Consider the following 114,703-nt stretch of genomic DNA (forward strand, 5'->3'; position numbering starts at 1 on the left):
TCATCGGCCGGTCGCGCCGAAACGGCCGCCGCGATCAGCGCGATCACGAGCGCCGAGGCGTCGGTGAACATGTGCGCCGCATCGGCGAGCAGTGCAAGAGACCCCGTCAGCACGGCCCCGACGACCTGCACGATCATGATCGTCGCGGTGAGGCACAGCGAGATCGCCAGGAGGCGCTTGTGTCCGGCCGAGCGGATGCCGCCGGCGGCGGGAGCGTGATCGTGCATGCCCCCAGGCTAGACCGGAATTCCGGGGGCGAAGGGGGGTCTACCCTAGTCGGGAAGGGTAACGAGAACCAGTCTCAGGAGGCGGCCCTCTTCCCTCGCCTCAGAGCGCGGTCAGCAGGGGCACCAGCGCGTCGAACGCACGCGCGCGGTGCGACTGCGACTGCTTCTCGTCGTCGGAGAAATCGCCGACGCTGCGCTCGGCGTCGGCAGGCTGCCCGTCGGGGATGAAGATCGGGTCGTACCCGAAGCCCCCGCCCCCGGAAGGCTCGTGAGCGAGGCGTCCTGGCCACTCCCCGGCGACGACGTGCTCCTGGCTGTCTGCCGTCACGAGAGCGATCGTCGAGGTGAAGTGCGCGCTGCGGTGCGGATCGGCGACGTCGCGCAACTGATCGAGGAGGAGTTCGAGGTTGGCGACCGCATCCTTCTTCTGCCCCGCCCAGTACGCGGAGAATACGCCGGGCGACCCGCCCAGCACGTCGACGCAGATGCCGGAGTCGTCGGCGAGAGCGGAGAGGCCGGTATGGGCCGCGGCGGCGCGCGCCTTGATGAGGGCGTTCTCAGCGAACGTCACACCGTCTTCGACCGGCTCGGGACCGTCGTAGCCGACGATCTCGAGGTCAGGGCGCACCCGCGCGACGATCTGCTGGAACTCGGCGACCTTGTGCGCGTTGTGGGTGGCGAGGACGACCCGCACGCTCACTCCCCTGCCAGCGCGCCCAGCTGGCGCTCCTTGAGCGTGGCGCATCCGGCGACGCCGAGCTCGAGCAGCGCATCGAGTTCGCGCTTGTCGAAGGGGGCGCCCTCGGCCGTGCCCTGCACCTCGACGAAGAGACCGCGGCCCGTCACGACGATGTTCATGTCGGTTTCGGCGCGCACGTCTTCGACGTATGCCAGATCGAGCATGGGCTCGCCGTCGATGATCCCGACGGAGATCGCCGCGACCGAATCGAGGAGCGGGGTGGAGTTCTTGCCGATGAACTTCTTCTCCCGGCCCCACTCGATCGCGTCGGCGAGAGCAACATAGGCGCCGGTGATCGCTGCGGTGCGGGTGCCGCCGTCAGCCTGCAGCACGTCGCAGTCGATGACGATCGTGTTCTCGCCGAGCGCCTTGGTGTCGACGACCGCGCGCAGCGCGCGGCCGATGAGACGCGAGATCTCGTGCGTGCGTCCGCCGATGCGTCCCTTGACGCTCTCGCGGTCGTTGCGGCTGTTCGTGGCACGCGGGAGCATCGAGTACTCCGCCGTGACCCAGCCCTTGCCCTTGCCGGTCAGCCAGCGCGGCACCCCGTTGGTGAACGACGCGGTGCAGAGCACCTTCGTCCCCCCGAAGCTGATCAGCGCGGACCCCTCGGCGTGCGCGCTCCACCCGCGCTCGATCGTGATCTCTCGGAGCTGGTCGGTGGAACGGCCATCGGCACGGACGATGTCAGACATGGGCTTCTTTCGGTTGAGGAGGACGAGGCCGGCTCAGCGCGGCTCGGAGAGAGATTCGGGAAGGGTGATGACGCCGGTCTGCACGAGCTGCACGTCGCGCACCTCGCGCCCCATGAGACGGTTCGCGAGCGCCGTGAAGTCCGCAGCGGAATCACCGGTCGCCTCGTAGACGTAGCTGGCGGTCGCGTTCGGAGAGGCGAGGAGGTCGCCGCGAACGAGCTGGCGGTAGACGTCACCGGCCGTCTCGTCGTCGCTCGAGACGAGGGTCACACCTTCGCCCATGACGTAACCGATCGCACCGCGCAGGAACGGGTAGTGCGTGCAGCCGAGCACGAGCGTGTCGACGTCTGCCTCGCGCAACGGAGCGAGGTACTGCTCCGCCACCGCCAGCACCTCCGGAGTTCCGGTGATGCCGGCCTCGACGAACTCGACGAACCGCGGGCACGCCGCGGTGAAGACCTGCAGTCGCTCGTTGACCTCGAGCATGTCCTGATAGGCACGTGAACCGATCGTGCCCACGGTGCCGATCACGCCGATGCGTCCATTGCGCGTCGTCGACACGGCGCGGCGCACGGCGGGCCCGATGACCTCGACGACGGGAACGTCGTAGCGCTCCCGTGCATCGCGGAGCATGGCGGAGGATGCGGTGTTGCAGGCGATCACGAGCATCTTCACGCCCTGGTCCACCAGCGTGTCGAGAACCTCCAGCGAGTACCGGCGGACATCGGCGATGGGCTTCGGCCCGTACGGCGAGTGCGCGGTGTCGCCGATGTAGACGAACGACTCGCGGGGCAGCTGGGCGCGGATGGCCCGCGCCACCGTGAGCCCGCCGACACCGGAGTCGAAGATACCGATCGGCGCGTCGTTCATGACTCACCAGCCTACTCGGGCGCGCACGGCCGGCGTGTATCCGAGGCTCACTAAGCTGAGCGCATGACCACGTCGACGGCGCTGCTCACCGACCGATACGAGCTCACGATGCTCGCTGCTGCTCTGCGCGATGGAACGGCATCGCGACCGAGCGTGTTCGAACTGTTCTCGAGGCGCCTGTCGGGCGGGCGCAGGTTCGGGGTCGTCGCCGGGACAGGCCGCCTTCTCAGCCTCGTGCGGGACTTCCGCTTCGGCGATGACGAGCTGCGCTTCCTCCGCGACAACGACATCGTCGATGCCGAATCCCTGCGCTATCTCGAGAACTATCGGTTCACCGGATCCATCCGCGGCTACCGGGAGGGAGAGCTGTACTTCCCGGGCTCCCCCATCCTCACTGTCGAGGGCTCCTTCGCCGACGCGGTCGTTCTCGAGACTCTCGCGCTGAGCGTGCTCAACCACGACTCCGCCGTCGCCACGGCCGCCTCGCGGATGAGCATCGCCGCCGGAGAGCGCCCCCTCGCCGAGATGGGATCCCGGCGCGCGGGCGAGCGCTCCGCCGTGGCTGCCGCGCGAGCCGCCTACATCGCCGGCTTCGGCTCGACCAGCAACCTCGAAGCGGGGCGAACGTGGGGAATCCCCACGATGGGCACCGCCGCCCATTCGTGGACCCTGCTGCACGAGACCGAGGAAGAGGCGTTCCGCTCGCAGATCGACAGTCTCGGCACCGGAACCACACTCCTCGTCGACACGTACGACATCCGCACCGGCGTCGAGACGGCCGTGCGCATGGCGGGAACGGAACTGGGCGGTGTGCGCATCGACTCCGGCGACCTGCCGACCGTCGCGACCGCTGTGCGCGCTCAGCTCGACGAGTTGGGTGCGACGTCGACCCGGATCACCGTGACGAGCGACCTCGACGAGTACGCGATCGCCGCCCTGGCCGCGTCTCCCGTCGACGCCTACGGCGTCGGGACATCGGTGGTCACGGGGTCCGGCTACCCGACGGCGAGCATGGTTTACAAGTTGGTGGCGCGTCAGGATGCCTCGGGCGCATGGATCGGCGTCGCGAAGGCATCGGCCGACAAGGCCTCGCACGGCGGGCGCAAGGCAGCGTTCCGCACCCAAGAAGACGGGGTGGCCACCGCCGAGACGATCCTGGTCGCCGACGGTTTCGAACGGCTGGACCAGCCCACCGCGCACCCGGACGGACGGCCGCTGCAAGCGACGTTCGTCGACAACGGCGAGATCGATGAGGCATACGAAGGCGTCGCGGGAACCGCGTCGGCCCGCGCGCACCATCTGCGCGTACGCGAAGAACTGCCCGTGCGGGCGCTCGCACTGAGCAAGTCCGACCCGGCGATCCCCACGAACTACGTCAACGTGGAATGAGATCCCGCTGAGCGGTCAGCGAACCATCGATTCGTAGATCTCTTTGCAGGTGGGGCAGATCGGGAACTTCTCGGGGTCGCGCCCCGGAGTCCACTTCTTGCCGCAGAGTGCGCGAACCGGCTTGCCGGTCATCGCGGACTCGAGGATCTTGTCCTTCTTGACGTAATGCGAGAAACGCTCGTGGTCGCCGGGTTCGAGGTTCTCTTCTCGGAGAAGCTCTTCCAGTTCGCGATCAAGCGTTGCCACGCCGCCCTGATCGGGGCTGTCCAACGGAGTGCTCATCCCGAGAGTCTAGCCGCGCCTGCGGCCGCGCGGGGCGGTGTCACGCGGTCTCGACGAACTCCATCAGGCGTTCGCCGCTGCGCTCGAAGATGCGGCCGCCGATGACGGCGCCTAGTACGAACACGCCCAGTCCGGTGCCGATCCCGGCCCAGAAGGTCGTGGGTCCGAACTGCTCGCCCTCGATCACGGTCGACGCGAACAACCAGATGGTCGGCGCGCTGAGCACGAGCGCGCCGAGGAACGCCGCTGCCGGACCATACGTGCCCCGCGAACTCGAACGCTGCGGCTGCTGGAACGGGCTGTCTCCCGGGCGCGACACCGCGTACGGAGCGACGACCGAGACGACGCTCGAGATTCCGAGCGCGGAGAAGAGCAGGCTCGCGGCGACGCCGGTCAACGGCAGGAGCAGATGCCAGTCCTCGATGATGAGGAGGGTGATCGGCACCGAGATGGCGAGCACCGGCACGGCCACGAGGAGCACCGGCACGAGGCGACCGAGCCGGTCGGGCAACCCGCGCACGCCGCTGGCGACATGGGTCCACAGCGCCGTCGAGTCGTAGGCGACGTCGTTGTGCGGCAGCCAGCCGAAGAACAGTGCCATCACCGGCACGGGAACGAGCGCGGCGATCTCGAGCGGCACACCGGCCACCAGAAGCGGGAGAACGGTGAGCACACCGGCGACCGGCACCACGATGACGTTGACGATGTAGCGACGATCGCGCAGCCAGTAGACGAGGCTGCGCGCGGCGATGGCACCGAAGGCGTTGGACGGGAGCAGGCCGAACCACCCGAGTCCCGTGCGCTCACGGGCGGCGACGGGGCGCTCGGTGGTGGTGAGGAGCCTGCGCACGAGCCACGCCCAGAGCAGCGCGAGGACCGCGAGCGTCAGAACCGCCACTGCGCCGCTGACCCAGGCACCCGAGTCGCCGGCAGCGCTGAACAGGAACCCCGATGAGGCCCCCACGGGGGTGAACGCGACCACGCCGGTGAGTGAGATAAGAGCGGAGGGGACGTGGCCGTCCCAGCGGAACGATGCGAGGAACACCGCGACCGGGAACGCGACAACGAGCAGCGCGAGGACGAACAGCGCCGTGAGCTCGCGCGAGCGACGCTCGGGCAGGAGCAGAGCGTTGATCGCCATGCCGATGCGAGCGACCAGCACCGTGCTGAGAAGACCGACGATCGTCATGACGATCGCGAGTGCCGCGTTGGTGCCCAACCGGATCGCGACGACGCACACGCTGATGTAGACGGCCAGCAACGCCAGGCTCGGCACACTCACGAACGACGCGAGCGTGAGGATCCACGGCATCCGTCGCTCGTCGACGCCGAACACCGCGAAACGGCGGGGGTCGAGCTGATCCGTCGCGCCGACGAGGATGGGGCCGACCAGGAAGCCCAGCATGATCGCGGCGCCACCGAGCACCGTGACGGTGCGGGCGACGGCGAGCGGGGCATCCGCGAGGGTGAGGATCGAGAGACAGACGATGACGGTGATCGCGACCACGCCGGCGAGCCAGAGCAGCGACCGCACCCGACGTTCGCCGCGGAGCGTGCCGATCAGCAGCGCGAGCCTCAGTCGGAGAACGTGTGCAGCCACTCGAGCCCCTCCACCTCGCCGATACCACCGGACAGCTCGACGAAACGGGCCTCGAGGGTCTGCCCGGCGCGGACCTCGTCGATCGTGCCCTCGGCGAGAACCTCTCCGTCGACGATGATCGCGACGCGCGAGCAGACGCGCTCGACGAGGTCCATGCCGTGGCTGGAGAGGATCACCGTGCCGCCGTGCGAGACGTAGGCCCGCAGGATGTCGAGGATGACCGCGGACGAGACCGGGTCGACCGACTCGAAGGGCTCATCGAGCACGAGCACGCGCGGCGAGTGGATCATGGCGCCCGCCAGCATGACCTTCTTCGTCATGCCGGCAGAGTAGTCGGAGACGACACGACCGAGGGCATCGCCCAGGTCGAAGGCGCGAGCGAGGTCGGCCGCACGCTTCTCGATGACATCCGAGGCGAGGCCGCGGAGCAGACCGTAGTAGTACAGGAGTTGACGCCCGGTGAGGCGATCGAAGGTGCGCAGGCGATCGGGCAGCACCCCCATCACCCGCTTGGCGGCGAGCGGGTCGACGGCCTGGTCGATGCCGCAGATCGTGACGGATCCCGCGTCAGCGCGCAGCAGACCGGCGACGATCGACAGCGTCGTCGTCTTACCGGCGCCGTTGGGGCCGACGACGCCGTAGAACGAGCCCGCGGGCACGGTCAGATCGATCCCGTGGATGGCTCGATTGTCACCGAACTGCTTCACCAGGCCACGGATGCTGATCGCGGGGACGCTGGATGCCGCGACCTCCCGCGTCGCGTCGACGTCGGAGGCCGGTTCGTCGAGGGAAGAGGTCTCGGCCGGGGCGGACTGCTCTTCGGCGCTCGCTGCGTTCGGCACCGGCTCTTCCGCGACGACCGGCGCGGACGGCGCCTCCTCGACAGGCGCCGGCTCGGCAGGCGCCTGCTCGGTTGCGATCGGTTCCGGATCGATCGTTTCGGGGAGGCTGGTGTCGGGAGCCGCGGCGTCGGCGGTCGCCGAGATCTCCACTGACTTCGAGGTCTCCGCCGATTCCGCGGTCTGCGCGGGCACGATCGCCTCTGCGGGAACGATGACCTCTGCGGGAACGATGGTCTCAGCGGGCGCGACCGCTTCCGATGCGCCGATCTCCGCCGCGGCTGCAGCAGCGTCTGCCTTCGCCGCGGCCGCCTTCGCCGCTGCCGTCCGCGCCGCGGTCGTCTTCGCCGTGGCCGCCCGCGATGCCGCTGTGCGCGCGGTGGTCTTGGCGGCCGTCGCCTTCGTGGCGGCGGACTTCGCCGCCGTCGTGCGAGCAGCAGCGGTCTTCGCGGCGGTCGTCTTCGCGGCGGTCGTCTTCGCGGCGGTGGTCTTCGCGGCGGCCGTCTTGGCCGCCGTCGTCTTGGCCGCCGTGGCCCGCGCCGCAGCGGCTGACTTCGCTGCGGTCGTCTTGGCTGCGGTCGTCTTCGCGGCGGTCGTCTTGGCCACGGTCGTCTTCGTCGAGGTGGATGTCTTCCGCGGCGTTGTCGTGCGCGGCGCCGTGGCGCCGGTGGTCGATGCGGCTCCGGTGCCGGCCGATGACGGCGCCACCGCCTTGAGCGCCGGTTCGATGACGACATCCGGCGTCGCGGCCGCCTTCTCGGCAGCCGACTTCGTCGGAGGGCGCACCGAGGAACCGGTCACCGTCGGGGTCTTCTTCACGGGCGCCTTTCTCGCAGGCGCCTTCTTCACGGGCGCCTTCTCGTCTGCTCCGGGAGCCTTCGGTCCCTGCTTCGCAGAAGTCGTCCGCTTCGCCGGCGTCGCCTTTGGTACGGTCGTGGAGTCGTCCACATTCTCTGGGCGGTCGTCAGGGGAGGCAGTCACCGTCCTAAGGTATCAACGGTGCCTGACATCCCGAGGCCCCGACGCAACATTCGTTCGATCAATTCCAGACCGCGGCAGCGGGATCTCGACCCTGGGTGTTCGGTGTGGACTCGGTCACAAAACGGCAACGGGGCCGATCGGACCCCGTCGTTCCCAGGGTCTCTCGCTAGCATGAACCCGGCACGAAGAAGTGTCCGGCCGGTGAACCGGCCATGAACACACCTTTCTTAGGAGCACTCGTGACTCTTCAAACCGTCATTCTCGCCGCGGGCATGGGCTCGCGCCTGGGCCGTTCGCTGCCCAAGCCGCTCACCGAGCTGAGCGACGGCCGCACCATCATGGGCCAGCAGCACGACAACATCCGCGCCGCGTTCGGAACCGACGCCCGCATCACCACCGTGGTCGGCTACCGCGCCGAGACCATCATCGAAGCGTTCCCCTCGGTCAACTACGTGCACAACGAGCGCTACGACGAGACGAACACCTCCAAGAGCCTCCTGCGCGCCCTCGGCGCGACGGGCAAGGGCGGTGTCCTCTGGATGAACGGCGATGTGGTGTTCGACCCGATGATCCTCGGTCGTGCCGCCGCCTACATCGAGCGCGACCAGTCGTTCGTCACCGTCAACACTTCGAAGGTGAGCGATGAAGAGGTGAAGTACACGGTGACCGCCGAGGGCTTCATCAAGGAGCTCTCCAAGACCGTCAAGGGCGGCCTCGGCGAAGCGGTCGGCATCAACTACATCTCGTCGACGCAGAAGAAGGCGTTCATGCGTCAGCTTCAGCGCGTCGAAGACCAGGACTACTTCGAGCGCGGTCTCGAACTCACCGTCGCCGAAGACGGCCTGCTCCTCGAGCCGATGGACGTCTCCGACCTCTACGCCGTCGAGGTCGACTTCGCCGAAGACCTCGAGCGGGCGAACCTCTTCGTCTGATCGACTGCACTTCCGACCGGGAGCCGCACCCTTTCGAGGGTGCGGCTCCCGGCGTTTTCGCGGCATCCATCCCTAGGATCGGGAGATGGCGCGCAAAGTGCACAAGATCCATTCCCTCCCCGACGACGCCCCCTGGGACAGCGCGGTTCCTCCGGTCGGCTCGCCGGAGCATCCGATGATGGTGCGCGGTCTCGACCGCGTGCTGTCCATCCAACGGCCGCTGGTGCTCGCGCACATCCGCAGCATCCGCCTGCGCAACCCGCAGGCGACCCCGACCGAGATCATCCGCATCCTCGAGCGTCGCTACCTCGCCGCCGTCACGACGGGCGGCGCAGCCGTGGGCGCCACGGCTGTCGTCCCGGGCATCGGCACCGGTATCACGCTCGCCCTCTCGGGCGTCGAGACGGTCGGCTTCGTGGAATCGACGGCTCTGTTCGCCCAGTCGGTCGCCGAGGTGCACGGCATCGCCGTCGCGAACCCCGACCGCGCCAGGGCGCTCGTCATGACCCTCATGCTCGGCAAGGAGGGCGTCGACCTCGTCGGCCAGCTCGCGGGACAGGTGGCGGGCAAGGGCGGCAGCCGTTCGACGTACTGGGGCGAGCTCGTGACGAAGTCGCTCCCCCGCGCAGCCGTCGGACCCCTCGTCGATCAGCTCAAGAGCATGTTCGTGAAGCAGTTCGCCGCCCGCGGCAGTGCCTCCTTCCTGGGCAAGGCCCTGCCGTTCGGCGTGGGCGCGGCGGTCGGCGGGGCGGGCAACCACATCCTCGGGCGCCGGGTGCTGACCACCTCGCACCGCGCATTCGGCGCGGCACCGATCGATCTTCCCTTCGAACTCGAGCCTGTTCCCGGTGCCGAGAAGCTCGAGATGCGGATGCTGCGCGGTGCACGTTTCGCCGGAACGGCCGTGGCCGGGGCGGCGGGAACGGCGGCGCGAGGAGTCGGCTGGGCGGGGCGCAAGGTCGGAGAGCTGACCACGCGACGTGGTCGCGCGACCGGAACCGCAGAGATCGAAGCCGGCGACGATGCTCTCGGCGACCACGATCTGTCGGTGACGACCGGCTCCGATGCAGACTCCCGCTGACCGGGTGGGGGAAGCAGGTCACCAAAGGATCGGCCGACCCGTTGTGGCGAGCATCCAACAGACCGGGCCGCCCCGACGCTAGGGTTGAATCCGTGACGGACAAGCCCGACCTCTTTACCACCGCCGGCAAGATCGCGGATCTTCGCGCTCGCTACACCGAAGCCGTCGTCGACGCAGAAGCGAAGGCGAAGGAGAAGCAGCACGCCAAGGGCAAGATGACCGCCCGTGAGCGCATCGAGCTGCTCGTCGATCCGGGGAGCTTCGTCGAGTTCGACGAGTACGTGCGCCACCGCACGACGGCCTTCGGCATGGACCGCTCGCGCCCCTACGGGGATTCGGTGGTGACCGGTGTCGGTACGATCCACGGCCGCACCGTCGCCGTGTACTCGCAGGACTTCTCGACGTTCGGCGGCTCGCTGGGCGAGGTCGCCGGCGAGAAGATCATCAAGGTCATGGAGTTCGCCCTGGCGGGTGGAATGCCCTGCATCGGCATCCTCGACTCCGGAGGCGCCCGCATCCAGGAGGGCGTCGTCGCGCTCGGCAAGTACGGCGAGATCTTCCGCCTGAACACGCGGGCATCCGGCGTGATCCCGCAGATCTCGATCATCATGGGCCCTGCGGCCGGCGGCGCGGTGTACTCCCCCGCTCTCACCGACTTCGTCATTATGGTCGACAAGACCAGCCAGATGTTCGTCACGGGTCCCGACGTCATCAAGACCGTCACGGGCGAAGACGTCGGCATGGAGGAGCTCGGCGGTGCGTACACGCACAACACCCGCTCCGGTGTGGCGCACTACCTGGCCGAGGACGAAGACGACGCGCTCGACTACGCGCGCACACTCCTGGGCTTCCTCCCCGACAACAACATGGCCGAGCTGCCGTCCTACGAGGGCGTGTTCGAGTTCGAGACGACGGATGCCGATCGCACGCTGAACACGATCATCCCGGACTCCGCCAACCAGCCGTACGACATCAAGACGGTCATCGAGCACGTCGTCGATGAGGGCGACTTCCTGGAGGTGCAGCCGCTGTTCGCGCCGAACATCGTGATCGGCTTCGGTCGCATCGAGGGACGCTCGGTCGGCATCATCGCCAACCAGCCCTCTCAGATGGCGGGCACCCTGAACATCCAGGCCGGCGAGAAGGCCAGCCGCTTCGTGCGCTTCTGCGACGCCTTCTCGATCCCGATCGTCACGCTCGTCGATGTGCCCGGCTACCTGCCCGGCACCGACCAGGAATGGGAAGGCGTCATCCGCCGCGGCGCGAAGCTCCTCTATGCGTACGCCGAGGCGACCGTTCCGCTGGTCACCGTCATCCTGCGCAAGGCCTACGGCGGTGCGTACATCGTCATGGGATCCAAGCAGCTCGGCGCCGACGTGAACCTCGCCTGGCCGACCGCGGAGATCGCGGTGATGGGCGGGCAGGGCGCCGTCAACATCCTCTACCGCGGCGAGATCAAGAAGGCCGAAGAGGCCGGAGAAGACGTCGCCGCCGTGCGCACGCGCCTCGCCAACGAGTACACGTATGACGTGGCTTCGCCGTTCCTCGCGGCGGAGCGCGGCGAGCTCGACGGCATCATCGAGCCGGCGAACACCCGCGTCTCGATCGCGAAGTCGCTCCGCGCACTCCGCGGCAAGCGCGCCGATCTGCCTCCGAAGAAGCACGGGAACATCCCGCTGTGAGCGAGACGCACGACGAGTCCCCCGCGATCGAGATCACGCGCGGCACGGCCACCGAAGAGGAGCTGGCCGCTCTCATCGCGGTGGTCAGCGATGCCTACGCGCAGGAGTCGTCGGATGCGGTGGCCGAAGAGCCTCGCGTCTCGGCGTGGACCCGCACGCAGCGCTCGCTGCGCGCGCCCCTGCGCCGCGACATCCCCTGGGGTCGGTTCTCGGGCTGACGCCGGCTCTCCCGCCGCCACTGTCAGCGGGTGAAGCGCAGCGTGACCAACTGGAACGGTCGCAGCTCGAGGGCGACCGCCTCCGACACGTCGGTCACGGCCGCTTTCTCGATCTCGCGTTCGAGCAGATCCGTCTCCACGACGGACGTGAACGAGAACGACGGGGTCAGCGTCGCCGCGGCCCTTCCGCCGTGCGCCTCGTACAGGCGGACGATGACGTCGCCGCTGCGATCTTCGGCGAGTTTGACCGCCTCGATCACGACGGCGTCGGAGGACACCGCGAACACGGGCGCGATCGGTCCGGCGCCGGTGATCCGGCGCAGGGGCAGATTCAGTCGATAGCCCTCGCGCACGGCATCCGCAATCGTCGCACCGGGGCGGATGCTCACGCGGAACGTATGCTCGCCCTGATCGGCTTCGGGGTCGGGGAACAGCGGAGCGCGCAGCAGCGAGAGCCGCACCGTGGTCTGGGTGCCTCCGCCGGCCCGCGGAGCGCGGGTCATGTCGTGGCCGTACGTCGCGTCGTTGGCGATGGCGACGCCGAAGCCGGGCTCGTCGACGTGCACCCACCGGTGCGCGACGGTCTCGAACCGTGCCGCGTCCCACGAGGTGTTCGAGTGCGTAGCTCGATGCACGTGCCCGAACTGGATCTCGGATGCCGCGCGGTCGCTGTGCACGTCGAGCGGGAAGGCGAGCTTGAGCAGCTTCTGGCGCTCGTGCCAGTCGACCGTCGTCTCGATGTCGAGCGCTCGCGCCTCGGCGGCGAGCGTGAGGGTCTGCGTGATCCGCGACTCCCCGATCTCGCGGACCACGCGCACCGCTGCCGCGGACGGGTGCGGCACCACGTCGAGCGACACCACCCCGGTCACATCCACGCCGTGACGTCGGTAGTGCTCATCGATGTCCCAGGCGTCCCACTGGGTCGGGGTGTCTCGGTGCAGCTGCAGCAGGTTCCCGCGCTCACCGGCCGCGATCGTCTCCCGCCCCGTCGCTCGGACGACGAGCGATGAGATCGTCCCCGCGCCATCGATCGTGACGCGGAGATGCGTGTTCTCGAGAACGTACCCCTCGCCGTTGCGCGTCACGCTCGCGGCGCTTTGCTCCGGAGGAACGGCGTCGATCGCGAGTCCGGATGCGCCGCCCACGGCATACGGACTCGCATTCGCGACAAGAGCTGTGTCTCCCTCGCCGGCGACCACGGCGAGGGCGTCGGCGATCAGACGCTCGGTGTCTGCGAGCACCTCGGCGTAGCGGCGCTCGGCCTCACGGTGCACCCACCCGATCGAGCTGCCCGGCAGGATGTCGTGGAACTGCTGCAGCAGAACCGTCTCCCACGCCGTGTCGAGCTCGTCGTACGGGTAGTCGGCTCCGCGCAGCGCCGCCGCCGTGGCCCACAGCTCCGCCTCGCGCAGCGCATGCTCGCTGCGCCTGTTGCCCTGCTTGGTGCGCGCCTGCGAGGTGTAGGTGCCGCGGTGGAACTCGAGGTACATCTCCCCCGACCACACCGGCGGGTTCGGGTACTCGGCCTCCGCCGCCTCGAAGAAGCGGCGCGGGTTCGACAGCGTCACCGTCGACGAGCCTTCCAGCGAACGCAGCCGGGCGGCAGCCGCCAGCATCTCCCTGGTCGGACCGCCCCCGCCGTCGCCGAAGCCGAAGGGCACGAGCGAGGTGTTCGCGACGCCCTTCTCCGCATACTGACGCTCCGCACGGGCGAGGTCCTGTCCCGACAGCTCGGAGTTGTAGGTGTCGACCGGAGGGAAGTGGGTGAAGATGCGGGTGCCGTCGACGCCCTCCCACGCGAACGTGTGGTGCGGCATCGTGTTGGTCTCGTTCCACGACATCTTCTGCGTGAGCATCCACCGCGATCCGGCGGCGCGCGCGATCTGCGGGAGTGCGGCCGAATAGCCGAACGAGTCGGGCAGCCACACGTCGAGGGGCTCGATGCCGAACTCCTCCAGGAAGAACCGCTTGCCACGGACGAACTGGCGGGCGAGGGCCTCCCCACCGGGCATGTTCGTGTCGGACTCCACCCACATCCCGCCGGCGGGGTGGAAACGACCCGCGGCGACGGCGGCGCGCAGGCGCTCGAACAGTTCGGGCTGATACGTCTTCATCCAGGCGTACTGCTGCGCCGACGATGCCGCGAACGCGAAGTCGTCGTCGTGCGACAGGAGCGAGAGAACGTTCGAGAACGTCCGCGCGACCTTGCGCTGCGTCTCGCGCACCGGCCACAGCCACGCCGAGTCGATGTGCGCGTGCCCCACCGCGTGCGCGCGGTGGGCGGAGGCCGAGGCCGGGGCGGCGAGCACTCCGGCGAGCTCCGCACGCGCATCGGCGGCGGTTCCCGCGACGTCGTCGGGATCGGTCGCGTCGACCGCGCGCTCGAGGGCGCGGAGGATCTCGGCCCGACGAGAGGAGGATGCGGGCAGTTCGACCCGCAGGCTCTGCAGCACGGCGATGTCCTGGAGCAGCTCCCAGACCGTCAGATCGAGCACACCGATGTCGGCACGACGAAGCTCGTAGAGCGGCTCGTCTCCGGCGGTGCCCCACTCGCCGAGCGGTGTCGGGTGGAAGGTCCGGAACCCCTCGGCCACATCGGGGTTCGCCGCCGCTTCGAGGTAGAGCTCGATCGACTCGCCCGCGGCGCCGTCGAGGGGGACGTAGGCGTTGCGGGGTTCGACGGCCTTCACGATCGACCCGTCGGGCCGGTAGACGGTTCCCTCGGCCTGGAACCCCGGCTGCGCGGTGTTGAACCCGAGGTCGAACACCAGCTCGGCACGGTGGCCGTCAGCGACCTCGGGGATCGTCCCGGTCACACGGAGCCACAGCGTGCTCCAGGCCCGCCCCCATGGCATCCCCACTGAGAAGGGGGTGAACCGCTGTCGGCTGGCTTCGGCGAAGGGCACCGGCTCCCCGGGAACCGCCCACGCCTCGAGGTGGAGTGCGGTCGCGGAGCCGTAGAGCGCGGGCTGGAGGCGCTCGTGGACGAAGCGGTGGATACGCGCCTCGACGAGGGCGGAGTTGTCGTGCATGGCGCTCATCCGATCGACGATGAAGGGGGTCGAGATCAGATACTACATCGATTGGATATATTCCGCCCCTCCTCCGCCGACCGCCTCCGCGCAATCGGCTCGCGGAGGCGCCTACGTGCTCAGCAGCAGAACCGATGCCCGCGGAGTGAGCGCGGAGTCCAGAACCACGCAGGCGGCCCCAACCGCCCCGGCATCCGCTCCGACCACCGTTCCGTCGACGGGGATCGAGCGCAGCGCGCGCGTCGCGCTCAACCGATCGATGTGCGCAGGGATCTCCGCGAGATAGAAGTCGGAGACGGATGCCCAGAACGGTCCGCCCATCACGACCCGGTCGACATCGAGCATGTTCGTGAGCGTGGCGATCAGCACCGCCGTCCGGCGTGCTGCCCGCCGCAACAGCGCCTGCGCCGCCGCATCGCCCGTCCTGGCGACGTCGCACAGCTCGGCGAATCGATTCTCGGACGGGCGGGCATCCTCCTCCTGCGCGAGGACTCCCTCGCGCAACGCCTCATCGACGATCACCCGGGGCGTGCACATCACCGCGACACAGCCGCGCAGGCCGCAGACGCAGGGCGGTCCCTCCGAATCCACGACGACGTGACCGATCTCGCCCAGATTTCGCGTACGTCCGCGCACGACGTCGCCGTCGCGCGCGAGCGCGGCACCGAGCCCCGTGCCGAGATACAGGAAGACGAAGGAGTCGTCCGCCGGCCCCCGCCGCGTCCACAGCTCTCCCACCGCGCCCGCGGTCGTGTCCTTCTCGAGCACGACGGACAGGCCTGTCGCCTCCGCGAGCAGCTCGCGCAACGGCACGCGCGTCCAGCCCGGCAGCATGGGCGGATCGATGACGGTGCCGCGTTCGGCGTCGAGAGGCCCGGGCGCGGCGATGCCGACACCCGCGATGCGATCGGTCTCGATGCCCGCCGCGCCGATGACCGCGCGGATCGATTCCGCCATCGTGTCGACGATGCGGTGAGGGTCCTGGGCCGCGATGGGCGCCGTCCGTCGCGCGACGACCGTTCCCGAGAGATCGAGGAGCACGACCGTGACGACCGCCGGATCGAGGTGGACGCCGACGGAGTAGCGGCTCTGCGGGACCAGACCCAGAACCGTGCGCGGTTTGCCCGGACCGGTGATGCTGCTGCGTCCGGCCTCGGCGATGAGTCCCTCGTCGAGGAGACGCCGGGTGATGTTCGTCACCGTCTGGGGCGACAGGCCGATGGCCTCGGCGAGCTCGATGCGGCTCAAGCCGGCCGCGGACTGCCGGATCGCCTCGAGGATGACCGACTGATTGAAGTCGCCCATTCGGGGAAGATTGGTTCCACGGCGCGTTCCCATGCCTCAATACTCCCGCATCCGCCCGGCGATCGTGTCCCCCAAAATACCTACAGACAGCCGCGCACGGACGCAGGAGACTTAGGGGGACGCTTCGCGTTCGGCTGGTCTCTCTGTCCCAGGGTAGACAGACGCTGATCAGCCACCGGCGGCCAGTTTTCGGGTAACTGGGTCGCATGGCGAGGGGCAGGCGGCTTCGCCGCCCCTCGCCCATTCTCACTTCGACTCTGGCCCTCTCCCCCGGCCGGAGTCGAGGAGGGGACTGCCTCAGCCTTCGTGGGCGATGCGGGGGATCTCGTGCCAGACGTCGACGGAGTCATCGTCGCGCGATGAGCCGGAACCCACGCGTCCGACGACCGTGACGGCCGTCCGCTCATCCTTCGCCGAGCGGATGATCAGCCGCCCCGCATGCGCCTGCGCCAGCACGGCGGCGAGCTCGTCCCTGATCTCGATGCGCCGCAGCTCATCGACGCCGTCGAGTCCGCCCTCGTCGAACACGGTCACGACCGCTCCCCGGCGTCGCGCCGCCTCGATGGCGTCTCGCACCGCGTCGTTGAGCAGATCCGCGCCGCGCAGTTCATCGCGCAGGCGCCCTTCGGCGAGCCGGGCATCCAGGCGCTCGTCCTCGGTGAGCGATCCGCGCGCGGCCACCGTGCGGCTGAGCAGGGGGCCCGCCACCGCGAGGGCGAACTGCGTGCGCAGACGTCGCTCCCGCTGCCGCACGAGCTGTGTGGCGTGCCAGGCGGAGACGGCCTGCTGGATCTCGGCGAGACGCTCGGTGTCGCGCACCGCCTTGTCCCAGAACATCACCAGCAGGTGGGCGACGAAGACCCACATGATCGAACCGACGAGGCCGAAATTGAGGAGTGCCTCGAGAAAGCCGAGGAACGCCGACGACGTGACCACCAGCAGAAGAAGCATCAGCCAGGCGGTCACGAAACGACGCCGCACGATGAGAATCACGCTGAGCAGCCCGAGCCCACCGATGTACCAGGTGGCGAAGGGCTGTGTCCGCGCACTCTCGGCGAGCGAGAACGTCACGGCAACCGGGATCAGAACGCTGGCGACGAGCGCGAGCATCGACGTCCACAGCGGCAGCTTCACCGTCAACGGCGAACCGAGGATGGCGAGGTTGACGACGACCAGATAGAGCGCGATGGCGAGCACCATGAGCAGCGGCGCGGTGGGTTGCACGATCCACCAGACCGCCCGCGCGGCGAAGTACATCGAGAACCCGATGGCGAGCGACGTCGCGACACTGCGCACGGTCCGGTTCATGCGGGACTCCAACTCAGAGTCACGATGGTTCCTCGCGGATTCGAGTCGATGTGCGCGGTGCCGGCGACACCGGCCATGCGCGCGAGGATCGACGCGCGGATGCCGAGGCGATCGGCACCGATGGCCTCCAGGTCGAATCCGGTGCCCGAGTCGCTGACGGTCACCTGGATGCCGTCATCGTCGGCGCACTCGGCGACGACGTGCAGCCCTCGCCCACCGGCGTGCGTGACCGCGTTGCCGATGGCCTGGCGGGAGGCCAGCACGAGGGCACGGGCGACGCGACCGGGGATCATTCCCGGCACCCCGCGCTCTTCGACGATCGCGTCGACGCCGAGCTCGGAGAGCGCGCGGCGCAGCTCCGTGACGATCTGCGTGAGACCGACGGGCTCGTCGCTGCCCTCCTGGGCGACGGCGGCCTCGGTGTTCGCCAGACGGGTCAGCGCTTCGCGCGCCATGGCCACGGCGAGTTCCTTCGCGCGGTCGCTCTCGGCCCGCTCGGCGGCGATGAGCGCCGCGAGCACACTGTCGTGCATGAGCGCCGACATCGCCACGCGCTCCTCTTCCGCCGCGGCCGCGGCCGCGGCGGCCGCGTACGAGGCCACCGCGTGCCCGCGCGCGTCGTCGACCCCCGAGGCGACGGAACGGAACATCCATCCCAACGAGATGATGACGATACCGAGGATCAGCGTGAACGAGACGTCGAATGCGGTCCTCACCCAGAAGTCCCGCGAGAACTCCCCCTGCACGAGCCGCACGTAGCCGTAGACGAAGGGCACCGCCACCGCCCAGGCGTACTGCACCCGCACCGGGAAGGCGAGCATCGCCGCGACGACACCCACGTTCACGAAGTAGAAGATCCACGGCTGCTCGGCCGCGAGGCCATCGCCGATCGTGACGACGTTCGGCCACACGGCGAGCGCGAGCACATACACGACGGCGAAGACGCCCGACGCCGCACGCACTCCTCGGCCGATCAGGCAGCACACGAGCATCGCCGCGAAGGGGACGTACACGGCGCCCACGATGATGGCATGCCCGATGTTCGCATCCGCCATCGAGGGGATCGCGAAGAACAGCGCCTGCACCCCGAGCACCGCCGACCCGATCGCGACGACGATCGCGAGGATCCGCTCCATGCGCTTGCCCGTGAAGCGCTCGAACTCGGTCTCCGTGGAACCCGGCGAGGGAATCAGATTCCACGCCTCACGGATGCTGAGCGACTCAGCGGGCACTCGGTGCCCCGTCTTGCTCCACGATGCCGTCTTCCATCGCGCGCCGCAGCAGGTCGACCTTCGTCGGTGCCGGGCGCCCCACTTCGACGTACTTCACCCGGATACGGGTGATGTTCTCCTTGGCGGTGGAGTAGGCGACGCCGAGGCGCTCGGCCACGGCCTTCAGGGGCAGGCCCGCGGCATACAGGCGCAGCACCTCGCGTTCACGGGTCGACAGTTGCGCGTCGGCGAACGCGCGGTCGCCGTCGACGGCGCTCGCCCACTCGACGTTGTTGAGCGCCTCGCCCTGCGCAACCGTGCGGATCGCGTCGAGCACGTCATCGAGCGCCGAGGACTTGCTCACGACGCCGGCGGCTCCCGCGGCGAGCGCCTCGCGCACGGCGGCGGGACGATCGGCGACGCTGTGGATGACCACGCTCGCGCCGTCGGCGACGAGCGAGGTGACGTTCTCGGTGACGGTGGTTCCGTCGCCCAGGGTCAGGTCGAGGACGACGACGTCGGCGGGCGCTGCGCCGGAGGCCGCGCGCCACTCGATGTACGAGATGACCGTGCTGCCGGAGAACACCACGGTCTGGGCATCACGAGCACACGCCGCCTCGAGTCCCAGGCGGACGGATTCGTGATCATCGATGAGGGCGACCGTGCTCATGCCCACAGCCTAGTCAGCGCGTGAGCAGCGCCACGACCTCGAAGTGATGCGAGTGCGGGAAGAGATCGAAGCCACGGATCCGATCGACGTTCCAGCCGAGCCCGCGGAAGGTCCCGAGGTCGCGGGCGAGGGCGACGGGATCGCAGGCGACGTACGCGATCGCTTCCGGCGACAGGGCGTGCACGGCCTCGACGACCTGCCGACCGGCACCGGCGCGGGGAGGATCGAGCACCACGGCCCCTGTGCGCGACGAGCCGGTGCGGGACGCGAGGAACTTGTCGACGCGCGCCGTCACCGCGTTCACCGCGAGCGGGGCGAGGTTCGCGGCCGCGTGCCGCGTCGCGCGGGGGCTCGATTCGACGGTCACGATGTCGGTGCCGCCGAGGTCGGCGAGAGTCGCAGCGAACAGCCCGACCCCGCCGTAGAGGTCGAAGTGCGTCGCACCATCGTCGACGTGCCCGTCGAGGATGCCGTACACCGCGGCGTCGAGGACCGCCGCCGCCCGCGGGTGCACCTGCCAGAATCCGGTCGCATCGACCTGGAAGCGGCGATCGTTGACGATCTCCTCGATCACCTCCGGCGTCGGACGCTTGCGGAAGCCGCGCTGGACGTGGGCGGGGCGCTCGGTCTCGGTGCGTCGGATGACGCGCACCTTCCCATCGGCCGCCTCGACGAGTTCGATACGACCGGGGGCCTCGTCGCTCAGGGCGAGCGCCGCCGCAGCCACGGCGGGGCGCGCGAGCGGGTGCGAGGTCACGGGGACGACGCGGTGGCTGCGCGCCGCGAAGGGCCCCACCTGGCCGTCGTCGTCGACGTGGAGGGTCACGCGGGTGCGCCATCCGCTGCCGTCTCCGGAGTCGACGGCCTCGATCTCGGGAGCCTCGATGCCCTCGCCGGCGAAGCGGTCGAGCGCTTCGGACAGCACCTGACGCTTGAGCGTGCGCTGGTGCGCGAGGTCGATGTGGCCGAGGTCGGCACCACCCGGGCGATCGGCAGGGTCGCGGGAGACATCGGCCTCGGCCCAGAGGTGCGGGCGGCGGTGGGGCGAGGCGTCGAGCACCTCGACCGTCTCCGCGCGCCAGAAGCTGCGTGTCTCGGCGTCCGCCCCGCTCTGCGGTGCGATCAGACGCGCGCGGACGCGCTCGCCCGGGATCGCATCGGACACGAACACGACGCGTCCCTCGTGCCGGGCGATGAAGGTGCCGCCATGCGCGATCCCCGTGATGTCGAGTTCGAGCAGGTCTGCGGCGGAAGAAGTCATTCTTCGAGGATACGGTGGTGCACATGCGCGTCTGCCTCGCCTCCACTTCTCCCGCCCGTCTGATGCTGCTGCGGCAGGCGGGAATCGAGCCCCTGACGCTCTCGCCCGAGGTCGATGAAGACGCGGTGGCCGCCGCGGCCGCGGCGGAGCGCGGGGCCGAACTCGCCCCCGAAGAGCTGGTCCTCCTGCTCGCCCGGGCCAAAGCGGCCGATGTCGCGCACCGCCTCGCAGCGGAGGACGACGCCTTCGACGGCATCGTGATCGGCGGAGACTCGATGTTCGCGCTCGGCGGCCGCGTCTACGGCAAGCCGTACACGCCGGAGGAGGCCACTCGACGGTGGCAGGAGATGCGCGGCGCGACCGGCGTGCTGCACTCAGGGCACTCGGTGTTCCGCGTCGCGCCGGGGATTCCCCCGGTCGAGGCCACGGCCGTCGCCGCGGCATCCGTCACCTTCGCCGACGACATCGGCGACGACGAGATCGCCGCGTATGTGGCATCCGGCGAGCCGCTGCTGGTGGCCGGCGCCTTCACGGTCGACAGCCTGGGCGGAGCATTCATCACGCGCGTCGACGGCGACCCCTCGACGGTCGTGGGCATGTCGCTCTCGACGATCCGCCGCCTGGCTGGCGACCTCGGCGTCGTCTGGACCGACCTCTGGACCGCACCCGAGCTCTCGTAGACTCTCCTCCACGTTCGGCGCTCTTTCTTGTGGAGAGTCGTCAAATGGATCGGGATGCTTCTCGCTAGGCTGGCAACCATGCCTGCTATCGCCAAGGTGCTCGTCGCCAACCGCGGCGAGATCGCCGTCCGCATCATCCGCGCCGCCCGTGACTCCGGGATCGGCTCGGTCGCCGTCTACGCCGACCAGGACCGCGACTCGCTGCACACCCGTCTCGCCGATGAGGCCTATGCCCTCGGCGGAACCACAAGTGCCGAGACCTACCTCCAGATCGAGAAGATCCTCTCCGTCGCCCGTCGTGCCGGCGCCGACGCCGTGCACCCCGGATACGGCTTCCTCGCCGAGAACGCCGAGTTCGCGCGCGCCGTGGTCGGAGCGGGAATGACGTGGATCGGCCCATCTCCCGAGGCGATCGAAGCGCTCGGAGACAAGGTGACCGCGCGTCACGTGGCCGAGAAGGTGGGCGCCCCGCTCGCCCCCGGCACCCCGGGCCCGGTCGAGACCGCCGACGAGGTCGTCGCGTTCGCGAAGGAGTTCGGCCTGCCGATCGCCATCAAGGCCGCCTACGGCGGCGGCGGACGCGGCCTCAAGGTCGCGCGCGAGCTCGACGAGGTCGCCGAGATGTTCGAGTCGGCGACCCGTGAGGCCGTCGCGGCCTTCGGTCGCGGCGAGTGCTTCGTCGAGAAGTACCTCGACAAGCCGCGCCACGTCGAGACGCAGTGCCTGGCCGACGCCGAAGGCAACGTCGTCGTCATCTCGACGCGCGACTGCTCGCTGCAGCGTCGCCACCAGAAGCTCGTCGAAGAGGCACCGGCGCCGTTCCTCACCGATGAGCAGAACGATCTGCTCTACAGCGCCTCCAAGGCCATCCTCAAAGAGGTCGGCTACGTGGGCGCCGGTACCTGCGAGTTCCTGATCGGTGCCGACGGCACCGTATCGTTCCTCGAGGTCAATACCCGCCTGCAGGTCGAGCACCCGGTCTCCGAAGAGGTCACCGGCATCGACCTGGTGCGCGAGCAGTTCCGCATCGCCGCCGGCGGCACCATCGACTACACCGATCCGGTGCCGCAGGGCCACTCGATCGAGTTCCGCATCAACGGCGAGGACCCGGGTCGCGGGTTCCTCCCCCAGCCCGGTCCGATCCACGTCTTCAAGACGTTCGGCGGCCCCGGCATCCGTCTCGACTCGGGCGTCACCGCCGGTGACTCCGTCTCGGGCGCGTTCGACTCCCTGCTGGCCAAGATCATCGTCACCGGCAAGAGCCGCGAAGAGGCGCTGGAGCGCTCGCGCCGCGCACTCGACGAGTTCGAGGTGGCGGGCCTGCCCACCGTGCTCCCCTTCCACCGCAAGGTCGTGCGCGACCCCGCCTTCACCGCCGAGAACGGCGAGTTCGGCATCTTCACGCGCTGGATCGAGACCGAGTTCGAGAACGACATCCCCGCGTGGGACGGCGAACTCGAGTCCCCCGCACCGGGCACCGGTCGCCACACGGTGGTCGTCGAGGTCAGCGGCAAGCGCCTCGAGGTGAGCCTGCCCGATCGCGTCGCAGTCGCCGCGGGCACCACCGGTCGCCCGGCGGCCGTGCCGCCGTCGCGCCGCAGCCACGCCACCACGGCCAACGCCGGCGCGTCGGGTGACGCCGTGAAGTCTCCGATGCAGGCGACGGTCGTGAAGATCGCCGTCGAAGACGGTCAGCAGGTCGTCAAGGGCGATCTCGTCGTCGTGCTCGAAGCCATGAAGATGGAACAGCCCCTGCAGGCGCACAAGGACGGCGTCGTCGGCAACATCAATGCGGATGCCGGCGCCACCGTCTCGGCCGGCCACCAGCTGCTCACCATCAGCTGAGAAGCAGACGGCTCAGGGCCCTTCGACAGGCTCAGGGACCCAGGAACACGTGAAAGGCGCCCCACCTCGGTGGGGCGCCTTTCACGTGTGGTCAGGAGATGTTGAACAGGTGCATCGCCCGGCTCGCGTCGGTGATGCTGCTCGACAGCGACGGGTAGGCGGCGAACACCCGCGATACCTGGTCGACCGTGAGGCGGCGCTCGACGGCGATCGCGAGGGGGTAGATCAGCTCGGATGCCTTCGGCGCGACGATCACGCCGCCGATGACGGTGCCCGACCCCTTGCGCGCGATGAGCTTCACGAAGCCGTCCTTGATGCCCATCATCTTCGCGCGCGGGTTCGCGGCGAGCGGCAGCTTGTAGACCATGCCGTCGGCGACGCCGTCTTCGACGTCTTTCTCGGTGTACCCGACCGTGGCGATCTCGGGCGCGGTGAAGATGTTCGAGGTGATCTTGATGATGTCGAGCGGGATCACGATGTCGCCGAGCGCGTGGAACACGGCCGTGCGGCCCTGCATCGAGGCGACCGAGGCCAGCGGGAAGAAGTTCGTGCAGTCGCCGACCGCGTAGATGTTGGGCACCGAGGTGCGCGCCACGCGGTTGACGCGGATGTGCCCCTGCTCGGTGAGCTCGACGCCCGCCTCGGCCAAGCCGATGTCGGCGGTGTTCGGGATCGATCCGACCGCCATCAGGCAGTGGCTGCCGTCGATCGTTCGCCCGTCGGACAGCGTCACGGTGACGCCGTCTGCCGTGGCCTCGACCTTGTCGGCGCGCGCCTTCGAGAGCACCGTCATGCCCCCGCGCTTGAACACCTTCTCGAGCACGCGCGCCGCATCCTGGTCTTCACCGGGAAGCACCTGGTCGCGGCTGGAGACCAGCGTCACCTTCGCACCGAGATTCATGTACGCCGAGGCGAACTCGGCACCCGTGACACCGGAGCCGACCACGATGAGGTGCTCGGGCAGCGCCTTCATGTCGTACAGCTGGGTCCAGGTGAGGATGCGACGGCCGTCGGGCTTCGCCGAATCCAGTTCGCGCGGTGACGCACCGACGGCGACGACGATGGTGTCGGCCTCGACGCGGTCGAAGTCCGTGCCGTCCTGTCCCGTGGAGACGACGATCGCATCGGGGCCCTCGAGTCGGCCGTGGCCGGAGAGGATGCGCACCCCCGCCTCGAGCAGCGTCGCCCGCATGTCCTCCGACTGCTGGCCGGCGAGCGCCATCAGGCGCTTGTTCACGGCGGCGAGGTTGATCGCGATCTCGGGCTTGAGGGGCTTCTTGTTGTCGCCCTTCGCGAAGAACTGCACACCGAGGTCGGTCGCCTCGGAGATCGCGACGGCGGCATCGGCCGTGGCGATGAGGCTCTTCGAGGGGACGACGTCGGTGAGCACCGCGGAGCCGCCCACGCCGACGCGTTCCACCAGGGTCACCTCGGCTCCGAGCTGTGCGGCTGCGAGGGCCGCCTCGTAACCGCCGGGACCGCCGCCGAGAACGGCAACGCGCTGAGTGCGCTCGAAAGTGGTGGAAGACATGGAATCCATTCTTCCGCAATCTTGGCAGCCGAGCCTGCACCTTCCTAGAGTGGATCCCATGTCCGAGACTCACAGCAACCCCCTGGACGACCCGAACGCCAACCCGTTCGAGGTCGCCGCCACCGCCGCCGCCGATATCGCTCGGCTGACCGGCGTCGAGAAGCATGACATCGCCCTCACCCTGGGCAGCGGATGGGGCAAGGCCGCCGACATCATCGGCGAGACCGTCGCGACCATCCCCGCCACCGAGGTCACTGGCTTCTCGAAGCCCGCACTCGAGGGTCACGTGGGCACTCTGCGCAGCATCCGCACCCCCGATGGCAAGAACGTCCTCGTCATCGGCGCGCGCACCCACTACTACGAAGACCATGGTGTTCGTCGCGTCGTGCACAGCGTGCGCACCGCCGCAGCGACCGGCGCCAAGATCATGGTGCTCACCAACGGCGCCGGCGGCATCCGCGAGACGTGGACGCCCGGGCAGCCTGTGCTCATCAGCGACCACATCAATCTCACCGCCGACTCCCCCCTCGAGGGCGCGACCTTCATCGACCTCACCGACCTGTACGCGCAGCGCCTGCGCGACATCGCCCGCAGCGTCGACCCGTCGCTCGACGAGGGCGTGTACACGCAGTTCCGCGGCCCGCACTACGAGACGCCGGCCGAAGTGCAGATGGCCAAGCACATCGGCGGGCACATCGTCGGCATGTCGACCGCTCTCGAGGCGATCGCCGCCCGCGAGGCGGGCATGGAGGTGCTCGGCTTCTCGCTGATCACGAACCTCGCCGCCGGCATCCAGAAGACTCCGCTCAGCCACGCCGAGGTGATCGAGGCCGGGCGCGAAGCCGAACCGGTGATCTCCGCGCTGCTGGCCCGAGTGGTCGAGGCGCTGTGAACGAGGAGAGGCTCGCACAGGCCCGCGCCTGGATGCGGCAGGATCCCGACCCCGAGACCCGCGACGAGCTCGCCGGCGTCATCACCCGCGCCTCCGGTGGCGATGCGGCCGCACTCGCCGAACTCGACGACCGTTTCGGTGCGCGCCTGGCGTTCGGCACGGCCGGGCTGCGCGGCGAGCTCGGCGCGGGCAGCAACCGCATGAACCGGGTGCTGGTGGCCCAGGCGGCCGCCGGATTCGCCGCGTTCCTGCACCGTCGCGCCGACGGGAAGACGCCGACGGTGGTGGTCGGCTACGACGGACGCCGCAACTCGCGCGTGTTCGCCACCGACTCCGCCGAGATCTTCGCCGGGGCGGGGCTGCGCGCCATCCTGCTCCCCCGACTGCTGCCCACGCCCGTGCTCGCCTTCGCCGTGCGCCACTTCGGTGCCGACGCGGGCGTGATGGTGACCGCGAGCCACAATCCGCCGAACGACAACGGCTACAAGGTGTATCTCGGCGGCCCCGACGAGGGTTCGCAGATCGTCTCGCCGGCCGACGTCGAGATCGCGGCGGCGATCCAGCAGGTGGCGGATGCCGGTGACATCGCGGCTCTGCCGCGATCGACGGAGTACGAGGTCGCCGGCGAAGAGGTCGTCGACGCGTACATCGCGGCGACCGCCGCGGTCTCGCCCGCTCCGGCTGCGGCATCCGGCTTGCGGTGGGTGTACACCGCACTGCACGGCGTCGGATGGGAGACGTTCGCGCGCATCGTCACGGCGGCCGGCTACCCGCGTCCGGCCGTGGTCGGCGAGCAGCTCGCGCCGGACGCCACGTTCCGCACGGTCTCGTTCCCGAATCCGGAGGAGCCGGGCGCCATGGATCTCGCGTTCGCGCGGGCACGGCGCACGAACGCGGAGTTCATCCTGGCGAACGACCCGGACGCCGATCGCCTCGCCGTCGCGATCCCCGATCGCTCCGCTCCCGGTGGCTGGCGCCGTCTGAGCGGAAACGAGGTCGGGCTGCTGCTCGGCGCCCGCGCGGCTCGGGCCGCCGAGGGAACGCCGGGGGCATCGCTGGCCTGCTCCCTCGTCTCGTCGCCGGGACTCGCTGCGGTCGCTGCGCACCATGGCCTCGACTTCCACGAGACGCTCACCGGGTTCAAGTGGATCTCCCGCGCCCCCGGCATCGTCTTCGGCTTCGAAGAGGCGCTCGGCTACCTCGTCAACCCGGAAACGGTGCGCGACAAGGACGGGATCTCCGCGGCGATCGCGATCCTCGGACTCGCCGCCGACGCACGCGAGCGCGGCGCCTCTCTGGCCGATCTCCTCGACGAACTCGGCGAGACCTACGGGCACTTCTCCAGCGGCCAGGTCTCGGTGCGCGTCGATGACCTGTCGATCATCGGACGTGTCATGCTCGCGCTGCGCACCCTCCCGCCGACGCAGATCGGCGGGCGATCGATCGCGTCGGCCGACGACCTGCTGAACGCGGCGGCCGGCCAGCCCTCGGGCGACGTGCTGCGGTATCGCCTGTCCGACGGCTCGCGCGTCATCGTGCGGCCCAGCGGCACGGAGCCGAAGCTGAAGGTCTACATCGACGCGCGGGGCGAGTCGGCCGAGCAGGCGCGCGAATCCGTCGCCGAGCTCGAGGCCGGCGTGCGCGCGCTTCTCGAAGAGCGGTCCTGAGAGTCGACCCCGACGCGCGCGATCTTGCGAGAGCCGCGCGTCGGGGTCGCTCCCCGGATAGCATCGGAGCATGCCGACCCGACACGTCATCATCAGCGCGCACAACGGTGTGCACGCCCGGCCGGTCGCCGAACTCGTGCGCCTGGTGCAGGCGCACGACGCCCGCGTCACCCTGCGCGCGGCCGACGGCGCCACCGTCGATCTCAGCAGCGTCCTCGCCGTCATGGACCTGGCACTGGCCCCCGGCGACACGGTCGATCTGGAGACCTCCGAGGGCGCCGGTGCCGACACCCTGCTCGACACGCTCGCCGCGGTGCTCGCCCCTCCCCGCTGATCGCCCGCTGACCACCGCTCTCGACGGACATTGCCCGTGGACGGCTTGCCCGTGGACGGCCAGCACCCGAGGATGACCCTCAGCCGTCGATGACCGCCACGAGCTCGTCGAGGAACGCCTCGAAGCTCGTGCCCCGCCGCACGATCCGCTGCACGCTCTCGCGTTCGCTGAACACCTCGACGAGCTGTTCGAACACGGTCTGGAAGGCCGTGCGGTCGCTCTCGCTGAACGCGGCGAGCGCGACGACCTGCACCCGGCCGTCGGCCCAGGCGGCCGAGCCGTCGGCGACGCCGATCGCGATCGCGGTGCGCGTGGCGGTCATCTGCAGGGCATGGGGCACGGCGAGGGCGTCGGTGAACGCCGTGGACGACATCCGCTCGCGGACGATCGTGTTCTCGACGTAGTCCTCGCCGATCACCCCGGTGTTCACGAGCAGCCCGCCGAGCCGGCGGATGATCGCCTCTTCGCCCTCATCGGGAAGCGGATGCACGAAGGCCTCGGCGACGAAGTACTGCGCGAGCTCGTCGCGCAGGCGGGTGAGGCGGCGGCCGCGGCGCACGCGCGCGGCCGCCTGCTGCACGCGGTCGACGTCGGAGTCGGTGAAGAACGGATGGATGCGCACGAAGCGCTCCCCCGTCGATCCGGGGTCGATCGTGCTGAGCACCAGGTCGGTGTCGAACAACGACCAGTCGGGATCGACGCTGGTGACGACGCTCGTGACCTCGATCGCCGATCCCAGCGAACGATCCACGCTGGAGCGCAGCAGTTCGTGGAGCTCGTAGTATCCGGGGCAGACGATCGTGGCGGTGAGAATCGAGGCGGCCTTGCGGCTGCGTTCGAGCCGTCCGCCGACGTGCATGGCGATGTAGGCGATCTCGTCGTCGTGGATCGGTGTGCCGAGGCGGTCGTGGAGTCCGCTCGCGATCGAGACGGCGACCTCGAAGATCATCGGATAGGAGGTCTTCAGCGAGCGCGTGAGCGGGTTGCGGGCGAACGCCTGGCCGTGGGAGCGCCGCAGCAGGTTCTGCACGTGCAGGGCGAGCCGCAGCACGAAGGCGTCCTCGACGAGGTCGACGTCGTACTCGGCGGCCGCGCGGGTGAGTTCGGCGCGGACGGCCTCTTCGACGCGCGGTTCGACGCCGCTACGGGCGACCTCCCGTGTGGCGTCTTCTCCCGGGGCGACCACCCGGGTGAGTACGAGCGAGGCGAGGTGGTGGCTGTCGCCGTCGCCGAGTTCGACGCCGAAGTGCTCGGTGGCCAATCGCGAGATCGCCTCACCGACGCGGGGGATCTCCTCGTGCGTCTCCGCCGGGTCGGCGGGAATCGCGTAGCCGGCGGCGACCCGCTCGGCAGCGATCGCGATGTGCAGCAGAACGTCGGAGATCGCGAGCTCGTTCACGAAGTAGCCCAGCGTGCCGAGCTCGCGCACGAGGGCGGATTTGAACGGGCCGACCGCGTGCGCGGCGACGCCGTTGCCGGCGAGCGCGCGGCGGAACGTCTCGGGGTGGAACGATGCCGCGTCCATCTCGTCGTGGGCGAGTCTGCTGATGAGCCGGCGCTGCTCCTCTTCCGTCCCCCGCAGGCGCACGATCTCGCGGTCGCGATCGAGCACCAGATCACTCCCGTCGAGCAGACCCCGTACGCGGGCGAGGTCGGCCTCGAGGGTGGCCTCGCTGACGTGCAGGCGGTCGGCCGTGGCGTAGACGTCGATCCCTGCGGGTTCGTCGAGGAGCATCCGCACCAGCGCGTGAAGGCGATCCCGCGGCGCGGACTCCCCTCCGGCACGCGCCCGGAGCGCATCGCGCGCGCCCGGCCCCGCGCGGTAGCCGGCGGGTCCCGACTCGACGGCGTCGCCGCCGACGCGGGCGTTGAGGGCGGAGACGTAGGAGCGGATGCTGCGCGGCGTGACGCCGACCAGATCGGCGAGGCTGGCCGCGGTGGCCCAGGAATCCTGACGCAGCAGCGCGGTGAGGATCTGGTCCTGACGCTGGCGCGACATGATCCTCCCTCTGCTCGTCGTGCGTGCGCGACTTCTCTGTCCGCCGCCCTCCCATGATGTCAGTCCTCGAGAACCCGCGGGGCGGAAGCGACATTCCGCAGGGGCGGAAAGGAACGTGTTGGCAAGAACACCTCCCTCTTTCACAGACTGTTCTCAGGAAGGTGGAATCAATGAAGATCCTTGTGGTCTGCGGCGCGGGAGCGTCCAGCACATTCGTCGCACAGCGCTTGCGCCGTGCCGCCTCCGATGCGGGTCTCGACTGGGATGCCGCCGCAGGCATGGAGAATTCCGTCTCCCCCGGCGGTCAGGACGTCGTCCTCATCGGACCCCACCTCGCCGATCGTCTCGATGCCATCCGCGACAGCGCCCGCGTTCCGGTCGCCGTCCTGCCCGAAGACATCTTCGCCGACCGCGACGGCGAGCGCACGCTCGCGTTCGTTCGCGGGCTCGTCGCCCCGGAAACCACCCCGAAAGGAACACCATGACCGTTTCACGCACCGTTCGGATCGGCTCCTCCCACGGCCTCCACGCCCGCCCCGCGAAGCTGTTCGCACAGGCGGCGAAGGACTCCGGCATTCCCGTCACGATCGCGAAGGACTCCGGCAAGGCCGTCAACGCGGCGAGCATCCTGGGCGTCATCGCCCTCGCGATCGAGCACGGCGACTACGTCACCCTCACCGCTGACGGCGACAGCGGCGAGACGGTCCTCGACACCCTCACCGAGCTGCTCACCACCGACCACGATCAGGACGCCGCCGGATGAGCGAGCTGCGAGGAGTCGGCATCGGGCTCGGTGTCGCGCAGGGCGCGGTCGTGCGCATGACCGAGGCACTGCCGGCCCCCGATGAGACGCCGAGCACGCTCGGGGCCGACGCCGAGCGCGCACGGGTCCGCGATGCCGTGGCCGTCGTCGCGCAAGAGCTGACGGCCCGCGGCGAGCGGGCCGGCGGCTCGGCACAGGAGGTGCTCGAGGCGCAGGCCATGATCGCCGAGGACCCGACTCTGCAAGACGAGGTCGACACGCGCATCGATGCCGGATCGACCGCGGAATGGGCGGTGCACGACGCCTTCGCCGGCTTCCGCGCCACCCTGGAGGCCGTCGGCGGCTATCTCGGCGAGCGCGCGGCCGACCTCGACGACATCGCCCAGCGCGTGCTCGCGCGGCTGCGCGGCGTCGATGCCCCCGGCATCCCGAATCCGGGGCATCCGTTCGTCCTCGTCGCCCGCGATCTCGCGCCCGCCGACACGGCGCTGCTCGATCTCGACCAGGTGCTCGCGCTCATCACGAGCGACGGCGGCCCCACCTCGCACACCGCGATCCTCGCCCGTGAGAAGGGCATCGTCGCGATCGTCGGCGCCACCGACGCCGCGACCCTCGCGACCGGCTCCACGGTGATCGTCGACGCGGCCGCGGGCCTCGTGACCGTCGACCCCTCGCAGGACGAGAAGGATCGCGCCACCCAGCGCGCCGCGGCCCGCCAGTCGGCCGATGCCGCGCCTCCCACTCCCGGTGCTCTCGCCGACGGCACGGCGATCCCGCTGCTCGCCAACCTCGGAAAGCCCGCGGATGCGGCGGATGCCGTCGCGCGGGGCGCAGAGGGTGTGGGCCTGTTCCGCACCGAGTTCCTGTTCCTGTCGGCGACGCAGGCTCCGACGATCGCGCAGCAGCGCGAGTCGTACCGGGAGCTGCTCGCCGCCTTCCCCGGCAAGAAGGTGGTCGTGCGGATGCTCGACGCCGGAGCCGACAAGCCCCTCGCGTTCCTCAACGACGCGCACGAGGAGAACCCCGCCCTCGGGCTCCGCGGTCTCCGCGCGCTGCGCGCCAGCGAAGACATCCTGCGCGAGCAGCTCACGGCGCTGGCCGAGGCGGAAGCGGCGACCCAGGCCGACCTGTGGGTCATGGCGCCGATGGTCACGACCGTCGAGGAGACGGCGTACTTCACCGGTCTCGCCCGCGAGTACGGTCTGAAGACGGCCGGGGTCATGGTCGAGGTACCGGCGAGCGCGCTGCTCGCCGACCGGGTGCTCGCCCACGCCGACTTCGCGTCGATCGGCACCAACGACCTCACGCAGTACACGATGGCGGCCGATCGTCTGCTCGGTTCGGTCGCGAGCTTCCAGGACCCGTGGCATCCGGCCGTGCTGCGCCTCGTGCACGAGGTCGGTGCCGCCGGCGCACGCCTGGGCAAGCCCGTCGGCATCTGCGGCGAGGCCGCCGCAGATCCCCTGCTGGCCGTCGTGCTCGTCGGCCTCGGCGCCACGAGCCTCTCGATGGCCCCCGCAGCGCTGGCGGACGTCCGCCACGCGCTCTCCGAACGCACGCTCGACGAGGCCCGCAGCCTCGCCGAGTCGGCACTGGCGGCAGACGATGCCGCCAGTGCCCGCCTGGCCGCGGTCGAAGCCGCCGCGGCTCTCCCCTCACACCAGAAAGAGACGACATCATGACGACGACGTCACCAGCCCCCGCGAAAGCGAACGGGCTCCGAACGGGCGTGCAGCGTTTCGGCACGTTCCTCTCCGGCATGATCATGCCCAACATCGCGGCGTTCATCGCGTGGGGCTTCATCACCATGCTGTTCATCGCAGTCGGATGGTTCGGCAACTGGCATCCGGTGGCCGATCTGCTCGGGGGTTTCGGCAACGCCGACCTCATCGGATGGCAAGGCGCGATGACTGCCCTCGCTGAAACTGAGGACGGAGCGACGTTCCCGCAGTACGTCGGTCTGGTCGGCCCGATGGTCACCTACCTGCTGCCGCTCCTCATCGCCAACACTGCCGGACGCATGGTCTATGGCGAGCGCGGCGGCGTCGTGGCGACGATCGCCACAATGGGTGTCATCGTCGGCACGAACATCCCGATGTTCCTCGGCGCCATGATCATGGGCCCGCTCGCCGCGTGGATCACGAAGAAGATGGACAAGCTCTGGGACGGCAAGATCAGGGCCGGGTTCGAGATGCTGGTCAACAACTTCTCTGCCGGCATCCTCGGAATGCTGCTCGCGATCGTCGGATTCTTCGCCTTCGGGCCGATTATGCTCGCGATCAGCAGTTTCCTCGGCACGGTCGTCGATTGGCTGGTGAGCTTCAGCCTGCTGCCGTTGCTCTCGATCGTCGTCGAGCCCGCCAAGGTTTTGTTCCTCAACAACGCCATCAACCACGGAGTCTTCACACCGCTCGCACTCCAGCAGGTCGAGGAGACCGGCAAGTCGATCCTGTTCCTCGTCGAGGCGAACCCCGGTCCCGGTCTCGGTCTGCTCCTCGCGTTCACCTTCTTCGGCATCGGCGAAGCGAAGGGCTCCGCCCCGGGAGCTGCGATCATCCAGTTCTTCGGCGGTATCCACGAGATCTACTTCCCGTACGCGCTGAGCAAGCCGACCACGATCCTCGCCCTCATCGCCGGCGGTGCCACCGGCGTCACGACGAACATGCTGCTCAACGGTGGCCTGTCGTTCCCCGCCGCCCCGGGAAGCATCATCGCAGTGACTGCCGCTGCCGCGAACCCCGCTGCGGGAGGGATCGCGAACCTCCTGGTCGTATACCTCTCGGTGGTCCTCGCCGCCGTAGTGACGTTCCTCATCACCGCCGTGATCCTCCGCGCGTCGCGTAAGCGCGATCTCGAGGCCGAAGACACCTTCGGTGCCGCGATCGCGCAGACCGAGGCCAACAAGGGCAAGTCCTCCGCCGCGATGGACGCCCTGCGCACCTCGACGGCCGCCGGCACCGCGACCGCCGTCGCCACCGACCGCCGCATCGAGAACGTCGTGTTCGCGTGCGACGCCGGTATGGGGTCGTCGGCGATGGGCGCGAGCGTGCTGCGCAACAAGTTCAAGAAAGCGGGTGTCGAGGGCGTCACGGTCACCAACCAGGCGATCGCGAACCTCGACGGCACGGCCGACCTCGTGATCACGCAGCAGCAGCTGACGGATCGCGCGAAGGCGCAGTCGCCGAACTCCGTGCACGTGTCGGTCGACAACTTCATGAACTCTCCGAAGTATGAAGAGGTCGTGGAGATGGTGCGCGCACAGCGCGACTCCGACGCGTGACAGACCCGGTGGGCGGATGCGGGGGCATCCGCCCACCGAACCATTTCAGAAAGGAATCATCATGAGCGTTCTCACTCTCGGCCAGGTCCGTATCCACTCGGGAAGCACGACGCAGGAGGCGGCGCTGCAGGAGGCGACCGACATCCTCGTCTCGGCGGGCGCGGTCACCCCCGCCTACGTCGACGCGATGCGTCAGCGCGAGGAGACCGTGTCGACCTACATGGGCAACGGGCTGGCGATCCCGCACGGCACGAACGACACGAAGGACGCGATCCTCGCCTCCGCGCTCTCGGTGGTCCGCTACGACGGCGGCGTCGACTGGGCGGGCGAGCCCGCCACCTTCGTGATCGGCATCGCCGGTCGCGGTGACGAGCACCTCGAGATCCTCTCGCAGATCGCGATCCTGTTCTCCGACGAGGACGACGTCGCGAAGCTCAACGCCGCGCAGAGCACGGAAGAGCTCTACGCCCTGCTGTCGGCGGTGAACGAGGGATGAAGGCCGTCCAGTTCGGGGCCGGCAACATCGGTCGCGGCTTCGTGGGGCTGCTACTGCACGAGGGCGGTTACGAGATCGTGTTCTCTGACGTCGCGGATGCTCTCGTCGACGCCATCAATGACGTCTCCGAGTACACCGTGCACGAGGTGGGCCCCGGAGGAGTCGACCACACCGTGACCGGATTCCGTGCGGTGAACAGCCGCATCGATCCGGATGCCGCGGCCCACGAGGTCGCGACGGCCGATGTGGTCACCTGCGCTGTGGGCCCGACCGTGCTGCGGTTCGTGGCGCCCACGATCGTCGCGGGCCTCACGCGCCGCTCCCCCGACGCCGCGCCTCTCGTGATCATGGCCTGCGAGAACGCGATCGGTGCGACCGATCTGCTGCGCGTCGAGATCGAGAACGCGGCAGGGACGGATGCTCCCGAGCTGCTCGCCCGCGCCGTCTTCGCGAACACGGCGGTCGATCGCATCGTGCCCGCGCAGCCCGAGGGCGCCGGCGTCGACGTGACGGTCGAGCCCTACTTCGAGTGGACGATCGAGTCCGGTCCGTTCGGTGGCACGTTGCCGAACATCCCCGGCGCCCACTTCGTCGACGATCTCGCGCCGTACATCGAGCGCAAGCTGTTCACGGTCAACACCGGGCATGCGGCAGCGGCCTACTTCGGCGCCCGCGCCGGCATCGAGCGCATCTCCGATGCCCTGGCCGACCCGCAGATCGCCGCGCACGTGACCGCGGCCCTCGAGGAGACCTCGGCGGTCCTCGTCGCCGCGCACGGCCTCGCACCCGCCGATCTTGCGGAGTACCGGGCGACCATCCTCGACCGGTTCCGCAACCCCGCCCTGGTCGACACGGTGCAGCGCGTCGGTCGCCAGCCGATGCGCAAGATCTCGAGGCACGAGCGGTTCATCGGTCCGGCGGCGATCGCCGCCGAGCGCGGACTCTCCTCCGACGCCCTGGTCGCCGCGGTCGCGGCGGCACTCGACTTCGAGGACGCCGACGACACCCAGGCCGTCGAACTGCAGCAGCTGCTGCGCACCGAACAGGCGCAGACCCTCACGACCCGCCTCACGGGGCTCGAGCCGGAGCATCCGCTCTTCTCGGCCGTCGAGGCCGTCTTCGCCGCTCGGAAGCAGGCGCTCGGCGCCGCCTGAACCGCACGACGCGAACGCCCCCGCTCTCCCGATACGATCGGGGTGACGGGGGCGTTTTCGAGCACGGGGATGTGCGGGGGCAGCATGAACACATACGCCGTGATCGGCGCGGGACCATCGGGGCTCGCCGCGGCCAGAGCGCTGCAGAAGCGCGGCATCCGCATCGACGGATACGAGGCGTCGAGCGGCGTCGGCGGGCTGTGGGACATCGACAACCCGCGCAGCACCATGTACGAGTCGGCGCACCTGATCTCGTCGCGCACCACGACCCAGTTCCGCGAGTTCCCGATGCGGTCCACCGTCGACTACCCCGGCCATGCCGTGCTGCTCGAGTACTTCCGCGAGTATGCGGAGCACTTCTCCCTGACCGAGCTCTTCCGCTTCGACACCCGCGTGAGCCGTCTCGCGCCGCGCGACGGCGGGTGGGACCTCACGAGCGAGGGCCCCGATGGCGAGACGACGCGGTGGTACCGCGGCGTCGTGCTGGCCAACGGCACGCTCGCCGAGCCGAACGTGCCGACGTTCGCGGGCGAGTTCACCGGCGAACTCCTGCACACCAGCGCCTACACCTCGCCCGCGCAGCTCGCCGGCAAACGCGTGCTCATCATCGGTGCGGGGAACTCGGGCTGCGACATCGCGGTGGATGCCGTGCACCACGCCGTCGCCGTCGACATGAGCGTGCGCCGGGGCTACTACTTCGTGCCCCGGTACCTCTTCGGCAAGCCCAGCGACACCCTCAACCAGGGCAGACCGCTGCCCGCCCGCCTCAAGCAGGCTCTCGACTCCCGCGTGCTCCGCGCCTTCACTGGCGACCCTGTGCGCTTCGGCTTCCCGAAGCCCGACTACCGCATCTACGAGTCGCACCCGATCGTGAACACCCTCATCCTGAACCATCTCGGACAGGGCGATCTGAGCATCCGTCCCGACATCGACCGGTTCGACGGCCGTACCGTGCGGTTCCGGGATGGCTCCTCCGGCGACTACGACCTCGTGCTCCTCGCCACCGGATACCGGCTCGACTACCCGTTCGTCGATCGCAGCCACCTGCACTGGCGGGGAGCATCGCCCCGCCTGTTCCTGAACATGTTCCCCGCGTCGTTCAACGGGCTGTACGTGATGGGGATGATCGAGGCCTCGGGCATCGGTTGGCAGGGCCGATACGAACAGGCCGAGCTGCTCGCCGCCTACCTGGCCGCCGACGACGGCGATCCGGCACGGGCCGCGAGGTTCCGCGCACGGGTCACCGGGGATGCCTGGCCAGACCTCACCGGCGGCTACCACTACCTCGGGCTCGACCGCATGTCGTACTACGTCAACAAAGACGCCTACCGCGCAGCCCTGCGCCGTGAGCAGCGGGCGCTCGAAGCCGCGTAGCCGCGTAGCCTGGAGGGGTGAAGAAGAAGCGCGGCCGGCGGATCCTCGCCCGGGTCCTCTGGAGCGTCCTGATCATCGTCGTGCTCGGGGCCGGGGGCATCGTCGTGTGGAGCCAGGTCGGCGTGATGCCGGCCGAGGCCGCTCCGCTCGCCGACGTGCGGGCGAACCCGAACATCACGATCGACGACGCCCCCGAGGGAATCGTCCTCTCCCCCGCCGACGGAGAGTCCGAGGCGGGGCTCGTCTTCATCCCCGGCGCCAAGGTCGACCCCTGGGCGTATGCGGCGGTCCTGCAGGGCGTCGTCGAAGAGGGTGTCACCGTCGTGATCACCCGCCCCTGGCTCAACCTGGCGTTCTTCGATCTGCGACCGCTCGACTCCTTCACATCGGCGGCGCCCGACATCGACGAATGGGGCGTCGGGGGTCATTCGCTCGGCGGCGTGCGCGCCTGCCAGTTGGCAGCGGATGCCGACGCGCTCGTGCTCTTCGGTTCGTACTGCGCGAGCGATGTCTCCGACAGCGGGCTCGCGGTGATCAGCCTCGCCGGATCGGAAGACGGACTCTCGACCCCCGAGAAGATCGCGGATGCCCGCGACAACCTGCCCGCAGACGCCGAGATGGTCGAGATCGACGGCGCCTCGCACGCCTCGTTCGGGGACTACGGACCCCAGTCCGGCGACGGCACCCCGACGATCTCCGACGAGGAGATGCACCGAACGGTCACCGAGCTGCTCGGTTCGTTCTTCTCGACGGAGCTGCTCCCTGCGCGCTGACGCCCACCGTCACGACGGGGTCGTCAGCCGATTCGCTTGATCAGCGACTCGAGACCCATTCCGTAGTCGATGCGCACCACGGGCAGCGCGAACTTGTCGGTGCCGATCTCGACATACCCCGGCTCGATCGTGCGGGCCATCTCGTAGCCCGCCTGCGCCACGCCCTGCTTCGCGGTGTCGTTGTAGTGCCCGTACGGATAGGCGATGACCTCCCGAACGCCCAGGATGTCGCCGGAGGTGTTGAGGTCGGCGGCGATCTCGTCGGCGGTCCAGTTGACCATCCGCCCCTTGCCGTTCTCGCCCGCCTGGTGCATGTCGTGCGTGTGCGAGCGGCGGAGCACGTACGGCGACGGAGCCGGATCCTGTCGGGCGGCCGTGATCATGAACGACGTCGAGAGCAGTTTGTACTGGTCGATGACCGGCACGGCCAGGTCGAACCACGATTGGTCCGCGTCATCGTCAGTGATGATCACCGAGCGCGCGGGGAGCGAGAGCCGACCGTCGATGAAGGCGCTGAGTTCGTCCCAGGTGGGGAGGTAGAAGCCCGTGGTCGCGATGTGGTTCATGTGGGCGTCGAAGTCGCCGATGTAGGCGTAGTTGCCGCGCAACCATCCGGACTCGCCCTCGGGGTTGGCGGTGAACTGGTGGTACATCAGGATCGGCACCTGCACGTCTGCCGCCGCGTTGGCCTCGGGAGTCGTCCAGGCGCCGAACAGCTCGACCTCGCTGTCGGTGCAGACGACGAGGTCGGCGCCGTTGACGCGTGCGGCCGTGTTCTGCGCCTCGGCATCCGCCGCGGACGGATACCAGCCCGCGAACACCCGACCGTCCTGCGCCGGGATCGGCAGTCCCGCGTAGAGCGACTCCTGGTACTGCAGCTGAAGATCGAGGGCGATACCGTCGCCCGAGAACGTCACCGCACACGCATGCGGGTCGCCGTCGTCCGCCACGAGCTGCTGCGCTGGTGTGAGCGGATGGTCGATGTACGGCTCCGATGCGCGCGGCACCGGCTCGGGTGCGCGATTGAGCCAGACGAACGCAGCGGCGCCCCCCACGGCCACGACCACCGTCGCGATGACGCTGACCGAGACCCACACACGACGACGACGGCGTCTCCCCCGAGCCATCATCGTCAGACGTCGAAACCTTCGGCGATCATCTCCACGAGCTCTTCGCGCTCCTCGATCGGGAGGAACGTCGCGGCGGCGGCGTTGAACTGGAAGGTCTCGAGGTCATCGAGGTCGTACTCGAACGCCTCGACCAGGAGCGCGAGCTCCCGCGTGAGCGAGGTCGCGCTCATGGTGCGGTTGTCGACGTTGACGGTGACGGAGAAACCGAGCTGGTAGAGCAGGTCGAACGGGTGATCGACGAGATCCGAGCCCCACGCGGCGATGGCACCCGTCTGGAGGTTCGACGACGGCGAAAGCTCGAGCGGGATCTCCCGGTCGCGCACCCAGCGCGCGAGGTCGCCGAACTGCACCTGCACCTCGTCGCCCTCGCGGGTGATCACCTCGAGATCCTCGGCGATGCGCACGCCGTGTCCGATACGCAGGGCGCGGCCGTCGATGAGCGCCGACCGGATCGACGCGGCACCGGCCGCCTCGCCGGCGTGCACCGTCACGGGGAAGAAGTTGTCCGCGAGGTAGTCGAACGCCTCGCGGTAGTTCGACGACGGGAAGCCGTCTTCGGGGCCTGCGGTGTCGAAACCGACGACGCCGCGTCCGCGGAAGCCGACGGCGAGCTCCGCGATCTCACGCGCACGGTCGTGCTGGCGCATGGCGGAGAGCAGCTGACCGACCCGGATGCTGCGCCCCGAACCCTCGACGGCATCCTCGCCCTCTTCGATGCCCTGCTGCACCGCCTCGACGGCCTGCTCGAGCGAGAGGCCCGCCGAGAGATGCTGCTCGGGCGCCCAACGCACCTCGCCGTAGATCACGCCGTCGGCGGCGAGATCCTGCACGAACTCGCGGGCGACACGCGTGAGCCCCTCGGCCGTCTGCATGACGCCGATCGTGAGATCGAAGGTCTTCAGGTACTCGACCAGCGAGCCCGAGTCGCTCTGCTTCGCGATCCACCGACCGAGAGAGCGGGCATCGTTCTGCGGCAGCTCGAGCCCCGCGGCATCGGCCAGCTCGACGATCGTCGCCGGTCGCAGCGCGCCGTCGAGATGATCATGCAACGACACCTTGGGCAGGCCGCGCAGGGACGCCCCCTGGATCGTGATGTCGCCGTTCGCATCGATCGCCATGACGATCCTCTCAGTCGCAGAAAAACATGGCGGTGGAGACCGCCGTGTTCAGGGTAGCGCCCGGCACCTACGCCGTGATGCGCTCGCGCACGATCGGGCCGCGCTCCGGCGCGTCGTCGCCGATCTCCCAGGAGCCCTCGAGCGCCTCGATCGCGCGCGGGAACCGGGCCTCGTCGGCGGCGGACAGCGTGAAGAGCGGCTGCCCGGCCACGACGCGGTCGCCGGGCTTGGCGTGCAGATCGATGCCGGCCTCGAAGATCACCGGGTCCTCGGCGCGGGCGCGTCCGGCGCCGAGACGCCAGGCCGCGATACCGAACGGAAGAGCATCCATGCGGGTCATCACGCCGTCGGCCGCAGCCGTCACGACGTGCGTCTCGCGGGCGACGGGCAGCGCGGCATCCGGATCGCCGTCCTGTGCGCGGATCATCGCCTTCCAGTGGTCCATGGCGCGGCCGTCGTCGAGAGCGGCCTCCACGTCGGCGTCGGGCTGACCGGCCAGCGCGAGCATCTCACGCGCCAGGGCGATCGTGAGCTCGCGCACGTCGGCGGGGCCACCGCCGGCGAGGATCTCGACCGACTCGCGCACCTCGTTGGCATTGCCGATGGCCAGGCCCAGAGGCACGTTCATGTCGGTGAGCAGCGCGGTCGTCGCGACACCGGAATCGGTGCCCAGGGCGACCATCGTGCGCGCGAGTTCCCGAGCGCGATCGATGTCCTGCATGAAGGCACCGGACCCGAACTTCACATCGAGCACCAGCGCATCGGTGCCCTCGGCGATCTTCTTCGACATGATGCTCGAGGCGATCAGCGGGATCGCCTCCACCGTGCCGGTGACGTCGCGGAGCGCATACAGCTTCTTGTCGGCGGGAGCGAGCCCGGAGCCCGCGGCGCAGATCACGGCGCCGACATCGCCCTGCATCTGGGCGAACATCTCCTCGTTGCTGAGTGCCGCACGCCAGCCGGGGATCGACTCGAGCTTGTCGAGGGTGCCCCCGGTGTGACCGAGACCGCGTCCGCTGAGCTGCGGAACGGCGACTCCGAACGCCGCGACCAACGGAGCCAGCGGCAGCGTGATCTTGTCGCCGACGCCACCCGTGGAGTGCTTGTCGACCGTCTTCTTGCCGAGGGCGGCGAAGCTCATCCGCTCGCCCGACGCGATCATCGCATCGGTGAGCACCCGGATCTCGTCGCGTTCCATGCCGCGCTGGAAGATGGCCATCGCGAACGACGCCATCTGCGCATCGGAGACGTAGCCGCGCGTGTAGGCGTCGACCATCCACCGCAGCGCGGCCTCGGGAACGGCCCCGCCATCGCGCTTGGCGCGGATGACATCCACCGCATCGAACGGCTCAACACTCATCGTGCATCCTCCAGGTCGCGCGGCCCGAACGCATCGGGCAGCACCTCATCGATCGTGCGGATGCCGGAGACGGTCTCGAGCAGCATCCCGGGCATCGCGTGCTCGAACAGCAACTGACGGCAGCGGCCGCACGGCATGATCGTCTGCCCATCGTTGTTGACGCACACGAAGGCGACGAGCTGGCCGCCGCCCGACATGTGCAGGTCTCCGACCAGCGCGCACTCCGCGCACAGGGTCACGCCGTACGAGGCGTTCTCGACGTTGCAGCCCGCCACGATGCGGCCGTCGCCGACGAGCGCGGCAGCGCCCACCCGGTAACGCGAGTACGGCGCGTACGCCTTCTCCATCGCGGCGGTCGCGACCTGACGGAGTTCGTCCCAGTCGATGTCAGTCATGTCTCTCCTAGGACTTGATGTACGGTTTGCCGTCGGCGGCAGGTGCGCGGATCTGCCCGGCGAAGCCGGCGACCGCGAGCAGGGTGACGACGTACGGCAGCATGAGCATGAACTCGCCCGGGATCGGCGTCTTCAGGATCGACAGCAGGTTCTGCATGTTCGTCGCGAAGCCGAAGAGCAGGGCGGCGAGCGTCGCCCGGATCGGGTCCCAGCGGCCGAAGATCACGGCGGCGAGGGCGATGAAGCCGAGACCGGCCGTCATGTCCTTGCCGAACTGGGGCACCGAGACGAGGGTGAAGTACGCGCCTCCGGCTCCGGCGACCGCGCCGGCGAGCAGCACGTTCCAGAAGCGCGTGGCGTTGACCTTGATGCCCATGGTGTCGGCGGCCTGCGGGTGCTCGCCGACCGCACGCAGGCGCAGACCCCAGCGGGTGCGGTACAGACCCCACGCGACGACGCCAACGGTGACGAACATCAGGTACCCGATGAAGGTCTGGTTGAACAGCACCGGTCCGATGATCGGGATGTCGCTGAGCACGGGGATCGCGATGGGATCGAACCGCACGGGCCTGTTCAGCTGGGCCTCGTTGGGCGCGAGGAGCGCACCGTAGAGGAAGCCGGTGAGTCCCGTGACGAGCACGTTGAGCACGACACCGACGATGACCTGCTCGACGAGGTACTTGATCGCGAACGCCGCGAGCACGCTCGCCACGAGCACGCCGCCGAGCATGGCCCCGAGCAGACCCACGAAGGGGTTGCCGGTGATGCTCGACAGCAGTGCCGCCGAGAAGGCTCCGAGCAGCAGCTGCCCCTCGATGGCGACGTTGACGACGCCCGCCCGCTCGCCGATGACGCCACCGAGGGCGCCGAACACGAGAGGCACCGAGAGCGACACGGCGCCGAAGAGCAGGCTCGTCACGGGAACCAGACCACCGGCGGCTGCCCAGACGAGGAAGGCGAACACGGCGATCACGCCGAACACCACGATCAGCCACATCGGGGGCTTCTGGTACGAGTACACGCGCAGGAAGGCACCCGCGGTGAGCACCACGAGCACCGCCACCATGAGCCAGCTGGTCAGAGCGGTGGGGAGGGCGACGTTCGGCAGCGCGAAGGTCGCGGACTCCGCCGTGAGTCGGAACGTGCTCGTGCCGTCGCGGGGGACGGTGACGAAGAGCAGGGCGAGCAGGGCCGTGGCCACCGCCAGGACGATCGGGGTCTTCCAGTGGCGCTCGCGGACGGTCGTGAGCTGCACCGTGCCGTCGGCCGCCTGCTTCTGAGCGAGAGACATCATGCCATCACCGCTTTCTTCGCAGCCTTGGCTCTCGCCTTGGCTGCCTTCTCCGCGTCGGACTTGGGAAGGAAGAACACCGCGCGCAGCAGCGGCGGCGCCGCGATGAACAGCACCACGAGAGATTGCACGACGAGCACGATGTCGACGGGGATGTCCTGGGCCTGCATCGAGAACGATCCGGCCTTCAGCGCACCGAAGAGGATGCCGGCCGCGAACGTGCCCCAGGCGCGACTGCGTCCGAGGAGCGCCACGGTGATGGCGTCGAAGCCGATACCGGCGTCGATCGTCTCGGTGATGCCCGTCGTGACGGCGCCCTGGATCTGGTTCATCCCGGCGAGGCCCGCGAGGGCGCCGGCGAAGAGCATGGCGTAGACGTACACGCGCTGCACGCTGATGCCCGCCGCGCGGGCGGCGTGGGGGTTCTCCCCCACCGCACGCATGCGCATGCCGAGCGACGAGCGCTCGATCAGCCACCACACGAACAGCGTCGCCACCACCACGAACACGAAGCCGAGGTCGAGCAGCGGGAACTTCGGGCCGAGCAGTTCGGGGAACTGCGCGCTCTCGGGGGTCGCATAGCCGAGGGCCTGGTTGGTGCCGGGCTTCTGGAGCAGACCCGGGGTGCGGATCATCCAGAGCAGCAGGTAGTAGGCGACGTAGTTGAGCATGATCGTGAGGATCACCTCGTGCGCCCCGGTGCGTGCCTTGATCAGACCCGCGATACCGCCCCAGAGCGCTCCTCCGGCGATGCCAGCGATCAGCGTGACGGGGATGTGCAGCCAGATCGGCAGGTCGAGGTTGAACGTGAGCAGCCCGGCGACACCGACGGCGATGAGCATCTGCCCGCGCGCACCGATGTTGAACAGGCCGACGCGGAACGCCAGAGCGACGCCAAGGCCCGCGGCGATCAGCGGCGCCGCGAAGCCGAGGGTGTTGGTCAGCGGGCGGATCTGCGCCGCGAAGTCGGCGCCTCGCGCGTTGAAGATCGCACCGCGGAACAGCGCTTCGTAGCCGTTGTACACCGCGTTCCATGCGGCCGTCAGCGTGTCGCCGGGGCGCGAGAAGAAGTACCCGGATGCCGCCTGCACGTCGGCATTGGTGAACGCGATGAGCACACCGCCGACGACCAGGGCGAGGAAGATCGCGAGGATCGTCGTCACCGCGCTGCCGCGGAGCATCTCCTTGAGGATGAGGTTGGCGCGAGGCGGCGGAGCCACCTCGCTGCTCCCGTCGGACGAGCGGGGCAGCTGCTCGGTGGGCAGGCCCTTCTTCTCGTCACCCGTTCCTGGTGTCGCTCCGCTCATGCGGCAGCCTCCGCATCGGCCGCTCCGGCCATCATGAGTCCGAGTGTCTCTCTGGGGGTGTCGCCCGGGACGATGCCGACGATCGTGCCGCGATACATCACGGCGATGCGGTCGGCGAGGGCTGCCACCTCGTCGAGTTCCGTGGAGACGACGACGACCGGGATGCCGGCGTCGCGCGTTTCGATGATCCGCTTGTGGATGAACTCGATCGAGCCGACATCCACTCCGCGGGTCGGCTGCGCCGCCACGAGCAGTCGCAGCTCGCGGCTCATCTCGCGCGCGATCACGACCTTCTGCTGGTTGCCGCCGGAGAGGGTTCCGGCGGGAGTCTGGGGGCTCTGCGTGCGGATGTCGTACTCGGCGATACGGGCGCGGGCGAACTCTTCGAGCGCGCCGCGGTTGATGGTGCCGACGCGGCTGAAGGCCGCGTCGTCGGTGCGGTCGAGGATGAGGTTCTCCGCCACCGAGAAGCCGGCGACGAGGCCGTCTTCCGTGCGGTCCTCGGGAACGTACCCGACGCCTGCGTCGAGGATCGCCCGCACGCTCTTGCCGACGAGTTCGGTGCCGCCGAGGGTGATGGAGCCCTCCACGCGGGGGGCGAGGCCGACGATGGCCTCGACCAGCTCCGTCTGACCGTTGCCCTGCACGCCGGCGATGGCCAGGACCTCTCCCGGTCGCACGGTGAAGTCGATGCCGTCGACGACGAGGCCGCCGGTCGCCGTGAGCACGCGAAGACCGGTGACCTCCAAGCCGCCTTCGCCGAGGCGGGGGGCGTCCTTGTGGACGGTGAGTTCGACGGCGCGGCCGACCATGAGCGACGCCAGTTCGGCGTTGGATGCGGTGGGCGATGCCTCTCCGACGATCTTGCCCAGACGGACGATGGTGATCGTGTCGGCGACTTCTCGCACCTCGCGCAGCTTGTGCGTGATGAACACGATCGCCGTGCCCTCTGCGCGCAGCTGGCGCATGATGCCCATCAGCTCGTCGGTCTCCTGCGGGGTGAGCACGGCCGTGGGCTCATCGAACACGAGCACCTTGGCGTCGCGCGAGAGCGCCTTGATGATCTCGACCCGCTGCTGGACGCCGACGGGCAGATCGCCCACGAGGGCGTCGGGGTCGATGTCGAAACCGAAGCGAGCGGCGACGGAGCGCACGTGCTCGCGGGCCTTGGCGATGTCGAGGGTGCCGAGCGCCTTGGTCTGCTCGTGTCCGAGCATCACGTTCTCCGCGACCGTGAACACCGGCACCAGCATGAAGTGCTGGTGCACCATCCCGATGCCGGCAGCCATCGCATCTCCGGGACCGCGGAAGTGCTGCACCACGTCGTCGAGGAGGATCTCGCCCTCATCGGCCTGGTACAGCCCGTAGAGGACGTTCATGAGCGTCGACTTGCCCGCGCCGTTCTCACCGAGCAGCGCATGGATCTGCCCCGGTTCGACGACCAGATCGATGTGGTCGTTGGCGACGAGGCTGCCGAAGCGCTTGGTGATGCCGCGCAGTTCGAGCTTCATATCTGCACCCTATTTCAGAAGTGTCCGGAGATGAGCGCGCGCATCGCACTTCGATCATGCGCTGCGTCGCGAACAGGAATTCTTCCGCCCATGGTGCGGGGCGAGTGGCCGTCGTGCTGCCACTCGCCCCGCGTTTGGAACGGTCGTGCTTACGGTGCGTTCGGGGAGTTCGGCGACTCCACCGTGATGTCACCGGCGATGATCTGCTCCTGGAGAGCTGCGAGCTCGTCCGTCAGCCCCTCGGGCAGGTCGCCCTCGAAGTCACCGAAGCCGGAGAGCTTGACGCCCTCGTTCTCGAGCGTGCCGACGTACGGCGCGAAGTCGAAGTCACCCTCGGATGCCGAGATGGTCGCGTCGTGCACGGCCACGTCGATCGCCTTCATGATCGAGAAGAGCGTCACGCCTGCGACGCTCGGGTCGGCGACGGCGAGGTCGCTGTCGACACCGACGAGGAGCGTGTCCTTGCCGCTGTCGGCGATGGCCGCTGCCGCGCTCTGGTAGACCGGGCCACCGACCGGGAGAAGCACGTCGACGCCCTGGTCGAGCACGCCCTGAGCGGTCTGCTTGGCGGTGTCGTTCGCGTCGAAGCCACCGGTGAAGGAGCCCTTCTGCGTGGCGACGTCCCAACCGAAGACCTCGACCCCAGCGGACTTGTCCTCGTTGTACTTCTCGACACCCAGCTGGAAGCCGTCCATGAACACGGCGACGGACGGGATCTGCATGCCGCCGAAGGTGCCGACCTTGTTCACACCGCTCTGCGCCGACCATGCGGCCGAGGCGTAACCACCGAGGTAGGCGGCCTGGGCCGTGTCGAAGACGAGGGGCTTGATGTTCGGGGCGTCGACCTCACCGTCGAAGTCGTTGTCGGCCCAGTCGTCGATGATCGCGTAGTCGATCTCGGGGTTCGCGAGTGCGGACTCGACCGTGGCAGCGGACAGCTTGAATCCGACGGAGACGATGAGCGAGCAGCCTTCGGAGACCGCGGTCTCGAGGTTCGGCGCGTAGTCGTTGTCGTTGGCCGACTCGAATTCGAGGGGCTTCACACCGAGCTCGTCGGCGGCGCTGTCCATGCCTTCCTTGGCCGACTGGTTGAACGACTTGTCGTTCCAGCCGCCGGCGTCGGAGATGAGGCAGGGGAGGAAGTCGGATGCTGCGTCGCCGCCGGCGTCGCCGCCCGATTCGGCGGGAGCCTGGCCGCAACCGGCCAGAGAGAAGATGACTCCAGCGGCGACGGTGATGCCGAGAAGCTTCTTGGTGGTGGAGATGGTCAACTCATGCCTCCTGAACGGTGCCGCGGCCCTCGCGGATCGCTCAAAGTTACCTACTGTTTCAGCGTTTGCGTATACCGGCGGCCCGTGGAGTCGGGAATGGTTACAAAGCTGAAACACAGTCAGCCGATGAGCACGGATGCGTGCTCATCAGAGCACGTCGCCCCGTCCGGTGAGTTTGAGCGACTCCACGACGCCCTTCACTCGCTGGGCGTGCTCCACGGTCGTGACCAGCAGAGCGTCGGGGGTGTCGACCACGACGATGTCGTGCACGCCGACCAGGCTGATCACCCGAGACGTCTGGCTGACCAGAATGCCGCTCGCGGCATCCGACAGCACACGGGCGTTCGGGCCCAGCACCGCGAGGTCGTTCTTCCGTCCGTTGAGGATGAGCTTGGCCAACGAGGCGAAGTCGCCCACGTCGTCCCAGTCGAAGTGTCCGGGCACGACGGCGAGCCGCCCCCGTCGGGCCGCCGGTTCGGCGACCGCGTAGTCGATCGCGATCTTCTTCAACCGGGGCCAGATGCGGTCGACGGCGGGGCCGCGCTTCTCGCGATCGTCCCAGGACTCGGCCAGCTCGACCAGTCCCGCGTGCAGCTCGGGCTCGTTCTTGGCGAGCTCGTCCAGGAGCACGCTCGCCTTCGCGATGAACATCCCCGCGTTCCAGAGGTAGCCGCGGTCGGCGACGTACGCCTTGGCCGTCTCGAGGTCGGGCTTCTCGACGAACGTCTCCACGAGCGCGGCCTCACGCGCGCCCTCGACGATGAGTTCCGGACCCATCTTGATGTAGCCGAACCCCACGGCCGGCTCCGTCGGAGAGATCCCGATCGTGCAGATGTACCCCTCGCGGGCGACCTCGACCGCGTCGCGCACCGCGAACTCGAACACGCGCGTGCTCCGGATCACGTGGTCTGCGCTGAAGGAACCGATGATCACGTCGGGGTTGCGCCGGTGCAGGATCGCCGCAGCCAGTCCGATGGCTGCCGCGGACTCGCGCGGTTCGGACTCGAGGAACACGTTCGCGTCCGCGATGCCCGGCAGCTCCGCCTCCACCGCGCCCCGATGGGCGCGTCCGGTCACGACGGCGATGCGATCGGGGCCCGCCAGCGGCTCCAACCGATCCCAGGTGTCGCGCAGCAGCGAGTGGCCGGAGCCGGTCAGGTCGTGCAGGAATTTCGGAGCATCCGCTCGCGACAGCGGCCACAGCCTGCTGCCGATACCTCCGGCGGGAATCACGGCGTAGAAGTCCTTGATCGGTTCCGTCATGCCGCCAGCCTAGACCGCCGGTGCGCACCGACCCGGCACCTCAAGATCCGCGCAGTTAGGCTCCCCTTCGTCGCTCCCTGTCTTCGGACAGGAATAGGATGGAAACCGATCGGGCATGCCTGGCGGTTCGACGGGATCACTCTCCTGCACCAGCCCTCTGCTCGCGGCCGAGTCACATCGATCCAGGGAGGACGACCGTGTCCACAAGCGCTCGCTTGACACCGTCGATTTCGGAAACCACGTCCAAGACCCCCCGCGGCACTCTCTATCGAGGTCGCGAAGGCATGTGGTCGTGGGTGCTTCATCGCATCACCGGAGTCGCCATCTTCTTCTTCCTCTTGGTGCACGTGCTCGACACGGCGCTGATCAGGGTCTCGCCCGAGGCGTACAACGCCGTCATCGGTACGTACAAGAACCCGATCATGGCGCTCGGCGAGGTCGTGCTCGTCGCCGGCATCGCCTTCCACGCGATGAACGGTCTGCGCATCATCGCCGTCGACTTCTGGTCGAAGGGCGCCAAGTACCAGCGCCAGCTGTTCTGGGGCGTGCTCGCCGTGTGGGTCGTGATCATGGCCGGATTCGTTCCGCGTCACCTCATGCTCGCGTTCGCCGGCTTCGGAGGAGGACACTGATGACCGCTCAGACCATCTCTGCCCCGGTCCGCCGCCAGCGCCGCTTCAACCTCGAGAAGTGGGGGTGGATCTTCATGCGCGCCTCGGGCGTCGTGCTCGTCGTGCTGATCTTCGGCCACCTCTTCATCAACCTCATGGTCGGCGAGGGCATCCACGCCCTCGACTTCGCGTTCATCGCCGGCAAGTTCGCCACGCCGTTCTGGCAGTGGTGGGACGTCATCATGCTGTGGCTCGCACTGATCCACGGCGCCAACGGCATGCGCACGATCGTGAACGACTACGTCACGACCGAGAAGGCACGCAAGGCGCTCGTCTGGGCGCTCGGACTGGCCGCCGGCCTCCTGATCCTGCTCGGCACGCTCGTCGTGTTCACGTTCGACCCCTGCTTGGGTGTCACCGAGTCGAGCACGCTGTGGCAACAGTGCCAGACGCTGGGCAAGTAGAAGAGAAGGCATACAAGAAGTGACTACTGAGACTCAGGATTCCGTCGTTCGCAATGGCGTGCACTATCACCAGTTCGACATCGTCATCGTCGGAGCCGGTGGGGCGGGCATGCGCGCGGCCATCGAGGCGGGGCCCGGTGCGAAGACCGCGGTGATCTCCAAGCTCTACCCCACGCGGTCCCACACGGGGGCGGCGCAGGGCGGAATGGCGGCAGCGCTCGCCAACGTCGAAGAGGACTCCTGGGAGTGGCACACCTTCGACACCGTCAAGGGCGGCGACTACCTCGTCGACCAAGACGCGGCCGAGATCCTCGCGAAGGAGGCCATCGACGCGGTCATCGACCTCGAGAACATGGGTCTCCCCTTCAACCGCACCCCGGAGGGCAAGATCGACCAGCGCCGCTTCGGCGGCCACACGGCCGAGCACGGCAAGACGCCGGTGCGCCGGGCCTGCTACGCCGCAGACCGCACGGGCCACATGATCCTGCAGACGCTGTTCCAGAACTGCGTGCGCCTCGGCATCAACTTCTTCAACGAGTTCTACGTGCTCGACCTGCTGACGGTGAAGGATGCCGACGGCAAGACGCAGGTCTCCGGCGTCGTCGCGTACGACCTTTCCACCGGTGAACTGCACGTCTTCCAGGCCAAGGCCGTCATCTTCGCGACGGGCGGCTTCGGCAAGATCTTCAAGACGACCTCCAACGCGCACACCCTCACGGGCGACGGCGTCGGCATCGTCTGGCGCAAGGGCCTCCCCCTCGAAGACCTCGAGTTCTTCCAGTTCCACCCGACCGGACTCGCCGGTCTCGGCATCCTGCTCACGGAGGGCGCCCGCGGTGAGGGCGCGATCCTGCGCAACGCCTCCGGTGAGCGCTTCATGGAGCGCTACGCGCCGACCATCAAGGACCTCGCGCCCCGCGACATCGTCGCCCGGTGCATGGTGCAAGAGGTCGCCGAGGGTCGCGGTGCGGGTCCGCACAAGGACTACGTGCTCCTCGACTGCACGCACCTCGGTGCCGAAGTGCTCGAGACCAAGCTCCCCGACATCACGGAGTTCGCGCGCACGTACCTCGGCGTCGACCCGGTCGTCGAGCCGGTTCCCGTGATGCCGACCGCGCACTACGCCATGGGCGGCATCCCCACCAACAACAACGGTGAGGTGCTGGCCGACAACGACACGATCGTCCCCGGGCTCTACGCCGCGGGCGAGTGCGCCTGCGTGTCGGTGCACGGCGCGAACCGTCTCGGCACCAACTCGCTGCTCGACATCAACGTGTTCGGCAAGCGCGCCGGTCGCAACGCAGTCGAGTACGTCAAGACCGCCGACTTCGTGCCTCTCCCCGAGAACGCCGCCGATTTCGTCTCGGGCATGCTCGAAGACCTGCGCAACAACCAGGGAACCGAGCGCATCGCGGTTCTCCGCAAGGAGCTCCAGGACGAGATGGACAAGGGCGCTCAGGTGTTCCGCACCCACGACTCGCTGCAGCACGTGCTGGGCGTCATCGCCGGTCTGCGCGATCGCTACAAGAACGTGCACGTCGACGACAAGGGTCAGCGCTTCAACACCGACCTGCTCGAAGCCGTCGAGCTGGGCTTCCTCCTCGACATCGCCGAGGTCGTCGTCTACGCCGCGCAGAACCGCGAGGAGAGCCGTGGCGGTCACATGCGCGACGACTTCCCGAAGCGCGACGACGAGAACTACATGAAGCACACCATGGCGTACCTCACGGGCGACCCGCACTCCTCCACCCCGAGCGACCACATCAAGCTCGACTGGAAGCCGGTGGTGTTCACGAAGAACGAGAAGGGCGAGTTCAACTACCCGCCGATGGAGAGGAAGTACTGAGCATGTCGAACGCCATCGCCGAAGCTCCCGCAGACACGACCGAAGAGACCGGCATCCAGTCCTTCATCGTCACCTTCAACATCCGCCGGTTCGACCCCGAGGTCGACTCCGAGCCGCACTGGGTCGACTACGACGTGGAGCTCTACTCGACCGACCGCGTGCTCGACGCCCTGCACAAGATCAAGTGGGAGGTCGACGGTTCGCTGACCTTCCGCCGCTCGTGCGCGCACGGCATCTGCGGTTCGGATGCCATGCGCATCAACGGCCGCAACCGCCTCGCCTGCAAGACGCTGATCAAGGACCTCGACATCTCGAAGCCGATCTACGTCGAGGCGATCAAGGGCCTGCCGCTCGAGAAGGATCTCGTCGTCGACATGGAGCCGTTCTTCGCCTCGTACCGCGAAGTGCAGCCGTTCCTCGTCGCCAGCTCCGTGCCGGAGAAGGGCAAGGAGCGCGTCCAGACGATCGCCGATCGCGAGATCTTCGACGACACGACCAAGTGCATCCTGTGCGCGGCGTGCACGTCGTCGTGCCCGGTCTTCTGGACCGACGGCCAGTACTTCGGACCGGCGGCGATCGTCAACGCGCACCGCTTCATCTTCGACTCGCGCGACGACAACGCCGAGGTGCGCCTCGACATCCTCAACGACAAGGAAGGCGTGTGGCGCTGCCGCACGACCTTCAACTGCTCCGAGGCCTGCCCGCGTGGCATCGAGGTCACGAAGGCGATCGCCGAGGTCAAGCAGGCCGTCCTTCGCGGGCGCCGCTGATCACTTCAGCAGATCCACGCAGCAGATTCACGACAGGGGCGGCTTCTTCGGAGGCCGCCCCTGTCGCGTCCGGGCTGTAGGGCGTACGCCCGCCGCGAGCGCTGTCGATAGGGTGGATCACGTGTCAGACCGCAGACCGCTCCGAGGGCGCTTCGAGGCCCCTTTGGAGCGGGTCGTCGAGCTGAGAGACCGCACGCTCGCCATCTTCCCGGTGCGCGTCTGGCGCAACTTCTCGTACAGCAACGGTTTTCTGCTCTCTGCGGGCATGAGCTACTACGTGCTCTTCGCGCTGTTCGCGCTGCTGTACGTGGCCTTCGCCGGGGTCGGCCTGTGGCTGGGCGGGAGCTCGGCGGCGATCGATGCCCTCGTGGCGCTGATGAACACGTACATCCCGGGGTTGATCTCCCCCGATGGCGTCTTCACCGTCGATGACGTCACCGAGATCGCCAAGAACGCGACGGGCGTGCTCGGCATCACAGGCGCGATCGCGGTGGGCGTGGCGCTGTGGACGGCGGTCGGTGCGGTGACCTTCACGCGGCGCGCGGTGCGCGACCTGTTCGGTCTGCCCTTCGACACCCGCAGCTACTGGCTCCTCAAGGCCCGCGACTTCTTCGCCGCGATCGTCTTCGGCGGGGCGATGCTCGTGGGCGCGGTGCTCAGCTGGGTGGGCGTCTGGGCTCTCGAACAGGCCTTCCACCTCTTCGGCTGGAGCACGGCATCGTGGGGCTTCGTCGTCGGTGTGCGGATCGTGTCGGTGGTCGTCGCCTTCGCACTCGATGCGACGGCACTCGCGATGCTCGTGCGCTTCCTCACCGGTACCCAACTGCACTGGCGCTACATCTGGCCGGGCGCCCTCCTCGGCGGCGGCGCGATGGTCGTGCTCCAGCTCGGCGCGGGGTTGCTCCTCACCCGCGTGCCGAGCAACCCTCTCCTGGCCTCGTTCACCGTCATCGTCGGGCTGCTGCTCTGGTGCCGCTGGTTGGCGATCGTGGTGCTGATGGCCGGTTCGTGGATCGCCGTGGCCGCCGAAGACCACGATCAGCCACTCGAACGCGAAGACGAGGCGGCGGCCCGTCGCGCGGAGGAGCAGGCGCTGCTGCTCGCCGCGCGCGTGCGGCTGCGTCACGCCGAGGAGGCGGCGGCCGCCGCTCCCTGGTATCGCCGCCCCGCTGCACGCCGCGCGGTCTCGCTGGCGCAGCGCGCACTGGCGGATGCCGAGGCGGCGGCAGCATCGGACGGCGCGTCGGAGGGCACGTCGGAGGGTGACGCCGAGACGCGGAATGTCCGGGGCCGCCCGTAGGCTGGAGCAATGCCTCATCTGCGTATCGCCTCGGTCAATGTCAACGGGATCCGGGCGGCCGCCCGCAACGGTATGAGCACCTGGCTCGACACCGCAGAGGTCGACATCCTCACGCTGCAGGAGGTCCGTGGGCAGGACGAACATCTCGAAGCCGCCCTCCCCGGGTGGTCGATCGTGCACGACGAGGCCACGGCCAAGGGGCGTGCCGGCGTCGCGATCGCGAGCCGCGTGCCCGCTCTCGCCTCCCGAACCGCCTTCGGCCCGGATGACTTCGACTCCAAGGGCCGCTGGATCGAGGCCGACTTCGTGCTCGGCGACCGCCCGCTCACCGTCGTGAGCGCCTATGTGCACTCCGGCGAGGCCGACACCCCCAAGCAAGACGAGAAGTGGAAGTTCCTCGACGCCTTCGGGCCGCGCCTCGCCGCCCTCGGCGCCGATGATGCCCTCGCCCTCGTCACGGGCGACCTGAACGTCGGCCATCGCGAGCTCGACATCAAGAACTGGCGCGGCAACCGCAAGAAGGCGGGCTTCCTGCCCCGGGAACGCGCCTACTTCGACCGCTTCCTCGGCGACGCGGGCACCGAGGTCACGGGTGTCGACGGATCGGTCGGACCGGGGCTCGGCTGGGTCGACATCGGCCGCCGGTTCCACGGCGAGGTCGAGGGCCCGTACACCTGGTGGTCCATGCGGGGTCAGGCCTTCGACAACGATTCCGGATGGCGCATCGACTACCACCTGGCCACCCCCGCGCTCGCCGCGCGCGCCGACGGCTACCACGTGGCCCGCGCGGCCGCGTACGACCAGCGTTGGAGCGATCACGCTCCCGTGGTGGTCGACTACTCGATCTGAGCGCTGAGGTGACGCCTGCCCGCAGCGCAGGCGTCACCGCGAAGCGACCGCCCTCGGCATCCGCATAGGATTGACGACGTGACCAAACCTCGCCTCTACTCCGGAATGCAGCCCTCGGCCGATTCGCTTCAGATCGGCAACTACATCGGGGCGCTCCTCCAGTGGCGAGACCTGCAGAACTCCTACGACGCCTACTTCTCCGTCGTCGATCTGCACGCGCTGACCGTCGCGCAAGACCCTGCGGAGCTGCGCGAGAAGACGCGGCGCACCGCTGCGCAGTACATCGCCGCCGGTATCGAGCCGTCGAAGTCGACGCTGTACGTGCAGTCCCATGTGCGTGCGCATTCCGAGCTCGCCTGGATCCTCAGCACCATCACCGGCTTCGGCGAAGCCAACCGCATGACCCAGTTCAAAGACAAGTCGGCGCGCTACGGGCAAGACGCGACGAGCGTCGGCCTCTTCACCTATCCGGTGCTCATGGCCGCCGACATCCTGCTGTACCAGACCGATGTCGTGCCGGTGGGCGATGACCAGAAGCAGCACGTCGAGCTCACGCGCGACCTCGCGGAGCGCTTCAACTCCCGGTTCGGCGAGACGTTCACCGTGCCCATGCCGGTCATCCAGAAGGACACGGCGCGCATCTACGATCTGCAGAATCCGACGTCGAAGATGTCGAAGTCTGCCGAGAGCGACGCCGGCGTGCTGTGGATGCTCGATGACCCGGCGAAGTCGGCGAAGAAGATCATGCGTGCGGTGACCGACAACGAGGGTTCGGTGCGGTTCGATCGCGAGAACAAGCCCGGCGTCTCGAACCTGCTCACGATCTACGCGGCTCTGAGCGGGCGACAGGTCGCATCGATCGAAGACGAGTACGCCGGGCGCGGCTACGGCGACTTCAAGAAGGGTCTCGCCGAGGTCGTGGTCTCCGAGTTCGAGCCGGTGCGCTCGCGCGCCCTCGAGCTGCTCGACGACCCCGCCGAGCTCGACCGCATCCTGTCCGAGAACGCCGGTCGGGCGGATGCCGTCGCCGACGCGACTCTCGCCCAGGTGTACGACCGCGTGGGACTGCTCCGCCGCGTCTGACGGCGTGGCCGTTCACACCGCCGCAACCTTCACGACGCACCGCGATCGGTCACGAGCCCACTCCGCCTAGGATGGGGTCGTGACCGATCCGCAGCTGCCCCCTCCGTACGGCTCCGTGCCGCCCGTCCCGCCCGCACCGGCCTACCAGGCCCCGCAGGCGGCCCCGCCTGCGGCGCCCGCACCGCCCGCGCCTCCCGCGTACGGCCAGACTCCCCCGGCCCCCGCCGGCCCGGCAGGTCCGGCAACTCCCCCGGCCCCTGCAGCTCCCGGCTACCAGGCGCCTCCCGGGGCCTACCAGGTTCCGGTGGGCGGCTACGCGGCCCCCACGGGTGCCTACGCCGTCCCCGACACGACGTCTGCGCCCTCGAAGATGCTGGGCACGATCTCGCTGATCGTTGCGCTGGTGGCCACCGTGGTCACTCCGATCGTGGCAGCGATCGCCGCCTACCAGATCGGCCGCCGCGTCCCCGAGTTCGCCGTCAACAGCAACGACCTCGATTCGCTCGCGATCCTGTCGCCGGTTCGCGATCAGGTTCTCATGGCCGAGATCTCGTTCTGGGCGGGCACCGTTCTGGGCATCGCCGCGATCGTGATCGCCATCATGGCCATCGTGCGCCGCCGAGGACGCGGCCAGGGAATCGCGGGCCTGATCATCGCGGCCGTCGGGCCAGGGGTCTTCTTCGTGGTGCTCGTGATCGCCATGGCCGTCGGCAGCGCCGCCGGATCGCTCTGATCCTCGAGCCTGCTCGTCTCACGCCCCGCGCTCAGCGCGGGGCGTGATGCTTCTGCTGCGCGGCGACGAGGCCCTCGCCGATCAGTAGCTCGACGGCGTCCGCCGCATCCGAGACGAGAATCGGGAGATTCGGCTTCTCGTCCTTGCCGAAGGGCGCAAGCACCCAGTCGGCAGGATCCTGCCGGCCGACCGGCCGTCCGATGCCCACCCGCACCCGCGGGAAATCGGGGGTGGCGATGGCGCGCGCCACATCGCGCACGCCGTTGTGACCGCCGTGCCCGCCGCCGGTCTTGAGCTTGAGCGTGTCGAAGGGGATGTCGAGCTCGTCGTGGACGACGACGATCTGCTCCGGGGGCACGGAGTAGAAGCGGGCGAGCGCCGCCACCGGTGTGCCCGATACGTTCATGAACGTGTTCGGCTTGGCGAGCACGATCTTGTCACCGCCGGGGCGCAACCACGTCTCGACGACGCGCGCGCCGCCCTTGTGCTCGCGGAAGCTCTCTCCACGACGAGCGGCGATCTCATCGACGACCATCTGGCCGATGTTGTGGCGAGTCGCCTCGTAGCGCGGGCCGGGGTTACCGAGCCCCACCACCAACCAGGTGGATGTCATGTCCTCGTCCTCTCCCCCGGGCGCGCGTCGACGCCCGGTCAGGATACGACAGAGGGGACGCGATCGGATCGCGTCCCCTCTGCGGTGAATCATGCGGAGATCACTCCGCGGCGGCCTCCTCGGCTGCCTCTTCGCCGGCCGGAGCCGCTTCGAGCTCTTCCTCGGCGGGCAGCGAGATCGCGACGACGAGAACCTCGGCGTCGGTCAGCAGCGACGAGCCCTTGGGCAGGACCACGTCGGCGGCGGTGATGTGCGCGCCCTCTTCGAGGCCTTCGACCGAGACCTCGATGTTCTGCGGGATGTGCGTCGCCTCTGCCTCGATCGACAGGGTGTTCGCCTCCTGGTTGACCATCAGGCCGGGAGCCGGCTCGCCGGTGACGATGAGCGGAACGTCGATCGCGACCTTCTCGCCCTTCTTCACAACGAGGAGGTCGATGTGCTCGATGATCTGGTGCACCGGGTCACGCTGCACGTCCTTGACGAGCGCGAGCTGCGGGGTGCCCTCGATGTCGAGCTCGAGCAGCGCGTTGGCGCGACGGATGATGAGCGAGACCTGGTGGCCGGGCAGTGCGACGTGCACGGGCTCGGTGCCGTGGCCGTAGATGACGGCCGGGATCTTGCCGGCGGCGCGCAGACGGCGGGCGAAGCCCTTGCCGAAGCTGTCGCGCAGCTCGGCCTGGACCTTGGTGTCTTCAGACATGAGGTTCTCCTTCGGGACACGCAGCGAATGCGCCACGCGGTGGTCTGGGTTTCGTGTTCTCGAACATGGACACGTGAGGAAAGCCACCGGGCTTGCTTCGCCGCGTCGATAACGGACGTTCGCGCACGCGCGAAACAGTCCCTCGCCGAGGTACTCGATCAATGGTACCGGATGACCCGATAGGCTGAAGACACCGTTCCCTTCAGCAGATCACGGAGAATCCCATGCTCGACGGCGCTTTCCTCTCGCACGTTCTCCTCTGGGTCATCGGCGCGATGACCGTGTGCGCAGCGATCGGCAGCTTCGCCGCCCTGTTCTCGATGGGCCGCTCGGGCTACCGCAAGGACTGACCCGGCTCCGGCATCCGTCCGTCGATCGCATCGATGGCAACGCGGATGCGCTGCACCGACTGCTCGACATCGGCGGGCTCGACACGGATGCCGTTCTCATCGGCGTCCAGGGGTTCGAGCGTCTGCAGCTGCGAGTCCAACAGCGCGGCGGGCATGAAGTGGTCGGCGCGATCGAGCATCCGCTTCTCGAGATCCGCGCGATCGACCATCAACTCCGCGAAGAATGCCTCGGGCGCTTTCGCACTGATCGCCTCGCGATAGAGGCGTCGAAGCGCCGAGCACGCGATCACGATCCGATCGTCGGCCTGCAGGGCCTCCCCGACGACGCCGAGCCACGGCATCCGATCGTCATCGCCCAACGGGATGCCCGCGGCCATCTTGTCGACGTTGGTGATCGGATGCAGGTCGTCGGCGTCGATGAAGCGGGCGCCGATGCTCTCGGCGAGCGCCAGGCCCACGGTCGACTTGCCCGATCCGCTCGGGCCCATCACGACGATGCGCACGCTCATTGTTCTCCCCTTTCCGTGGGACTGACGACTCAGTAGAACTCGACGGTGTCGACGACCGCGGTCAACGGGCGGCCGTCGAGCAGACGCGTCGCGTTCTCGGCGAAGCGGCGTGCGATCCGCTCCTCCTCCTTCGAGCTCAACGCGGCCGTGTGCGGGCTGACGAGCACCCGCGGGTGGGTCCAGAGCGGCGAGGCGTCGTCGAGCGGCTCCTGTTCGAACACATCGAGACCCGCGAACGCCACGCGCTCGTCATCGAGCGCATCGAGCAGCGCACTCTCATCGATCACGGTGCCGCGACCGACGTTCGTCACGATCACTCCGGGCTTCACCGCGGCGAGCACGTCGCGTCCGATCAGGTGATGCGTCTGCGCGGTGCCCGGCAGCGTCACCACGATCGCGTCGACCTGGGCGACGGCATCGATCAGATCGTCGAGCGGAATCAGACGGTCGACCCCATCGACGGGCTGGCCCGACCGGGTGGTGCCCCACACCTGCGCGCCGAGCGCGTGGAAACGTCGAGCGCACTCGGCGCCGATGCCCCCGAGGCCGACGACCAGCACGGTCATCTCGTCGATCTGCTGCATCTCCCAGCGATCGGGCCAGGTGCGGGATCGCTGATCGGCGAGGAGTCGTGGCAGTCCTTTCGCGCCGGCGAGCACCGCGAACACCGCGAACTCCGCCAGAGGGCCGCCGTGCACACCGGCCGACGTCGTGAAGACGAGACGGTCGAGGTCGGCGCGAGGGAGTTCGGCGGCCTTGACCTGGGCACCACCGCCGGCCGCGGTGGTCATCACCCAGCGCAGGCGCGGGTTCGCCGCAACCGTGCGGGCGAGGGCGTCGGCATCGACGTCGGGGATGCCGAAGAGCACGTCGGCGGAGTCGACCATCGCGTCGAAGGCCTGCTGCTGCTGCGGAGTACGCACGTGATCCGGATCTCCCGGCCAGTCGGCGGGCCAGCGAGCCGGATGCTCCAGCGAGTGGTCGCGGATCACCTCGAGACGCGGTTCGAGGTCTTCGATCAACCGACACAGGTCCTCGGGCAGGGGTACCGCCACAACCGCTCTGAGTCTGGTTCCGCTGTGCGTCACGCTGGTTCCTCCCTGAAGGCGTCGTCCTCCGACCAGCGTAGAGGCCCGCTCCGGTCGCATCGATTCCTGCGCTGCATCGGCGGACGCAAACCGTGACACACGCGCGCACCACCTCGTCGACAGCGATACGCTGAAGACCACCCTTCTTCACGATCGAGGAGCCTTCTGTGCCCGAAGCATCAGCGAACATCGGAGTCGTCGGACTCGCCGTCATGGGGTCGAACCTCGCCCGCAACCTCGCCAGCCGCGAGGGCAACACCGTGGCGATCTTCAACCGCAGCTACGAGAAGACCCAGACGCTTCTCGATGCGCACCCCGAGGCCGGTTTCGTCCCGGCCCGCACCTACCAGGAGTTCGCCGACGCGCTGCAGAAGCCGCGCACCGCGATCATCATGGTCAAGGCCGGCGGCCCGACCGATGCCGTGATCGACTCGCTGCTCGAGGTCTTCGAGCCCGGCGACATCATCGTCGACGGGGGCAACGCGTACTTCCCCGACACGATCCGCCGCGAGAAGGCCGTCCGCGAGACGGGCGTCAACTTCGTCGGCGCCGGCATCTCCGGTGGCGAGGAGGGCGCACTCCTCGGCCCGTCGATCATGCCCGGCGGCTCGGACGAGTCGTGGGTCACGCTCGGACCGATCCTCAAGTCCATCGCCGCGGTCGCCGAGGGCGAGCCCTGCGTCACCCACGTCGGACACGACGGAGCCGGACACTTCGTGAAGATGGTGCACAACGGCATCGAGTACGCCGACATGCAGCTCATCGCAGAGGCCTACGACCTGATCCGCCGTGGCACCGGCAAGTCCCCCGCCGAGATCGCCGAGATCTTCGCCGAGTGGAACAAGGGCGAGCTCGAGTCGTACCTGATCGAGATCACCGCCGAGGTGCTCCGCCAGGTCGACGCCTCCACGGGCAAGCCGCTGGTCGACGTGATCGTCGACCAGGCCGGCGCCAAGGGCACCGGAGCGTGGACCGTGCAGACGGCCCTCTCGCTGGGCGTTCCCGTCTCCGGCATCGCCGAGGCCACGTTCGCCCGCTCGCTCTCGTCGCACCCCGAGCAGCGCGCGGTCGCCGGCGCTCTCCCCGGTCCCGATGAGGAGTTCGTCGTCGCCGACGAGGCCGCCTTCATCGAAGACGTGCGCCTCGCGCTCTACGCCTCGAAGATCGTGGCCTACTCGCAGGGCTTCGACGAGATCCGCGCCGGTGCCGCCGAGTACAACTGGAACATCGACCTCGGTGCGATCTCGAAGATCTGGCGCGGAGGCTGCATCATCCGCGCGCAGTTCCTCAACCGCATCGCCGACGCCTACGCCGAGACCCCGGACCTCCCGGTGCTCATGACGGCGCCGTACTTCGCCGAGGCCCTCACCCGCGGCCAGGCATCCTGGCGCCGGGTCGTCGTCACCGCCGCCCAGGCCGGCATCCCCGCCCCGGCGTTCTCGTCGTCGCTGTCGTATTACGACGGCATCCGCGCCGACCGCCTGCCCGCCGCCCTCGTGCAGGGACAGCGCGACTTCTTCGGCGCACACACCTACAAGCGCATCGACAAGGAAGGCACCTTCCACACGCTGTGGTCGGGCGACCGCACCGAGATCGAGGCCGAGGACACGCACTGACCTCGCGCTGAGCGAACGAGAGAGGGCCCCGGCATGATGCCGGGGCCCTCTCTCGTTCCTGCTACTTCGTGATGTCCTGCACGGTCCCCTTCGTCAGCCGCAGGCGGCGGGTCGCCCGCCGCGCGACGGCCGAGTCGTGCGTGACGACGATCATCGTGATGCCCTCCGCGCAGAGGGACTCGAGGAGCGCCAGGATCTCGTCGCGCATGCTCTCATCGAGGTTGCCGGTGGGCTCGTCGGCGAGCAGCACGCGCGGGCGCTTGACGATCGCCCGCGCGATCGCGACGCGCTGCTGCTGCCCTCCGGAGAGCTCCGTGGGAAGGTGGTCGCCGCGGTCGTCGAGGCCGACGTGCGCGAGCGCCTCGGCCACGCGGCGGCGCCGTTCCGCCCGGTCGAGAGAGCCGGGTTCGAGTGCCATGTCGACGTTCTCGGATGCCGTGAGCGTCGGGATGAGATTGAACCCCTGAAAGACGAATCCGATCTCCTCGGCGCGGATCCTGCTCAGTTCCTTCGACGAAGCGGAGGCGAGCTCGATACCCCCGAGGGTGAGCGACCCGGATGAGGGGCGATCCAGTGCCCCGAGCAGCTGCAGCAGCGTCGACTTGCCACCTCCCGTCGGCCCTTGGATGGTCACGAACTCCCCCGCGCCGATCTCGAGGTCGACGCCCGCGAGCGCTTTCACCGTGCGTCCCTTCTGCGCATAGGTGCGGGTGACTCCGGTCGCGCGGTACAGCGGTGCGGTCTCGCTGGACGGGAGGGCTGTCGTGGTGACGTCTGCAACGGTCATGCTGTGTTCTCCTCGATGGTCGATGGGATCGTGATGGGTGGCCGCGGTGGCGCTCATGCGACCGACCGCAGCGCTTCGGCAGGGCTGAGGCGTGCGGCCCGCCATCCGCCGAACGCTCCCGCGACGAGACCTCCGAGCACGGCGAGACCGACGGCCGCCACCAGCACCCAGGGGGTGAACGGCGCCTGCAGCACGATGTCGGCCGCCTGCTGCGCCTGGAACATCGTCCCGCCCCCACCCCCACCGGTCGGGCCGCCCGACATCTCGCCGGGTCCGCCCGGAACGGCCGCGGACCCGGCGGCGACGGTCGGACGGATGATGTTGATGACGACGATGCCCGCGATGCCGATCACGAGACCGACGGCGCCGCCGATCAGACCCTGCACCATCGACTCGCCGGCGACCTGACGCACGACGCGACCGTTCGACCAGCCGATCGCCTTGAGCGTGCCGAATTCCCGCGTGCGACGTCCGACGCCCGAGAGGGTGAGCAGAACCGAGAGCAGCACGGCGACCGCCAGCACGATGATCGACAGCCAGGTGCCGAGGTTCGTGATGAGCGAGGTGGCGCTGGACAGCGACCCGGAGACGCTCGAGGCGAGTTCGGCCTGCGAGGTGATGGTCGCATCGGGCAGCTCGTCGGTCAGCGCGGCCTGCACCGCGTCGATCGACGACGCCGAGTCGGCCTGCACGTAGACGGTCGAGATCACATCGCCCGCACCCGAGAGTTCCTGCGCGGTGTCGAGCGGCAGGTAGACGTTCGCGGCGGTGTCGGCGGCATCCGAGGTGGAGGAGAGGATGCCGATCACCTCGACATCGGAGCCGGCGACATCGATCGTGTCTCCCAAGGCGATCTCGTTGGTGGTCGCGTACGTGCTGTCGACGAGGGCCACGAGCGCCCCGCTGTCATCGGCGTCGAAGGCGCGCCCGTCGCCGATCTCGGTCGAGGCGAGCGGGCCGATGGCCTGCGCGCTCGGATCGATGCCGAGCACCGAGAAGGAGTCGACGTCGAACGCGCCGCCGCCCGCGCCGTCGGAACCGCCCTGGGGCGGAGCCTGGCCCTCGGCGGGCATGCCGCCCTGCTCGCTGCCCTCGGTATCGCTCTGCGGGCCGAAGCCGCCGCTGGGCAGCTCGCCCGAGAACGTGGAGTTCGTGAGGCTGAGCGCACCGGTGGCCGCCGAGACGCCCTCGGTCGATGACACGGTCTCCAGCACCGAGGCATCGAGCGTGCCGCGCATGAGGTCAGTGCTCAACGTGGATTGGTCGAGGGTGGTGGTGTCTCCCTCGGTCTCGCCGGACTCGGCATCGAACTCGAATCGCGGTCCTCCGCCCTCCCCCGGCTCGGCGGCGGCACCGGCGACCGTGAGGTCGGTACCGACGCCGTAGACCGACTCGAGAGCCTGGACCTGCGCGTCGCGCACCCCCGCCGTGAGCGCGTTGACGATGATCACGAGACCGATCGCGATCGCCAGCCCGATCGCGACGATCGTAGTCTGCTTCTTGCGGCCCGCGAGTTCGCGCCGCAGATATGTTCCGTACATGTCTCTCCTTCTGCCGCGGCTGTCGCGGTGCCAGGAACGACCGTAGGAACGACGACTATGCGGAATCGAGGCGCGGACGATGAGGAACCTATGGATGCGAGCGCCTGAGATGACGGCATCCGACCTTCACAGGCAACGCATACGGTTCTCCATAGAAATCACATAGGAGATTCCGCAGAATGGATGCATGACCAGCGATCTCCCCGACCTGCGCCGCCCCGACGGCTCCCCCTTGCGCATCCTCGCCGTCGACGACGAGCAGATGCTCACCGACCTGCTGGCGATGGCGCTGCGCATGGAGGGCTGGGAGGTGCGCACGGCCTCTTCCGGCATGGAGGCACTGCAGGTCGCGCGGGAATTCGAACCCGATGCCCTGGTGCTCGACATCATGATGCCCGACCTCGACGGGATGGCGGTACTCAAGCGCCTGCGCGAGTCGGGAAGCCTCGTGCCCGTGCTCTTCCTCACGGCGAAGGATGCCGTCGGCGACCGCGTCGCCGGGCTCACCGCCGGTGGCGATGACTACGTCACCAAGCCGTTCAGCCTGGAAGAGGTGATCGCACGACTGCGCGCGATCATCCGCCGCACCGGGCACGCGATGAGCGATGAAGGCCAGTCGATCCTGCGCGTCGCCGACCTCACCCTCAACGAGGACAGCCACGAGGTCGTGCGCGACGGCGTCGAGATCGAGCTCACCGCGACCGAATTCGAGCTGCTCCGCTACCTCATGCGCAACGAGCGGCGCGTGCTCTCGAAGGCTCAGATCCTCGATCGGGTGTGGAGCTACGACTTCGGTGGCAAGTCGTCGGTCGTCGAGCTCTACATCTCGTACCTGCGCAAGAAGATCGACGCCGGGCGCACGCCGCTGCTGCACACGGTCCGCGGCGTCGGCTACATGATCAAGGCACCGCAGTGACCCAGACGAGGATGGCGCCCCGACCGATGAGTCTGCAGACACGGCTCATGACCGCCGTGATCGGGTTCGTCTCGCTCATCCTCGTGATCGTCGCGGTCATCACGAGCGCGACGCTCGGAAGCACCCTGGAGCGTCAGCTCGACGACAAGGTGTACGGCTACGCCGCGTCGGTCTCGAACATCATCAAGCAGACATCGCCGAACCTCGCCACGGCCGAGTACGTCATGTCGGGTCGCGGCGGGGTCGCGCCCGGACTCCTCGTTGTCGTGCAGAACCCGACATCGGGGATCGACGGGGTCGTCGCCTCGAACACCGCGGGCGAGTTCAGTGACAGCACGGACACGCTGACGAACGCGCAACTCGTCCAGATCGCCGATGCCCTCACCGGCGCGCATGTCGCCGACGTCACGATCGACGGCCTCGGCTCCTATCGTGTCACCGCGACCACCACGAACTCCGGTCTCGTCGTCGTCACCGGTCTCCCCCGCAACGAGATCCAGCGGCAGCTCACGACACTGCTCACCGTCATCGCCCTCGCCACCATCGGTGGGCTCATCCTGCTCGCGCTCACCACGGCGATCACCATCCGTGTGGGCCTGCGTCCTCTGCGCGCGGTCGCGGCCACCGCGACGCGCGTGGCCAACCAGCCGCTCGACCGCGGCGAGGTGACCATCACCGAGCGCATCCCGGCATCCGAGGCCGATCCGCGCACCGAGGCCGGCCTCGTCGGCGCCTCTTTGAACAAGCTGCTCGACCATGTGAACACCTCGCTCGCGTCGCGGCAGAAGAACGAAGAGCGCATGCGGCGCTTCGTCGCCGACGCCAGCCACGAGCTGCGCACTCCCCTCGCCTCGATCCGGGGGTACTCGGAGCTGTCGCTGCGCGCCCTGAAGCAGGGGACGCCGGCCGATGCGATCGAGGGCACGACCACGTCGCTCGAGCGCATCCAGGCCCAGTCCCTGCGGATGACCCGGCTCGTCGAAGACCTTCTACTGCTCGCCCGACTCGATGAGGGACGCGAACTCGTCTACGGCACCGTCGACCTCGCCCAGCTCGCGCTGGAGGGCCTGGCGGATGCCCGCCCCACCGCGGTCGACCATCACTGGAACATCGAGGTGCCGGATGAGCCGGTCGTCGTCGTGGGCGACGCCGGACGCATGCACCAGGTCGTCGCGAACCTGCTCGCGAACGCGCGCACGCATACGCCCGCCGGAACGACGATCACCCTGACCGTGAGCCGGGAAGACGACGAAGCCGTTCTCCGCGTGCACGACGACGGTCCGGGGATCGACCCCGGTGTGCGCGATGAGCTGTTCGCCCGATTCGCCCGTGGCGACAGCTCGCGCGCCCGGCAGACCGGAGGCACCGGACTCGGTCTCGCGATCGCCAAGGCGATCGTCGAAGGTCACGGCGGCTTCCTCACGGTGGCGAGCGAGCCCGGTGACACGACCTTCACCGTGCGGATTCCCGTGAGCCCGGCATCCGCGGCGCCCACCGGCGACGCGTCCGCACCCGACGCCGACTGATCCGCGCGCCGCAGCCGACGCGGCTCGCCGCTCAGTACCCGGCGAAAGCGTCGGTCGTCAGCGAGTGCGCCTTCTGCAGCGCGGGCGCCAGGTCGGCGATCAGGCGCGGCGGGCCCGAGATGAATGCGTGGCGGCCGGCGATGTCGGGGACGACGCGTTCCAGCCCCTCGGCGTCGAGGCGGATGCCGCGCGCCCAGGTCCAGTGCGCCGGAAGGTCGGCGGGTTCGTCGCGCGTGAACACCACGACGCGCGCGTCGGTCGCTGCGAGCTCGTCACGGAACGCGAGTTCGCTCGCATCGGCGGCGACGTAGACCAGCACGATGTCGCGCTGCACGCCGGTCGCCTGCAGCTGACGCAGCTGCGAGACGAACGGCGTGACACCGATACCGGCCGCCACCATGAGCACGGGTGCCTCACCGCGCGGCAGGATGAAGTCGCCCCAGGTGCCGGTCACGGCGAGCGTCGTACCCGGCTCGGCGGCGGCGAGGGCGCGCTTGTAGCTGGACGGATGCTTCTGGTCGCCGTTCTTGTAGGCGATGCGCAGGGTGGGCAGGTCGGCCGGCGCCGAGACGATGCTGAACTCGCGGCGCGTGCCGCGGGCATCCGGCCGGTGGTGCGGCACGTCGAGCTCGAGGTACTGCCCGGGGAGGAAGGCGACCTTGCCCTTCGCCCGGAAGGTGAGTTCCTGCGCGGTGGGCGTCACGAAGGCGCGCTTCTCGAGCACGAGACGCACGGAGCCCCGCACGGCGAAGGCGAAGGCCAGCAGGTTGCCGATGAGCAGAGCGCGCTCCTGGCCGAGCGTGAAGATACCCGCGACCGAGATCGGCCACCCTGCGAGAACGCCGACGGTCGCGGCGACCGCGAACTGCTGCCAGCGGCGCGGCGGGAGGGTGAGCGGTTCGGACAGCATGAACGCGCCGAGGAAAAGGAACGGCGACTGCAGCAGGGCGAACGAGAAGGCGGTACCGAGGTCGGTCGCGAAGCCCGCTTCCTGGGCCTGCACGAACTGGCGGAGCACCGACGTCGCCAGCGCCACGACGAGGAACAGGAGCACCACGCGCACCTTCTCCGTGCGCCAGAGCACCGCGAGGCCGAGCAGGAGCACGGGAATCGTCAGCGACGGCGTGCCGACCCACCACGATGACGAGGTGCCCAGCCACGGCAGCTCGCCGAACGAGCCCAGGATCGAGACGAACGCCGCGCCGAATGCTGCGGGGTTGAGGATGTGGCGCCCCCGCCAGGCGATGAGGTACTTCGACAGGCTCGCGACGACCCCCGCGAGAGCGAGGCCGACGATCGCCGGGAGCTCGGCCCCCGGCCGCAGCACGAACAGCAGGATCAGCGCGGTGACCAGCGACGACTCCACCCGCCACGGCAGCCGAAGGATGCGCTGCGTGACGGCATCGACGAGAGAGATCACGATCGCCAGGACCAGGAACGAGACGATCAGTTCGATCGGCGTCGGCGAGGCGATGACGCCCAGAGCCGACAGGACGAGCGCGATCAGCGCCAGTGCGACGAGCGCGAACAGGACCAGTCGGTACATCGACAATGCTCCGAGCAGCGCGAGCACGCGCTGCCGGACGGCGGTGAAGGAACGGATCACAGGGTCAACTCTTCCCTATCCAGGCGGGCGGGTGGTGAAGATCTCGACGGGGCAGCCGGGCGAACGCTGTGCGCGGCCGTCGGTGCTCATGCGCACCCATTCGACGCCCCACCGGGCAGCGAGCTCGGGCCCGCCGTCGAAGAAGAGCGCAGTGGCGACGGCATCCGCGGTCATCGCGTCGGGAGCGATCGCCCAGGTCGCCGCCCAGGTGCGCACGGGCATGCCGGTGCGGGCATCCAGCACATGGTGCAGGCCGTCGCCCCACGCCCGGCGGTTGATCGCCGAGGCGCACAGCGCCTGGTCCCGGATGGTGGCGACCCCGATGGCCCTGGCGGGATCGTACGGATGCTCCAGAGCGATGCGCGTCTCGCCACCGCGCACGGCCAGATCGCCGCCGGCATCGACGACCACGCGTCCGGAGACGCCGTCGAGGGCCCCGAGCACGAGATCGACGAGGCGTCCTTTGCCGAGCGCGCCCACATCGACCGTCGCGGGTCCGTCGAGCGTCAGCGAGTCGGCCGTCCAGCGCAGACGATCGGGCCAGGATGCCGGGGCTGCGAGCGGCTCGCTCGCGACCAACGAGTACGCGGCGTCGTATCCGAGCGCGCTCAGGCTGTCGCCCACGAGGGGGTTCACTGCACCGGCGGTCGCGAGCGAGAGCTCACGGTAGGCGTCGAGCATCGCGCCGGCATCTGCCGCCGAGAGCGCGCCGCCCTCGCGGCCCAGCCGCGAGACCTCGGAATCGTCGCGGAACCGCGACCACTCCCGATCGAACCGATCGATGATGTCGCGCACGGTCGCGCGCGCCTTCGGCGAGAGCTCGACCACGGTCTCGATCTCCCAGCGCGTGCCGATCGCCTCGAACCGCCAGGTCTCCATGGGAGATCAGGCGGCTGCCTGCTCCTTGATGTCTTCCACGGCGAGGTTGAAGCCGCCGCTGGTGAGCGACGACCCGGCGACACGGTCGACGTCGAGGTCGTCGATCGCGACACCCACGACCTCGTCGGCGATGCCGTCGATGAAGGCGCCCTGGTACTGCTCGGTCTCGGAGGCCTTCGGGTCGCCCGTCACCTCGACGTCGGTCACCACGCCGTCGGCGAGGGTGAGCGTGACCGAGATCTCCTCGACCGTCTCGGGCGTCTGGTACGAGCCGTCGGCGGTGTAGGTGCCATCGGCGTAGGTGGAGGTGGCGTCGGAGCCGGACGACTCCGAACCGGTGCTCGAGTCCGAGGTGGATTCGGTGGTGGGGGCCGCGCCGTCGGAGTCCGCAGGAGTGCTCGCGCATCCTGCGAGGACGAGGAGTCCCGCGACTCCGATGAGGGCGGAGCCCTTTCGGACAGAGGTCGGTACGGTGCTGCGGATCATGATGGTCCTCCCGGCTCGGTGTCTGTCGACCTGATGTCGATGATTCGAGCGTAGGAAGCCCGGCTATGTACCGGCTGCGCCGTGTCGAGGCAGCCCCTATGGATCGGGACTACGCGTCTCCGCCGAACATGCTCGTGACGGAGCCGTCTTCGAAGACCTCGTGGATCGCACGGGCGAGCAGCGGGGCGATCGGCAGGATCGTGAGCTTGTCCCAGCGGCGAGACTCGGTCAACGGGATGGTGTCGGTGATGACGACCTCGTCGATCGATGCGTCCTGCAGGCGCTCGGATGCCGGATCGCTGAAGATCGCGTGCGTCGCCGCCACGATCACGCGGTGCGCACCCGCCGCCTTGAGCGCCTGAGCGGCCTTGACGATGGTGCCACCGGTGTCGATCATGTCGTCGACGAGCAGGCAGGTGCGGCCTTCGACCGTTCCGACGATCTCGTGCACGGACACCTGGTTGGCGACCTTCGGGTCGCGACGCTTGTGGATGATCGCCAGCGGCGCCCCCAGGCTGTCCGACCAGGTGTCGGCGACGCGCACGCGGCCCATGTCGGGCGACACGACCGTGAGGATCTCGCGGTCTGCCGGCGACAGGGTGCGCTGGAAGTAGTCGAGCAGCACAGGCTTCGCGAAGAGGTGGTCGACGGGTCCGTCGAAGAAGCCCTGGATCTGGGCGGCGTGCAGGTCAACGCTCATGACGCGGTCGGCGCCCGCGGTCTTGAGCAGATCGGCGACGAGGCGGGCACTGATCGGCTCACGGCCGCGGCCCTTCTTGTCCTGACGCGAATACGGATAGTACGGCGCGACGACCGTGATGCGCTTGGCGGAGGCGCGCTTGGCGGCGTCGATCATGATGAGCGTCTCCATGAGCCACTCGTTGACCGGTTCGCCGAACGTCTGGATGAGGAAGAGATCGACACCGCGGATCGACACCTCGAAGCGGGCGTAGATCTCGCCCGACGCGAAGGTGCGGTGCTCGACCGGAGCGTTCTCGGTGCCCAGCGCCTCGGCCACGGCCGCGGTGAGTGCAGGGTGGGAACGTCCCCCTGCGACGACGAGTCGCTTCTTGGTCTTCGCGATGATTCCGGGGGCTACCCCGTTGTCGCGATCCAGATCGACCGTCTTCTTCTTGCGCGCCATAGCCTGCCTATTCCGCCGATCGTTCGCGAGCTGCGGCATCCGCCGCGCCCGTCCCTGCTCTGTTCTTCTCGACCCAGCCTTCGACGTTGCGCTGAGGTGCGACGGTCATGGCCAGCGCTCCGGCCGGAACATCCTTGCGGACCACCGCGCCGGCGCCGGTCTTCGCGCCATTGCCAAGCCTAACGGGCGCGACGAGCACCGTGTGCGAGCCGGTGTGCACCTCGTCGCCGATCACGGTGCGGTGCTTGTTCACGTCGTCGTAGTTGGCGGTGATCGTGCTCGCGCCGAGATTGACACCGCGACCGATCGTCGCGTCACCGACGTACGAGAGGTGCGGAACCTTGCTGCCCTCGCCGATCTCGGCGTTCTTCGTCTCGACGTAGGCGCCGATCTTGCCGCGGGCACCCAGGATGGTGCCGGGGCGCAGGAACGAGAACGGTCCGACGGTCGCCTCGGCGCCGATCACGGCGAGCGTGGCATCGGTGCGACGCACGACGGCCCCCTCACCGACCTCGCAGTCGACGAGCGAGGTGTCGGGACCGATGGTGGCTCCCGCGGCGATGGTGGTCGCGCGCAGGATCTGCGTGTTCGGCAGGATCGTCACGTCGGGGGCGAGCGTGGCGTCGTCGTCGATCCAGGTCGTCGCGGGATCGACGACCGTCACGCCCTCGCGCTGCCAGCGGCGCACGATGCGGTCGTTGAGCACGCGCCCCGCCTCGGCCAGCTGTACGCGGTCGTTGATGCCGAAGGTCGACGCCGTGTCGACGGCGATCTCGGCGGCGACGGGCTGATCGGCACCGCGGAGGAGCTCGATCACCGTGGTGAGGTACACCTCGCCCTGGGCGTTGTCCTGTCCGACACGGGCGAGGAACGTGCGCAGCTCGGGAGCACGGAACACGTAGACGCCGGCGTTGATCTCGGTGACGGCGGCTTCCTCGGCCGATGCGTCCTTCTGCTCGACGATGCGCTGCACGGCGCCGTCGGCGTCGCGGATGACGCGTCCGTATCCGGTCGGGTCGTCGAGGCGCGCGCTGAGGAGCGTGGCGGCAGCGGAGGCGGCGCGGTGCCCCTGGATCAGCGCGCGGAGTGTGTCGACCTCGAGCAGCGGCACATCGCCCGACAGCACCAGCACGTCGCCGGCGAAGTCGCTCGGGAGGGCGTCGATCGCGACCTGCACCGCGCGCCCGGTGCCGGGCACGTCGTCCTGATCGATGAAGATCGCATCCGGGTAGTCCGCGGCGAGAGCGGCGACGACCTGGTCGCGCTCGTGCCGCACGACGACCTCGATGTGGTCGGCGCCGAGCACGGCCGCGGTGGTCAGCACATGGCCGACGAGGGGCCGGCCGCCGATCGGGTGCAGCACCTTGGGCAGCCGCGACTTCATTCGCGTGCCCTGGCCCGCAGCGAGGATGATGATCGCGAGGTTATTGACTGTCATGCTCCGCCGCCAGGACTCGAACCTAGACCTAACAGCTCCAAAGGCTGTCGTGCTGCCATTACACCACGGCGGACCGCGGCATCCACGAGGATGCCGCCCGATAAGTCTGCCACGTCCGCGCCGCGCTGCCTGTGCGTATCGGTGCGGGCCGTGTCATCCTCGTGAAACACGGCTCTGGGATGCTGCGGGGATGAGCATCCTGATCGGACGGGTCACCGTCGCCTCCCCCGAACTCGCCGAGTTCCTCCTCGCCCACCACGCCGACATGTCGGGAACGGCACCGACCGAGAGCCAGCACGCGCTTCCGCTCGACGGCCTGCTCGTTCCGGGGGTACGTCTGTTCACTGCACGCGAGGGAGACGACCTGGTCGCGACGGGTGCGCTGGCCACCATCGACGGCTCTCACGAAGAGCTCAAGTCGATGCGGACCGATCCGCAGCGCCGCGGCCGGGGCCTGGGTGCGATGATGCTCGCCGCCCTGCTCGACGACGCGTCGGAACGCGGCATCCGCCGGGTGTCGCTCGAGACCGGGAGCGCCGACTTCTTCCGTCCGGCGCGCGCTCTGTACGCCCGCGCCGGGTTCGTGGAATGCGCTCCGTTCGGCCGGTACGCCGTCGATCCGCACAGCACGTTCATGACCGTCGCACTGGCTCCGGCGTCGGACGGGGCATCCCGCGCGCGATACGCGATAATGGACGGATGAGCGCAACGGACGAGGTCGACAGGATCGTCGGCGCGTGGAACACGCAGCGCCCCGACCTCGACTTCTCGCCTCTCGAAGTGCTGTCGCGCATGGACCGCCTCTCGCGTCACCTCGATCGCGCACGGCGCGACGTCTTCCGGCGCAGCGACCTCGAGTCCTGGGAATGGGACGTGCTCTCGGCGCTGCGCCGAGCGGGCGCCCCGTTCCAGCTCTCCCCCAAGCAGCTGCTGCAGCAGACCCTGGTCTCCAGCGGCACCATGACCAACCGCATCGACCGGCTCGTCGCGCGTCGCCTGGTGCTCCGCGAAGCCGATCCCGGCGATGGCCGGAGCATCCTCGTCACGCTCACCGACGACGGACGCATGCGTGTGGATGCCGCGATCACGCGCCTCGTCGATGTCGAAGCCGACCTGCTGCAGGCGCTGTCGCGCGCGGACCGCGAGCGCCTGGCCGGGCTGCTGCGCAAGCTCAGCCTCAGCTTCGACGCGTGATCGGGGTCGACTGATGGCCATGCTCTCTCCTCTGCCCGCCCGCGACGGCGTCGGCGCGACGCGCCTGCACGTGCCGATGAGCGGGCCGTGGTCGACGGTCGCGGACTACATGGTCGAGCGCTTCTTCCACATCGATGCCGAGACACTGCGGGAGCGATTCGACCGCGGAGAGATCGTCGCCCGCGATGCGAGTCCGCTCAGCCGCGACACTCCCCTGGGCGCGGAGGAGTTCATCTGGTACTTCCGCGAACCGCCGGCGGAGACCGAGATCCCGTTCGCGATCGAGGTGATCCATCAGGACGACGACCTGGTCGTCGTCGACAAGCCGCACTTCCTGCCGACGACGCCGGGCGGCAAGTATCTGCAGAATTCCGCGCTGGTGCGCCTGCGCAATCTGCTCGGCAACGCCGATCTCGCACCGATCCACCGCCTGGATCGCGCCACGGCGGGTCTGCTGATGTTCTCCGCCCGCCGCGAGACGCGCGGTGCCTATCAGCTGCTCTTCCAGAGGCGGACGGTGCAGAAGGTCTACGAGGCGGTGTCCGCACGGCCCGCGGACTGGGACGCCGAGAAGCCGGAGCTGGCGGGGCATCCGTTCCCCGTCGTCTACCGCAACCACATCATCAAGGCCCGCGGTCAGGTGTGCGTGCAGGTCGACGCCGAACGCGAGCCCAACTCGGAGACGCTCATCGAGCTGCTCGGCAGCGACGATCGGGTCGTGCACACACTGCTGCGCCCGCACAGCGGCAAGATGCACCAGCTGCGCGTGCACCTCGCGGCCCTCGGCATGGGCATCCTCAACGACGGCTTCTACCCCGAGCTGCTGCCCGAGACGCCCGACGACTACGCGCGCCCGCTGCAGCTGCTCGCCCGCGAGCTGCGGTTCATCGATCCGGTCTCCGGCGCCGAGAGCGTATTCGTCTCACGCCGCAGCCTGCAGGATGCTCCTGTGGCGGATACTCCTGTGCCGAACGCGGACGTCAGCGACGCATGATCTTGCGCGCCAGGCGCGTGCCGAGCAGCTGCACCAGGTGCACGAACACCACGATGAGAGCGATCGCCGCCCACATCACCACCGGCTCGAACTGACGGAAGCCGTAGATCTGGGCGAACGCACCGAGGCCGCCACCACCGATCAGACCCGCCATCGCCGTCATGTCGATGAGCGCCACGACGATGAACGTGTAGCCGAGGATCAGCGGTCCGAGCGACTCGGGGATCGCGACGGTGAAGAGGATGCGCAGGGGGCCAGCGCCCATCGCGCGAGCGGCCTCGATCACGCCGGGCGACACCGAGACGAGGTGCTGCTCGACGATGCGTCCGATCGCGAACGACGCGGCGAGGGCGATGATGAACGCCCCGGCGGTCGTGCCGATGCCGACGCCGACGACCACGCGGGCGAAGGGCTGGGCGACCGCCATGAAGATGACGAACGGGATGGGGCGGAAGACGTTGACCGCGAGGTTCGCGAGCATCGACACGGCCCGGTTCTGCAGCAGACCGCCGGGGCGCGTCACGTAGAGGATGATGCCGATCAGCAGACCGAGCACGCCACCCAGGACGAGAGCGAACGACGTCATGTACAGCGTCTCGAGCGCGGCGGCCCAGAATTCGGGGGCCAGTTCCTGCAGACGATCCATCAGAGGGCCTCCTCTCGCGCGATCTCGGTGACTTCGACGCGTTCGCCGATCGTCGCGAGAGTGCGGTCGATCGCGGCGCTCTCACCGCGGATCGCGAGTGTGAGGTGCCCGAAGGCCCTCCCGCGGATGTCGTTGATGCCGCCGTACACGAGCTCGAAGTCGAGCCCGGCGCTCGCCAGATCGAGGAACACCTGTGCCTGCGACGAGTCGCCGTCTCGGAACGAGAACGTGACCAGGCGTCCGCGGTGGCGTTCGCGCAGCACCGAGAGCTCGGCAGGCGACGGGATGCCCTTGACCACGGTGCCCACGAAGCGCTGGGACGCGGGGTTCTGAGGGGCCGAGAAGACGTCGAAGACGTCGCCCTGCTCGATGACGCGCCCGCGCTCCATCACGGCCACCTTCGTGGCGATCGTCTGGATCACGTCCATCTCGTGGGTGATGACGACGATGGTGACTCCCTGCTCCTGATTGACCCGCTTGAGCAGGTCGAGCACCTCGTGCGTGGTCTGCGGGTCGAGCGCGCTGGTCGCCTCGTCGGCGAGCAGGATCGCCGGCCCCGTGGCGAGAGCGCGGGCGATGCCGACGCGCTGCTTCTGACCGCCCGAGAGCTGCTCGGGGTAGGCCTTGGCCTTGTCGGAGAGGCCCACGAACGAGAGCAGCTCGGTGACCCTGGTCTCGATGTCGGCCTTCGACCAGCCGGCGAGCTTGAGCGGGTAGGCGATGTTCGCCCGCACCGTGCGCGACGAGAACAGGTTGAACTGCTGGAAGATCATGCCGATGCCGCCGCGGACCTTGCGCAGCTCGCTCTCGCGGAGCGACGTCACATCGACGCCGTCGACGTGGATCGTGCCGCCCGTCGCCGGTTCGAGCGCGTTGATCAGGCGGACGAGGGTCGATTTGCCGGCGCCGGAGTATCCGATGATCCCGAAGACGTCGCCCTTCTCGATCGAGAGGGTGACGTCATCGACGGCGACGATCTCGGCGTCGCCCGGAGTGCGGGACGGATACGCCTTCGACACGTTGGTCAGGCTCACGATCGGCATGTGGTGCTCCGTGTGGTTGTCGGGAACGACGAATCGGGTGACGCACGAAGCGCCACCCGATTCTCTCGCATCAGGCGGGGTTACTCCCGCCTCGATCACTTGTTCGCTGCGGTGTCCTTCTGGACCTTCGCGAGCGAGGCGACCAGGTCGGCGACCGGCGTCTGCACGGCGACCGCGGTGTTGCCGGAGGACTCGAGCAGAGCAGCCTGCACGTCCTCGTCGGTCTGGAAGATCTCGACGAGCTTGAGGTACGTCTCGTTGTCGGCGTCGTCGGCACGCGCCGCGAAGATGTTCACGTACGGCAGGGCGTTCGGGTCTTCGGGGTCGTCCTGGGCGATCGCGTCGTCGAACGTGAGTCCGGCGTCCTCGACGAAGTCGTTGTTGATGATCGCCGCGGCGACATCGGGCAGCGACGTCGGGATGAGCGCGGCTTCGAGGGCCGTGACCTTCACCTTGGACTTGTCGGTGTCGACGTCGGCCAGGTCGGAGAAGATCGTGCCGCCGCTCTTGAGCTCGACGAGCCCGGCGGACTGGAGCACGAGCAGCGCACGCGCCTGGTTCGAGGCGTCATCCGGGACGGCGACGGTCTCGCCCTCGGGGATGCTGTCGACGTCGTCGAACTTGGTCGAGTACAGGCCCAGCGGGTAGATCGCGGTCGAACCGACGGGAGTCAGGTCGGAGCCCGAGTCCTCGTTGTAGCCGGCGAGGTACACGATGTGCTGGAACTGGTTGAGGTCGATCTCGCCCTCGCTCAGAGCCGGGTTCGGCTGCTCGTACGAGCCGAAGTCGACGATCTCGACCTCGATGCCCTCTTCGGCGGCGGCGTCGACGAACGCCGGCCACTGCGGGTCGCCCTTGCCGACGACGCCGATCTTGACGACCTGGCCCTCCGTCGAACCGGAGTCGCCGGAACCGGCGTCGGAGGATGCGGTGGCGCAGCCGGCGAGCGCGACGAAGAGGGGGACCGCGGCGAGGGCGGCGATGATGGACGTGGTGCGACGGGACATGATGATTCGAGTTCCTCTCTCAGGGACTCACATACGTTAGGCAGGTGTGCGACCGCGCGCGGAATCGCCTGTCACACAGCGTCACGCGACGGTCGGATGCCGTCAGTCGAACTCTTCGATGCCCTGCAGGCGCACCTGTTCGAGGTCGAGGCGGGCGGCGATGCGGCGCACCACGAGATCGTCGACGGTGCCCGCGCGCCGCAGCCCGAGCAGCACCTCCCGCTTGCGGTCGATCAGCGCCAGCTTGAGGGTGGTGTGCTCCTCGTGGCGGATCAGCGGCGAGCGCTGCAGCAGGTCGACGTCGGCCGACGTGGCGATCATCTGCAGGGTGGTGCCGTCGAGCCCGTCCACCGTGCTGCCCCCGCCGCCGAAGCTTTCGTCGCCGTCGCCGTCGCTGTCGCCTTCACCGGCGAGCGATGCCGTGCCCGCGCCGAGCGGGTCGGGCGCGTCGAGCATCTCGTCGAGCGCGCGGGCTTCGGAGTCGACGAGCGCCTGCTCGCGGGCGAGTGACTTGGCGTTGGCGAACTCGAGCATCTGGTAGCCCTCGGCGCGCACCCGGTCGCGCACTTCCTGCCCGACGCCGTGCTCGACCGCGAGATCGTCGAGGGCGGCGAGCGCCGCACCCGAGATCGTGCGTTCGGCGAGCTCGTACTCCTCCTGCTCGGCGTGGTCGACGGGCATCCGCGCCCAGCGCACCACGGCAGGAAGCAGCGGGCCCTGCACGAGCAGGCTGAGCAGGATGACGCCGGCTGTCACGAACACGATCTCATCGCGGCCGGCGGTGCCCTCGGCGAGCGTCGTCGGAACCGAGAGCGCGATCGCGAGCGACACGGCCCCGCGCATGCCGGCGACCGTCGAGACGAGACGCGCCCGCGAACGCAGACCGCGCGGGGGGCGCGGACCGGACGGTCGTTGGAAGAGCGCGCTGAACAGCTGGAACAGGTAGCGCACCGCGACGAGCGTCGCCCACACCGCGACCGAGGTGAGCACGAGCCAGCCGATCATGCCGGCCGAGATCTCGTGCACGACGAACTGCACCTCGAGCCCGATCAGGATGAAGAGGGCTCCGTTGAGCAGGAAGACACCGAACGGCCACACGGCATCCGACTGTCGCCGCGACGACGCCGTCGTCACACGCGGAGAGACGTACGCGACGATGAGGCCCGCGACGACCACGGCCAGCACCCCCGATGCCTCGATGATCTCGGCGAGGAGGAACGCGGTGAACGGGATGAGCAGCAGGGTCACGTTGATGGCGGCGGTCGAGTTCGTTCGGCTCAGCAGCAGCGCTCCGAGAACCGCGATCACGGCGCCCGCGGCGATACCGCCGACGTAGGAGACGATGACCGTCAGGGTGACCGACATGGGTGTGATCTGACCGCCGACGGCGAGCGAGACCGCGATCGCGTAGAGCACGAGGGCGGTGCCGTCGTTGGTGAGGCTCTCGGCCTTGAGCTTCATGAACATGCGCCGCGGCAGCAAGCGTCCGAGAGCGGCGACGGCGGTGGCATCTGGCGGGGCGACAGCGGCGCCGAGGATCAGAGCGATCTCCCACGGCATCCCGAACAGCACGCCGATGCCGGCGACCGCGAACGCCGATGCGACGACCAGCAGCGTGCTCATCGGCAGGATGTAGCGGAAGTCACGACGGATGGACCGCAGCGAGGTCGTGATGCTCTCCCAGAACAGCATGACCGGGAGGAACAGCAGCAGCACGGTCTCCGGCGGCAGCTGCACCTCGCGCAGCGGAGGGATGAACCCGAGCAGCAGGCCGAAGACCACGAGCACGAGCGGCAGAGCCAGCCTCACGCGCGGGGCGAGCAGCGTCCCGACGAGGATCGTGAGTCCGAGCAGGACCGTGACCTCGAGTCCTTCCATGTGCACCTCCGAATGCCGCAGAATCGTGCTGTGCGACACCGGATGGCGTCAGACCCCGCCCAGGGCACAGCGCGTTGCAAGGCAAAGGTATTCCCGCCGGCGCGAGATAACCAGGTACTGCCGGTCACCCCATCTGTTCGGTGAGCTCGAACCAGCGCACCTCGAGCTCGTCGATCTCCGCCTGCTGGGCGCTGATCGACGCCATCTTCTCGCCCAGCCCTGCGTAGTCGGACTGGTCGTGCTCGACGAGCGATTGCTTCGCGGTGTTGACCTGCTGCGTGAGCTTCTGGATGCGCCTTTCGAGAGCCGAGATCTCCTTCTGCGCGGTGCGCAGCGCGGCGCCGTCGAGACCGGGAGCGGCGGGAGCGGATGCCGTCGCCGCGGTGTTCTTCGCCGTCTGGCTCTGTCCCGACGGGTTCCTGCCGGGCGCGGCATCCTGCAGCTTTCGCAGCTTGAGATACTCGTCGACGCCCCCGGGGAGGTGGCGCAGACGCCCGTCGAGGATCGCGAACTGCTGATCGGTGACGCGCTCGAGGAAGTAGCGGTCGTGGCTCACGACGAGGAGGGTGCCCGACCAGGAGTCCAGCAGGTCTTCGATCGCGGCCAGCATGTCGGTGTCGAGGTCGTTGGTCGGCTCATCGAGGATCAGCACGTTCGGCTGGTCGAGCAGCACGAGGAGCAGCTGCAGGCGGCGCTGCTGTCCGCCCGAGAGGTCTTTCACCGGGGTCGAGAGCTGGGCCGACGAGAAGCCGAGGCGCTCGAGCAGCTGCCCGGGCGTAAGATCCTGTTCCTTCGAACCCGCTCCGAGCGTGTACGAGGTGCGCAGACCCGAGATGACCACGCGCACCGGGTCTTTCCAGTACTGGTCGAGTTCGTCGAGACGCTGGGTGAGGGTCTTCACCTTCACGGTCTTGCCGTGCTTGACGACTCCGACGGTCGGCTCGACGGTGCCGGACACGAGGCCGAGGAGGGTCGACTTGCCCGCACCGTTCACGCCGAGGATGCCGGTGCGCTCCCCCGGTGCGATGCGCCACTCGACGTCGCGCAGGATGACCTTCTCGCCGCCGTCGGCCGTAGGGTAGGTGACCCCCACGTCGAGCAGGTCGACCACATCCTTGCCGAGGCGCGAGACGGCCAGCGACTGCAACGACACCTTGTCGCGGATCTCGGGCACGTCGGCGATCAGCTCGTTGGCCGCGTCGATGCGGAACTTGGGCTTGGCGGTGCGGGCCGGGGCGCCGCGACGCAGCCAGGCGAGCTCCTTGCGGGCGAGGTTCTGCCGCTTCGCCTCGGTCGCCGCCGACATGCGGTCGCGCTCCACGCGCTGCAGGATGTAGGCCGCATAGCCGCCCTCGAAGGGCTCGACGATGCGGTCGTGCACCTCCCACGTCTCGGTGGAGATCTCGTCGAGGAACCAGCGATCGTGGGTGACGACGAGAAGGGCTCCCGAGTTCGGGGCCCAGCGCTTCTTGAGATGCCCGGCGAGCCAGGTGATGGCCTCGACGTCGAGGTGGTTGGTGGGCTCGTCGAGCGCGATGACGTCCCAGTCGCCGGTGAGCAGGCGCGCCAGCGAGACGCGGCGACGCTGGCCACCGCTGAGGGAGCCGATCTCGGCGTGCCACGGCAGATCCCGGAGAAGGCCCTCGATGACGTCGCGCGTGCGTGCGTCACCGGCCCACTCGTAGTCCGGGGTGTCGCCGACGACGGCGGCGCTGATCGTGAGGTCGTCCGGCAGGGTGTCGGCCTGGTCGAGGACGCCGATGGTGGTCCCGCCGCGCACCGTGACGCGGCCCGAATTGGGCTCCTTACGGCCGGCGAGCATGCCGAGCAGGCTGGACTTGCCGTCGCCGTTGCGGCCGACGATGCCGATCCGATCCCCCTCCTCGATGCCGAGGGTCACGGAGTCGAAGACGACCCTGGTCGGGTATTCGAGGTGCAGGGCTTCAGCCCCGAGAAGATGTGCCATATCACTACCCAGGGTAGTTGGGTGCGGGCTGGGTGGTTACCGGGCGAGCGCGGCGGCACGGATCTGCACGAGCGCGAGGTCGAGCAGAGGTGTCGCGACCCCGAGGGCGCGGGCGCGCCGGGCGAGATCGCCGAGGATGTGCTCGGCCTCGGTGGGGAGTCCCGCTGTGAGGTCGCGGTACAGCGACGTCGTGAAGCCCGACCCGGGTTCGGTCAGCAGAGAGAGCGACTGCTCGTGAGCGCGCACGGAGACGGGGTGACCGGCAGCATCCGCGACGGATTCCGTTTCCTCAATGGCCTGGAGGATGCTCGGCAGTCCCCCCGCCTCGATGATCGCGCCCACGGCGTTGCGGAAGAGGCACGTGATGACCGAGGCCGCGGCGATGAACATCCATTTCTCCCAGAGCGCGCCGAGGATGTCGTCGCTGACCTCGAGTCGGATGCCCGGCACGTCGAGCGCCTCCACGAGGCCGTCCGACGGGCGCCCGCCCTCCGGGGCGCCGATGGTGAGCGTGGTGAGGTCCATCAGCTGCCGGACGACTGCGCCGTCGAGGGTCGCGACGATCTTCGCGGCGCCGCCGATCACCTGGCCAGGGAACGCCTCTCCGAGGAGATCGATCTGCGCGATGCCGTTCAGGATCGGAACGACCCGAGTGTCGGGGCCCACGAATCGGCGCACATCGGCGATCGCGGATTCGAGGGCGGATGCCTTCACCGTGACGAGCACGAGGTCGAACGGCGGCGCACTCTCGTCGGCGGTCAGGGTGGTGACGGAGAGCGTGCGGTCGGCGGTCGGTGAGACGAATCTCAGGCCATCGCGGCGGAGCTCGTCCGCGCGACGCGGCCGCACGAGATAGGTGATGTCGCGGCCCGCCTCCTGCAGCAGGGAGCCGAACGCGCCGCCGGTTGCGCCGGCGCCGACGATGAGGATGCGCATGGGGAGCTCCTGTCCGATTCGTGGCGTCTCGCACCCTCAGCCCATACGTCGAGAGATTCTGAGATGCGAATATCTCGTATCTTTGTTCGAATGTCGGTGGTGGGTGGTGTGCTGTTCTCATGACCTTAGTGCTCGACGCGACCGAATCGCAGATGGTGATGCTCGCCGACCTGGTCGGTGCGCTGTGCGTCGCCGAAGAGACTCTGGCCGGAATGCAGGCCGCGCGCGATGGGATGCTGGCGATGGCGTCGCGGCTCGCGATCGACATCGCCCAGCAGACGGCGCACCCCGATCACGGCGACATGGCGCTGCGTACGGTGGCTGCTGAGATCGGTGCGGCGCAACGGGTCAGTGACCGCACGATCGAGCGTCGCATGTCGGAGGCATCGTGGTTGGTCGAGGAGTTTCCGTCGGTGTGGGCGGCGCAGGGCGCAGGCAGCATCTCCGCCGCGCACGCGCGGGTGATCGTCGAGGCGGGGGCGCATCTCGACGACCCTGCAGATCGAGCGGCGTACGCCGCGTCCGCTCTGGAAGTGGCGTACGTCGAGTCCCCGAATCGCTTGCGCCGCCTCGCCCGCCGCATCGCCGAGGCGTACCAGGCGCGATCGTTGACGGACCGACACCGGGACGCCCGTGACAAGCGTCGTGTCTGGCTGAGAGATCTCGACGACGGTATGTCCGAACTCGGCGTGTACGGTCCGTCGGCGCTGCTGCACGGCATGTACGACCGGTTGTCGCAGATGGCGCACGCGCTGATCGATCAGAGTAGCCGCGGGGTGGATGCTGAGGGCGCCGCTGCAGGCCACGACGCAGGCCACGACGCAGGCCACGACGCGGCCTCCGATCCCGCGCCCGCAGTGGACCAGCTCCGCGCCGACCTGCTCGCCGATCTCGTTCTGACCGGCGTTCCGGCCGGCCACGACAGCGCGGGCGATCTGCTGGGGCCGATACAGGCGCGCGTCGAGGTGACGGTGCCGGTCCTGACACTGATGGGTGCTGCCGATCCGCTCGGCGGGCCCGCACCTCCTCCCGCCGAGCTCGACGGGAGCACCCCGATCGACATCGACACTGCGCGACGCCTCGCGGGTGCCGTGTCCGGGTGGGAGCGGGTGCTCACGCATCCGATCAGCGGAGCGCTGCTCGCGGTCGACCGCTATCGCCCCGGCGATCAGCTGAAACGCCACCTGAGGGCTCGCGATCAGCGCTGCCGCTTCCCGGGGTGCGGGATCGCCGCGCGGAAGTGCGACATCGACCACAATCACGCGGCGTCCGACGGCGGCCCGACATGCGCCGAGAACCTCGCGCACTTCTGCCGGCGGCATCACACGATGAAGCACCACTCCCCCTGGCGGGTGAGGCAGACAGCAGGAGGGGTGCTCGAATGGCGCAGTCCGACCGGGCAGATCTACGTCGATCGGCCTCCGCCGCAGAACACCGTGCGATTCACGCCGGTCGGTGGCAATGCGCCAGGCCTGCCTCCTGGAGCCCGGCTGACCTGAGCGCGTACCAAGACAACAGGCCGCCCGGACCCGAAGTTCCGGACGGCCTGTGCTGTGGTGCTGTGTCTTACATATCGTGCCGTGTTTCCGAATCGTGAGCGACAGAGTCACTCACCGGAGGTGCTTACTGGTACGACTTGACGATCTCGAGCAGGCTCGGAACGTTCGCGTACGCCTCAGCAGCGTTCTCCTTGGTGACGATCAGCGGCTCGAGCAGGAACGAGTCGACGATCTTCGAGCCGTTGTCGTAGGACTCGGTGTCGTTGACGTCGACCTCTTCGCCCTTCTGGAGCTGTTCGACCATCTTGATGGCCTGCTCCACGAGCAGCGAGGTGTCCTTGTTGATCGTGGAGTACTGGATGCCCTCCATGATCGACTTGACGGACTCGACCTCGGAGTCCTGACCCGTGACGACCGGAACCGGCTTGCCGGCCTGCTGCACCGAGGTGATGATGGCGCGAGCAAGAGTGTCGTTCGGGGACAGCACGCCGTCGATGACGGTGTCGCCGCTGTACGAACCGGTCAGGATCGTGTCCATGCGGTTCTGGGCGTTCTCGGGCAGCCAGCCCTCGGTCGCCGTCTGAGAGATCTCGGACTGACCCGAGACGACGTTCAGCGTGCCGTCGTCGATCTTCGGCTGGAGGACCTCCATCGCACCGTCGAAGAAGACGGCCGAGTTGGCGTCATCCGGCGATCCCGAGAACAGCTCGATGTTGTACGGCGCCTCGTGACCTGCACGCTCGGCGAGACCGTCGAGGAGTGCCTGTCCCTGCAGCTGGCCGACCTTGAAGTTGTCGAATGCGACGTAGTAGTCGACGGCCTCGGTGTTCTCGATGAGACGGTCGTAGGCGATCACGTAAGCGCCGGCATCCTTCGCCGCCTGCACCTGCGTGGCCAGCTGCTTGCCGTCCTTCGCACCGATGATGATGACCTTGGCACCGTTGGTGACCATGGCCTGGATCTGGTTCTGCTGCTCGGCGACCGTGTTGGTGGCCGGCGCGTACTGCACGTCGGCCTTGAACCCGGCCGACTCGAGGCCGTCGGTGAACAGCTTGCCGGCGAGCACCCAGTTCTCCGACGTCTTGTCGGGGAGTGCGACACCGATCGTCGCATCTGCGGCGAAACCGGACGTTTCTGCTTCTTCACCGGATCCGGTGTCACCGCCGCGCTCCGATGAGCAGCCGGTGAGGGCGAAGGCGCCCGCGACGACAAGCGCTGTCGCCGAAACAAGGATCTTCTTCATGTGATCTCTTTCTCTGGTGTGTGAAGGTCTCATCGCGCGTGGGCCACGCGGTGGGACCCCTACTTTCCGCTCGTCTTGTCGACGGGTGGGGCTTGGTAGGTCTTGTTGGGCTCGAAGGTCTCGAGTGCCGGATCCTGCTGACGGCCGAAGCGGCGCGTCATGAATCCGATGATCGACGGGCGACCCTGCTGCTTGTTCCAGACGTCGATGCCGACCGCGAACAGGAGCACGATGCCCTTGATCATCGAGACGACGTCGGCACCCTGGCCGAGCAGTGCGAGGCCGTTGTTGAGGAACGCCATCACGAGGCCACCGATGATCGACCCGATCACGGTGCCGACGCCACCGGCGACGGCCGCGCCACCGATGAAGACCGAGGCGATCGCGTCGAGCTCCCAGCCGGTGCCGTCGTTCGGGCCGGAGGCCTGCGAACGGGCGACGAAGATCATTCCGGCGAGCGCGGCGAGAACCGACATGTTCATCATGACGAAGAAGTCGACCCAGCGGTCCTTCACACCCGACAGACGCGCGGCCTGGCGGTTGCCACCGACGGCGTAGATGTGGCGGCCGAAGACGGTCTTGCTCGTGACGAACGAGTAGATGATGACGAGCGCGAGCAGGATGAGACCCGGAACGGGGAAGCTCGTGCCGGGGCGACCGGTGGCGAACATCCAGGCGGCGGCGAGCACGACCGCCGAGAGGAGCACGACCTTGGTGACGGTCACCCAGAGGGGCGCGCTGTCGGAGCCCATCTTGTGCTGCACACGGCGGGTGCGGATCTCCCAGAAGATCAGCCACGCCACGGCCACGAGGGCGAGAAGCATGGTCGGCACGTTGAACGGGACCGGCAGACCGATCTCAGGCAGGTAGCCCGTTCCGATGATCTGGAAGCCCTTCGGGACCGGGATCGTCTGCGCGTCGCCGATCCACTGCTGGGCGCCGCGGAACAGCAGCATGCCCGCCAGGGTCACGATGAACGCGGGCACCCCGACGTAGGCCACCCAGAAGCCCTGCCATGCACCCACGGCGGCGCCGACGGCGAGGCCGAGCAGGATCGCGAGCGGCCAAGGAAGGTTCCACTCGGTCATCGACTTCGCGACGATGATGCCGGTGAACGCCGCCACGGAGCCGACCGAGAGGTCGATGTGCCCCATGATGATGACCATCACCATGCCGATCGCGAGGATCAGGATGAAGGAGTACTGGTTGATCACGTTGATCAGGTTGCCCGAGGTCAGCGTCGCACCGTTCGGACCGTTGCGCAGAAGGGTCAGGATCTCGAACAGCACGATGATGACGATGAGGCTGCCGAGGATTCCGAACTGGCGCAGCGTCGAGGTGCCGCCGCCTCCGAACATCTTCGTGATGTCCTTGAAGTGGAATCCGCTCTTGGCGGGGGTGGATTCGGTGGTCATGCGGATGCTTTCTGAGTCGCGGAGGTCATGCTGCGCATGAGGGCCTCGGGTGTGGCCTGATCGGCCGGGATGCAGTCGGTGACCCGACCTTCGAAGACGGTGTAGATGCGGTCGCAGATTCCCAGCAGCTCGGGGAGCTCGCTGGAGATGACGATGACGCCCTTGCCCTGGGCGGCGAGCTCGTTGATGATCGCGTAGATCTCGTACTTCGCTCCGACGTCGATGCCGCGGGTGGGCTCATCGAGGATCAGCAGGTCGGGGTCGGTGAACATCCACTTCGCCAGCACGACCTTCTGCTGGTTACCGCCCGACAGCTTGCCGACGCCCTCTTCGACCGAGGGGGTCTTGATGCGCAGCGACTTGCGGTACTGCTCGGCCACCGCGTATTCGGCGCGGGAGTCGACGACGCCGTTCCTCGAGATCTTGGAGAGCTTGGCGGCCACGACCGATCGCTTGATCGTGTCGAGCAGGTTGAGGCCCAGCACCTTGCGGTCCTCGCTCACGTAGGCGAGACCGTGCTTGATCGCCGACGACACGTCGTGCAGGGCGACCTCCTGGCCGTCCTTGATCATCGTCCCCGAGAGGAACGTGCCGTACGAGCGACCGAAGATGCTCATCGCGAACTCGGTGCGACCGGCGCCCATGAGACCGGCGACGCCGACGACCTCGCCGCGACGGACGTTGAGGTTCGACCCCTTCACGACCATGCGCTCGGTGACGGTCGGATGCTGCACCCACCAGTCCTTGACCTCGAAGAAGACCTCGCCGATCTCGGGAGTGCGGTCGGGGTAGCGGCTCTCGAGCGAGCGACCGACCATGCCGCGGATGATGCGATCCTCGTTGATCTCGCCACGCGAGATATCGAGCGTCTCGACCGTGCGGCCGTCGCGGATGATCGTGATCTCATCGGCGATCTGCTCGATCTCGTTGAGCTTGTGGCTGATCATGATCGACGCGATGCCCTTGGCCTTGAGTCCGAGGATCAGGTCGAGCAGGTGCTGCGAGTCGTTCTCGTTCAGCGCCGCGGTCGGCTCGTCGAGGATGAGCAGCTTGACGTCCTTGTTGAGCGCCTTGGCGATCTCGATCAGCTGCTGCTTGCCGACGCCGAGGGTCTTGACCTGCACGTCGGGGTCTTCGCTCAGTCCGACGCGCGCGAGCAGTTCGACCGCGCGGCTCGTCTGGGCCTGCCAGTCGATGATGCCGAAGCGACGGATCTCGTTGCCGAGGAAGATGTTCTCGGTGACCGAGAGCTCGGGGATGAGAGCGAGCTCCTGGTGGATGATCGCGATGCCGGCGGCTTCGCTCGCCGCGATGTCCTTGTAGCGCTGCTCTTCGCCGTACAGCAGGATCTCGCCTTCGTAGGTGCCATAGGGGTACACCCCCGACAGCACCTTCATGAGAGTCGACTTTCCCGCACCGTTCTCGCCGCAGATCGCATGGATCTCTCCGGCTCGGACGGTGATCGAGACGTCGGCAAGAGCCTTGACCCCAGGGAATTCCTTGGTGATGTTACGCATCTCCAGGATGGGACCAGACACGGTCGGCAACGTTGCTGTGGTGCTCACGGATCTTCCTCGCGACGTGCGGCCACCTTCGATGTGACCGTTCACATTGGGTATATCAAACTCCGGAATACCGAGCGATGTCAAGTCCGCTCCCGGATTTCGTGTCGTTACCGTGATCTGCTCGGCACGTGCGCGGCGGAGGACTCCCGCTCGCGCAGCGTGATGTGCAGCGGACCGAACACGGGAACCTCTTCGCCACGGATCTGGGCGAGCAGAATGCGCACCGCTCGACGCCCGAGTTCGGGGAACTCCTGGTGCACCGTGGTGAGCGTCGGCGCGACGTGCGCCGCCACCGGCACATCGTCGAACCCGACCACGCTGATGTCGTCGGGAACGCTCACACCGGCATCGCGGAATCCGTGCAACAACCCGATGGCCATGAGGTCGTTCGCGGCGAACACCGCGGTGAAGTCGCGGCGCCGCGACAGCTCCTGCCCCGCGAAGTAGCCGAAGTCCGCCGTCCAGTCGCCGCGGATCGGCGGGAAGGTCGGCAGATCGGCCTCCCGCAGCGCATCGAGATACCCGCGCATGCGCGACTCCGCTTCGATCCAGTCCTGGGGACCCGCGACGTGCACGATGTCGCTGTGACCGAGGCGGATCAGATGCTCGGTCGCCGCCCGCGCCCCCGCGACCTGATCGGCCGACAGGCTCACACCGTCGGACCCCGACGCCGTCTGCAGCGTGACGAACGGGAAGTCCACCGCCATCCCGCGCAGCACGTGGAAGACGCGCACCTGGGGTGCGAGCACCACGATCCCGTCGACCTGCTCCCGCGCGAGCTGGCGCACCGCGCTCCCGATGGCCTCTGGCGTCGTGGCCGCGAGGTTGAGGGTCGAGACCGAATAGCCCTCTTCGCGCGCGGCATCCTCGATGCTCGCGATCGACGAAGTCGGGCCGAACTCGCCGATGGTCGCCGACAGCACGCCCAACACGTTCGACTTGCTCGTGACGAGTGCACGGGCCGCCAGATTGGGACGGTAGTCCAGCACTGAGATCGCGTCGAGGACCTTGGCCTTGGTCTCGGGACGGATGCTGGGGTGATCGTTCAGCACGCGGGAGACCGTCTGGTGCGAGACGCCGGCCAGTCGGGCCACGTCGCGGATGCTCGGCATCCGGGCGCGTTCGGAGGCGCTGGACATCACGGCCTCCTTGCATGTGCACTCGCATGTGCACGGTCACATCGTAAGTTCATTATGGCGCTCGCGGCGCGCGAACGCACGCCGGCTCCGGTCGCAAACCGGCCGGGAGGGCGCAGGACGACGTCAGACGAGGATGCGCGCGCCCGGCACCGGGCCGTGCACGTGCAGGGATTCGCGCCCCGCCTGGCGGAGCGCGGCCTGCACGCTCTGCGCCGTCTCGGGGTCAGCGCACAGGAGGGCGACGGTCGGCCCGGAACCCGAGACGATGCCCTGCAGCGCCCCCGCCCGGATGCCCTGCCTGATGGTCTTCTCGAGGTCGGGGCGCCGACTCACCGCCGCCGCCTGCAGGTCGTTGTGCAGACTCGCGGCGAGCTGCACCGCATCGCCGGAGCGCAGGGCCTGGAGCACCGGGATCGGCACGTCCAACGACACCGGAGCATCATCGGCGAGAGCGCCCTCGTCGTCGCGGAGACGATCGAGCTGCTCGTAGACGACCGGCGTCGAGAGGCCCTCGTCGCTCGTGACGAGCACCCAGTCGAAGCGTCCGCGCGCGAGTGCCGGATTGAGCTGATCGCCGCGCCCCGTGCCGACGGCGGTTCCGCCGTGCAGGGCGAACGGTACGTCGGCACCCAGGCGCGCCGCGAGTTCGTGCAGCCGCGTGAGGGTGAAGCCTGTCCCCCACAGCGCGTCGCACGCGACCAGTGCGGCCGCAGCATCCGCCGACCCGCCGCCCATGCCGCCGGCGACCGGCACGCTCTTGCGGATCTCGAGGGCGACGCCGCCGTGGTAATCCGCCGCGGCGGCGAGCAGCTTCGCCGCCCGCATGGCGAGGTTTCGATCGTCGAGCGGCACATCGGCCGCATCCCCCACGCCCGTCACGGTCACCGAGAAATCGTCGGCCGGTCGCGCGATCACGTCTTCGTACAGCGAGACCGCCTGGAAGACCGTCGCGAGCGCGTGGTAGCCGTCGTCGTGACGCGCCCCCACCCCGAGGTAGACGTTGATCTTGCCGGGGGCGCGCACGTGCACGGAGTCGTCGGACGCGGCGGAGCTCATGGAGCGATCCCTCTCACTGGGGGTGGTTCACAGGTCGGAGGACTTGGCCCACAGGTTCACATCGATCGCACCGGCGAGGGCGTCGATGCGGCCGAGCTGGTCTGCTGTGAACTCCGGGCCGTTGACGGCGGCGATGTTCTCGTCGAGCTGCGAGGTGCGCGATGCGCCGATGAGGGCGGATGCCACGACCGGGCTGCGCAGCGTCCACTGCAGCGCGAGCTGCGCGAGCGACTGCCCGCGCTCCTGCGCGATGGCGTTCAGGTCGCGCAGGGTCTGCACGGCCTCGTCGGTGAGACGCCCCTCGGGGAGCGATCCGCGCTGCTGCGCGCGCTCCGCAGTGCCGTCACCGAGGTACTTGTCGGTGAGCAGCCCCTGCGCGAGCGGGGTGAACGCGATCGCGCCCAGGCCGTTCGTCTCGAGGGTGTCGGTGAGACCGTCCTCGATCCAACGGTTGAGGATCGAGTAGGAGGGCTGGTGGATGACCAGGGGCGTTCCGAGTTCCTTCGCGACGGCGACCGCTTCTTCCGTGCGCTCGGCGCCGTACGACGAGATGCCGACGTAGAGCGCCTTGCCCTGGCGGACCAGGGTGTCGAGGGCCGCGATCGTCTCGGCGACCGGGGTCACCGGGTCGGCGCGGTGCGAGTAGAAGATGTCGACGTAGTCGAGGCCCATCCGGGTGAGCGACTGCTCGGCGCTGGCGAGGATGTACTTGCGGCTCGCGAAGTCGCCGTACGGGCCGGGCCACATGTCCCACCCGGCCTTCGACGAGATGATCAGCTCGTCGCGGTACGGGCGGAAGTCCTCGGCGAAGATGCGTCCGAAGTTCTTCTCGGCGGAGCCGTAGGGCGGGCCGTAGTTGTTCGCCAGGTCGAAGTGCGTGATGCCGCGATCGAATGCGTGGCGCAGCAGCGCGCGCTGGTTGTCGAGCGGGATGTTGTCGCCGAAGTTCCACCACAGGCCGAGCGAGATCGGCGGCAGGTACAACCCGGATGTGCCCACCTGGCGGTAGGCGAACTGGCCGTAGCGGCTCTCATCGGCGGTGTACGGGCGGTGCAGTTCGGGGACGTTCGGGCTGAAGCGGGGGGAGTCGGTCACGGTGCCAGATTAGTCGGTGCTCTGCGGCACGTCATCCAGGGGCGCACACTGCGCAATGCGCTGGAAGTCCTCGACGGTCAGATCTTCCCCGCGGGCGGTGGGGGCGACCCCGGCGGCGATCAGGATCTCGGATGCCGCGGCCGAGCTCCCGAAGAGGCCGGAGAGCGCCTGGCGCAGCATCTTGCGCCGCTGGTTGAACGCGGCATCCACGATCGCGAAGGTACGGCGGCGTTCGTCTTCCGGCCCGCGTTCGCCCTCGGAGCGATCGAAACCCACGAGCAGGCTGTCGACGTTCGGCACCGGCCAGAACACCTGGCGCGAGACCGTACCGCTGAGCCGCCAGTCGCCGTACCAGGCGGCCTTGACGCTGGGCGAGCCGTAGATCTTCGATCCCGGCTTCGCGGCGATGCGCTCGGCCACCTCGGCCTGCACCATGACGACGCCGCGCTGCAGGTAGTCGAAGTGCTCGAGGAAGTGCAGCAGCACGGGCACCGACACGTTGTAGGGGAGGTTGGCGACGAGCACCGTGGGCTCCCCCGGCAGTTCGGTGATGCGCAGCGCGTCGGCATCGACGACGGTGAGCATGTCGGGTGCGACACCGTGCTCTTGCGCGGTCTGCGCCAGGCGGGCCGCGAGGCGGTGATCGATCTCGACGGCGGTGACGGATGCCCCGGCCTCGAGGATCGCGAGCGTCAGCGATCCGAGTCCGGGCCCGACCTCGACGACCCGCTCGCCGGGCTGCACCCGGGCGGCGTGCACGATCTTTCGCACCGTATTGGCGTCGACGACGAAGTTCTGGCCGAGCTTCTTCGTGGGGGTGACGTCGAGCTCGGTGGCCAGGCGGCGGATCTCGGAGGCGCCGAGCAGGGTGACGGTCATCCTGCCATTCTCCCCTACCGCGAGCGATGTCCTCGGCTACCAGTACTGTCGTGTGGTGCCCACCCTCGGAGAACTCGTCGCCCCGCGCCGTCTCGGCCGCGATTTCCGTTGGTTGCTCGCCTCCTCGTGGACGAGCAACATCGGCGACGGCGTGGCTCTCGCAGCCGCTCCCCTGTTGATCGCATCGATGACGTCGTCTCCGCTCATCGTCGCGTCGGGCGCCGTGCTCCAGTTCCTCCCGTGGCTCCTGTTCGGGCTGCACGCCGGTGCGATCGCCGACCGCTTCGACCGGCGTCGCCTGGTCATGCTCGCCAATGCGGCACGCGCCGTGGTGCTCGGGGCGCTGTGCGTGTTCCTCGTCACGGGCACCGCGAACATCGTGATCGTGCTCGCCGTCGCGTTCCTCTACGGCTGCGCCGAGGTGTTCGTCGACACCACCTCGAGCACACTGCTCCCGATGCTCGTGAAGCCCGCCGACCTGGGTGTCGGCAACGCGCGCCTGCAGGCCGGGTACCTGGTCGCTAATCAGTTCGCCGGTCCCCCGCTGGGCGCCTTCCTGTTCGCCGCCGGCACGGCCTGGCCGTTCCTGCTCGAAGTGGTGTGCGTGCTCGCGGCGGTCGTGCTCATCTCGCGGATGGCGCGCACCCCGGTACCGCCGCGCGAGAACGCCGAGGCCCATCCGCCCGTGCACACCGACATCGCCGAGGGCCTGCGCTGGTTGTGGCGCAACCCTCCGGTGCGCATGCTGGTGCTGATCATCCTGCTCTTCAACGTGACCTGGGCGGCGCCCTGGGGCGTGCTCGTGCTGTACGCCACCGAACACCTGCACATGGGACCGGTCGGCTACGGCATGCTCACCGCGGCATCCGCCGTGGGCGGCATTCTCGCGACGCTGAGCTTCGGCTGGCTCGAACGCCACGTGTCGTTCGCCGCGCTCATGCGCATCGTCCTCACCCTCGAGGTGCTCATGCACCTCGCCTTCGCCCTCACGACGATCGCGTGGGTGGCGCTGATCATCATGTTCTTCTTCGGGGCCTACGCCTTCGTCTGGGCCACGATCTCCACCACGGTGCGCCAACGGCTCGTGCCGGCGGCGCTGCAGGGCAGGGTCGCCTCGGTGAACATGGTCGGCGTGTTCGGCGGCATGATCATCGGGTGGGCGCTGGGCGGCGTGATCGCCGAGGTCTGGGGACTGACCGCGCCCTGGTGGTTCGCCTTCGCCGGGGCGGCGATCACGCTGCTGTTCGTCTGGAAGCCGATCTCACAGATCGTGAGCGCGAAGCCCGTTGATCAGGGAGACGCGGTTCAGGAAGACACGGCTCAGGGAGACGCGGTTCAGGACTCGAACGAGCCGTAGACCCTCAGCGTGTTCTCCGCGATCTGCGCGCACAGTTCATCGACCTCGATACCGAGCTCGGCGGCCATGAAGCGCGCCGTGATCGGCACAAGATACGGCGCATTGGGGCGCCCGCGCAGCGGCACGGGCGTGAGGAACGGGGCATCCGTCTCGACCAGGATGCGATCCAGCGGCGTGACCCTCAACGCGTCGCGCAGGTTCTGCGCGTTCTTGAACGTGACGTTGCCGGCGAACGACAGGTAGTACCCGGCATCCGCGCAGATCCTGGCCATCGCATCGTCGCCCGAGAAGCAGTGGAACACCGTCGTCTCGGGAGCCCCGACCCGCACCAGCGTCTCGAGCACGGCGTCATGCGCGTCGCGGTCGTGGATCTGCATCGCGATGCCGTGCTTCTTCGCGATCGCGATGTGCGCCTCGAACGAGGCGTGCTGCGGCCCCTGGCGCTCGGGTTCGGTGCGGAAGAAGTCCAGTCCCGTCTCGCCGACGGCACGCGTGCGCGGGTGCGCCGCGAGCTCGTCGATGACGGCGATCGCCTCGTCGAGACGGTTCTCCTCTGCATACGTGGGCGCGTCGTTGGGATGGATCGCGACGGCGGCCAGCACGCGCGGATCGGATGCCGCAGCCTCCACCGCCCAGCGCGACGACCCGATGTCGCCCGACGACTGCACGACGCCGGCGATCCCGACCGCCTGCGCGCGATCGAGCTGCTCGGTCAGCGACAGGGGTTCATCGCCGTCGAGGATGTCGAGGTGCGCATGGTTGTCGTACACCGGCACCGCGAGCGGCTCGGGAGCCGCCGGATAGCGCAGATCCTTGCGCCCGTCGCCCGAGCGCGCCTGCACATACGTCTCACCCATGGTCAGGCGGTGGACTCCACACGCGGGAACAGCGGTGCGAGAGAGTTGACGCTGGTGCCCGGGCGCAGCGCGCCCCAGACTCCGGCCTCGCGGATCGGCTGATCCTGCAGGCGACCCAGCTGATCTCCGGCGCCGAGCGCCTTCCACAGCTTCTCGGTCGACTGCGGCATCACCGGCGAGAGCAGCACGGCGAGCGCACGAAGACCCTCGGCGCACGTGTACAGCACGGTGCCCAGGCGCTCGCGCTGCGCCTCGTCGCGGGCGAGGGCCCACGGCTCGTTCTCGGTGATGTAGCCGTTGAGCGCGTCGACGATCGTCCAGATCGACGAGATCGCCTCGTCGATGCGGAAGTTCTCGATCGCGGCATCCGCGTTCGACGTCGCATCGGCGACGATCTTCTGGATCGCGAGATCTTTCTCGGTGTACTCCCCCGCGGGCGGCACGATGCCTTCGAAGTACTTCTCGATCATCGCGGTCGTGCGCGAGGCGAGGTTGCCGAAGCCGTTCGCGAGCTCGGCCTGGTAGCGCGCTGCGAGGTCTTCCCACGAGAACGAGCCGTCCTGGCCGAAGGCGATCGCCGACAGGAAGTAGAAGCGGTACGCGTCGGAACCGAAGACATCGGTGATCTCGGTCGGCGCGATACCGGTGAGCTTCGACTTCGACATCTTCTCGCCACCGACGAGCAGCCATCCGTGCGCGAAGACGCCCTTGGGCACCTCGACGCCCGCGGCCATCAGCATGGCCGGCCAGATGACGGCGTGGAAGCGCAGGATGTCTTTGCCGACCACGTGGTAGGCGGGCCAGCGGCGCTCGAAGGTGGCGTCGTCATCGCCGTAACCGACGGCCGTGGCGTAGTTGAGCAGGGCGTCGACCCACACGTAGATGACGTGCGCGTCGTCCCACGGCACCTCGATGCCCCAGTCGAACGCCGACCGCGAGATCGAGAGGTCCTTGAGACCCTGGCGGACGAACGAGACGACCTCGTTGCGCGCGGACTCCGGGCGGATGAAGTCGGGCTGCGTCTTGTACAGCTCGAGCAGGCGGTCCTGGAACTCGCTGAGCTTGAAGAAGTAGTTCTTCTCCTGCAGCAGCTCGAGCGGCTTGGAGTGGATCGCGCAGACCTTCAGCCCCTCGAAGGGACCGGTGCCGTCGAGGATCTCGGACTCCGGCTTGAACTCCTCGCAGCCCACGCAGTAGAGGGCCTCGTACTCGCCGGCGTAGATGTAGCCGCGGTCGTAGATCGCCTGCACGAACTTCTTCACGCGCTCCTCATGACGCTCCTGCGTCGTGCGGATGAAATCGTCGTTCGCGACGTCGAGGGTCTTCAACAGCGGGAACCACGCCTCGCTGACGAGCTTGTCGACCCACTCCTGCGGGGTGACGCTGTTCGCCGCGGCGGCGCGCAGCATCTTCTGCCCGTGCTCATCGGTGCCCGTGAGCATCCAGGTGTCGTCGCCCGCCTGGCGGTGCCAGCGCGCGAGCGTGTCGACCGCCACCGAGGTGTACCCGTGACCGATGTGCGGCACATCGGAGGGGTAGTAGATGGGCGTGGTGATGTAGAACGATTCGCCTGCGGGCATGGAGCAATTCTAGGCGGCATCCCGAGGGTGGTTACGCCGCGGAATCACCCGCACTCACGCCACCGTCACGTCGATGCGATGCCAGCCCTGGGCGCCATCGGGCGCGGGAGGTGCCTGCTCGTCGGTCTGCACCTCGCCGTCGGCGCCGACGGCTCGGCACTCGATCGTGTGCGCCCCGGACTCCGCAGCCCAGGGCATGCTCCACTGCACCCAGGTGTCGGTCGAGATCGCGCTCGCGAGCTCGGCGGCCTGCCAGGGCCCGCCGTCGACACGCACCTCGACGCCCTCGACGCCGACGTGCTGATACCAGGCCATCCCGGCGATCACCGCGTCGCCCGCCTCGACCTGCCGTCCGGCGCGGGGCACGTCGATGCGGGATTGCAGCTTGATCGGACCGCGCTCCGACCACCCCCGCGGCGTCCAGTACCCCATCGCCCGATCGAAACGCGTCACCTCGAGCTCGGTGACCCACTTGGTCGCCGACACGTAGCCGTAGAGACCGGGAACGACCATCCGCACCGGGAAGCCGTGCTCGATCGGCAGCGGCTCGCCGTTCATGCCGACGGCCAGCAACGCGTCGCGGTCGTCGGTGAGAGCCTCGAGCGGAGAGGACGCGGTGAATCCGTCGATCGAGGTCGACAGCACCATGTCGGCATCGCCCTGCACGCCCGCGCGCGCCAGGAGTTCCCGAATCGGGTACCCGAGCCAGCGCGCGTTGCCGATGAGCGAGCCGCCCACCGTGTTCGATACGCAGGCGAGGGTCACGAACGACTCCGTCATCGGCAGTGCGAGCAGATCGTCCCAGGTGACCACGACCTCCCGGTCGACCATCCCGTGGATGCGGAGCGACCAGTCGGCGGGATCGACCCGCGGCACGATCAGGGCGGTGTCGATGCGATAGAACTCCGCGTTCGGGGTGACGATCGGGGCGAGACCGGCGATCTCGAGATCGGCGCCGACCGGCGGCGAAGCCGCGGCCGTGCTCGGCTTCGGCAACCGGAGAGCTTCGCGCACCGCCTCGACCGACCGGGTCGCACCGCGGGAGATGTTGCCGGCCGCCAGGGCGATGAGCCCGGCGGCGGCGGTGCCGGCGGTCCACAGCAGGAAGCGTCGCCGGTCGTCGTGATCCGGCGCGAAACCCGCGATGGGTCGGAGCCTGCGCGTGAGCATGCGCACGAAGATTACGGCCAGGCCACCGGCGATGATCCCCGGCGCCCAGGCGTAGGGCCCCGCGTTCGCTCGCGTGAGGGCGGTCACGACCGCCACGGCGCCCAGCACTCCGAAGATCGCGGCACCCACCCCTGGTCGACGCCGCTCGAAAATGCCGGCGGCGGCAGCCACCGCCGCGAGCACGAGACCGATGCCCACGAGCAGCGCCACCTTGTCGGCCGTGCCGAAGAGCGCGATCGCGGTGTCTTTGGCCCACGCCGGGGCGAGGTCGATCAGCCCGCCCCCGATCACCGCGAACGGACTCGCCTCCGGAGCGATGAGCGAGGCGGCGAGCTCGGCGACGCCGACCCCGAGCGTGGCGGCCGCCAGCCCCGCCGCCGCCGCGAGCGCCCGATCGCGACCCGCCGTCGGCGGCGCCAGCGACGATGCGGTCGGCGACGACATCGGCGTGCCCGGGTTCGCGTGCGTCATCTCATGAGAGTACGCCGCCTTCGTGCCTCACAGCGCGTTGCGGCGCGCGACCTCCCCGAGCCACCCCAGCGAGGGCTTCGGGGTGCGCTCGAACGTCTCGCGATCGAAGCCGATCAACCCGAAGGTCGGGGCGAATCCGCTCGCCCATTCGTAGTTGTCCAGGGCGCTCCAGTGCTGATAGGCACGCACCTCGATGCCGTCGGAGATCGCACGGTGCAGCCCTTCGAGCGCCCCCTGCGTATACGCGATGCGGCGGGTGTCGTCGGCGGTCGCGATACCGTTCTCGGTCACGAGCACCGGCACGCCCCCGCTGCGCTCCCAGGCGCTGCGCACCCCGAGCTCGAGCGCCTCCGGGAAGAACTCCCACCCCGTGAGGGTGGTCTCCACGTCGGGCGACACGGGCAAAGGCCCCTGCGGTCCGATGAACGTGCGGGTGTACGCCTGCACGCCCACGAAGTCGTCGCCGGCGGACTGGTCGAGGTACCAGTGGTCGCGCGGGTCGCCGTATTCGGCGAGCATCTCGTCGGCCCCCGGCTCGCCCGTCGAGTGGAAGGCCTGCGTGGCGATCGTCCAGCCCGCCTGCACCCCCGACACCGAACGCACGATCTCGGAGGCGCGGTGGTGCGCGTCGAGGAGTGTGTCGGCGACCGCGAGGTCGGGATTCGGCAGTCCGAAGGCCACCAGGTTCGCGGCATCCTCACCGCCGGCGAGCATCGCCGCGATGTTCGGCTCGTTGATGGTGCAGACGTAGGTCACGCCGTCGAGGATCGGCAGAACCGTCTCGACGTAGCGCGAGAACAGATCGACGGCGTCGTCGGCGCGCCAGAACCCGTCGCGCTGGAACCACTCCGGCACGGTGAAGTGCATCAGGGTGACCGTCGGGTCGAGGCCGTTGTCCTGAGCCGTGTCGATCATGCGGCGGTAGTGGTCGAGCATCGCCCGCGAGACGAAACCGCGCTCCGGCTCGATGCGCGCCCACTCGAGCGAGAACCGGTAGGAGTTGAGTCCCGCCTCCGCGAGCAAACGCATGTCCTCGGGATAGCGGTGCAGGTGATCGGCGGCGTCGCCGGAGGGCTCCACCATGGGCGAACCCGGCGCGTGCTCCATCCGCCACCAGTTGCTGGTCGTGTTGTTGCCCTCGACCTGATGGGCGGCGGTGGCGGCGCCCCAGAGGAAGCCATCGGGGAAGACGAGCACGGATGCTCCTTTCGTCGGGGTGGGTGTTCTATCGCGTGCGAGCAGGGTTGGGAACGGCGTCGAGCAGCTCGACCGTGTACGGGTCTTCGGGATGCTGGAGCACCTGAGCGGTCTCGCCGCGTTCGACGACCCGGCCGCTGTTGAGCACGAGGATGTTCTCGGTCACCAGGCGTGCGCTGAGCAGATCGTGCGTGATGTAGAGCATGCTGATGCCCCAGCGCTCGCGCAGATCCTCGAGCAGCGCCAGCACACCGGCGCGCAGCGACACGTCGAGCATCGACACCGGCTCATCGGCGATCAGCACCTGCGGATCGCTCGCGAGAGCGCGGGCGATCACCACGCGTTGCCGTTGACCGCCCGAGAGCTGGTGCGGCAGCTTCGCGGCGAACTGCTCGACCGGGGTGAGACCGACGGTCTCGAGGAGCTCGAGCACCCGCGCCCGCGCCTCCTGTCCTCGCAGCGGCGTGTAGTTGCGGATCGGGCGACTGAGCGCGTATTCGACCGTGTGCAGCGGGTTGAGCGCGGAGTACGGATCCTGGAACACCATCTGCACGTCCTTGCGCAGCTCGCGGAGTCCTCCGCGTCGCAGCGACGTCACATCGATGTCGCCGAAGCGGACGGATCCGGCCGTGGGCTTCTCGACACCCGTGATGAGCTTGGCGATGGTGGACTTGCCTGATCCCGAGGCACCGACGAGCGCGAGCGCTTCGCCGGGCTCCAAGCGGAACGACACGTCGTCGACGGCGGTCACGGCATCCTGCCCACGTCGCGGTGCGGGATACCGCTTCGAGACCCCCTCGAGGACGATCGCGGCATCCGCCCGCCGCGTGTCGCGCTGCGACACCGTGGGCAGGGTCTCAGTGACATCGGTGCGCGTCCTGCCCTCGCGTCGACGCGTGCCGAGATCGACGAAACCGGGGATCGAGATGGTCTCGGCGCGCGGATCGGCGTAGTGGCTGAGCAGCATGCGCGTGTACTCGTCCTTCGGGTCGCGCAGGATGCTCTCGCTCGCCGCGTCCTCGACGATGCGGCCCTCGTGCATGACCATCACCCGGTCGGTGGCTTCGAGCACGATGCCGAGATCGTGGCTGATGAGGATCGCGGTGAACCGCTCCTCGTGCTGCAGGTCGCGGATCGTGTCCATCACGGCGTGCTGCACGAGCACGTCGAGTGCCGTCGTCGGTTCATCGAACACCATCAGCTGAGGTTCCAGCGAGAGGGCGAGCGCGATCGATGCGCGCTGACGCATGCCGCCGGAGAGTTCGCTCGGGTAGCGCGCGAGCACCGCCGGATCGAGACCCACCTTCGCGATGAGGTCGCGGGCCCTGGCGTCCCGCGCCTCACGGGGCACGTGCCCGTGGGCGGCGAAGATGTCCTGGAAATGGTGTCCGACCGTGCGCACCGGGTTGAGCGCGTTCATGCCGGACTGCAGCACCATCGCGAAGCCGCCCTGCCGCTGACGGCGAAGCTCCTCGGCATCCAGATCGCGGATGTCCTTACCGTCGAACAGGATGCGGCCGCCGCTGATGCGCGCCGGTGGCTTCTGCAACCGGGTCAGCGCGAAGCCGAGGGTCGACTTGCCCGAGCCGGACTCGCCGACCAGCCCCACGAACTCTCCGCGGCGCAGGGTGAACGACACGTCGTGCACGGCCTGCACCGGCTCGGCTCCCGGGGAGGCGTACTCCACCGACAGCTGCTCGACCTGCAGCAGGATCTGTTCGTCGGTCGTGGTGGTGGAGCTCATGGCGGTCATCGCCCCTTCCCTTCCCGCAGGCGCGGATTGGAGATGCCGTCCACGCCGAAGTTGATGAGTGTGAGGCTCAGCGCCAGCAGCGCGATGCAGAGACCGGGGGCGAACAGCAGCAACCACTGCCCGGTGAGCAACGAGTTCGAGTTCTGCGCCCAGTAGAGCATGGTGCCCCAGCTGACGATGCTGGAGTCGCCGAGGCCCAGGAACTCCAGACCCGCCTCGGCGAGGATCGCGGCCGTCGCCGCCCCGAAGAGCGTGCCCGCGATGATCGAGGTCATGTTCGGCAGGATCTCGCGGAAGACGATGCGCGCCGCACTGTCGCCCGAGAACTGGGCGGAGGCGACGAAGTCGTTCCCCCGCAGCGACTGCGTCTGGCTGCGCAGCACGCGCGCACCCCACGCCCACCCGGTGACCACGATCACCGCGATGATCATGAGGATGCCACCGTTCTGCAGGTACGCCGCGATCACGATCATGAGCGGAAGACCGGGGATCACCAGGAACAGATTCACCACGAATCCGACGACCTCGCCCGAGAACCCGCGCATGTAGCCCCAGCTGAGACCGATGAGCACGGCGACGATCGTCGAGAGGATGCCCGCGGCGAACCCGACCATGAGGCTGATCTGCGAGCCGTAGATGAGTTGGCTCAGCACGTCCTCCCCCGCGGCCGTCGTGCCCAGCCAGTGCGCGGGCGACGCATCCGCGTTGCGGTCGAAGCCGTTCTCCTTCGGACCGTACGGGGCGAGCACCGGCGCGAACACCGCGACCAGCACGAAGAAGGAGAGCAGGCACAGGCCCAGGCGGGCCTTGCCGTTCGCCCACAGGGTGCCGAACATGCGTCCGACGGAGCGCCACCGGCTGGGCGCAGCGATGCGGCCGTCGGGGATCTTGACGTTGACTGTGGAGGGAGTCGTGCTCGGAGTAGTCATCGGCGGGTCCTTGGGTCCAGTGCGCCGTACAGGATGTCGACGAGGAAGTTGGCGATGAGCACGCTCACGGTGATCATCAGGAAGAGCGCCTGCATGAGCGGGTAGTCCTGCCCGATCACGGCGTTGAAGAGCAGGTAACCGATGCCCGGATAACCGAACACCTGCTCGACGAGGATCGATCCGCCGACCACGCCTCCGAGCGTGAGCCCGAAGCCGGTGAGGTTGGGGAGGATCGCGTTGCGTGCCGCATACCGCAGGGCGATCGTGCGCCCGTGCAGTCCGTTCGCCTCGGCGAAGGTGATGTAGTCCTCACCGAGCGTGTTGATCATGGCGTTGCGCATGCCGATGATCCAGCCGCCCAACGAGGTGAGCAGGATCGTCACCGCCGGGAGGATCGCGTGGCGTATGAGCTCTCCGATGAACTCGAACGTGAACCCCGGCGTCGTGGTCGCCGAGTACGCGCCCGTGGTGGGGAACCAGTGGAGCACGTAGCCGAAGAAGAACAGCAGCAGCAGCGCCGTCCAGAAGTAGGGGAACGTGCTCAGGAACGAGCCGGTGAGCGTCGGCAGCGAGTCGAGCCACGTGCCGCGCCGCCAGGCGGCCGCGACGCCGATGAGCGTGCCGATCACGAAGGCGAGGATCGTGACGATCCCGACCAGACCGATCGTGTACGGCAGCGCCGTCGAGACCATGCTCGCCACCGACTGCGGATAGAACGTGTACGAAACGCCGAAGTCGAGGCGGGCGACCTGGCCGAGGTAGGCCACGTACTGATCCCACATCGAGCCCGTCGGAACGCCGAGCTGGGCCTCGATCGCGGTGCGCGTCGCATCAGACACCGGGCCGTTCTGCGACAGCTTGGCGATGGCGGCATCGGCGGGCGAGCCGGGCATGAGCCGCGGCAGGAAGAAGTTCAGGGTGATCGCGGCCCACAGGGTGAGCACGAACAGGCCGATCTTCTGGAGCACGTACTTCATCGGTCGTCCTCCTTCGCGAGCTTCAGCTTCGTGAAGATCATCAGCGGTGCCGAGTCGTAGTTCTGCGGAATCATGTACGGGTCTTCCTCCGTCGGCCATCCCGTGAACTTGCCGTCGTTGAACAGGCCCCAGATGCCGCCGTAGTAGAGGCCGATCACCGGCAGGTCGTCGTAGACGATCCCCTGCAGTTCCTGCACGATCTCGGTCTGCCGCTGCGGGTCGACCGTCTCGCGGTACTCGGCGAGCAGGGCATCCGCTTCGTCCGACCGGTAGCGTTCGAAGTTGTTCGTGGTCGCCTCCCCCGACGGCACGTAGAACTCGCTGGAGAGCAGGTTGTTGTACGCCTGGTAGACGTCGCCGTTGCCCATGCCGCCGATGGCCATCTCGAAGTCGCCGTTGCTGATGGCGCTCTGGTATCCGGCGGGCTGCGGCAGCTTCAGGGTCACCTTGACCCCGACCGCGGCGAGCTGGCGCTGCACCGTCTGCGCCGCGCGGGTCCAGTCGGTGAACCCGTTGGCCGTCGTCAGCGCGAACTCGAGCTGCTCGCCGTCGGGACCCACGAGCCGGTCACCGTCGAGCGTGTAGCCGGACTCGGCGAACGCGGCGAGCGCGGCATCCGTGTCCTGCGTGATCATGCCGGCATCGGGGATCGAGGGGTCGAGGTACTCCTCCTGGTTCGGGAGGATGAGTCCGGTCTGCCCGGCGGGCTCCATGTAGCCCTCCGACGCGGTCTCGGCGATCTCCTCGCGATCGAGCGAGAGGGCGATGCCCCGCCGCACGTTCACGTCGTCGAACGGCGCGACGTCGAGGTTGGGCATGAGCCCGATCACACCACCCGGCGGGAACCACCAGGCGTTGTGCTCGCTGGCCGCACCCCAGGTGCCCTCGACGTCGGAGAGGAAGGCGTAGGCCCAGTCGTAGCCGCGGCTGACGGTGTCGAGCTGCGAGTTCGTGGCGGGCAGGATGATGTGCTCGATCTCGACCGAATCCGCCTGCCAGTAGTCGGGGTTGCGGTCCATCGAGTACTGCTGGGAGTTGTAGTTGCCGAGCACGAAGGGTCCGGAGCCGACCGGCTCCTCGTTGCGCCAGGTGCCCGGGTCGTCGACGTCGGCCCAGATGTGCTCGGGCACGATCATCGTGAGTCCGAGGATCGAGAGCGAGGGGGCATCGTCGGTCTGCAGGTGGAAGACGACGTCGTCGCCGTCGACCTCGAGGCTCTCGATGTGCTGCCATGCGCCCTTGATATCGAGGGTGGGTGTGTCCTTCAACATCTGGAAGGTGAATGCCACGTCGTCGGGGGTGAGGTCTTCGCCGTCGCTCCACTTCACGTCGTCGCGGATGGTCATCACGATCGTGCGCGCGTCGGGCTGCGTCCACTCGGTCGCCAGCCACGGGTTGAGGGTGCCGTCGAGCGGGTTCACGAGGATGAGCGGTTCGTAGATCCACCGCGACGCCGTGCGCGCGTTGGTCAGGTAGGGGTTGAAGTTCCGATCGAAGAACGGATTGCCCTTGTCGGCGTTGATGAGCATCGTGTCGTCGCCGATCGCGGGATCGGGCTGCGATGTGATCTGGATGCTGCATCCGCTGAGCACCACGGCCGCAGCCGCCAGCGCCACGATCGCCGTTCTTCTCCAGCGTCGGAGCATGTGCGTCTTCGCCACCCTGCCACCTCATGTCGTCGTCGTCATGGGAAGGACCTCGTGTCCTGCCTTCGCCTCAGTGTAAGCGCATACATTTACGACGTGCAAGGGGTTGACACGCACCGGCAGTGCGCTCCCCCGTCTGCAGGCGAGGTTCAGGGGCGAGGTTCAGGGACGAGGTCAGGACGGGCGCTGCGAGCTCTCGCGCAGCAGGATCTGCAGCGGCAGTCGCACGACCGCAGGAGGGGCATCCGGATGCTCCAGCCGCCGCGCGAGGATCTGCACCGCCGCGCGTCCGAGGTCGATCATCGGCTGGCGCACCGTCGTCAGCGGCGGGCGCACGAGCGCCGCCGCCTCGATGCCATCGAATCCCGTCACGAGCACGTCGTCGGGAACGCGCAGACCGGCGTCGCGCAACACATCGAGGGCGCCGAGCGCCATCTGATCGTTGGCCACGATCAGGGCATCGGGCACTCCCCCGGCGAGGATCTCCTCGGCCGCGCGTCGCCCCGAAGCGCGGGTGAAGTCCCCCCGGACGACCGTGACCGCGGCAGGGTCCATCCCCGACGCCGCGACCGCGCTCGCGAAGCCCTCCCAGCGCTGCTCGGCGTCGGGAGAGTTCTCGGGACCTGCGAGGAAGGCGAGGCGTCCGCCCGGCACCTGCGTCAGCACGGTGCGGGTCACCTCCGCCATGGCCTCCGCGTTGCTGACGGTGACGTGGTCGTAGTCGTCGCCGCGGGGCGGACCCGAGAGCACCACCACCGGAATGCGACGCGAGAGACGGGCGAGCACCTCGTCGGGCACGCTCCGCGCGAGCACCATCAATCCGTCGACGCGGCCGGCCATATCGCGCACCGTCGAGCGGTCGGGGTCGTCGCGACCCACGCCGATCATGAGCACGAACCCCTGCTTCCACGCCTCGAGCTCGGCGCCGCGCAGCACCTCGTCGAGGAAGAGCGACGTCGGATGCACCTCGCCGTCGTCGTGCGCCAGCGTGAACGGCGGGGCGGATGCCGCATGGTCGGCGAACACGTCGAGGGCCGGGGCCTCCTCGGCCGCATCGAAGCCCGGGAAGTACAGCCCCAGCACACCCGTGCGGCGCTCGGCCAGCCCGCGGGCGCTCCCGCTCGGCACGTATCCCAGCTCGGAGACCGCCTCGTGCACGCGCTCACGGGTCGCCGGGCGCACCGAATCCGGCGAGCGCAGCACCCGCGACACCGTTGCGATCGAGACGCCCGCACGCGCGGCGACGTCGTAGACCGTGACGGACTTGCTCATCCCGCGCTCGCTATCCCGCGCTCTTCGGCGAGCTCTTCGCCGCGCTCTTCATGGCGCTCTTCTCGGCCAGCGCCGCCTGGTAGAGATCCCGCGATGACAGCCCGGTGAGGGCGGCGACCTCCGAGGCGGCATCCTTCAGGCGGATGCCGTCGGCGACGAGCTTCTGCACCTGCGCCAGGGCATCTTCCGGAGAGGCATCGCGGTGAGGAGCGCCCTCGACGACCACGACGATCTCGCCCTTGACGCCGCCCTCCGCCCAGGCGACGAGCTCGGCCGCCGTGCCGCGGCGCACCTCTTCGTAGAACTTGGTGAGCTCCCGGCACACGGAGATGCGGCGATCATCGCCGAAGGCCCCGCCCATGTCGGCCAGAGACGAGGCGAGCCGGGCGGGCGACTCGAAGAAGACCATGGTGCGCGGCTCGGCGGCGAGCGCCCGCAGCGTCGAGCGCCGCTCCCCCGGCTTGCGCGGCAGGAAACCCTCGAACGTGAACCGGTCGGTCGGGAGGCCCGAGATCGCGAGCGCCATCAGCACCGCGCTCGGTCCGGGGATCGCGGTCACCGTGACCCCCTGCGCGACGGCTTCGGCGACGAGACCGTAGCCCGGGTCGCTGACGGTCGGCATACCGGCATCGCTCATGACGACGATGTCGGTCTCGGCGGCGAGGGCGGCGAGCTCGGCGGCCTTCTGCTTCTCGTTGTGATCGTGCAGGGCGATGAGCCGCGGCCGGTTGGTGATCTGCAGGGCCTGGAGCAACCGCTGGGTGGTGCGGGTGTCTTCGGCCACGACGACCTCGGCGTTCTCGAGCACCTCGATCAGTCGACGCGAGGCGTCACCGAGGTTTCCGATCGGGGTCGCAGCGAGGATGATCACCCGCCCAGCTTAGGCTGGACCCGTGACCGCGCCTGTGCCCCTGCTCCCCGCACCCGCCGAGCGGCTGACGCGCTGGGGTGTGCTGCGCGACAGGATGCTGCTCGATCCGGTGTGGAACCGCGCCGTCGGCTGGATGGCACCGATCGTCGTGACGCTCCTCGCCGCGGTCCTGCGTCTCGTGAACGTCGGTCACCCGCATCAGCTCGCGTTCGACGAGACCTACTACGTCAAAGACGCCTGGTCGCTGTGGACCCTCGGCTACGAGGGCACCTGGGGCGAGGGGGCGAACGACGCCTTCATCACCCTCCGGGATCTGCCGCTCTCGGACGTCGGCTCGTTCGTCGTGCATCCGCCGTTGGGCAAGTGGCTGATCGCGCTCGGAATGGCGATCGGCGGCCCCGATAACAGCTCGGGCTGGCGTCTCGCCACCGCGCTGCTCGGCACCGGGACCGTCCTGCTGGTCTACCTGATCGCCCGCGTGCTGACCGGGTCGACGGTCGTCGCCGCCGTCGCCGGAGGGCTGCTCGCGATCGACGGTCTGAGCATCGTCATGAGCCGCATCGCCCTGCTCGACGGGCCTCTGACGTTCTTCCTGCTGCTCGGAGTGCTGTTCGTGCTGCTCGACCGGCGGCGCACGATCCCGCTGCTCGAGCGCCGCGACCCCGAGAAGCCCGAGCCGTTCTGGGGTCCGATCCTCTGGCGCCGCCCCTGGCTGATCGCCGCCGGCGTCGCCTTCGGAGCGGCATCCGCCGTCAAATGGTCGGGCCTGTACGCTCTCGCCGGCTTCGGCCTCTACGTGGTCGTGACGGATGCCCTCGCCCGCCGCCGCGCGGGCGTGATCGTCTGGCCCTCCGATGCGGTGTTCCGACAGGGCCCCGTCTCGTTCCTCCTGCTGGTCGCCCCCGCGTTCGCGACCTACCTGATCAGCTGGACGGGCTGGCTGGTCACCGCCGGCGGCTACGACCGGCAGAGCGACCCGAACCCGCTGATCGCCCTGTGGAACTACCACCAGTCGATGCTCGGCTTCCATGTGGGGCTCAATCGCGGGCACCCGTACGCCAGCGCCGCCTGGGAGTGGCCGTTCCTGCTGCGTCCGACGGCTGTGTGGGTCGACAGCGACCCGGGCCCCTGCGGCACCGATCACTGCATCGCCGTGATCTCGACCGTGCCGAACCCGCTGATCTGGTACGCCGGGGTCGCCGCATCCGTCTCCCTGCTGTTCCTGCTCGTTCGCGCGTGGGTGCGGCGCACGCCCGTCGGCCCCGAGATCGGCATTCCGCTCGTCGGCCTGGCGGTCACCTACCTGCCGTGGCTGATGTTCCCCGAGCGTACGATCTTCCAGTTCTACACCGTGGTGATGATGCCGTTCCTCGTGCTCGCGCTGGCGCAGACGCTGCGGATCATCGCGGGCAGACGCGAAGATCCGCTGGACCGACGCCAGACGGGCGAGCGCACGGTGCTGATCTTCCTGGTCGTCGTCGCGCTGGTCTCACTGTTCTTCCTGCCGTCGTGGACCGGCATGAGCGTGCCCTACGACTTCTGGCTGGTGCACAACTGGCTGCCCGGCTGGGTCTGATCAGCGGGGTGTGATCAGCGGGCGGAAGCCCGTCGCGTGAGGCGTGCCGCCAGCAGCAGCGCGAGCGTGAGCCCTGCGGTCAGCACGAGCTGCAGGCGGGCTCCCTGGTCGAATGCGGCGAGTACGACGATGCCGGCGATCAGCGCGACGCACAGCCCCGAGAGCCACGGGAATCCCCACATGCGCACCGGCAGCGGGGTGCCGGTGCGGTCGGCGCGGCGGCGCAGGATGATCTGCGAGAGCGCCACCGCAGCCCAGGTGACCAGCAGCGTCGATCCCACGACGTTCAGCAGCGCCGGCAGCACCACGTCGGGGAACGCCCAGTTCAGACCGACGGCCACGAAGCCGAACGCGACCGAGGCGAGCACGGCGATCGCGGGCACGCCCTTGGCCGTGGTGCGCGTGATGGCGCGCGGAGCGAGGCCCCGCTCCCCCAGCGAGAAGACCATGCGCGAGGCGCCGTAGATGTTCGCGTTCATCGCCGACAGCAACGCCACCACGACGATGATCGACATGACGAGGTCGACGCCCGGGATGCGCAGCGTCGCGAGCACGGCCGAGAACGGCCCGTCGAGCACCGCCGGGGTGTTCCACGGCAGCACGGCCACGATCACGAAGATCGATCCGAGGTAGAACACGAGGATGCGCACGAGCACCTGACGCACGATGAGGCGGATGCTGCGGGCGGGATCGTCGGACTCGGCCGCGGCGATGGCGACGAGTTCGGTGCCTCCGAAGGCGAACACGACGATGAGCAGGGCGGCGGCGATGCCCGTCACGCCGTTGGGCGCGAATCCGCCCGCGTCGAAGAGGTGCGTGATGCCCGTCGCGGGCACCCCGGGGAACAGCCCGAGGATCGCGCAGACCCCGACGATCAGGAACGCGATGATCGCAGCGACCTTGATCGCGGCGAACCAGAACTCGAAGCGTCCGAAGCCGCTCACCGCGAACAGGTTGATCGTCGTGAAGGCCACCACGAACAGCAGCACCCAGACCCATGCGGGAACGCCCGGCACCCAGCCGGCGACGATCCCCGCCGCTCCCGTCGCCTCGGCTGCGATGACGACGACCAGCTGGATCCAGTACATCCATCCGACGGCGCTTCCGGCGCTGCGCCCCATCGCGTCCTGCGCGTACGAGCTGAACGCTCCCGAGCTCGGTCGGGCGGCGACCATCTCGGCCAGCATCGCCATCACCAGCACCACGATGGTGCCCGCGACGAGGTACGAGATCAGCACCGCGGGGCCGGCGAGACCGATCGCCTGCCCCGAGCCGACGAAGAGACCGGCGCCGATCGCGCTGCCCAGCCCCATCATCGAGATCTGCCGGCGGGTCAGTCCCGGGCGCAGGGAGGTCGACGTGGTGAGACTCGACGCAGTGGAGGGGGCGGAGTCGGACACCCCCGCCACCCTAGACCGGAAGCCGCTCCTGCGACAATTCGCGGGCGTCGCTCACGGGCAGTCGGCACACGAAGCCCCGGCAGTCGTAGGCGAGGCCCACCCCACCCGCGCGTCCGGCGAAGAGCTCGAAGCCGGCCGCCGCGAACGCCTCGGTCTGCGCGGGCGAGACGATCGCGACCACCTCGGCGTCCACGCGGCGCGCGGCCGCGGCGAGCGCGCCCGCCGCATCATCGGTGACGACGACGACCTGACGCGGAGCGTCGATGAGGCCGGCGGCGGCGCGCAGCAGGCTGCCGTGCGCGAACGGCTGCGCGAGGGCGGATGCCGCGTGCGCGCGCACCACGGATTCCGCCGCGTCGCGATACCGATCGCCCGCGCCGAGGTACCAGGCCGTGAGCGCGGCCTGGGCCAGGGAGGCAGCTCCGGAGGGAAGGTCGCCGTCGGTCTGGTCGGGCGAAGAGGCGATGCCCTGCGCGCTCAGCAGCGGATCGCCCACGACACCGGTGAGCGCACGGTCGAGGATGCCGAGCGCCGCGGTCGCCCACGACGACTCGCCGGTCGCCAGAGCGAGCGCGAACAGGCCGTCGGCGAGCAGGCCGAGGTCGGCGCTCGATGCCACGGCGGCCGAGGCGACCCCGTCGAGCGAGGCGCGCACCAGCGCACCGTCCGCGTCGCGGTTCGTGGCGAGCACGGCCTCGGCGGCGGCGCGGGCCGCGTCGATCCACGTGTCGTCGCCCAGCGCCGCGCCCGCGCGGGCGAGGGCGGCGATCGCGAGACCGTTCCAGCCGGTGATCACCTTGCCGTCGACGGCGGGCGGTTCGAGTCCCGTCCGGCCCGACGAGGAACGCTGGTAGTACCCGCCCTCATCGCGCACGCCGTCGATCCACGACTCCGAGTCCTGCGCGGCTCCGAAACCGCCGCCCTCCCGGCGCAGCACGTCGAGGAGGAACGCGGCGACGCCGCGGGCGGTCGCCTCGTCGCCTGCCGCGAGAGCGACCTCCAGCAGTTGCGCGTTGTCGGTCAGCATCCGCTCGTAGTGCGGAACGGTCCAGTCTCGCTGGGTGGCGTAGCGGAAGAAGCCGCCCTCCACCGGATCACGCAGATCGGAGGCCGACATGGCGGCGAGCGTCCTCTCGGCCGATACCGCGGCATCCGGGTTCTCGCGGCGCACGAGCGGGGCCTGCAGGAAGCGCAGCGTCGTCGCCACCGGGAACTTGGGCGCGCCCCTGAAACCCCCGAACTGCCGGTCTTCGCGCGCCGCGATGGCCGACGCCGCACCCGAGATCGCCGCCGCGTCCGGCAGGTCGGTCGGCACGCTCTCGGCCGCGCGCGCGAGCGCCTCGGTCACGGCATCCGCCGACTCCTCGGCCTGCGCGCGACGCAGGGTCCACGCCTCGTGCACGGCCGCGAGCACGTCACGGAACGACGGCATCGGCGGCCTCGCCTCGGGCGGCCAATAGGTGCCGGCGAAGAACGCTCGACCGCGCGGTGTCGTGAAGGCCGTGAGCGGCCAGCCCAGATTCTGGGTGAAGGCGGATGCGGCGGCCATGTAGGCGCCGTCGACGTCGGGATGCTCCTCCCGGTCGACCTTCACCGCCACGAAGTCGCGGTTGATGAGGGCCGCCGTCTCGGGATCCGCGAAGGACTCGCGCGCCATCACGTGGCACCAGTGACACGTCGAGTACCCGATCGAGATGAGCAGCGGCACGTCGCGGCGCTGCGCCTCGGCGAACGCCTATTCGCCCCAGGGGTACCAGTCGACGGGGTTGTCGGCGTGCGCGCGGAGGTAGGGGCTGAGCGTGTCGGCGAGCCGGTTGGTCATGACCTCACGCTACGCGCCGGGCGCCGCGCTCGGCGGGAACGGCTCAGATCGCCAGAGCCTCGAGAGCCTGCGAGGCCGCATAGTTCACCAGCGGCAGAGCGCGCTCGGCGGCGAGGTCGATGCGCGAGCGCAGTACGTCGGAGTTGATCACGTAGCCGTCGAAATCGGTGTTGCTCGCGTACACGCCGAGCGGCAGGGTGAGCGCCTGGAAGAACGCGAACAGCGGGCGCAGCTGGTGCTCGATGATGAGGGCGTGGCGCTCGCCGCCGCCCGTGGCCGCCAGCAGCACGGGCTTGCCGACCAGCTCGTACTGGCCCACGAAGTCGAACAGGTGCTTGAACAGACCCGTGAACGAGGCGCGGTAGACGGGGCTCCCGACGATGAGCAGATCGGCCTGCTCGATCGCCACGAGCTTCTCCTCGACGCGGGCGGGCAGCTGGTCGCGACGCAGTGCGCCGGCCAGGTCGGGCCCGATGTCGGTGAGCTCGATCACCTCGATCTCGACCGCCGTGCGCTCGGCGACCGCCGCCGCGATCGCGCGGACGAGGGCGGTCGTCTTGCTCGGCTCGTGGAGCGACCCGGACACGGCGACGACGCGGAAGGGAGCTGTCATGTCTTCGACGCTACTCACGACGACGCCCCGTGTCGCGGGCGGCGACACGGGGCGTCATGTGTGATGCGGGTGCAGGACTCAGTTCACGTCGTTCGGGTGCGCACCCACGCGGCCGGAGCCGTCGAGCGGGTCGAGCGCGTCGATGGCCGCGATCTCGGCATCCGTCAGCTCGAATCCGAACACGTCGAGGTTCTCGCGCAGGCGTTCGGCGCGCACCGACTTCGGGAAGACGATGACGCCCTTCTGCAGGTGCCAGCGCAGCACCGCCTGCGCCGGCGTGACGCCGTGCGCGGCTGCGGCCTCGGCGATGGCCGGCGTGCCGAACAGGTCGTACTTGCCCTGGCCGAGCGGACCCCAGGCCTCGATGCGCACACCGTGGTCATCGGCCCAGGCGACGACATCGCGCTGCTGGTAGGCCGGGTGCAGCTCGATCTGGTTGACCGCCGGCGTGACGCCGGTCTCGGCCACAACGCGCTCGAGGTGCGGAACGAGGAAGTTCGAGACGCCGATGCTGGTTGTCAGGCCGGCGTCTCGCAGTTCGATGAGCTTCGCGAACGCGTGCACGTAGTCGTCCTTGGCGGGCGTCGGCCAGTGCACCAGGTAGAGGTCGACCTTCTCGAGTCCGAGCTTGTCGAGGCTCTCGCCGATCGCCGCGCGGGGCTCGTCGCCGTGGTGACGGTCGTTCCAGAGCTTGGTGGTCACGTAGAGCTCGTCGCGCGGGATGCCGGATGCCGCGATCGCCGCGCCGACGCCCTCTTCGTTGCCGTAGATCGCCGCGGTGTCGATGTGACGGTAACCGATCTCCAGAGCCTCGCCCACGGCGCGCTCGGTGTCGTCCGCCGGCACCTTGAACACGCCGTATCCGAGCTGGGGGATGGTCGTGCCGTCGTTCAGTTCGAGTGCAGGAATCGTCATGAATCCAGCCTACGACCTGTGATGACAGGAGGGGGCGGCGGAGCATCCCCGGCGTCACGAACGGGAACGGAGGCCATCTTCTGGGCGGCCCATCCGACGAGTCGTTCCAGCGGCCCGCGTCCGAGGAACATCGACCACACCGTCGTGACGACCAGCAGACCGACCGCCAGGAACGCCCAGAGACCGTTGCTCGAGGAGAAGCCGCCCGGACCGGCGATGAGGGCGATGGCGACGATGTGCCCGCTGTATGCCGACAGCGGCATGGAGCCGAGGGCCCCGAACGGCAGCAACGGCCATCGCAGGGGCCGGCTGAGCAGCAGGCACAGCGCGAGCACCGCGAGCGCGAAACCTCCAGAGCCGAGGATCTCGGCGGTGCCGCCGCTGTGCGGTTCGACCGCGAGGAACGCGCGCAGCGCCGAGCCGAGCGGATCGTAGGCGGCGACAGCATCCGCATAGCCGTCCCAGCCCGCTGCGGGGGGATCCTGCATCGACGAGCCGCCGCTGCTCCCCCCGATTCCGCCCACCTCGCCGAGAGCGCCGAGCCCGTAGCCCACCACGGCGAGCGCCACGCCGGTCCCGAGCGTCACGGCTGCGGTGCGGACCTCCTCGACGTGCATCCGCCCGAGGGCCATGCCGCCGAGCACCAAGGCCATCCAGACGGTGATCGGGTACGACCCGTAGAGCACGAAGCCGATTCCCGCGCCGTAGGGCTGCAGCGTCACCGCGCTGAGGATCGCGAGCAGCGCCGGAGACGCCAGCGCCAGCGCACCCGATGCGATCAGCAACTTCCACGGCCGCCAGCGCAGGAACGGGATCACGGCCACGTAGAGCAACCCGTACAGGGTGAGGATCACGGCGATCGGAGTGTTCAGGAACTCGAGTGCGAGACCGATGACGAAGATGATCGCGCCGCGTCCGACGAGGTTCAGGCGGATGCTCGGAATGCGCTCCGGATCGGGCACTCTGCTGCGGCCGGTCATGAGCGCGATCGAGACGCCCGCCAGCACCGCGAACAGGATCGACGAGCGGCCGTGCACGAGATCTGTCCAGGTGGCGGGGTCGAGCCAGTCGAACGTCTCCGTCTCGCCGATGTGCGCGCCCGCCATGCCGAGGATCGCGAGGCCGCGCGCGACGTCGAGCCCGAGGACGCGCGGTGGCCGGCCGAACTCGCGGAACCAGCGGACCGGCGGGAGAGCGTTGATCACCCGATGGATCATAGGCGGTCGATCCCGGCGTGCGGTGAAGAGCCTTACGATGGAGGGCTATGTCTTCCCCCGTGATCTCGTATCCCCCCGAGCTGCCGGTCAGTGCCGCACGGGAGGAGATCGCCGACGCCATCCGCGACAACCAGGTCGTGATCGTCGCCGGGGCGACCGGTTCGGGCAAGACCACCCAGCTGCCGAAGATCGCCCTCGAGCTCGGCCGCGAGCGCATCGCGCACACCCAGCCGCGACGCCTCGCCGCCCGCACCATCGCCGAACGCGTGGCCGAAGAGATGCAGGTCGAGCTGGGCACGCTCGTCGGCTACAAGGTGCGCTTCACCGACAAGGTGTCCGACGAGACGCGCATCGCGCTCATGACCGACGGCATCCTCCTCAACGAGATCCACCGCGACCGTCTGCTCACCCGCTACGACACGATCATCATCGACGAAGCGCACGAGCGCTCCCTCAACGTCGACTTCCTACTGGGCTACCTCGCCCGCATCCTGCCGGAGCGCCGCGACCTGAAGGTGATCATCACCTCGGCGACGATCGACCCGCAGAGCTTCGCGAAGCACTTCGAGCAGGCGGCGGGCCGCCCTGTGCCGATCATCGAGGTGTCCGGACGCACGTACCCGGTCGAGATCCGGTACCGCCCGCTCGTCGCCGACGGCGACGACGACGACGACGCGGCCTCGGATGCCGCGACCGACGCGTCCGCCGAGCCCGAGGACGAGGTGTCCGCGATCGTCGCGGCCCTCCGCGAGCTCGACCGCGAGGCCCCGGGCGACGTGCTGGTCTTCCTTCCCGGCGAGGCCGAGATCCGTGACGCGGCGGATGCCGTGCGCGGCGCGTATTCGAAGGACCGCTCCCCCACCGAGGTTCTCCCTCTCTACGGGCGGCTGTCGGCCGCCGAGCAGCACCGGGTGTTCGAACGCAGCCGCGTGGCGGGCGTGCGGCGACGGGTGGTGCTCGCCACGAACGTCGCGGAGACGAGCCTCACGGTTCCCGGCATCCGCTATGTGATCGACACGGGCACCGCGCGCATCTCCCGCTACAGCAACCGCTCCAAGGTGCAGCGCCTGCCCATCGAGGCGATCTCGCAGGCCTCGGCCAGCCAGCGCTCGGGTCGCGCCGGCCGCACCAGCGACGGCATCGCCATCCGTCTCTACTCCGAAGAGGACTTCACCAAGCGCCCGGAGTTCACCGAACCCGAGATCCTGCGCACCTCGCTCGCCTCCGTGATCCTGCAGATGCTGTCGCTCGGATTCGGCGACATCACCGAGTTCCCCTTCCTCACCCCTCCCGACTCCCGCGGCGTGAAGGCCGCCTTCGATCTGCTCACCGAGTTGGGTGCCGTGCAGGCCGCCCGCGGCGACGGCGCACCGCGGCTCACCCGCATCGGGCGCGAGATCTCGCGCATCCCGATCGACCCGCGGTTCGCCCGCATGCTGATCGAGGCCGGAAGCCAGGGTGTCGGCGCGGACGTGCTCGCGATCGTGTCGGGCATGTCGATCCAGGATGTGCGCGAGCGACCGGAGGAGCGCCGCGACGAGGCCGACCGTCTCCATGCGCGCTTCGTCGACCCCACCAGCGACTTCCTCACCCTGCTGAATCTCTGGAACCACCTGCGCGAGCAGCAGCGCGAACTGGGATCGAGCGCCTTCCGCCGGCTCTGCCGCGCCGAGCACCTCAACTACGTGCGGGTGCGTGAATGGTTCGACGTGCACCGCCAGCTGCGCACGCTCGTGAAGACCCCCGACGGTCGCGACGCGTCGGGATCGAGCGACCCGGATGCGATCCATCGCGCCCTGCTGTCGGGCCTCCTGTCGCAGATCGGCCTCCTCGACGAGCGCACCGCTCCCGCCGGCAAGACGCATTCGCCCGCGAAGGACGCCAAGAGGCGCATCGCCGAGTACCGGGGAGCCCGCGGCATCCGCTTCTCGATCTTCCCCGGTTCGGGGCTGCGTAAGAAGAGCCCCCGCGCGGTGATCGCCGCCGAGATCGTCGAGACCTCGCGCACCTTCGCCCGCACGGTCGCCGCGATCGACCCGGCGTGGGCGGAAGCACTCGCCGGCGAGCTCGCCAAACGGCAGGTCACCGAGCCGCACTGGTCGAAGGATGCCGGTGCCGCCGTCGCCTACGAGAAGGTGACGCTGTTCGGCCTGGAGATCATTCCTCGCCGTCGCGTGCAGTTCGCGCGCATCGACCGCGCCGCCTCGCGCGAGATGTTCGTGCGGCATGCGCTCGTCGAGGGCGAGTGGGATCCCACCCGCATCGACAAGCGCGTGAGCGCCTTCTGGCGCAGCAACGCCGAACTGCGCAAACGCCTCGAGAAGCTCGAGGAGCGCGAGCGGCGCCGCGACATCCTGGCGGGCGACGAGGCCGTCTTCCGCTTCTACGACGAGCGCATCCCGACCGAGGTGTTCGACGTGCGCTCGTTCGAGAAGTGGTGGGAAGAGACGCTCGCGTCGACCCCGAAGCTGCTGGTGATGCGCGAGGGCGACCTGCTCGACGACGATGCGCGCGCCACGCAGGACGAGTTCCCCACGCGCTGGACGCAGGGTGACCAGGTGCTCGGTCTCGCCTACCGCTTCGAACCCGGAGCGGTCGACGACGGCGTCAGTGTGGTCGTGCCGCTCGCCCTGCTCGCGCAGATCGAGGACCGCGGATTCGACTGGCAGGTGCCGGGGCTGCGCGCCGAACTCATCACAGGACTTCTGCGGGCACTCCCGAAGACCATCCGCCGTCACGTCGTTCCCGCCGCGGACTGGGCCGACAAGTTCGGCGCGGAGCTGGCGAACGAGGGCCCGGAGCATCACGACGGTCGCCCCGCCCGAACGCTCAAGGAGGCGCTCGCCCGGCAGATCCAGCCGCTCGCCAACCAGCTGGTGTCGGCGGCCGACTTCGACGACGAGCGCGTGCCCGC

General features: G+C 68.9%; 99 protein-coding genes, 1 tRNA gene and 1 pseudogene (2 of these 101 cut by a window edge). 37 read left to right on the plus strand and 64 right to left on the minus strand.

The window, feature by feature from the left end; translation table 11 throughout:
• The 4 genes from ACIOSY_RS14335 to murI form a co-directional block, all read right to left on the minus strand.
• A protein-coding gene (locus tag ACIOSY_RS14335; protein ID WP_400854408.1) for a cation diffusion facilitator family transporter crosses the window boundary here: on the minus strand, positions 1–227 show its beginning. The gene continues 694 nt to the left of window position 1, outside the view; the window shows 227 of its 921 coding nt (coding positions 1–227); the start codon lies at positions 225–227; its stop codon lies off the left edge, out of view.
• A gap of 100 nt (positions 228–327) precedes the next feature.
• Complete coding sequence (gene rdgB, locus ACIOSY_RS14340) at positions 328–972, minus strand: RdgB/HAM1 family non-canonical purine NTP pyrophosphatase (RefSeq protein ID WP_400854410.1); 645 nt, start codon at positions 970–972, stop codon at positions 328–330.
• On the minus strand, positions 924–1,661 hold the full coding sequence (gene rph, locus ACIOSY_RS14345) for a ribonuclease PH (protein ID WP_400854412.1): 738 nt from the start codon (positions 1,659–1,661) through the stop codon (positions 924–926). Before rph ends, rdgB begins: the two co-directional genes overlap by 49 nt.
• A gap of 33 nt (positions 1,662–1,694) precedes the next feature.
• Positions 1,695–2,531, minus strand: a complete 837-nt coding sequence (gene murI / locus ACIOSY_RS14350) for a glutamate racemase (RefSeq protein ID WP_400854414.1) — start codon at positions 2,529–2,531, stop codon at positions 1,695–1,697.
• Positions 2,532–2,594: 63 nt separating this feature from the next.
• Here murI and ACIOSY_RS14355 point away from each other — a divergent pair, with 63 nt between their 5' ends.
• Positions 2,595–3,920 (plus strand): nicotinate phosphoribosyltransferase, encoded by a 1,326-nt coding sequence (locus ACIOSY_RS14355; protein ID WP_400854416.1) that lies wholly within the window; start codon positions 2,595–2,597, stop codon positions 3,918–3,920.
• A 15-nt stretch (positions 3,921–3,935) separates the two neighbouring features.
• Here the strand turns inward: ACIOSY_RS14355 and ACIOSY_RS14360 are convergent, their stop codons facing one another.
• From ACIOSY_RS14360 to ACIOSY_RS14370, 3 genes are read right to left on the minus strand one after another with little or no spacing between them, the layout of a single operon-like run.
• A complete protein-coding gene (locus tag ACIOSY_RS14360; RefSeq protein ID WP_400854418.1) occupies positions 3,936–4,202 on the minus strand; it encodes a DUF3039 domain-containing protein in 267 nt (88 codons plus the stop codon).
• Positions 4,203–4,242: 40 nt separating this feature from the next.
• The gene (locus ACIOSY_RS14365; RefSeq protein ID WP_400854420.1) at positions 4,243–5,802 is read right to left on the minus strand and encodes a hypothetical protein; all 1,560 of its coding nucleotides are present in this window, start codon (positions 5,800–5,802) and stop codon (positions 4,243–4,245) included.
• Positions 5,778–7,460, minus strand: a complete 1,683-nt coding sequence (locus ACIOSY_RS14370; protein WP_400854422.1) for an ATP-binding cassette domain-containing protein — start codon at positions 7,458–7,460, stop codon at positions 5,778–5,780. Before ACIOSY_RS14370 ends, ACIOSY_RS14365 begins: the two co-directional genes overlap by 25 nt.
• A 401-nt stretch (positions 7,461–7,861) precedes the next feature.
• Here ACIOSY_RS14370 and ACIOSY_RS14375 point away from each other — a divergent pair, with 401 nt between their 5' ends.
• From ACIOSY_RS14375 to ACIOSY_RS14390, 4 genes are all read left to right on the plus strand, one after another.
• Positions 7,862–8,554 carry an NTP transferase domain-containing protein gene (locus tag ACIOSY_RS14375; protein WP_400854424.1) on the plus strand — a complete coding sequence of 231 codons (693 nt, stop codon included), beginning with the start codon at positions 7,862–7,864 and terminating at the stop codon, positions 8,552–8,554.
• Between the two features lie 85 nt (positions 8,555–8,639).
• Positions 8,640–9,635 (plus strand): hypothetical protein, encoded by a 996-nt coding sequence (locus tag ACIOSY_RS14380; protein WP_400854426.1) that lies wholly within the window; start codon positions 8,640–8,642, stop codon positions 9,633–9,635.
• Positions 9,636–9,727: 92 nt separating this feature from the next.
• Positions 9,728–11,317 (plus strand): acyl-CoA carboxylase subunit beta, encoded by a 1,590-nt coding sequence (locus ACIOSY_RS14385; protein WP_400854428.1) that lies wholly within the window; start codon positions 9,728–9,730, stop codon positions 11,315–11,317.
• Positions 11,314–11,535 (plus strand): acyl-CoA carboxylase subunit epsilon, encoded by a 222-nt coding sequence (locus tag ACIOSY_RS14390; protein WP_400854430.1) that lies wholly within the window; start codon positions 11,314–11,316, stop codon positions 11,533–11,535. Before ACIOSY_RS14385 ends, ACIOSY_RS14390 begins: the two co-directional genes overlap by 4 nt.
• 23 nt (positions 11,536–11,558) lie before the next feature.
• On the opposite strand, the gene ACIOSY_RS14395 is transcribed toward ACIOSY_RS14390, so the two are convergent.
• The 6 genes from ACIOSY_RS14395 to ACIOSY_RS14420 all read right to left on the minus strand — a co-directional run bounded on the left by ACIOSY_RS14395 (position 11,559) and on the right by ACIOSY_RS14420 (position 20,322).
• Positions 11,559–14,567: an alpha-mannosidase gene (locus tag ACIOSY_RS14395; protein ID WP_400854650.1), complete on the minus strand. Its 3,009-nt coding sequence runs from the start codon at positions 14,565–14,567 to the stop codon at positions 11,559–11,561.
• Positions 14,568–14,678: 111 nt separating this feature from the next.
• Positions 14,679–15,872, minus strand: coding sequence for an ROK family transcriptional regulator (locus ACIOSY_RS14400; RefSeq protein ID WP_400854432.1), 1,194 nt, complete (start codon positions 15,870–15,872; stop codon positions 14,679–14,681).
• 297 nt (positions 15,873–16,169) lie between these two features.
• Positions 16,170–17,180 (minus strand): hypothetical protein, encoded by a 1,011-nt coding sequence (locus tag ACIOSY_RS14405; protein ID WP_400854434.1) that lies wholly within the window; start codon positions 17,178–17,180, stop codon positions 16,170–16,172.
• Positions 17,177–18,412 (minus strand): sensor histidine kinase, encoded by a 1,236-nt coding sequence (locus ACIOSY_RS14410; protein ID WP_400854436.1) that lies wholly within the window; start codon positions 18,410–18,412, stop codon positions 17,177–17,179. The genes ACIOSY_RS14405 and ACIOSY_RS14410 overlap by 4 nt, the downstream gene beginning before the upstream one ends.
• Positions 18,402–19,061, minus strand: a complete 660-nt coding sequence (locus ACIOSY_RS14415; RefSeq protein ID WP_400854438.1) for a response regulator — start codon at positions 19,059–19,061, stop codon at positions 18,402–18,404. Before ACIOSY_RS14415 ends, ACIOSY_RS14410 begins: the two co-directional genes overlap by 11 nt.
• 13 nt (positions 19,062–19,074) lie before the next feature.
• Positions 19,075–20,322: a class I SAM-dependent RNA methyltransferase gene (locus tag ACIOSY_RS14420; RefSeq protein WP_400854440.1), complete on the minus strand. Its 1,248-nt coding sequence runs from the start codon at positions 20,320–20,322 to the stop codon at positions 19,075–19,077.
• A gap of 23 nt (positions 20,323–20,345) precedes the next feature.
• Between ACIOSY_RS14420 and ACIOSY_RS14425 the strand changes: the two genes are divergently transcribed.
• On the plus strand, positions 20,346–21,002 hold the full coding sequence (locus ACIOSY_RS14425; protein ID WP_400854652.1) for a Maf family protein: 657 nt from the start codon (positions 20,346–20,348) through the stop codon (positions 21,000–21,002).
• A 78-nt stretch (positions 21,003–21,080) separates the two neighbouring features.
• Complete coding sequence (locus ACIOSY_RS14430; protein ID WP_400854442.1) at positions 21,081–22,847, plus strand: acetyl/propionyl/methylcrotonyl-CoA carboxylase subunit alpha; 1,767 nt, start codon at positions 21,081–21,083, stop codon at positions 22,845–22,847.
• Between the two features lie 91 nt (positions 22,848–22,938).
• Here ACIOSY_RS14430 and ACIOSY_RS14435 read toward each other — a convergent pair whose 3' ends face one another.
• Positions 22,939–24,387 carry an NAD(P)H-quinone dehydrogenase gene (locus ACIOSY_RS14435; RefSeq protein ID WP_400854444.1) on the minus strand — a complete coding sequence of 483 codons (1,449 nt, stop codon included), beginning with the start codon at positions 24,385–24,387 and terminating at the stop codon, positions 22,939–22,941.
• A 49-nt stretch (positions 24,388–24,436) separates the two neighbouring features.
• Here ACIOSY_RS14435 and ACIOSY_RS14440 point away from each other — a divergent pair, with 49 nt between their 5' ends.
• The 3 genes from ACIOSY_RS14440 (at position 24,437) to ACIOSY_RS14450 (ending at position 27,271) form a co-directional block, all read left to right on the plus strand.
• The gene (locus tag ACIOSY_RS14440) at positions 24,437–25,270 is read left to right on the plus strand and encodes a purine-nucleoside phosphorylase (protein WP_400854446.1); all 834 of its coding nucleotides are present in this window, start codon (positions 24,437–24,439) and stop codon (positions 25,268–25,270) included.
• A complete protein-coding gene (locus ACIOSY_RS14445; RefSeq protein WP_400854448.1) occupies positions 25,267–26,937 on the plus strand; it encodes a phospho-sugar mutase in 1,671 nt (556 codons plus the stop codon). The genes ACIOSY_RS14440 and ACIOSY_RS14445 overlap by 4 nt, the downstream gene beginning before the upstream one ends.
• A gap of 70 nt (positions 26,938–27,007) precedes the next feature.
• Positions 27,008–27,271, plus strand: a complete 264-nt coding sequence (locus tag ACIOSY_RS14450) for an HPr family phosphocarrier protein (RefSeq protein ID WP_400854450.1) — start codon at positions 27,008–27,010, stop codon at positions 27,269–27,271.
• A gap of 79 nt (positions 27,272–27,350) precedes the next feature.
• On the opposite strand, the gene ACIOSY_RS14455 is transcribed toward ACIOSY_RS14450, so the two are convergent.
• Positions 27,351–29,270, minus strand: coding sequence for a BglG family transcription antiterminator (locus tag ACIOSY_RS14455; protein ID WP_400854452.1), 1,920 nt, complete (start codon positions 29,268–29,270; stop codon positions 27,351–27,353).
• A 170-nt stretch (positions 29,271–29,440) separates the two neighbouring features.
• Here ACIOSY_RS14455 and ACIOSY_RS14460 point away from each other — a divergent pair, with 170 nt between their 5' ends.
• From ACIOSY_RS14460 to ACIOSY_RS14495, 8 genes are all read left to right on the plus strand, one after another.
• Positions 29,441–29,755 carry a PTS sugar transporter subunit IIB gene (locus ACIOSY_RS14460; RefSeq protein ID WP_400854454.1) on the plus strand — a complete coding sequence of 105 codons (315 nt, stop codon included), beginning with the start codon at positions 29,441–29,443 and terminating at the stop codon, positions 29,753–29,755.
• Positions 29,752–30,033 carry an HPr family phosphocarrier protein gene (locus tag ACIOSY_RS14465; protein WP_400854456.1) on the plus strand — a complete coding sequence of 94 codons (282 nt, stop codon included), beginning with the start codon at positions 29,752–29,754 and terminating at the stop codon, positions 30,031–30,033. Before ACIOSY_RS14460 ends, ACIOSY_RS14465 begins: the two co-directional genes overlap by 4 nt.
• Positions 30,030–31,715 (plus strand): phosphoenolpyruvate--protein phosphotransferase, encoded by a 1,686-nt coding sequence (ptsP, locus tag ACIOSY_RS14470; RefSeq protein WP_400854458.1) that lies wholly within the window; start codon positions 30,030–30,032, stop codon positions 31,713–31,715. The genes ACIOSY_RS14465 and ptsP overlap by 4 nt, the downstream gene beginning before the upstream one ends.
• On the plus strand, positions 31,712–33,313 hold the full coding sequence (locus ACIOSY_RS14475; RefSeq protein WP_400854460.1) for a PTS mannitol transporter subunit IICB: 1,602 nt from the start codon (positions 31,712–31,714) through the stop codon (positions 33,311–33,313). Before ptsP ends, ACIOSY_RS14475 begins: the two co-directional genes overlap by 4 nt.
• Before the next feature lie 61 nt (positions 33,314–33,374).
• Positions 33,375–33,809: a PTS sugar transporter subunit IIA gene (locus tag ACIOSY_RS14480; RefSeq protein ID WP_400854462.1), complete on the plus strand. Its 435-nt coding sequence runs from the start codon at positions 33,375–33,377 to the stop codon at positions 33,807–33,809.
• Positions 33,806–34,963: a mannitol-1-phosphate 5-dehydrogenase gene (locus tag ACIOSY_RS14485; RefSeq protein WP_400854464.1), complete on the plus strand. Its 1,158-nt coding sequence runs from the start codon at positions 33,806–33,808 to the stop codon at positions 34,961–34,963. Before ACIOSY_RS14480 ends, ACIOSY_RS14485 begins: the two co-directional genes overlap by 4 nt.
• A gap of 84 nt (positions 34,964–35,047) precedes the next feature.
• Positions 35,048–36,337: a flavin-containing monooxygenase gene (locus ACIOSY_RS14490; RefSeq protein ID WP_400854466.1), complete on the plus strand. Its 1,290-nt coding sequence runs from the start codon at positions 35,048–35,050 to the stop codon at positions 36,335–36,337.
• A gap of 17 nt (positions 36,338–36,354) precedes the next feature.
• Complete coding sequence (locus ACIOSY_RS14495; protein WP_400854468.1) at positions 36,355–37,110, plus strand: alpha/beta hydrolase; 756 nt, start codon at positions 36,355–36,357, stop codon at positions 37,108–37,110.
• 23 nt (positions 37,111–37,133) lie between these two features.
• Here the strand turns inward: ACIOSY_RS14495 and ACIOSY_RS14500 are convergent, their stop codons facing one another.
• The 9 genes from ACIOSY_RS14500 to ACIOSY_RS14540 all read right to left on the minus strand — a co-directional run bounded on the left by ACIOSY_RS14500 (position 37,134) and on the right by ACIOSY_RS14540 (position 47,756).
• Complete coding sequence (locus tag ACIOSY_RS14500; protein ID WP_400854470.1) at positions 37,134–38,237, minus strand: polysaccharide deacetylase family protein; 1,104 nt, start codon at positions 38,235–38,237, stop codon at positions 37,134–37,136.
• 5 nt (positions 38,238–38,242) lie between these two features.
• Positions 38,243–39,358: an adenosine deaminase gene (locus ACIOSY_RS14505; protein ID WP_400854472.1), complete on the minus strand. Its 1,116-nt coding sequence runs from the start codon at positions 39,356–39,358 to the stop codon at positions 38,243–38,245.
• Between the two features lie 67 nt (positions 39,359–39,425).
• Positions 39,426–40,718: a thymidine phosphorylase gene (locus tag ACIOSY_RS14510; RefSeq protein ID WP_400854474.1), complete on the minus strand. Its 1,293-nt coding sequence runs from the start codon at positions 40,716–40,718 to the stop codon at positions 39,426–39,428.
• Positions 40,715–41,113 carry a cytidine deaminase gene (locus ACIOSY_RS14515; protein ID WP_400854476.1) on the minus strand — a complete coding sequence of 133 codons (399 nt, stop codon included), beginning with the start codon at positions 41,111–41,113 and terminating at the stop codon, positions 40,715–40,717. The genes ACIOSY_RS14510 and ACIOSY_RS14515 overlap by 4 nt, the downstream gene beginning before the upstream one ends.
• Positions 41,114–41,120: 7 nt before the next feature.
• Positions 41,121–42,404 (minus strand): ABC transporter permease, encoded by a 1,284-nt coding sequence (locus ACIOSY_RS14520; RefSeq protein ID WP_400854654.1) that lies wholly within the window; start codon positions 42,402–42,404, stop codon positions 41,121–41,123.
• Positions 42,404–43,711 (minus strand): ABC transporter permease, encoded by a 1,308-nt coding sequence (locus tag ACIOSY_RS14525; RefSeq protein ID WP_400854478.1) that lies wholly within the window; start codon positions 43,709–43,711, stop codon positions 42,404–42,406. Before ACIOSY_RS14525 ends, ACIOSY_RS14520 begins: the two co-directional genes overlap by 1 nt.
• Positions 43,708–45,222 carry an ABC transporter ATP-binding protein gene (locus ACIOSY_RS14530; RefSeq protein ID WP_400854480.1) on the minus strand — a complete coding sequence of 505 codons (1,515 nt, stop codon included), beginning with the start codon at positions 45,220–45,222 and terminating at the stop codon, positions 43,708–43,710. The genes ACIOSY_RS14525 and ACIOSY_RS14530 overlap by 4 nt, the downstream gene beginning before the upstream one ends.
• Positions 45,223–45,371: 149 nt before the next feature.
• On the minus strand, positions 45,372–46,493 hold the full coding sequence (locus tag ACIOSY_RS14535) for a BMP family protein (RefSeq protein ID WP_400854482.1): 1,122 nt from the start codon (positions 46,491–46,493) through the stop codon (positions 45,372–45,374).
• 147 nt (positions 46,494–46,640) lie between these two features.
• Positions 46,641–47,756, minus strand: coding sequence for a mannose-1-phosphate guanylyltransferase (locus ACIOSY_RS14540; RefSeq protein WP_400854484.1), 1,116 nt, complete (start codon positions 47,754–47,756; stop codon positions 46,641–46,643).
• Between the two features lie 197 nt (positions 47,757–47,953).
• Between ACIOSY_RS14540 and sdhC the strand changes: the two genes are divergently transcribed.
• The 8 genes from sdhC (at position 47,954) to ACIOSY_RS14580 (ending at position 55,412) form a co-directional block, all read left to right on the plus strand.
• On the plus strand, positions 47,954–48,388 hold the full coding sequence (sdhC, locus tag ACIOSY_RS14545; protein ID WP_400854486.1) for a succinate dehydrogenase, cytochrome b556 subunit: 435 nt from the start codon (positions 47,954–47,956) through the stop codon (positions 48,386–48,388).
• Positions 48,388–48,831, plus strand: a complete 444-nt coding sequence (locus ACIOSY_RS14550; RefSeq protein ID WP_400854488.1) for a succinate dehydrogenase hydrophobic membrane anchor subunit — start codon at positions 48,388–48,390, stop codon at positions 48,829–48,831. Before sdhC ends, ACIOSY_RS14550 begins: the two co-directional genes overlap by 1 nt.
• 19 nt (positions 48,832–48,850) lie before the next feature.
• Entirely contained in the window at positions 48,851–50,677 is a 1,827-nt protein-coding gene (sdhA, locus tag ACIOSY_RS14555) for a succinate dehydrogenase flavoprotein subunit (protein WP_400854490.1), read from the plus strand.
• Positions 50,678–50,679: 2 nt separating this feature from the next.
• On the plus strand, positions 50,680–51,447 hold the full coding sequence (locus ACIOSY_RS14560; protein WP_400854492.1) for a succinate dehydrogenase iron-sulfur subunit: 768 nt from the start codon (positions 50,680–50,682) through the stop codon (positions 51,445–51,447).
• A 121-nt stretch (positions 51,448–51,568) separates the two neighbouring features.
• Entirely contained in the window at positions 51,569–52,747 is a 1,179-nt protein-coding gene (locus tag ACIOSY_RS14565) for a YihY/virulence factor BrkB family protein (protein WP_400854494.1), read from the plus strand.
• 9 nt (positions 52,748–52,756) lie between these two features.
• Positions 52,757–53,596 (plus strand): exodeoxyribonuclease III, encoded by an 840-nt coding sequence (locus ACIOSY_RS14570; RefSeq protein WP_400854496.1) that lies wholly within the window; start codon positions 52,757–52,759, stop codon positions 53,594–53,596.
• 78 nt (positions 53,597–53,674) lie between these two features.
• Positions 53,675–54,679 carry a tryptophan--tRNA ligase gene (trpS, locus tag ACIOSY_RS14575; protein ID WP_400854498.1) on the plus strand — a complete coding sequence of 335 codons (1,005 nt, stop codon included), beginning with the start codon at positions 53,675–53,677 and terminating at the stop codon, positions 54,677–54,679.
• Between the two features lie 79 nt (positions 54,680–54,758).
• Positions 54,759–55,412, plus strand: a complete 654-nt coding sequence (locus ACIOSY_RS14580) for a hypothetical protein (RefSeq protein WP_400854500.1) — start codon at positions 54,759–54,761, stop codon at positions 55,410–55,412.
• Between the two features lie 31 nt (positions 55,413–55,443).
• On the opposite strand, the gene pth is transcribed toward ACIOSY_RS14580, so the two are convergent.
• Together pth and ACIOSY_RS14590 are read right to left on the minus strand one after the other, a co-directional pair.
• Positions 55,444–56,025, minus strand: coding sequence for an aminoacyl-tRNA hydrolase (gene pth / locus ACIOSY_RS14585; RefSeq protein WP_400854502.1), 582 nt, complete (start codon positions 56,023–56,025; stop codon positions 55,444–55,446).
• Between the two features lie 100 nt (positions 56,026–56,125).
• A complete protein-coding gene (locus ACIOSY_RS14590) occupies positions 56,126–56,725 on the minus strand; it encodes a 50S ribosomal protein L25/general stress protein Ctc (RefSeq protein ID WP_400854504.1) in 600 nt (199 codons plus the stop codon).
• Positions 56,726–56,949: 224 nt separating this feature from the next.
• On the opposite strand from ACIOSY_RS14590, the gene ACIOSY_RS14595 reads away from it, so the two are divergent.
• Positions 56,950–57,075 (plus strand): hypothetical protein, encoded by a 126-nt coding sequence (locus ACIOSY_RS14595; protein WP_400854506.1) that lies wholly within the window; start codon positions 56,950–56,952, stop codon positions 57,073–57,075.
• On the opposite strand, the gene ACIOSY_RS14600 is transcribed toward ACIOSY_RS14595, so the two are convergent.
• Positions 57,060–57,584, minus strand: a complete 525-nt coding sequence (locus ACIOSY_RS14600) for a gluconokinase (protein WP_400854508.1) — start codon at positions 57,582–57,584, stop codon at positions 57,060–57,062. The two genes, ACIOSY_RS14595 and ACIOSY_RS14600, sit on opposite strands and share 16 nt — an antisense overlap.
• A 29-nt stretch (positions 57,585–57,613) precedes the next feature.
• The gene (locus tag ACIOSY_RS14605; RefSeq protein WP_400854510.1) at positions 57,614–58,606 is read right to left on the minus strand and encodes a D-2-hydroxyacid dehydrogenase; all 993 of its coding nucleotides are present in this window, start codon (positions 58,604–58,606) and stop codon (positions 57,614–57,616) included.
• Between the two features lie 233 nt (positions 58,607–58,839).
• On the opposite strand from ACIOSY_RS14605, the gene gndA reads away from it, so the two are divergent.
• Entirely contained in the window at positions 58,840–60,288 is a 1,449-nt protein-coding gene (gene gndA / locus ACIOSY_RS14610) for an NADP-dependent phosphogluconate dehydrogenase (RefSeq protein WP_400854512.1), read from the plus strand.
• A gap of 61 nt (positions 60,289–60,349) precedes the next feature.
• On the opposite strand, the gene ACIOSY_RS14615 is transcribed toward gndA, so the two are convergent.
• Positions 60,350–61,075: an ABC transporter ATP-binding protein gene (locus ACIOSY_RS14615; RefSeq protein WP_400854514.1), complete on the minus strand. Its 726-nt coding sequence runs from the start codon at positions 61,073–61,075 to the stop codon at positions 60,350–60,352.
• 53 nt (positions 61,076–61,128) lie between these two features.
• Positions 61,129–62,616: an ABC transporter permease gene (locus ACIOSY_RS14620; RefSeq protein WP_400854516.1), complete on the minus strand. Its 1,488-nt coding sequence runs from the start codon at positions 62,614–62,616 to the stop codon at positions 61,129–61,131.
• Positions 62,617–62,803: 187 nt separating this feature from the next.
• Between ACIOSY_RS14620 and ACIOSY_RS14625 the strand changes: the two genes are divergently transcribed.
• A complete protein-coding gene (locus ACIOSY_RS14625; RefSeq protein WP_400854518.1) occupies positions 62,804–63,532 on the plus strand; it encodes a response regulator transcription factor in 729 nt (242 codons plus the stop codon).
• Positions 63,533–63,558: 26 nt separating this feature from the next.
• Entirely contained in the window at positions 63,559–65,058 is a 1,500-nt protein-coding gene (locus ACIOSY_RS14630) for a sensor histidine kinase (RefSeq protein WP_400854520.1), read from the plus strand.
• A gap of 31 nt (positions 65,059–65,089) precedes the next feature.
• Here ACIOSY_RS14630 and ACIOSY_RS14635 read toward each other — a convergent pair whose 3' ends face one another.
• From ACIOSY_RS14635 to ACIOSY_RS14660, 6 genes are all read right to left on the minus strand, one after another.
• Complete coding sequence (locus ACIOSY_RS14635) at positions 65,090–66,664, minus strand: FAD-dependent oxidoreductase (RefSeq protein ID WP_400854522.1); 1,575 nt, start codon at positions 66,662–66,664, stop codon at positions 65,090–65,092.
• 15 nt (positions 66,665–66,679) lie between these two features.
• Positions 66,680–67,543: an FAD:protein FMN transferase gene (locus tag ACIOSY_RS14640; RefSeq protein ID WP_400854524.1), complete on the minus strand. Its 864-nt coding sequence runs from the start codon at positions 67,541–67,543 to the stop codon at positions 66,680–66,682.
• Between the two features lie 6 nt (positions 67,544–67,549).
• The gene (locus tag ACIOSY_RS14645; protein WP_400854526.1) at positions 67,550–68,029 is read right to left on the minus strand and encodes an FMN-binding protein; all 480 of its coding nucleotides are present in this window, start codon (positions 68,027–68,029) and stop codon (positions 67,550–67,552) included.
• A gap of 109 nt (positions 68,030–68,138) precedes the next feature.
• Positions 68,139–69,173, minus strand: coding sequence for a ribose-phosphate diphosphokinase (locus ACIOSY_RS14650; RefSeq protein ID WP_400854528.1), 1,035 nt, complete (start codon positions 69,171–69,173; stop codon positions 68,139–68,141).
• 7 nt (positions 69,174–69,180) lie between these two features.
• Entirely contained in the window at positions 69,181–70,611 is a 1,431-nt protein-coding gene (gene glmU / locus ACIOSY_RS14655; protein WP_400854530.1) for a bifunctional UDP-N-acetylglucosamine diphosphorylase/glucosamine-1-phosphate N-acetyltransferase GlmU, read from the minus strand.
• A gap of 1 nt (position 70,612) precedes the next feature.
• A tRNA-Gln gene (locus tag ACIOSY_RS14660) sits at positions 70,613–70,684 on the minus strand.
• A gap of 117 nt (positions 70,685–70,801) precedes the next feature.
• Between ACIOSY_RS14660 and ACIOSY_RS14665 the strand changes: the two genes are divergently transcribed.
• The 3 genes from ACIOSY_RS14665 to ACIOSY_RS14675 are packed head-to-tail and all read left to right on the plus strand — an operon-like array spanning position 70,802 to position 72,799.
• Entirely contained in the window at positions 70,802–71,314 is a 513-nt protein-coding gene (locus tag ACIOSY_RS14665) for a GNAT family N-acetyltransferase (RefSeq protein WP_400854532.1), read from the plus strand.
• A complete protein-coding gene (locus ACIOSY_RS14670; RefSeq protein WP_400854534.1) occupies positions 71,311–71,805 on the plus strand; it encodes a MarR family winged helix-turn-helix transcriptional regulator in 495 nt (164 codons plus the stop codon). The genes ACIOSY_RS14665 and ACIOSY_RS14670 overlap by 4 nt, the downstream gene beginning before the upstream one ends.
• A 19-nt stretch (positions 71,806–71,824) precedes the next feature.
• Positions 71,825–72,799 carry a pseudouridine synthase gene (locus tag ACIOSY_RS14675; RefSeq protein ID WP_400854536.1) on the plus strand — a complete coding sequence of 325 codons (975 nt, stop codon included), beginning with the start codon at positions 71,825–71,827 and terminating at the stop codon, positions 72,797–72,799.
• Here ACIOSY_RS14675 and ACIOSY_RS14680 read toward each other — a convergent pair.
• From ACIOSY_RS14680 to ACIOSY_RS14705, 6 genes are all read right to left on the minus strand, one after another.
• Complete coding sequence (locus ACIOSY_RS14680) at positions 72,786–73,445, minus strand: methionine ABC transporter permease (protein WP_400854538.1); 660 nt, start codon at positions 73,443–73,445, stop codon at positions 72,786–72,788. The two genes, ACIOSY_RS14675 and ACIOSY_RS14680, sit on opposite strands and share 14 nt — an antisense overlap.
• Positions 73,445–74,488, minus strand: coding sequence for a methionine ABC transporter ATP-binding protein (locus tag ACIOSY_RS14685; RefSeq protein ID WP_400854541.1), 1,044 nt, complete (start codon positions 74,486–74,488; stop codon positions 73,445–73,447). The genes ACIOSY_RS14680 and ACIOSY_RS14685 overlap by 1 nt, the downstream gene beginning before the upstream one ends.
• A 95-nt stretch (positions 74,489–74,583) precedes the next feature.
• Positions 74,584–75,495 (minus strand): MetQ/NlpA family ABC transporter substrate-binding protein, encoded by a 912-nt coding sequence (locus ACIOSY_RS14690; protein ID WP_400854544.1) that lies wholly within the window; start codon positions 75,493–75,495, stop codon positions 74,584–74,586.
• 102 nt (positions 75,496–75,597) lie between these two features.
• Positions 75,598–77,373 carry a Na+/H+ antiporter gene (locus ACIOSY_RS14695; protein WP_400854546.1) on the minus strand — a complete coding sequence of 592 codons (1,776 nt, stop codon included), beginning with the start codon at positions 77,371–77,373 and terminating at the stop codon, positions 75,598–75,600.
• A gap of 124 nt (positions 77,374–77,497) precedes the next feature.
• Entirely contained in the window at positions 77,498–79,339 is a 1,842-nt protein-coding gene (locus tag ACIOSY_RS14700) for an ABC-F family ATP-binding cassette domain-containing protein (RefSeq protein WP_400854548.1), read from the minus strand.
• 36 nt (positions 79,340–79,375) lie between these two features.
• Positions 79,376–80,275 carry a ketopantoate reductase family protein gene (locus ACIOSY_RS14705; protein ID WP_400854550.1) on the minus strand — a complete coding sequence of 300 codons (900 nt, stop codon included), beginning with the start codon at positions 80,273–80,275 and terminating at the stop codon, positions 79,376–79,378.
• A 119-nt stretch (positions 80,276–80,394) separates the two neighbouring features.
• Here ACIOSY_RS14705 and ACIOSY_RS14710 point away from each other — a divergent pair, with 119 nt between their 5' ends.
• Positions 80,395–81,774, plus strand: coding sequence for a DUF222 domain-containing protein (locus tag ACIOSY_RS14710; protein ID WP_400854552.1), 1,380 nt, complete (start codon positions 80,395–80,397; stop codon positions 81,772–81,774).
• Positions 81,775–81,898: 124 nt separating this feature from the next.
• On the opposite strand, the gene ACIOSY_RS14715 is transcribed toward ACIOSY_RS14710, so the two are convergent.
• The 7 genes from ACIOSY_RS14715 to rsmA all read right to left on the minus strand — a co-directional run bounded on the left by ACIOSY_RS14715 (position 81,899) and on the right by rsmA (position 90,166).
• Positions 81,899–83,017: a substrate-binding domain-containing protein gene (locus ACIOSY_RS14715; RefSeq protein ID WP_400854554.1), complete on the minus strand. Its 1,119-nt coding sequence runs from the start codon at positions 83,015–83,017 to the stop codon at positions 81,899–81,901.
• A 59-nt stretch (positions 83,018–83,076) separates the two neighbouring features.
• On the minus strand, positions 83,077–84,432 hold the full coding sequence (gene mmsB / locus ACIOSY_RS14720) for a multiple monosaccharide ABC transporter permease (protein WP_400854556.1): 1,356 nt from the start codon (positions 84,430–84,432) through the stop codon (positions 83,077–83,079).
• On the minus strand, positions 84,429–85,949 hold the full coding sequence (gene mmsA / locus ACIOSY_RS14725; protein WP_400854656.1) for a multiple monosaccharide ABC transporter ATP-binding protein: 1,521 nt from the start codon (positions 85,947–85,949) through the stop codon (positions 84,429–84,431). The genes mmsB and mmsA overlap by 4 nt, the downstream gene beginning before the upstream one ends.
• A 155-nt stretch (positions 85,950–86,104) precedes the next feature.
• Positions 86,105–87,136 (minus strand): LacI family DNA-binding transcriptional regulator, encoded by a 1,032-nt coding sequence (locus tag ACIOSY_RS14730; RefSeq protein ID WP_400854558.1) that lies wholly within the window; start codon positions 87,134–87,136, stop codon positions 86,105–86,107.
• 123 nt (positions 87,137–87,259) lie between these two features.
• Positions 87,260–88,192: a 4-(cytidine 5'-diphospho)-2-C-methyl-D-erythritol kinase gene (locus ACIOSY_RS14735; RefSeq protein ID WP_400854560.1), complete on the minus strand. Its 933-nt coding sequence runs from the start codon at positions 88,190–88,192 to the stop codon at positions 87,260–87,262.
• Between the two features lie 27 nt (positions 88,193–88,219).
• Positions 88,220–89,287, minus strand: a complete 1,068-nt coding sequence (gene mgrA / locus ACIOSY_RS14740; protein WP_400854562.1) for an L-glyceraldehyde 3-phosphate reductase — start codon at positions 89,285–89,287, stop codon at positions 88,220–88,222.
• A 9-nt stretch (positions 89,288–89,296) separates the two neighbouring features.
• Complete coding sequence (rsmA, locus tag ACIOSY_RS14745; protein ID WP_400854564.1) at positions 89,297–90,166, minus strand: 16S rRNA (adenine(1518)-N(6)/adenine(1519)-N(6))-dimethyltransferase RsmA; 870 nt, start codon at positions 90,164–90,166, stop codon at positions 89,297–89,299.
• Positions 90,167–90,221: 55 nt separating this feature from the next.
• Here rsmA and ACIOSY_RS14750 point away from each other — a divergent pair, with 55 nt between their 5' ends.
• Complete coding sequence (locus ACIOSY_RS14750; RefSeq protein ID WP_400854566.1) at positions 90,222–91,523, plus strand: MFS transporter; 1,302 nt, start codon at positions 90,222–90,224, stop codon at positions 91,521–91,523.
• Here ACIOSY_RS14750 and ACIOSY_RS14755 read toward each other — a convergent pair.
• The 10 genes from ACIOSY_RS14755 to rsmI all read right to left on the minus strand — a co-directional run bounded on the left by ACIOSY_RS14755 (position 91,502) and on the right by rsmI (position 104,246).
• On the minus strand, positions 91,502–92,380 hold the full coding sequence (locus ACIOSY_RS14755) for a TatD family hydrolase (protein ID WP_400854568.1): 879 nt from the start codon (positions 92,378–92,380) through the stop codon (positions 91,502–91,504). The genes ACIOSY_RS14750 and ACIOSY_RS14755 overlap by 22 nt on opposite strands.
• Before the next feature lie 2 nt (positions 92,381–92,382).
• Positions 92,383–93,960, minus strand: a complete 1,578-nt coding sequence (gene metG / locus ACIOSY_RS14760) for a methionine--tRNA ligase (protein ID WP_400854570.1) — start codon at positions 93,958–93,960, stop codon at positions 92,383–92,385.
• A 54-nt stretch (positions 93,961–94,014) separates the two neighbouring features.
• Complete coding sequence (locus ACIOSY_RS14765) at positions 94,015–95,574, minus strand: molybdopterin-dependent oxidoreductase (protein WP_400854658.1); 1,560 nt, start codon at positions 95,572–95,574, stop codon at positions 94,015–94,017.
• A gap of 54 nt (positions 95,575–95,628) precedes the next feature.
• Positions 95,629–96,798 (minus strand): glycoside hydrolase family 1 protein, encoded by a 1,170-nt coding sequence (locus ACIOSY_RS14770; protein ID WP_400854572.1) that lies wholly within the window; start codon positions 96,796–96,798, stop codon positions 95,629–95,631.
• Positions 96,799–96,826: 28 nt separating this feature from the next.
• Positions 96,827–98,551 carry an ABC transporter ATP-binding protein gene (locus ACIOSY_RS14775; RefSeq protein ID WP_400854574.1) on the minus strand — a complete coding sequence of 575 codons (1,725 nt, stop codon included), beginning with the start codon at positions 98,549–98,551 and terminating at the stop codon, positions 96,827–96,829.
• Positions 98,548–99,480 carry an ABC transporter permease gene (locus tag ACIOSY_RS14780; protein ID WP_400854576.1) on the minus strand — a complete coding sequence of 311 codons (933 nt, stop codon included), beginning with the start codon at positions 99,478–99,480 and terminating at the stop codon, positions 98,548–98,550. The genes ACIOSY_RS14775 and ACIOSY_RS14780 overlap by 4 nt, the downstream gene beginning before the upstream one ends.
• Positions 99,477–100,457, minus strand: coding sequence for an ABC transporter permease (locus tag ACIOSY_RS14785; protein ID WP_400854578.1), 981 nt, complete (start codon positions 100,455–100,457; stop codon positions 99,477–99,479). The genes ACIOSY_RS14780 and ACIOSY_RS14785 overlap by 4 nt, the downstream gene beginning before the upstream one ends.
• The gene (locus tag ACIOSY_RS14790; protein ID WP_400854580.1) at positions 100,454–102,118 is read right to left on the minus strand and encodes an ABC transporter substrate-binding protein; all 1,665 of its coding nucleotides are present in this window, start codon (positions 102,116–102,118) and stop codon (positions 100,454–100,456) included. The genes ACIOSY_RS14785 and ACIOSY_RS14790 overlap by 4 nt, the downstream gene beginning before the upstream one ends.
• A gap of 159 nt (positions 102,119–102,277) precedes the next feature.
• Positions 102,278–103,375, minus strand: coding sequence for a LacI family DNA-binding transcriptional regulator (locus tag ACIOSY_RS14795; RefSeq protein WP_400854582.1), 1,098 nt, complete (start codon positions 103,373–103,375; stop codon positions 102,278–102,280).
• A 10-nt stretch (positions 103,376–103,385) separates the two neighbouring features.
• A complete protein-coding gene (rsmI, locus tag ACIOSY_RS14800; protein WP_400854584.1) occupies positions 103,386–104,246 on the minus strand; it encodes a 16S rRNA (cytidine(1402)-2'-O)-methyltransferase in 861 nt (286 codons plus the stop codon).
• A gap of 22 nt (positions 104,247–104,268) precedes the next feature.
• Here rsmI and ACIOSY_RS14805 point away from each other — a divergent pair, with 22 nt between their 5' ends.
• Positions 104,269–105,822, plus strand: coding sequence for a dolichyl-phosphate-mannose--protein mannosyltransferase (locus tag ACIOSY_RS14805; protein ID WP_400854586.1), 1,554 nt, complete (start codon positions 104,269–104,271; stop codon positions 105,820–105,822).
• Positions 105,823–105,836: 14 nt separating this feature from the next.
• Here the strand turns inward: ACIOSY_RS14805 and ACIOSY_RS14810 are convergent, their stop codons facing one another.
• The 5 genes and pseudogenes from ACIOSY_RS14810 to ACIOSY_RS14830 all read right to left on the minus strand — a co-directional run bounded on the left by ACIOSY_RS14810 (position 105,837) and on the right by ACIOSY_RS14830 (position 111,777).
• A complete protein-coding gene (locus tag ACIOSY_RS14810) occupies positions 105,837–107,138 on the minus strand; it encodes an amino acid permease (RefSeq protein WP_400854660.1) in 1,302 nt (433 codons plus the stop codon).
• 94 nt (positions 107,139–107,232) lie between these two features.
• Positions 107,233–109,044 (minus strand): annotated as a pseudogene (locus ACIOSY_RS14815) (thioredoxin domain-containing protein).
• Between the two features lie 43 nt (positions 109,045–109,087).
• A complete protein-coding gene (gene msuE / locus ACIOSY_RS14820; protein ID WP_400854588.1) occupies positions 109,088–109,657 on the minus strand; it encodes an FMN reductase in 570 nt (189 codons plus the stop codon).
• 78 nt (positions 109,658–109,735) lie between these two features.
• Entirely contained in the window at positions 109,736–110,572 is an 837-nt protein-coding gene (locus ACIOSY_RS14825) for an aldo/keto reductase (protein WP_400854590.1), read from the minus strand.
• Positions 110,569–111,777 carry a heparan-alpha-glucosaminide N-acetyltransferase domain-containing protein gene (locus ACIOSY_RS14830; RefSeq protein WP_400854592.1) on the minus strand — a complete coding sequence of 403 codons (1,209 nt, stop codon included), beginning with the start codon at positions 111,775–111,777 and terminating at the stop codon, positions 110,569–110,571. Before ACIOSY_RS14830 ends, ACIOSY_RS14825 begins: the two co-directional genes overlap by 4 nt.
• Positions 111,778–111,836: 59 nt before the next feature.
• On the opposite strand from ACIOSY_RS14830, the gene hrpA reads away from it, so the two are divergent.
• Positions 111,837–114,703 carry the 5' portion of an ATP-dependent RNA helicase HrpA gene (gene hrpA, locus ACIOSY_RS14835; RefSeq protein WP_400854594.1) on the plus strand. The gene runs 1,066 nt beyond the window's last position, so 2,867 of the gene's 3,933 nt are visible here — the first part of the coding sequence; it begins with the start codon at positions 111,837–111,839; its stop codon lies beyond the right edge, outside the window.

Source organism: Microbacterium sp. NPDC087665, from assembly GCF_044743285.1.
Lineage (GTDB): Bacteria > Actinomycetota > Actinomycetes > Actinomycetales > Microbacteriaceae > Microbacterium.

What these genes read in the sequence shown, in the direction of transcription:
- rdgB (WP_400854410.1), bottom strand. Translation starts at nt 972, where the DNA reads ATGCGCCACGCTCAAGGAGCGCCAGCTGGGCGCGCTGGCAGGGGAGTG.
- rph (WP_400854412.1), bottom strand. Translation starts at nt 1,661, where the DNA reads ATGTCTGACATCGTCCGTGCCGATGGCCGTTCCACCGACCAGCTCCGA.
- murI (WP_400854414.1), bottom strand. Translation starts at nt 2,531, where the DNA reads ATGAACGACGCGCCGATCGGTATCTTCGACTCCGGTGTCGGCGGGCTC.
- ACIOSY_RS14355 (WP_400854416.1), top strand. Translation starts at nt 2,595, where the DNA reads ATGACCACGTCGACGGCGCTGCTCACCGACCGATACGAGCTCACGATG.
- ACIOSY_RS14360 (WP_400854418.1), bottom strand. Translation starts at nt 4,202, where the DNA reads ATGAGCACTCCGTTGGACAGCCCCGATCAGGGCGGCGTGGCAACGCTT.
- ACIOSY_RS14380 (WP_400854426.1), top strand. Translation starts at nt 8,640, where the DNA reads ATGGCGCGCAAAGTGCACAAGATCCATTCCCTCCCCGACGACGCCCCC.
- ACIOSY_RS14395 (WP_400854650.1), bottom strand. Translation starts at nt 14,567, where the DNA reads ATGCACGACAACTCCGCCCTCGTCGAGGCGCGTATCCACCGCTTCGTC.
- ACIOSY_RS14400 (WP_400854432.1), bottom strand. Translation starts at nt 15,872, where the DNA reads ATGGGCGACTTCAATCAGTCGGTCATCCTCGAGGCGATCCGGCAGTCC.
- ACIOSY_RS14405 (WP_400854434.1), bottom strand. Translation starts at nt 17,180, where the DNA reads ATGAACCGGACCGTGCGCAGTGTCGCGACGTCGCTCGCCATCGGGTTC.
- ACIOSY_RS14415 (WP_400854438.1), bottom strand. Translation starts at nt 19,061, where the DNA reads ATGAGCACGGTCGCCCTCATCGATGATCACGAATCCGTCCGCCTGGGA.
- ACIOSY_RS14420 (WP_400854440.1), bottom strand. Translation starts at nt 20,322, where the DNA reads ATGACTTCTTCCGCCGCAGACCTGCTCGAACTCGACATCACGGGGATC.
- ACIOSY_RS14425 (WP_400854652.1), top strand. Translation starts at nt 20,346, where the DNA reads ATGCGCGTCTGCCTCGCCTCCACTTCTCCCGCCCGTCTGATGCTGCTG.
- ACIOSY_RS14430 (WP_400854442.1), top strand. Translation starts at nt 21,081, where the DNA reads ATGCCTGCTATCGCCAAGGTGCTCGTCGCCAACCGCGGCGAGATCGCC.
- ACIOSY_RS14435 (WP_400854444.1), bottom strand. Translation starts at nt 24,387, where the DNA reads ATGGATTCCATGTCTTCCACCACTTTCGAGCGCACTCAGCGCGTTGCC.
- ACIOSY_RS14440 (WP_400854446.1), top strand. Translation starts at nt 24,437, where the DNA reads ATGTCCGAGACTCACAGCAACCCCCTGGACGACCCGAACGCCAACCCG.
- ACIOSY_RS14450 (WP_400854450.1), top strand. Translation starts at nt 27,008, where the DNA reads ATGCCGACCCGACACGTCATCATCAGCGCGCACAACGGTGTGCACGCC.
- ACIOSY_RS14455 (WP_400854452.1), bottom strand. Translation starts at nt 29,270, where the DNA reads ATGTCGCGCCAGCGTCAGGACCAGATCCTCACCGCGCTGCTGCGTCAG.
- ACIOSY_RS14460 (WP_400854454.1), top strand. Translation starts at nt 29,441, where the DNA reads ATGAAGATCCTTGTGGTCTGCGGCGCGGGAGCGTCCAGCACATTCGTC.
- ACIOSY_RS14465 (WP_400854456.1), top strand. Translation starts at nt 29,752, where the DNA reads ATGACCGTTTCACGCACCGTTCGGATCGGCTCCTCCCACGGCCTCCAC.
- ptsP (WP_400854458.1), top strand. Translation starts at nt 30,030, where the DNA reads ATGAGCGAGCTGCGAGGAGTCGGCATCGGGCTCGGTGTCGCGCAGGGC.
- ACIOSY_RS14475 (WP_400854460.1), top strand. Translation starts at nt 31,712, where the DNA reads ATGACGACGACGTCACCAGCCCCCGCGAAAGCGAACGGGCTCCGAACG.
- ACIOSY_RS14480 (WP_400854462.1), top strand. Translation starts at nt 33,375, where the DNA reads ATGAGCGTTCTCACTCTCGGCCAGGTCCGTATCCACTCGGGAAGCACG.
- ACIOSY_RS14485 (WP_400854464.1), top strand. Translation starts at nt 33,806, where the DNA reads ATGAAGGCCGTCCAGTTCGGGGCCGGCAACATCGGTCGCGGCTTCGTG.
- ACIOSY_RS14490 (WP_400854466.1), top strand. Translation starts at nt 35,048, where the DNA reads ATGAACACATACGCCGTGATCGGCGCGGGACCATCGGGGCTCGCCGCG.
- ACIOSY_RS14500 (WP_400854470.1), bottom strand. Translation starts at nt 38,237, where the DNA reads ATGGCTCGGGGGAGACGCCGTCGTCGTCGTGTGTGGGTCTCGGTCAGC.
- ACIOSY_RS14505 (WP_400854472.1), bottom strand. Translation starts at nt 39,358, where the DNA reads ATGGCGATCGATGCGAACGGCGACATCACGATCCAGGGGGCGTCCCTG.
- ACIOSY_RS14510 (WP_400854474.1), bottom strand. Translation starts at nt 40,718, where the DNA reads ATGAGTGTTGAGCCGTTCGATGCGGTGGATGTCATCCGCGCCAAGCGC.
- ACIOSY_RS14515 (WP_400854476.1), bottom strand. Translation starts at nt 41,113, where the DNA reads ATGACTGACATCGACTGGGACGAACTCCGTCAGGTCGCGACCGCCGCG.
- ACIOSY_RS14520 (WP_400854654.1), bottom strand. Translation starts at nt 42,404, where the DNA reads ATGTCTCTCGCTCAGAAGCAGGCGGCCGACGGCACGGTGCAGCTCACG.
- ACIOSY_RS14525 (WP_400854478.1), bottom strand. Translation starts at nt 43,711, where the DNA reads ATGAGCGGAGCGACACCAGGAACGGGTGACGAGAAGAAGGGCCTGCCC.
- ACIOSY_RS14530 (WP_400854480.1), bottom strand. Translation starts at nt 45,222, where the DNA reads ATGAAGCTCGAACTGCGCGGCATCACCAAGCGCTTCGGCAGCCTCGTC.
- ACIOSY_RS14540 (WP_400854484.1), bottom strand. Translation starts at nt 47,756, where the DNA reads ATGACGGAACCGATCAAGGACTTCTACGCCGTGATTCCCGCCGGAGGT.
- ACIOSY_RS14550 (WP_400854488.1), top strand. Translation starts at nt 48,388, where the DNA reads ATGACCGCTCAGACCATCTCTGCCCCGGTCCGCCGCCAGCGCCGCTTC.
- ACIOSY_RS14560 (WP_400854492.1), top strand. Translation starts at nt 50,680, where the DNA reads ATGTCGAACGCCATCGCCGAAGCTCCCGCAGACACGACCGAAGAGACC.
- ACIOSY_RS14570 (WP_400854496.1), top strand. Translation starts at nt 52,757, where the DNA reads ATGCCTCATCTGCGTATCGCCTCGGTCAATGTCAACGGGATCCGGGCG.
- pth (WP_400854502.1), bottom strand. Translation starts at nt 56,025, where the DNA reads ATGACATCCACCTGGTTGGTGGTGGGGCTCGGTAACCCCGGCCCGCGC.
- ACIOSY_RS14590 (WP_400854504.1), bottom strand. Translation starts at nt 56,725, where the DNA reads ATGTCTGAAGACACCAAGGTCCAGGCCGAGCTGCGCGACAGCTTCGGC.
- ACIOSY_RS14595 (WP_400854506.1), top strand. Translation starts at nt 56,950, where the DNA reads ATGCTCGACGGCGCTTTCCTCTCGCACGTTCTCCTCTGGGTCATCGGC.
- ACIOSY_RS14600 (WP_400854508.1), bottom strand. Translation starts at nt 57,584, where the DNA reads ATGAGCGTGCGCATCGTCGTGATGGGCCCGAGCGGATCGGGCAAGTCG.
- ACIOSY_RS14615 (WP_400854514.1), bottom strand. Translation starts at nt 61,075, where the DNA reads ATGACCGTTGCAGACGTCACCACGACAGCCCTCCCGTCCAGCGAGACC.
- ACIOSY_RS14620 (WP_400854516.1), bottom strand. Translation starts at nt 62,616, where the DNA reads ATGTACGGAACATATCTGCGGCGCGAACTCGCGGGCCGCAAGAAGCAG.
- ACIOSY_RS14625 (WP_400854518.1), top strand. Translation starts at nt 62,804, where the DNA reads ATGACCAGCGATCTCCCCGACCTGCGCCGCCCCGACGGCTCCCCCTTG.
- ACIOSY_RS14630 (WP_400854520.1), top strand. Translation starts at nt 63,559, where the DNA reads ATGAGTCTGCAGACACGGCTCATGACCGCCGTGATCGGGTTCGTCTCG.
- ACIOSY_RS14640 (WP_400854524.1), bottom strand. Translation starts at nt 67,543, where the DNA reads ATGGAGACCTGGCGGTTCGAGGCGATCGGCACGCGCTGGGAGATCGAG.
- ACIOSY_RS14645 (WP_400854526.1), bottom strand. Translation starts at nt 68,029, where the DNA reads ATGATCCGCAGCACCGTACCGACCTCTGTCCGAAAGGGCTCCGCCCTC.
- ACIOSY_RS14650 (WP_400854528.1), bottom strand. Translation starts at nt 69,173, where the DNA reads ATGGCGCGCAAGAAGAAGACGGTCGATCTGGATCGCGACAACGGGGTA.
- glmU (WP_400854530.1), bottom strand. Translation starts at nt 70,611, where the DNA reads ATGACAGTCAATAACCTCGCGATCATCATCCTCGCTGCGGGCCAGGGC.
- ACIOSY_RS14665 (WP_400854532.1), top strand. Translation starts at nt 70,802, where the DNA reads ATGAGCATCCTGATCGGACGGGTCACCGTCGCCTCCCCCGAACTCGCC.
- ACIOSY_RS14670 (WP_400854534.1), top strand. Translation starts at nt 71,311, where the DNA reads ATGAGCGCAACGGACGAGGTCGACAGGATCGTCGGCGCGTGGAACACG.
- ACIOSY_RS14675 (WP_400854536.1), top strand. Translation starts at nt 71,825, where the DNA reads ATGCTCTCTCCTCTGCCCGCCCGCGACGGCGTCGGCGCGACGCGCCTG.
- ACIOSY_RS14680 (WP_400854538.1), bottom strand. Translation starts at nt 73,445, where the DNA reads ATGGATCGTCTGCAGGAACTGGCCCCCGAATTCTGGGCCGCCGCGCTC.
- ACIOSY_RS14685 (WP_400854541.1), bottom strand. Translation starts at nt 74,488, where the DNA reads ATGCCGATCGTGAGCCTGACCAACGTGTCGAAGGCGTATCCGTCCCGC.
- ACIOSY_RS14690 (WP_400854544.1), bottom strand. Translation starts at nt 75,495, where the DNA reads ATGTCCCGTCGCACCACGTCCATCATCGCCGCCCTCGCCGCGGTCCCC.
- ACIOSY_RS14695 (WP_400854546.1), bottom strand. Translation starts at nt 77,373, where the DNA reads ATGGAAGGACTCGAGGTCACGGTCCTGCTCGGACTCACGATCCTCGTC.
- ACIOSY_RS14700 (WP_400854548.1), bottom strand. Translation starts at nt 79,339, where the DNA reads ATGGCACATCTTCTCGGGGCTGAAGCCCTGCACCTCGAATACCCGACC.
- ACIOSY_RS14705 (WP_400854550.1), bottom strand. Translation starts at nt 80,275, where the DNA reads ATGCGCATCCTCATCGTCGGCGCCGGCGCAACCGGCGGCGCGTTCGGC.
- ACIOSY_RS14710 (WP_400854552.1), top strand. Translation starts at nt 80,395, where the DNA reads ATGACCTTAGTGCTCGACGCGACCGAATCGCAGATGGTGATGCTCGCC.
- ACIOSY_RS14715 (WP_400854554.1), bottom strand. Translation starts at nt 83,017, where the DNA reads ATGAAGAAGATCCTTGTTTCGGCGACAGCGCTTGTCGTCGCGGGCGCC.
- mmsB (WP_400854556.1), bottom strand. Translation starts at nt 84,432, where the DNA reads ATGACCACCGAATCCACCCCCGCCAAGAGCGGATTCCACTTCAAGGAC.
- mmsA (WP_400854656.1), bottom strand. Translation starts at nt 85,949, where the DNA reads ATGCGTAACATCACCAAGGAATTCCCTGGGGTCAAGGCTCTTGCCGAC.
- ACIOSY_RS14730 (WP_400854558.1), bottom strand. Translation starts at nt 87,136, where the DNA reads ATGTCCAGCGCCTCCGAACGCGCCCGGATGCCGAGCATCCGCGACGTG.
- ACIOSY_RS14735 (WP_400854560.1), bottom strand. Translation starts at nt 88,192, where the DNA reads ATGAGCTCCGCCGCGTCCGACGACTCCGTGCACGTGCGCGCCCCCGGC.
- rsmA (WP_400854564.1), bottom strand. Translation starts at nt 90,166, where the DNA reads ATGACCGTCACCCTGCTCGGCGCCTCCGAGATCCGCCGCCTGGCCACC.
- ACIOSY_RS14755 (WP_400854568.1), bottom strand. Translation starts at nt 92,380, where the DNA reads ATGGGTGAGACGTATGTGCAGGCGCGCTCGGGCGACGGGCGCAAGGAT.
- metG (WP_400854570.1), bottom strand. Translation starts at nt 93,960, where the DNA reads ATGCCCGCAGGCGAATCGTTCTACATCACCACGCCCATCTACTACCCC.
- ACIOSY_RS14765 (WP_400854658.1), bottom strand. Translation starts at nt 95,574, where the DNA reads ATGTCGTCGCCGACCGCATCGTCGCTGGCGCCGCCGACGGCGGGTCGC.
- ACIOSY_RS14775 (WP_400854574.1), bottom strand. Translation starts at nt 98,551, where the DNA reads ATGACCGCCATGAGCTCCACCACCACGACCGACGAACAGATCCTGCTG.
- ACIOSY_RS14780 (WP_400854576.1), bottom strand. Translation starts at nt 99,480, where the DNA reads ATGACTACTCCGAGCACGACTCCCTCCACAGTCAACGTCAAGATCCCC.
- ACIOSY_RS14785 (WP_400854578.1), bottom strand. Translation starts at nt 100,457, where the DNA reads ATGAAGTACGTGCTCCAGAAGATCGGCCTGTTCGTGCTCACCCTGTGG.
- ACIOSY_RS14795 (WP_400854582.1), bottom strand. Translation starts at nt 103,375, where the DNA reads ATGAGCAAGTCCGTCACGGTCTACGACGTCGCCGCGCGTGCGGGCGTC.
- ACIOSY_RS14810 (WP_400854660.1), bottom strand. Translation starts at nt 107,138, where the DNA reads ATGATGGGGCTGGGCAGCGCGATCGGCGCCGGTCTCTTCGTCGGCTCG.
- msuE (WP_400854588.1), bottom strand. Translation starts at nt 109,657, where the DNA reads ATGACAGCTCCCTTCCGCGTCGTCGCCGTGTCCGGGTCGCTCCACGAG.
- ACIOSY_RS14825 (WP_400854590.1), bottom strand. Translation starts at nt 110,572, where the DNA reads ATGACGATTCCTGCACTCGAACTGAACGACGGCACGACCATCCCCCAG.